The organism is Synechococcus sp. MIT S9507, assembly GCF_047304715.1.
Lineage (GTDB): Bacteria > Cyanobacteriota > Cyanobacteriia > PCC-6307 > Cyanobiaceae > Synechococcus_C.
Genome location: NZ_CP138970.1, coordinates 169683 through 285025, shown reverse-complemented (window position 1 = coordinate 285025; position 115343 = coordinate 169683). Strand labels below are relative to the sequence as shown.

Sequence of the window (115343 nt, the reverse complement as noted above, 5' to 3'; positions counted from 1 at the left end):
TTGCCCGGGAAGGTGAGAACTGGACGGTCCTCGGCGTCGCGCTGCGTTTCCAGCAGCCACCAGAGCGGTGCCACCTCGGGGCGCGGATCATAGTCGACCCGCAGCGGGGAGCCGTTGCGGCGAAGCTGCGCGAAGGCCATCGCGAAGGCCTGATCCATGCGCTCGTCATCAGCGGTGTCTACCAACGCGAGCCCAAGTCGCGTCTGATCTGCTGAGTCCTTGCCACGCAGGGGCTGGAGTCGCACCTGCCGCCTGTCGGGGGGGGAGGGTGTCTGCGCCAGGTCCGCCACCGGGTCCGGCATGCCGATCCGAAACTCGATGCCGTCCGGTGTCAGGTCGGCCGCCAGGGCAACATTCGCGGGGAAGGCAGGTAGGCCGCCGAACAGCTCGCCCGTCGCGGCGGTGCCGCGAAGCGTGAGCATCAGCTGCGTGGAAAGCTCCAGCCGGAGCGGGATGCGCCCCGCGACCAGCCGCATTGGGGGAACCCAGAGCTCGCGACCATTGCTGCCGCCCTGGCTCGGCGGCTGGTTCGGCCAGGGCGCGGCGGGGGCCAGCAGCACATGATGCTGCGTGCCTTCGGGCGCTGCGTCGGTGCTGTCGAGCCCACCAAGGCGAGAGCGAACGAGCGCGGAATGCTCCCCGAACACATCCAACCGCCGCTTGCTGTCTTGGTTGGAGCGGCCGCCCAGCGTGACGACCGCCGCGAGCAGGGCCGGGTCGCGGAAGTTCTTGATATCCACAACCGAGTTCTGGTCCTTGGCCAGCCAGTCAATGGTGGAGATTGAATGGCCGCGTGAGTCTTCCAGCAGCGTCCGCAGAGCAGGGCTCTTGTCCGCCGCATGTGAGTTATTCGGATCGTCCGGCCTGAAATAAAGCGCCGCACAGTTGAGCCGCCACAACGGACAGAGTTCGGCCTTCGCCTTGGGATCTCTATGGCGGGCACTCCTATGGGCAATCTCGGGGCCCACGATGGGCAGATTCGGCAAGTGGTTCGGGACGTAGCCGGGGCCGGTCATCGCTGTACCTCCGATGTGGTGCGCGTCGAGATGGGCAGGATCCGGGCGCTGACAGGCGGCGATCCGGGGCGGAAGGCGCGCAGATAGGGCACCCCCGCTGCGCCGAACAGAAGCGCGACAGCGGCCTCGCCCCAGGACGTCATGGGGCCGGACGTAGCGTCGCCGCCATTCTTCAACCAGGCGGCGAGCCTCTCCCACGCCTCCGCATCCGGCGGAATGGCAACCAGCAACGTCGCGGCGGCGTCCTGCCTCTCCGGCGGTGCTGTCAGCCCGTCTACCTCGTCCGCCAGGCCGATCAGATGCCATGGCAGGGGTACCGAGAATGCCGCGACCGAGGCGAGGGAGGTGGCGTCCAGCACCTCCAGCCAGTCCAGCGCCCGGACCGCGTCGGCGAGGCCGAGCGGAGCGCCATCAACCGCCTCCAGCGCCGCCAACAGGGCGTCGAGCGCGATGCGGCGGTCCGCCCCGCCCGCCTCAGTGAACTCAAAGACCCGAACCACCGTGACGCCGAAGCCATCGGGCGGCGGATTGTCTGCCACACCCGCAGGCGGCAGAGCCTTGGCGGCGAGGGCGGCAGGCATTGGTGCCGCGCCGGGCCGCCGGTTCGCGAAAGTCTTGTCGCGGTTCCGGTGCAGCCAGATGGCGCGCAGCTCGCCGAGGAACTGGGTGATGATGTCGGTGATGGACTTCTCGTCCCCGTCGAGGCCGCTGCGTAGACATTGGCGAATGGCCGCCGGGGCCGCCGGGCGCACCAGCTCCGGATTGCCTTTGTGGGGCCAGCGCCAGTCAGCCTTCAGATTCGTTGTGAACCCACCCGCACCCGCTGGCGCAAGGACGCAGGACGGAACTAGGCTTTCAACGTTTGGCTGCTCCTCTACGAAGGTTTTCCAGAGTGTCGCATCGGCGGAAGCGGACTCAGCCGCACCCAACCAGTTGAGAACAGCAGCGGCTTCGAGGTCGCCTTCCAAGAACTCCAGTGCGGCTCGAGCTGCGACGAGGGCATTTCGCAGCGCCTCAAGATTGTTCGTCTTAGAGGCCGTGAAAAGCAGCGTCCGCCGCGGGGACGCAGCGAGCCAGGCGTTGAGCTGGGGCGCGTCTTTGGTCAGGACCAACCTGCCAAGGGCTGCCCCAACGGTTGCGGCATCGGCGGTGAAGTCGGGGGCGTCGGGGGCGGGCGCTGGTTTGACGACTGCTGGCGCCTCCATCTTGAGGTGCCAGTGCTGCGAGTCTGCGACGGGAGCAGGGGCATCGACCGTGATCGGCTTGGTAAAACTCGGCCCTGTGGGTGCAACGGCGAAGAGCTTGTTGTCGTTGGAGTCCGTCGGGTCCACCGCGCGCGGCACGATCTCGATCTCAGGCCCGGTTGAGGACCGGTCGCGTGCATCGAACGAGATCCGATAACTGGTCTGGGCGTCAGGCAGTCGGAAGGCCCGCGGAAGTTCCCTTTTTGGTGGATCTTCGAACGACGTGGTTTCAGGCTTCGGCCCCAGCCACGCCTGCAGCGACGCCTCGGTCATGCAGTCAGCGTTGCGTACCAGAGGCAAGATGAAGAGCACCTTCACTTCGTTGTCCGAGAGCCGACGGAAACTGAATTTCGGCGGATCGGCAGGTATCAGGTCAGCAAGGTCGCCGTCCAGCGCCACGGTCGGCAGCCGCAGCGTTGTTCGAGGCCGTGGCAAAACGGCAACGGACACGTCCGAGACCACTACCCCCGCTGAGACATGGGCCATGCCGAAGACCTCGAAGCAGTGCGGCAGGGCGCGCAGGCGGTAGAGGTCGGCGCCACGCCATGAATCGGGCGCCACCTCGGCCAGCGCCTCCAGCACCTCGCCATCGAGCACCTCGGCTTCGATCACCTCACCGGCTGGCACGCTGGCGTCGGGCCCGAAGGCGTCGAGCCCGTCATAGTCTTCCAAGCCCGCCAGGCGCCGAACCCTGTCGAGATCGGCATAGCGGCGACGGAACGCGACCCCATGGAACTGCGGCTGCAGGGCCCGCTGGGCGGAAATGTTGGCGTCCGCGATCACGTGGTCGAGGCTGCGCGCCACGATGAAATCGACCGCAGGCAGGTCTCCACTCGCCGGCGGTATGTCCTCCGTTCCCAGCGGTGGCCCTGCATAAAGGATCGTCGGCGTCTCGATCGGCTCGCTGCGGTTGAGGGTCACCTCCACGCAATGGGCATTGAGCTGGGCGTTGTCCGGCAGGGCGCCGCTGAGCGTCCGCGGGCGCATGTCGCCGTCCGCCTCGGCGGCGAGGCTGGCGTAACGGCCCCAGGGACGGATCATGAAGCGACGACGAGCACCGTACCGGTCGCGCTCCACCAGCAGCAGGGTGATCGCCCCGTCCGCGTCCGGCGCTCGCGCCAGCCCGTCCGGGTCGGTGATCGCGGCGAGGCCGAAGGGCAGTGTCAGGTCACCCTCGCCTGCGCCCCCTTCAGGCGGGCCAAAGCGCTGGGCGGCACCATGGACAAGGAACCGCTCGGTCCAGATCGCGAGTCGGGCGGAGAGCGGAGCAGCCTGCTCCAGGATCTTGTCGCGTGCCTTGGCATAGCTATTGAAATCGAACTCTTCCTTTTCGCTCTCGGGCTTAGCTTTTTCGAAGGCGGTTTTGAGCTGGATTGTTAGATCAAGCGCGTTGAAGGCCTCAGCGAGGGCGGCGGCTTTCGGGAACAAGCGGCGCAGCTCGTTGACCGGTAGGCCACGACCGCCTTCGCACTGGTGCAGCGGGTAGTAGAGGACAGACTTATTTTCGCCGTCGAGGCGCAGGCAGTCCAGACGGGTCAGGGCGGTCAGGATCGTGCCTTCCAGTGGGTCGAACCGCTCGAACGGATCGAATACCTTCTGCAGATCGCCCTGATCCGGAATCCCCAATGCGGCGGCCACCGGGGCGTCGATCCACTCGTCGGCTGTCACCCAGCCATCGAGATGGCCGAGCAGTTTGTCCTTCGCCTGGTCCCACATCTGGCGTATGCCGCCCTTTTCTTTCGCGCCTAGCAACGTCAGGCGGACCAGCAATACCGGGTCACCATCTTTCAGCGACTTCAAGCGGTCTTTTCCGAGATCAAGTTCGTCTTCCAGCGTCGAACCTGCACCCAGCCCGATTTCCGCCGCCGCATCCTGGTCGATCATGCGCTTCCGCATCCGCCCCACGCCGGGTGCGGCGAGGTTGGCAAGATCCCATACGAAACGCGCGCCGTCGGGGTCGAGCACGAAGAGTTCCTGATCGACGCCATCCTGCTTTTCCACCGGCTTGATCTTGGGTTCTCCAGCGGTCCCATCCGTCGCCGCCCTTCGCAGCAGCAGGTAGCGGACCGGAAGATCCCTTGCATCCTCGGACGTCGGACCGACCGCAAAGGCATGCGGCATCGGGCGCAGGGCGATCTGCGCCATGGTCGCCGCGGCGCTGCCGAAGAACCCGTCATCGGCCGCCTCCTTGTCCTGCCCGTCATCGGAGCCCACCAGGAACAGAGCGTCCTCGCGGCTGAGCAGCTCCACCATGGGCTGGCCGAGCCCCTGGGCGGAGAGCGGCTGCGTGGCGCCTGCCTCTTCTGCGCGGTCGTCGACATAGCGGCGGACGGCCCGGTTCATCGCTTTGGCGATGAGGCGCGCGAGTGTCCGACCTCGCACGTAGTCGCCGGTTTCGGTGTCGAAAAGGCGCAGCCCAGCGGCGAGGCCCGTGGCGCGCAGAAAGCCCCAGCCATGGGGATCGCGCTTGTTCGGCGCCGCCTCAATCAACGCCTCAAGGTTGTCCGCCTCCAGCGGCTGGGGCGTGTCGATCACCGGCTCGTAACGGCGATAGACCTTGCCGCCAGCCGGGTCGCCGTCCTGCCCATAGGGCGCGTAGCGCAGCTGGTCGATGGCCTCAGCGAGAGGAGCGGCGAGCGACGTGTGCAGGCTGATGGTCTCGGTTTCGCTGGCACGCAGGATGTCCTTGTCCTCATCCGCAGTGACCCATTTCGCGGTAACCGAAACAGCCCAATCGAACCGCTCGGCGCCCGCTTCCGACGTTTCCCCCATCCGCCAGGTTTCATAGGTTTCCAGAACCTGGCCCTCCCTCTTGCGCTCCTCGTCGCTGCCGGCTCGCCAGACCAGCGCACGCAGCAATTGGCGCAGGGCGGCGGGTGAGAGGTTCCCGTCAGCTTCGGGGGTCTGGCTGATCTCGGCGATCAAGCTGTCTCCCGAATGGCGCAGCGTCCACTCCCGCGCCACCGCATCGGCTTCGGCCTTCGCCACACGCACGGGCAGCGACTTGGGATCGCTTCCGGAGACATGGCGCATTGAGACCTGGATCAGGTTGACGCGCCCGGCGGCAAGCAGCGTCGCGATCAGCGCCTCGTCCGGCGCGGGGAACAGCGAGCGGCGCAGCTGCGGCTTCGGGAAGACCGGCCCAGCTTCGGCGCGCGAAAACCAGCGCGCTCGCGGGCGACTTACGTCGGCGGTCGGCCGCCGCTTCCTGTCGCGCCTCGCCGACTCAGTCGGGTAATGCACGGCGAGCTTCTGGAAATCAGTCACCCCGTCGGGGTCCAGCCCGTCCAGCGATCGGGGTAGCACCTTCAGGGATCCACGCCGCCTGGCGATGGCCAGGACATCGTCTGGGGAAGCGGCGATGACGTCGGCGACGTCAGGGTCGATCTCGAACAGGTCGAACCCTCCGACCAGCGGCGCGGCCAAAGGCCCCTTCAGCGCCGCGGCCGGCGCCGCCAACGTGTCCCCGGCGACGTTGAAGGACAGGCGGATGGCATTGCGCCGCTGCACATCGCGCAGCCGCAGAAAGGATTGGTCGAGCGCGCGAGGCTCGGATAACGGCGTCAGATCGGCTTCAACCGGCGGGTACAGCCCCTCCAGCACGCCGCCCTCGGCAAATAAGTCCTCAAAACCCAGCGCCTGGAAATCGAGAGCGAACGGGTGCTCGATTCGTTCGACCTGAAGAGCCACGAACCCGCTCTCCTGTTGCTTCGGGCTAAGTCCCAGCAACAGATCCGCAGGCTGCCATAGCGAGGGCACGCGGCTCAGCTGGACGCTGGGCATCGGGCGCATCTGGGCGAACACCCTGCGGGCGTGGAATGTGGTCTCGCCGTCTATGGGTGGGGCTCCCATGCTGCCCAGCAGCGAGTCCTTCGCCTCGGTCTCGTCCTGCTTCGGGTTGGGGGCAGACCCCGGTTGGCCATCAGCATTGGCGACGGCGATGCGAAAGCGCAGGGTTTTGCGTTTCGGGCCGCTTCCTTCCCCGGCGTCGGAGACCAAGATCGTCACCGGGAAACCGTCGGCGCTGTCATTCGATCTCAGCTTCTTCGAGGGGTAGAACCACAAGTCCTCGTCCGCGCCATCGCACCAGCGGTCGATATCCGCCTGGCCGGGGCGGGCGCGGGCCTCGTCCACGGCATCGGTACCGAATTGGCCGCCACCACAAAGTTCGGCTTTGCGGATGCGTAAGCGGAATGCAGGCTTCTTTGGTCCGTCGACCTCTGCTAACGCGCGAAGATTGCTTATGAAATTTTTCAGCGCTTCGTCAGCTGTCTGCCTGGGTTTCCGCGCGATTGTCAGCGCCAGTTCAGGCTCGACCTGAATCTGCTTGTCTGAGGGTGCCTTGGGCAGACCTGAACGCTCCCCGTCGGTCTTCTTCGGCCGATAGTTCAGCGACAGCTGAACTTGTACCGGCGCGTCGGCACGGACCACGGGGGCGCGCAGCCGCAACTCCAGCGGTTCCGGGTCGGCGGCGAAGCCCATGTAATCGCGCGCGATCACGGTGTAGGTCACGCTGATGTCGGCGCCGGGATCGGCATGCTCGAACCAGATGTCTTCGGCGCTGCGCCCTTCGGGCAGCGGCAGGCCCAGCAGCAGGGCGCGGAGATCCTCGGGCACGCCACCCTTCGAGAAATCGTCGACCAGCTTGCGGTCGAGCGGCATGGAACGGGCGACGATGACGCCGTCCTTCTCGGTATAGTCCAATGTCTCACAGGCCAGCACGTTGAAGGTTGCTGCGAGCGGGCGGCGCAGCCCTTCGAAGACGCGATAAATCTCGTAGGTGCGCAGGTCAGCCTCTGGATCAGCGATAAACCCTCCATCGGCCCTGCTGTCGCGGGAGGCGCCCCAGGCCGGCTCTAGGTCCCAGGCGAGGGCGACCCCCTTCTCGGTCATGCGGATGCGGCGATCGCCCTCCGTCTCGTTCATCCCGGCGCGCAGGCGCGGGGGAGCCAGTCGGGGTTGGCGGTTCTCAAAACTTTCTGAAGGATGGCGAAACAGGGTGACACTGCTCTCATCGCTGAACTCGGAGGCCGCGCCCGGTGCGCGCTTCACCCGCTTGCGCACAGTGAAGCGGGCTTTGCGTCCCGCGGGGGCGCCGTTGGGGGGCGGCTCTTTGACTTTCGGGAACAGGAGGTCCACCGCCTGCTCCTGGAGGATGAAGGTCAGGCCCAGCTTGTGCGCTGGGATGTCTCCCGCTAAAGCCTCGCCGCTCCAGTTGTCGCCATCGGGCCCGCGCACGGGCCCGCGCTCGGCCATCTCGATGGCCGAGGCACCAAGCCCGCCGATGAAGGCGGAGCGGCGTTCCTCCGCCACGAGGGATTCGTGCAGCTTCTGACCATGCGCACCGCCCTCGCTCGCGTAGCGGACGCGGCTGTCGCCCGCACGGGCCATCCGCTCCGCTGCTTCGCGCGGATCGGTTGGTGCCGCGTCGCCACGTTGGGGCGCGATGGGCACAGGTTCGCCGTAGCCGCCGCGATCACCGTTGACATCCCCCCAGCCACTGAGAAACATCTCAGCTAGCAGATCGTTCAGGGTCACCTTCTCTTTCTCTTTGCCCGCTTCCGAGCGCAGGAGGTCATAGTCGGTGTCCATGTTCGTGTCGCAGACCTTCTCGGCGACGAACTCCAACGGTGCGGCGACCCCCGTCCAGCCGACATGGGACAACCCGTCGAAAGCGGCCTCTTCGATATCGGCATCGAACTGGATCCGATGGTCAGCCACGCTGGCGCCAAGGGAATCCACCCGCGGCTCGGCGAAGAAGCCGGCGGTGTTGGCACCCTGCAACGTCACGGCGTTTTCGTCACTGAAATCGCGTGGCAGCAGCTGCATCACATAGCTACGTTCCCCCTTAGCCGAGCCGTCACGAACCAGAAACAGCATGGCCCAGAATTCGGTCTTGCCGATGGGGCGGCCGATCTGCGGCGGCACTGGAGTTCCGTCGTCCTGCGGATCGGCCGGCGGAAGCGGCACGGGTGCGCGTGGTGGTTGCTTGGCGATGCGGTCGTCACTGCGCTTCGCGCGCCCGCCGCGACTCGGCTCGGCAGCCGCAGTCGGGGGCAGGGCGGTGCCCTGCCCGTCATCGGGCGCCAGCGGAGAGGCGAGGCCAAGATCCATGAACCGCTCGACCCGGGCGCGGGCCTTCTCCAGTGCGCCAGAACCGAAGGCAAAGTCGAGCCCCAGCATCATTGACCTGCCAAAGGCTCGCACCCCGACCGAGGCGCGCACCTGTCCGGCCAGACCGTCGCCGGGGGAGATCACGATCTCGGCCGCGACGGCGAGCGCAAGGCCCAGGGAGAAGCTGACCCGCAGCGTGATCCGTTTACGGAAGATCTTGAACGAGAACCAGACCGAGACGTTGAAGGTGATCGCCACCTCGATCGAGATCATGCCGTAGAACAGGGTGTCCTTCGGATCGAGGGGTGCGATCAAGGCGATGAAGCGGGCCGCCACTGCGAAGCTGGCCAAGGCCGACACCGAGGCGCCGAAAGACCCGCCGCCCGCTCGTGCCTCGAACCGCGCCCGTCCGTCGGCGCGCAGGGCGACGCCGTACAACATGGTGGCGTCCTCGATGCGGAAAATCAGACCGCCGCTGCAGTTGAGATAGAAGTTGTCTGAACGTTTGCCAAGTGCGAAGCCGAGTTCGTAGGGCCAGCCAAACTCGGTATGGAACAGCCCGGGCCGGATGTAGAGGGTCGAAGACCAGCGCGTGCCCTGCATCGCGTCGATCAGCGGCTTCGGTAGCTGCGGATGGGGCCCGATGGCCCGCGGCCCGTCCGAGACGAGCCGGGCCATAAATTCCCTCCGAGGCACCGAGAAATACATGTAGCCGCGCATGAGCGGCTGGCTTTTCCAAGCAGCGCCGGGTTCCGAAATCCAATCGTTGTAGTTGTAGCTGGTCCAGGCCCGCACGTTCATCAGGAAGGTGAGGTCGGTGCGCAGCGCCACCACCACGTCGAACAGCAGCGGATTGGGCAGCTCCTTCTCCTTCTTCTCGTTGTATTGGGAGGAGGTGGAAACCGACGCATAGGTGATCAGCCCGCGCAGGGCCAGCGTCACGTTGCGACGCTCGTATTGCGGTGCCCAGGCCTCGAACTGCGACAGGTCCCCCTGGATGCGGGACACTTCGTCGAGCAGCGCCACCGCGTCTCGCGCGCTCTTGGCGCGGTCCAGCGCGGCGAGCGAGGCGAGGGTGAAGCCGATGCCTACGCCCACCCCCGCCTCGCGCAGGTTGAACCGGCCGATGGGTGTGTCGATGGGTTCCGATAGCTTTTCGAGCTGGGCATAAAGGAACATGGCGTGGCGCGGATCGGCGCCGCCGCGACGCAGCTCCAGCATTCCCATGGCGGCGCCGAGCCTCCCCATCCCCTTCAGATCAAGACGTCCACGCGCCAGGAAGCCTTCGGCCGTCACCCCGTCGGGCAGCAACCGCGCGTCGTACAGGCCTGGGGTGTTTCGGTCCACTGAAACGGCAGTCCCCTCCACCCGTCCCAACCCGTTGACGTCGATGGCGACACCCAGCCCGTCGAAGCGCAGCCGCGGCAAGGGGTTGTCGCCAGCGGGTGGAGCGATCCACATCTGGTGGAAATCGAACTCCGCCGAGATGACGTCACCGACGTCGAGAAACGCGACCTGGCCAGAGATCGACATCGCCGGGGGCGTGTCGGTGAAGCCTTCGTATGCGGGGTGGAAGCCAACGCCGCGCAGCTCGAACTTGAAGATGTCGAACAGGTTGGCGGTGACGGGGGGCGCGATTTCCACCTGGAACTGGATGTGCTTCAGCAGCTCCGACGGATCGCCCGCTAGCGGCGTACGGTCGAGCTTTATCACCACGGACTTGAGGTTCTTCAGCAGCCCTTCGGAGAACGCGCCGCCCTCCGGGCGGAATTCAGCCGCCCCGGTCAGGGTGAAGTAGAAGTGATAGCCGTCCGCCTCGACGAAGCTGAAACCCAGCTCCTCGACCGTGATGCGGAACTTGGTGCCGCTGGAATAGAGCGGCTTCTTACCGCCGGATAAGGCCGCGTTAGCGCTTTCAACCTGCAGTTCGCCATTGCGCGACACGAGCGAGATGTCGATTGAGGCCTCCGCCTCGCCGACCAGCGCCGGAGGCAGCTGCCCCTTGCCCGAGATACGCCCACCGCGCAGACTCCCGCTTTCGATGGCGATGCCGCCCGATGTGAAGCGGAACGGCTGGTCGACGCCGGCAATGACCACCGGGTCCGGGACGGCAGTCGCTGACAGGTCGAGCCCGCCGCGCCCGACGCGGAACTTCTCTACGTCGAAGCGCAGCCCGTCGCCATTGGCGGCGAAACGGTCGTAGAAAGCGCTGAGCCGCGCTTTCTCGCCAAGACCGACGCCAAAATCACCGTTGGCGAAGTCGAGGACGAGCATCTCGTATTCACCCTCCTTGCCAGACTTCTCGTTGAACTCCAGGCGCAGGCCGTAGCCGTCGAAAGACTCTTTGCCCGTCGCCTCGACGGCAACCTTGTCGCCCTCGAGGTTTGCCTTGAAGCTGCGCAGATCAAGCTTCAGCGTCAGGTCGGCCACCGGGTCAAAGCCCTCAGCGATGATCACCTTCAGCTTCAGGTTGATCTCAGCCACAGCGCTGGTTAGTTCGACCCTTTCAGGCTCCTTCGCGGTCACTTCCACGCGCCTGGCAATGTCGTTCAACGCACCGCCGTCGCCGGCATCGCCTTCTATGGGGCTGGGCAGAAGGGCGAGCGCGCATTCACTGCTACCTCCCCAGTGAGCGCGAACGCTGACGTGATCGCCGATCTTGGCGTCCTCCAACGGCCCGGAGGGGCCGACAGCCGTGATCGCGTCGCCCGTCGCGGGCTCGACGAAGGCATTCGTTCCGAAGGTCTGGAACGCCCGCAGGCGCCCATGCTGAAGCGCGAACAGCAGTAGCGGCTTGCCGGGGTTCGGCTTCGCCTCGATGGCGATCAGCAGCGGGTCATCGTCACCATTGTCATGGGTGCGCACCGGTGCCGCAGCCGCCGTTTCATATTCCAGCCATAGGTCCGTCTTCACCACTGCCCACAGATCATCGGCAGGGGGCATGACCATCAAGCCTTGCCAGTTGCGTTCAAAATCCCAGATCAGCGTTGGGCGCATCTGCGACGGCAGGGTCAGCTCCAGGCCAAGCCCTTTCAGCTCCGTTGAAGCCTTCGCTCCGTTGGCTTTGGGCGAGACCAGCAGCTGCCGCGGCCGCCATGTCTTCGCGTCGACCCGTAGCTCGATCGCCAACACATCATTCGCGTTGGTCAGTGCGTCACTTAGCGCCGTGCCGGCCTGCTCCAGCAGCGCCAGGAGCGGGGAGGCGAGATCGGCGAGAGCATCGCGCACCGCGCCAGAATGAGCTATAGCCCCGCGGGTAACGGCGGCGAGCAGGCGCTCGACACGGTTGAACACGCCTTTCATCACCTCCGGCGGAGCTGAGTTGAATTTCACCCCCACGCCCAACCGGATCAGCCCATCGAGCGCTGTGGCCGGGCTGCTGACGAGTTTTAGCGAGTCCGGTGCGATCAGCCGGGGGTCCTCGATCCTCGTCGTATGGCTGTCCTGCGTCGCCGTGATGACGATCGTGAAGGACACGACCAGCTTCGCCTCGGGATCGTCGCGCGCGACGATGTTCAGCTGCGTCACTTTGAGCGACATCGTCAGAGTGCCCGCGTTGAACGCGACACTGACGGCCCCGAGTCGCCCCCGCACCACCAACGGGAACGCTGAGAGGCGGTCGAATTCGAAGGGCTGATCGAGCGTCTCAAATTTGACCTCGGTGATTTTCCCCTCGTCTGTCTTCTTCAAGAAGAGGATCTCTGTGGAGGAAAGCTTCAGCTTTTGGCCATCAAAAGACAGCTGGAATTTCTTAATCTCGACCATCGGCGACGTGGTATCGCCGGCTTTCAACCCCACCGTCAAATCGCTGGGTGTCGTTGTCAGGCGGAACTCACCGTTCTGCAGCGAAGCATTCGCCGTGGGCTGGCCGTCGGGCCAGCCGACCTCTGCCGACAGCCCTGGGATCCGAGGTATCGGGAGCGTCAGCGGGCCGATCAGGCCATTCATGTCGGGCCCACTCCAGCCCAGACGCCCGAGATTCAGATTCGGCAGCACCACCTTTGGCAGAGCGAGATCGATGGAGGGCAGATCGGGCAACCCGATGGAAACTCCAGCCAAGGCCGCCTTCGCCTGGATGGTCGCCTCGATCCGCAGCCGCGCCGTGGCGTTGTTGTTCTGATTGACGTTCGGCAGGTTGACGTCGAGCGCGATTTCCGCATCGATCCGGCAGGTGAGGACTGCCGTGCGGCCACCCGCGTGATCTGGGCCCAGATGCGGCAAATCGAGAAGAACTTCGGCGGAGATTTTGGGCTGCCCTTCAGCCGAGGTCTGCCCGGCGACCGACTTGAGGCCGAACACGCCGTCGCCCGAAAGCTTCACCTCGATCCGCGCCAGGTTCCGCCTTAACGTCGCCAGTTGGAACATCGCCGCGTCGGTCGCCGAGTTCGCCATCGCGGCGTAGTCGAGCTTGCCGCCGTCGCCAACCGCTTCCCGCAGCGCCAGCCAAGCCTGGGCGCTGAGCAGGGAGATGCTGTCGGTCTTGGGGACTAGAACGGCAGTCGCCTTATTTCCCGCCTCGTCATGTTCGACGACAATTTGGACATTCTTCGGCGTATCGCCGTCCAGTTCAAACTTCAGCAGAAATCTGGTGCGGTTGGGTTCATCTGGACTGTCAGAGAAGGAACTGTCAGAGAAGGAGTAGAGAACAAGTTCATGCGGCTCAGAAAAATTTATCGCCATTAACTTATAAATTCTATTGTTTTACTACTTGGAGGATTTTGCCTTTATCTTCTTCAAGAAGTGGATCTCTATTTACTCGAAATTCAATAAACGTTGTTGTATATGGCATTAATAATTGGAACTTGCCCTCCTGAGGGTTTAAGTAATCCTTGAGATCAACGATCAACTCAGACAGACCATTTGCGATCATCTCACTTGATTTGTATGAGCCACCTCGTGTGGCAACGTAATGAAGGTAGTCGGAATCAGTGTTCATGGTGAGCTTCATTTCAAAAGATTCAATATTTTCAATATCGCTGCTATCAGAAAGCCCGCACTTGGACAGATTGACATGCAGGCAGCGGTAACTTCTTTCATTTGAGAAAGCATGGATGTCATCAATGTCCAAAATCTCTGCAGCTTTGTTTTTACGTTTTATTAGCACTTCCACCAACCAATCCGTCACTCCGTCTCCACGTTCATCGCAAACACGAATTACAAGTTGCTGCCATTTATCAGGCTCTTGATCTCTGCTTTCAGAAGCCAATTTTGTTGCTTCAGCATTCCAATCATTAAATTGATTATCATCTTGGACCTCCAGCGCTTTTCCTACAAGCTCACGAAGCTGAGGAGATTTGTTTGGATCCATAATGGAACCATGATTTAATCCAGGCCAGAGAATTAGCTTATTGTTTTGATTACTCCAGCCAGATGCTTGTATTTCTACATTTGAGCTGCCATCCTTATTTGCTTCGCCGCTCCATTCACCTGTGTAATCAATCGTGAGAAGCCTGCAGTTGAGTGCTGCCCCTGCCCATCTCACTACACCATCAGATCCGCGTATCTTTGTACCAACAGCACTTGTAACAGCGTCAGCGATTTTCCCCAACCCAGTGTCGCCGCAAATGGTAAACACAAAGGGGCTTTCTGGACCTGCCTTGAATCTCTTGTTGTCACCTGATCCAAACATATCTTTTGAACCTAAATCCCATGTAAATGGGCTTGCCAGCTCGAGTGCAGAAAGAACTTGGTGGCCGGATTCCAGAAAATCACGGCCAATGGCTCTATTACCTTTCACCAATGCACCAATCCAACTTCGGCCTTTATGGGCCACTGGGGATCCATTCGTGGCTGGCGCAAGCGCAATGAGATGTTGCAACCTCTTTATTCTTTTTTGGTCTATCTTTTGAGCATTAATCTTGCCATTGATAGATGCATACCTAGTCAACCATGCTCGAATTACGAGCATTCCTGTGGAATGCACGATCGCATCAAATGGATCATTTTCTGCAATACCAGCCTCATAAACCAGAGCGCGGTCAAACGCTTCGGCAATGTCACGAATAGAAATTTCATTAGTAAGGCTCACGTAATTAATTAGATGAACCTTGTTTGGGTCAAGCTGTTTGTGTGTAATTAAGGCATCACGCCAGTTCTGGAATCCTTTACTGGTGTCGGAATATCCGTGAAGAAGTACCAGCGGATTAGACATAAACCTGACCGATAATAATTAGAGGCAAAGGATGACATACATTTCTGACTAGCAAATAGGAGGGCAGTCCATTCACTTGGCGGGTTAGCAGGAGTGTTGCTTAGAGCAGAAGTGATCCATGGAACAGTATTAGCTCGTATTTATTGGCTTTTTACGCGCTTTTCATCAGTCTTTCACGTACTTCTCACCGAGCTCTCATGTTATTTATTTTACATTCTTGCGTTTAAGAAGTTTTAAGGCGTTGCATGGTAATTCAAGCATTTTTGACTAATCATTGTTTTTGGCTCGTGCACCATTTTAATCATCGTTCTGTTAATTAATTGTTTGATCTTCGGCTTCCCCTCTCACCCTGCTGTCAATGGCCGCCTTCGCGATCCGACAAGCTCTGGTTGATCTCCAGGCAGGCAACACTCCCGAGCAGATGCTCAGCTTTGATGAGATGTAAACACTGGTGGGATTTGAAAGCTACATGGAGGTAGCTGATCCAACCTGAAGAAGTAGATGGCTCGCGTATGGGTTAAAAATCTTTTTCATGAAAACTTCTACGGAACGCCGAAATGCTGTAACGCCAACACTCAACATCATCACTATCTCAGGGCTTCCATGACCGATTCCAGATCCGATCTAATTCAAAGAACCGTCGGGCTCTCCTCTGAGGTCCTTCATGGCTCTGGCTCTTGCGGGGGTCGTTGGGTCTCTGGCGTTTGGATCGACGGATTCGCGCGAACATGAGTAAGGAAGAAGAACTAACCAGGCTGACGCTGCAAGACGCTTCGGAGCAGCTTCGGAGTCAACGTCTCTCACCTGTCGACCTGACGCACGCATGTCTCGCCAGGATCGAAAGATTGAATCCCTTCCTGAATGCGTTCATCACCGTATCCGCCGAGTCCGCCTTAGCAAGCGCACGAACCGCTGAAGCGGAAATTCAGCGAGGCCACTGGCGAGGACCGCTCCACGGAATTCCTATCGCATTGAAAGACTTGTTCGACACCGCCGATGTGCGAACGACCGCGGCAAGCGCAATCTTCATGGATCGGGTTCCGAAGCAGGACGCAGAGGTCGTGAAGAAATTGAAGGATGCCGGCGCCGTGCTCTTAGGCAAGACGAACATGCAAGAGTTCGCTTACGGCGCCACATCCGCTGGGAGCTACTTCGGCGCTGTCCGAAACCCATGGGACGCCGCCCGAATTTCTGGGGGATCATCTGGCGGGTCGGCCGTCGCCGTCGCTGCTGGCCTGTGCTTTGCAGCGCTTGGCTCCGATACCGCGGCTTCGATCAGGCAACCGGCAGCCTATTGCGGGATCGTCGGGTTGAAACCGACTTACGGCCTTGTCAGCGCGCGTGGGGTGATTCCGTTGTCCTGGACCTTCGATCACGTCGGCCCGCTCGCTCGCACTGTCACCGATTCGGCCCTGCTGCTCCAAGCCATCGCTGGGAACGATCCTGCCACTATCGGTGGCCGGTCGATGCTGATTCCTGACTACGCTGCCAAGCTTCTCGATAAGGCGTCTCCTCTTCGCGTCGGCGTTGCTCGAGCGTTCTTCTTCGAGGAGCTCGATCCTGAGATCGACCAGGCGGTCACCGATGCGCTTCGGGTGCTCAAGCGGTTGGCGGCGAGCCTCAGTGATGTGGTGTTGCCGGGAACCCCACAAGCCTTGCTCGACCTGCGGGCAACGGTGAGAGCCCGGGAGGCGTACGAATACCACGAGGCGTTTGTCCAGAAGAGCCCTGAGCTCTACCAGCCTGAGACGTTGACTCGGTTACGCGCTGATGCCGCGGTGAATAAGGCTTCGTACCTCCGCGGACGGCGGGAAGTGGAGCTTATCCGTCAAACCTCTGACGCGGCGTTTCAGTCAGTCGATGTGATTGTGACACCGACCACGCCTATTCCGCCTCCTCTGCTGGCCGAGGTCGGCAAGGATGTCGAAACGTCGATGACTCTCGGAACCCAAACCATACGAAATACCGCACCCTTCAATCTCCTGGGGTGGCCGACCATCTCTGTGCCGTGCGGCTTCACGAGCGCGGGGCTTCCCATCGGCTTGCAGATCTCCGGGCCGAGTGGAGCGGAGACCAGCGTGTTGAAGCTCGCACGTGCGTATGAGCAAGTCACCGACTGGCACTTGCGACGTGCTCCGGTGTAGCCATGGTTGAGGCGCATCGGCAACATCACTGGCGGGATAACCTGCACTTGGAGCTGACACACGCGGCCTACTCGCGCGCACCTGCTCTCAACGGCTGCCTTGGCGAGGCGACAAGCTCCGGTTGATCTCCAAGTAGGCAACACTCCCGTGCAGATGCCCAACTTTGAGGAGATGAAAATAGTGGTGGGATTTAACAGCTACCTGGAAAAAGCGGATCCAACCTGAATCGGCTCCCGTAGCGGCAACTTCTTTAACCACAACGTGGAGAACAGATCGCCTTGAGCTGATTGAGCGCTACCGGATGGAACTCCAGGTGCGCCATAACGACCGTCGGGCGGTGAGCACCACTACTCAATTGACCAGGCGCTTTGCGGCATCCAAGGGAGATGGGCAGAGCGTCTCGGCTCATCCACCCTGGAGAGGATTTGCCCTGATGACTTATGGCGTGGGTCGAACTTGAGGATCGTGAACCAAATCAAGGAACACCAGGCATACAAAAAATGGACGCGACAGCAGTCAGCAACTCAGAGGCATTCACGCACCTCAACGAAGACAACCAAGACACAAGATATCGAGGCCAATAGTCTTTCAATCAACTGAAGAGTTCGTTGACAAGGCAGACCTGCAGAGGCCTCGAGTCGGCCATGCCCTGCAACGGATGACACCAATCCCAGCCAGAGGATCCCCACCTACAATCCTGGAACGCCAGCACCCTTATGCCCACCATTGCCGCAGCACGCAAACGCCAGGGCGACATCTCCAATCGGTTGATCAGCGCAGCACTTGGGGTCAAACCGCTCTGGTCGATCGCCAAATATCAGGCCCGGCGCATGATGATTCAGCGTGCTGAACGACTGGGTATTCCATGGACAAACAAGGTCAAGGAATATGAGCAACGTGACTGGTCTTTGCTGTGGCATGAACTGAACGATCCAAACCTTCAGTACCCCGCCAATTATCGAGCTTCTTTTCACGGCTACGACGCCGGCCACCTCTGCTGGCAAGCCGCCTACGAATTCGAGGTGGCTTCCAACGCAGTGCATTCGAGTCTGTTTCCAGAAGCAGGAGCAGCCAGCGATCAAGCCTTGAGGGTGGGCTATCACCAGGTCTTACAGGCTCAATTAAGCCAGCCACCTGAGACCATCCTCGACCTGCATTGCACGGTTGGTCTGAGTAGTTTTGCCCTACAGGAATCCTTTCCGCAGGCAGCAATCACAGCGCTCGACTTTTCACCCCATTACTTAGCCGTGGCACGCCACGAAGCCGACATTCGCCAGATCAACATCGATGCCTGGCGTCATGCACTCCCGGAGGCAACCGGTCTGGCCGACAGACAGTTTGATCTCATCTCCTCGTTCCTGCTTTTCCATGAGATGCCTCAAGACGCCACAAGACGTATCCTGCGAGAGGCCCGCCGGCTCGTACGGCCAGGCGGATGCTTTGCGGTCATGGACATGAATCCCGATTGCGAGGCCTACCAGACCATGCCCAAAGCGCTCATGACCCTGCTGAAAAGCACAGAGCCCTTCATGGATCAGTATTTCTCACTGGATCTGGAGGACGAACTCCGTCAAGCCGGCTTCGACACCATCACCATCACCCCCTGCACCCCTCGTCACCGAGCAGTGCTGGCAACAGTGGCGATTTAGGCTAAGGCCCTCCAGCTCCGCAAAACGCTGCTCTCAAAGGCCGCCTTCGCGATGCGGCAGGCACTTGTTGATCTACAGGCAGTCAATACTCATGAGCAAATGCTCAGCTTTGAGGAGATCAAAACACTGCTGGGATTTGACAACTACCTGGAGTGAGCTGATCCAACCTGAATCGGCTCCCATCACGATGAATGGCGTAGCCACAACGTGGAGAACAGATCACCTTGGCTAATGCTGCGGGGAATTCTCAGAGAGAAGCAACAGCGTGAGCGATGACCGATTCACCCCGATCACCAGGGTTGATTGAGCGCTACCAGGAGGAACTCCAGGTGCGCCATTACGCCCGTCGCACGGTGAGCACTTACACCCAATGGATCAGGCGCTTTCTGCGCTTTCACCGCTTGCGGCATCCAAGGAAGATGGGCAGTGATGAGGTGAACGCCTTTCTGAGCCATCTGGCCACTAATGAGCAGGTGAGCGCTTCCACTCAGAACCAGGCTCTGGCAGCTGTGCTGTTTCTGTATCGAGAATTGCTGGGGCAACCCCTGGTGCTGGATTCCGTCGTCCGAGCTCGAACGCGTCATCGACTGCCTGTGGTGTTGAGCACGGCTGAAGTGCGCGCCGTGCGGGAGCAACTGCAAGGGCCCTCAGCTCTGGTGGTGGGGTTCCTATACGGCAGTGGGTTGCGCCTGATGGAAGCTCTTAGGCTGCGAGTGAAAGACCTTGATACCCAACGGCGGGAACTCAGCGTTCGCGATGGCAAAGGAGGGAAAGACCGCCTGACACTGTTGCCAAAAAGCCTGATTCCGGACCTTGAGCGTCATCTCACGGATGTACGTCAACTGCACCAGCGTGATCTTGAGGCCGGCTGGGGGCGGGTGCTGATGCCCTACGCCCTGGGTCGCAAATACCCCAACGCTGAACGCGAATGGGGCTGGCAGTGGGTGTTCCCGCAACAGAAGCGTTGGACTGACAAAAGCAGCGGCGAGCAGGGGAGGCATCACCTTGATCCCAGCGTGGTGCAGAAAGCGGTGAAACGCGCTATGGCTTCAGCTGGCATTACCAAGGCAGCCAGCTGCCATACCTTCCGTCATTCATTTGCAACACACCTGCTGGAACAGGGACAGGACATCCGCACGATTCAGGAACTGCTCGGCCACAAGGATGTGAGCACCACCATGATCTACACCCACGTTCTGAATTCAGGGCCCCTCGGTGTACGCAGCCCCGCCGACCTTGACTAGCAGCATTCAAACAAGCTGCGTGGATTTATTGATCATCACTGCACCCAATTCGATAAACGCCAATTGGAAGATGCGGCGCATCACCAAATACATTTCCGCTCTTAATTATTTCCTGAAAGCAAAAGTTTTAAAACATCGACACAAACATGCCAGCAGAGCCCACTGAATTCGCTTCACATATCACTCCATCAAACAGCATAGAAACAAAATGCAAAGCAATGAGCTACAGCGAAATCAGCACAGTCGAATTAAAATGATTAACGGACCCATGAACGATCGCTACAACCAGAGGAGTGTTTTTGCAGAAGCTATGCCATCAAAGCGTTCTGAGCAGCGCAAGACCGATAGAGCTTCGTGGTTCACGGAATGCAAGGCCTGCTCAGAGGTGGTTATCGGAACCGCCCAATAAATAGTTAGGCATCATTGAGCGAGCAACAATCGTGGTCAATGAATGAGATGAATTTTTCTCTAGAAGGATCACGGTACAAAGCCGAGATCTAAAGTTTTGAGGGAGGTTTAGGGATTTATGTGGTCTGCCTGAAGGCTGTTAGGCAGTGTGCTCTTATCATTAGCCCTTTATGGGCGGTGGGTACCATGAAGCATTGGTCGTACCCCTTTTTCATAGGTTGCGCGATTGGCGGCGCATTGGTGATTGCGTATGGACAATTTGGCCCTGTCAATCCTACTAAAGCGGCTTGGAAAATAAAGGCACCCGGTATCAGTATCATTATAAATAGTGAGGGCGAAGGTCTGGACTACCATGCAATTCTTGAAGCAATGTTCGATAACAGCTTCATCAAATCAGCGGCGATAAAATGGCTTGGCAAAGAGCACAATATTTACTCACTAGAAGAAGCGGAACTAGGTGAAGCAATTGAGGAAAGTCTCTGCGATGAGATCCCAGAAAAACCATTTGAGGAACGTTTAAGCAAGGCCAAGGAGTGTGCTAAAAAGCCCGTTGCCGCCAAACTCCGCGAATTAGCGAACAGCCACCAGCCACCGTTTCATTTCCTCGGCTTTAAGGGGGATGCAGGCTTCCCAGCAGGCCAAGGAGCTCCTACGAAAGGTCATGCAAATGTCTGCAAGAACGGCCCATTTTATGGAAAACAACTTCAAGTAGTGAACCCAAAAAATAACACACTAGTAGAAGTGAATGCATCACGCTCCCTAGGAGATTGCACTGGTTTTGGTGGAAGGCCCGACATCCAACTTGGTTCTCATGATGCTTATACTCTCTTTCCAGGCGAATCGCTGGACATAACAGAGGAGGTGATAATTATTCCGCTGTGATTGTGATGCGCCGTTCTTGTGGGATAACTGCTAGTTGTGAGCTGCCTAACTTAAAGATCCAGCGGTCGGGAGCAGAAGCACTTGAATAATATTTAAGCTACTGCCCGCCGCTGATCTTCAACGTTAGGCGCATTTTTTAAGTCCAATGACCGATTGAAGCAACGATCAGAAGCGTGAAGCATTGCTCTCATCTTTGTGCACTGCCGAATAGTTGGTTATCGGATCCGTGAACCATGGCTACGATCGAGGAAGAATTCTTTAAATGCGATGCAACCAAAGCAATTTGAGCAGCGCCAGGCCGTGAAGGTTGCTTGGTTCGCGGAAAGCAACGCCTGCTCAGAGGTGGTTATCGGAACCGCCCAATAACTAGTTATGCCCCCGAATAGTCACTTGCATCATGAAGTATAAATTGGAGATGTTGTAGATGGATCAATTATCAGTACGTGAAATTCTGGACTCTGTATATAGAGGTCAAATTCGAATACCAGCGTTTCAGCGTGGGTTTGTTTGGGAACCTGATCGCGTAGCTTTTCTGATTGATAGTATCTATAAAGGATACCCATTTGGCTCTTTGTTATTTTGGAGAACTAATGAACAGCTAAGAACTGAGCGCCAACTTGGGCCTTTTGAGCTTCCTGATCCAGATGCTGACTTTCCAATTGACTATGTACTAGATGGACAGCAACGAATTACTTCAATTTTCGGAGTATTTCAAACTGAGCTAGGAGCAATTGAAGATGACAACTGGAAAGAAATATACTTCGATTATTCTCAAGATGACGATGTTCAGGAAACCCAGTTTTTTGCTCTCGATCAAGACGAGGTTGATAATAGCAAACACTTTCCATTACGAAGTATATTTAACACTGCTGACTATCGTAGATTAACTAGGAATATGGATGATGTATTAGCTGAAAGAATTGACAGCATGCAGTCTGTATTTAAAGAAGCAAATATCCCATATCAGTCATTTCGTACGGAACAAAAAGAAAAGGTTGCTATAATCTTTGAGCGCATCAATCGACAAGGCGTACCGCTGGATACTCTTCAACTACTATCCGCATGGACATGGAGTGAAGAGTTTCAACTCCAAACTCAGTTTGAAGATTTAATTGAAGAGCTTCAAGGGTATGGGTTTTCAGAAATCTCAAACGATATTAGCCTGCTTCTACGTTGTACTGCAGCAGTCCTTACTCAATCTGCTAAGCCAGAAAGTTTGGTAGGTTTAAATGGTGCTGAAGTTAGGGAAAGGTTTAGCGAAGTTCTTAATGGTATTAAAGGGGCCTTAGACTTTTTAAAATCTGAACTTAGAGTTGAGTCAATTGATAACTTGCCATACCAGATTATTTTAGTTCCCCTCTCAGTCTTTTTCTCTATTGAAGGAAATAGAGAGCTTGCCTATACAAACGAGCAAAGGGGAATCATAGTCAAGTGGTTCTGGAGAGTAGCTTTTTCCAAGAGATACAGCGCGGGTCTTTTAAGAAACCTAAATTCGGATATAACAGAAATATCTAAATTGAAGAATAATGAAGAGACAAGGCTAGATGAAATTCCAGTTAATATTCGCGATGAGTTTTTTGCAAAGGACAAATTCCTAATCAGCGCAGTAAATACGAAAGTTTTTATCTTGATGTTAACCCAAAACAGTCCTCTTAATATAATCAACGGAACCCCTATTGATCTAGGTGAAAAACTTCGCCAATGTAATCGAAAGGAGTTTCACCATTTGATGCCTAAAGCATTTCTCAACGAAACTAACCAGTGCGAAGAAATCAACGAAAGCTGTCTAGCTAACTTTTGCTTTATTTCTCGGGCGGATAATCGGCAGTTGGGCGGCGACAGGCCCAGCATCTATAGAGAAAAGATAACTGGTAATGTTGATCTAATTCTCGCTAGCCACAGCTGCCCTCACTCTTTGTTTGATGATAACTTTGGTCAATTTGTTAATTTGAGATCAGAGTTACTTGGAAACAAGGCAAGAGAATTGTGTGGCATAGTGGCATAACAAGCGGCTGCTGTCGGACTGGCAAAAGCTCCGGCTTCGCCTCCACTTTTGCCAGCCGCAGAGCCGAGCGTTAGGCGTCGCTGAGTCAACAACATTCGCAGCCAAGGAATTAGTTGAAATGATCTATAGAAGGAGTATGTAGCTCAGTCAAGATTCAAAATGCCAAGGAACTTATACAGACCGTGTAACAAACCTTCTCGGATTGGGGGGGTCAGTGGTATTGCTAAGAGAATGAAGTTGGTTCCTGAGAGGTGAAACGAACAGCATCGTTATGTAGCAAAAAGCCACCTGGCGGTAGCTTATGCAGACCTCCGAAACACTGTTAGCACTGGCATAAGTAGCTGCATTCCTAGAAATTCTGACTACGATAATGGAGATAAAAATGCCTAAGAGTCATTCTGGTTTGCCACTTATTTCACTAATTTTTGGTCTAATTGGCGGTTCTGCTGCAGCAGCGGTGATTTCCTACTTCTCTACGAGTTCTATAGAAGAAAAGAAGTTCTCGTACTCCCTGATACAACAAGCGCTTGAAGCGAAATCTCCGTCAGACCGGCGGAATCGACTCTCTTTCATCATGAGCCTTGATCTGATTTTGGACAAGACGCTAAAGGATACGCTCGAAGAGAAGTTGGAGGATGCCCAAGAAAATCCCGAAACGCTTCCACAGCTTCCGCCACCGGTGGGAGGTTTAGAGAGAGCACCAGAAGGTGTATATCCACAGGCATTCGCAATAGTCGGCTCTTCTAATACTGAAGCAGGTGCGAAACAAACTGCTAAACAGTTCTTTGAATTCAAGGAACTATGCGAGCCGAGAGTGTATTTTCTGCGAAAAAATTCTTACGTTGTACAGCTTGGGGGTAACTTGACACCAGAGCAGGCAGAGCAATGCAAAGATAAAGCGCTAAACTCTTTCCCTTCGTCTGGTGCCTACGTATTCCAGTCTCGATCAGCAAGACAAGAGACTGGAAGAGTCAAACTTCCATAAGTAAGCTAAATTTTCGTATTTGGCGCGCATGTCGCGCAAACAAAAGGTTGCATCCAACTGCCCAAAGTGCCCTCCTTGCTCACGGCACTTTGGGCGGCGGCTGAGTCTTAGCGTTAGGCGCCACTGAGAGAGCAACAACCATCCCAGATTAATGAGTTGAAATGATCTCCATAAGGATTATGGTCTACAGCTATGCACCCAAGCGTTGAGGAGCTTTTGCAGTCCGCATAACAATCCATGGAGAAGTGGAGATCTGCCGGAATCGTTGCTAAAACAAGTGTGTTGATCTAAGGGTTGCGTGATATTGGCAGCTTATGAAGCAAAAAGCCATCTCGTAGAAGCTTCTACGGACCGCCTAAACACTGTTAGCCTTCAAAAATGGAGAATCCGTGGACATCACAGTAAAAAGGCTGTCTCAGGAGGAAGTGACCCGATTGCTTGGTAAGGACGAAAGCCACTTCCTTGATTTCAAAGCTATTGAAATATCTCCTCGTTCTGTCTCGAAGACGATATCTGCCTTTGCCAACGCTAGTGGTGGAGAGATCTTTATTGGAATAGACGACAAAATGGGGCCAAATGGCGAAGAAAAGGAATGGAGGGGTTTTCAGAATCAAGAATCAGCGAATGCCCTAATCCAAACCATTTATGAGTTGTCGCCCCTAGGTAACCATTTCGAGGCTAGATTTTTGTCAAGCGCCGCCAATAATGGCTTGGTGCTGGAAATTACAATATTTAAGACTCGGGAAATCATCGCCTCTTCCGATGGTACTGTTTATCTGAGAAAAGGCGCTCAAAAGCTCCCCGTTAAGGATGACGCTGCTATTCAAGCACTGAAATACAATAAAGGGATTGTATCCTTCGAGAACGAACTCACCGACGGCGAAGAGGAACTGATAACTAATTCAGAAACAGTGATTGATTTCCTTATTCATGTTGTCCCTACAACAGAACCAGAGACATGGGTTAGAAAACAGCGGTTATTGCGTGAAGATCGACCAACGGTAGCGGGAGTAATGCTCTTAGCAGATGAGCCACAGGCGATATTACCCAAACGCTCGGCAATTAAGATATTTCGCTACAAGACGAAAGAGGAAGGTGAGAGAGAAGCACTCGTTTTTGATCCTCTAACAATTGAGGGACCTGTTGTCGAACTGATTTATACAGCAGTAGATAAGGCCAAGGAAATTATTGAAGGTATCGAAAAGCTTGGGCCACAGGGGCTTGAAAAGGTCGTTTATCCTAAAGAAGCACTGCACGAAATAGTGACGAACGCTGTTCTACATAGGGATTACAGTATTGCCGCTGATTGCCAAATAAGAATCTATGATAATCGGTTAGAAATTGAGAGTCCTGGAGAGCTACCGGGCCACATATCTAACGACAATATTTTAACGGAGCAATTTGCACGCAATCCTGCATTGGTCAGGATTGCAAATAAGTTTCCGAACGCACCAAACAAAGATGTCGGTGAAGGTCTTAATACAGCTTTTGAATCGATGAAAAAGTTGCGCTTGAAAGAGCCAATAATTCAAGAAGGTGAAAACTCCTTAGTTATTGTTCTTCGCCATGAAAGTCTGGGCTCCCCGGAGCAATTAGTCATGGAGTACTTGGATTCACACGAAGCAATCACTAATTCTATCGGGCGAGAACTGACAGCAATTAAGTCGGAAAACACCATGAAGGAGGTTTTTTACCGACTGCGTGATCGTGGACTACTGGAACAGGTGCCGGGCAAAAAAGGGAGCGCCTCTGCGTGGCACAAACCGCATGAAAGCTAACAAAAGCCTCCAGCCGACAGCCCAAAGTGCCGCTCGCTTCGCTCGCAGAGTTTGGGCGGCGGCTGAGGCCAACGTTAGAAGTACGGGAAGAAGTTCAACGATCGCGATTACAGCTATTAGGCCCCCCCACACGAATGCTGGGTTGCTGGCATGATCCAAGACCGTAGATTTCGGAGATTTGTTGCTGAGTAGATCTTGCCGCGATCATCACCAGGCGCAATTTTTTGGAATAGACACCAGGCAAAAAACAACTTGATCACCTATTCGTGAGGCCGCCACATCGGGATTAAATTCATATGAGACTTGAAATCCTCCATTGTCATATTGAACGGTTGTTCCTTCGTTTTCCGTATAGCTCTTAGGTGGAACGACCATCTGTCGGTCATGAAACCGTGTACCGATGTCTTTGATCTTGGTTTGAGAGCACGTCCCGACTCTTTGAGGGACTCCACTCACCATTAGTGTCTTACCGTTTTCGATGAGGGAAAGTCTGTATACACCAATCTATGATGGCTTAGAAATATTTGCTCCAACCTCATTGAGATCGTCAATAATTTGATCCTGAGTGTCAAGAATGCAGAGCTTGTTACTCCCGCAAGCATGGCGTACATCCAAGAAATTCAAAAGAAAGTCTTGCGCGATGGATTGACTTTCTCCTTTGATTTGGCTATACCCAAAAGAGGCTATTTGATCAAGTTCAGACAACTTCTGGTTATTGCAAATTGTGATTTCATCTTGATAGCGTGCACGATTACAATCAAAACTTGGCCTAAAATCTTTTGCGCTGGCTTCCGATCCAAAAAGAAACACAAACAAGCCCATGAGGAGATGCATCCAACAGGCAGAATGAATCATGGGATTTTCAATGAATTCATTCTATTTTCTTGTTAATCAGACTTGTGGTGCTTGCCAAGTAAATGCTGATATCAGTTTTCTGGTCCCTGAAAGCCGATGGCTGCCGAGCTGAGTTCTGGGAACCTTCTGTTTCCTGCTTGCTCCAGTTGCTCCTCGGTGATCAGTTGCCCCTGTGAGCGAGATCACTACTTCAGCTGATTCAGATCATCGAGTGATCTCTTCAATCAGGCAATTGTGAATGAATCGGAGCATGAACTCCGCTGAATTCATCAATTTCTTGTTTAAAAATGACAGATCAACGCAAACTCATGGCTCAACGCGTCCGCGATGACGCAAATGATTTAGCTGCCGGGCGCATTCACCCGCAACATCAAGCCAACGGCGACGAACAGCGCTACGAATCCGCGAGCTACCCGATGAGCTTCACCAAGGGGCTTGATCACAACACAACCACTGGCTTGGTTGAGCAATCAGGAGACTTCGAGGCGTTCCGTTCCGCCATTGACAATGGCTTTGCCGAGGACTTCACCCGGCAAGTACCGGTACCGCACACTGAGCCGCGTCGTAAGTGGGAGGCCCCGACTGCTGGCACGGTCTACGAACTGCAGGGACCTGATCCGCAGGCCGTCACCATTCCGCCTGCTCCTGCTCTCTGCAGTGACGAACTGACCTTTGAAATGGCGGAGGTTTACGAACTGGCGCTGTTGCGTGATCTGCCTTTCAACGCCTTTGTTGCGGGCGGTGGCTCAGCAGCACTAGCTGATTCGACCGCTCGCCTCAACAGTCTTGCCTATGCCCAAGACGGCTTCAACAGACGGCCGCGCACCACCAACAGCAGCAATCAACTCGACGCGCAGACGGTCTTTCGTGGTTCCAGTCCGGGAGTTGATCAAGGCCCCTATCTCTCGCAATTCATGCTCATCGGCAATGCCAGTGCGAGTGAGGGCATCACGCCAGAGCAAGGCTTCATCAACTTCGGTGCCCAGAGGATCGACCAGCGCGTGTTGGAGGCGAGGCAGCAAGACGACTACATGATGAAGTGGGATGACTGGCACCGAGTTCAGCAGGGCTATGAAGTCCGAGCGGATCGTTTCGATCCCTGCAAGTCTTCGGGGCCGGGGCAGGCCTTCACCGGCCAGCGGCGATTTATCCATACACCTCGTGATCTAGCGACCTACGTCCATGTGGATGCGCTGTATCAGGCCTATCTCAATGCCTGCCTGCTGTTGCTAGGCAACGGCACCGCGTTTGATCCTGGGTTCGATCTGCTCTCAGGTGGAGGCGAAGGCCTGCTCCATGACCCTGCCGGTGGGCAGAAAGTGCCCTTGAATGCTGGTGGCTTTGCACTCTGGGGCGGCCCCCATGTGCTCAGCCTGGTAACGGAGGTGGCAACGCGTGGTCTCAAGGCCGTGCGCTACCAAAAGTTCAATAACCATCTGCGCCCTCGCCCTGAGGCCCTGGCTGCACGGATTGAAAAAGCGCAGGAGATCGAATCCCGCTTCCCCACGATCTGCGGTTGTTTCAGCGAGATGGCCAGCGACCTCCAACAAGTCGTCGATTTAATTCGCAATCACAATCAGTCGCTTGCGGGGGAAGCCACGGCTCTGCTGCCGATGGCTTTCGCGGAAGGTTCGCCGATGCACCCTGCCTATGGCGCCGGACACGCCACCGTTGCCGGCGCATGTGTGACCATTCTCAAAGCCTTTTTCAACACCTCCGCACTCTTCGTCAAGATCAACATGTAGCTGGCTTCCATAGCAAGCAGCACATCCTTGATCGCCTCATCTGTGGGGATTCTGTTGAAGCAGGTGCTTACCAGGTCACCGACTTCGGCAAAACGCTGAAATTCGAACGATGTGGTTCCTTCCAATTAATCGAGGGGAAATACGCCACATTCAAGCCTGATAGTCATGCCATCCAAACTTGCTGCCCTCTGACCTTGGAGGGAGAACTCAACAAGCTGGCTGCGAATATCTCAATTGGTCGCAATATGGCGGGTGTGCATTATTTCTCGGACTACTACGACAGTCTTCGTTTGGGTGAGGAAATTGCCTTAGGAATCCTCGAAGAACAAGCGCTCTGCTACAAAACAGACCCCTTCGTACTCAGCGTGCCCACATTCGATGGTGATGTACGTCGTATTGGTCAGCGTTAATTGTTGCCTGATAAGAATCGCGATTGATTCCAACTAACAACATCAATCAGCGGGTGCGCGTTCAGTGCTTCCGCTGATTTTTGACGTTAAAAGGTGTTGTTTTCGGTAAAATATTATCAATTTTGATTTCAGGAATGCTCTGACTGCATATTGAGTTTTACTTTGATCTATTTGCTGAGTTAAGCGCTACAGGAAGCAATGAATGGCTTCTGGCTAATGTTAATTGGCCGGGAGAACGTCTTTGACAAGGAAGATTCAGATCGTGTTATAGAGAGAGTGCTGTGGCTCGTGGTTGAGCTGGGAAGCACATGCGCCGATTGATCCGTTTTGTGTCGAAGTCCCGATTCGGTTTTGCGAACCGATGTCGCTCATTTGGTCGCTAAAGCTGTATGTGCTGCGAAGCGAAAGATTCAACTGGTCTTGATTATTAAGCAGCGATGAACAAGAGGCTGCTTGCTGCTGGTTAATCAAGGGAGACGTTTCAGGAATAACATTTGCCAGTGATGGGTTCCTTTCGGGGTAACTCTGTTGAACTCTTGATTGCGGCTGACAATGGGTGAGCAGACATTTGAAATCCCAGCTTTTGAACCGCAGTGCGGGGGCGCCATCAACCTCAATCTCGCGTACCGCGTGTATGGCGAACTCAGTTCAACAAAAGACAACCTGATCGTTGTCCCCACCCACTACGGGGGCCGTTCGGACGACGTTGCATTTCTCATTGGCGAGGAGATGGCTCTCGATCCTCGGAAATACTGCATCGTTGTCCCCAATCTGTTTGGGAATGGCGTGTCCTCATCGCCGAGTAATACGCCCGCCCCTTTTGCTGGCAAGACGTTCCCAACGCTCACTTACTACGACAACGTTGTCTGTCAACGACGGATGATCGAGGCTGTTTTTGGGGCGAAGCAGGTCTGTCTCGTCGTGGGGTTTTCCATGGGTGCGATGCAGGCCTACGAATGGGCAACGCAGGCCCCCAATTTGGTTCAACGCTTCGCGGCAATTTGCGGTAGCGCTCGTACCTACGAACACAACCAGCTGTTCCTCGATTCCGTTTGTGCTGCGCTCACTGCCGACTCCGCCTATCGAGATGGAACGTACACGTCTCCTCCCACGAGAGGTCTTGAAGCATTCAGCGTCGCCTATGCCGCCTGGTTTGCTTCTCAACAGTTTTACAGCGAGCAGATCTACCGGACTGTTGGCTTTGAGCGGATGCAAGATGTTGTCGACCTTGCGAAGTCGGTATTCATGGCTCAAGACGCGAATGACCTTCTTGCCATGGCGGCAACCTGGCGTGCTGGAGACCCCAGCGCCAATCCCGTCTATAACGGCGACTTTGAGAAGGCGATTCGCTCAATTGCCGCACGCGGACTCGTGATGCCGTGTGTGAGCGATCTCTACTTTCGAGTCTCCGATAACAAGCGTGAAGTGGCTTTGCTTAACAACGCTGAGCTCGCTCCCATCCAGTCGGATTTTGGACACTTGGCCGGGGCGGGGCTCGACCCCTCAGCAGTCATGTTCATCAATGGCAAGCTCTCCGAGCTGCTGGCGTCTTAAACACGGCACAGACCATCGAACCACGTACGGGCCATCTCCAACAGATCCAACAATGCGCGCCCATTACTTGCAGCATGTCCCATTTGAAAGCTCTGGAAGTATTGGGCACTGGCTGCAAAGCAAGGATTACGCCACATCAAGCATCAAATTATTGAATTCCCAGGTTCTCCCTGCTCATGAAAGTGAATCTGCTGTCAGTACTGCACTTCATGTCTTTGAGGATTGACCTGACACTGTGCAAAAGATGATTCTTACGACAGATCCTTTAAGTATAATCGAGACAGGTGTATTTGATCGAAAACCCGTGTCTCAGTGGGGAGATGGGCAGCATCACCCTATTAGGTGATGCTGCCCATCCGATTCGTCCATCCTTGGGTCTCGGAACAACGCTCGCTTTACAAGATGCAGTCACTCTTGCTGAAGTGCTTGATGTAATAACACCTACAGATATTCCATCTGTTTCAGCTGCTCTCTCGCGTTACGAACACAAGAGAATTGAGATCACAACACCCCTGCAACAAAAAGCCTCTGAACAGGGGTTGGCATTTTATTCTGACGATCAGGCGGACCGGCTAAAAATGGGTTGTGAGGCCGCCTTGGCGAGTCGAAAACAATAATTGCCTTTTCCCTTTGATTTCAAAACTAGTGTTCCTGCGCCAAGCTGCGAAGTCCACCAAACCGTTGCAGCGGAACAACAAAAGAACTCTAGTTGTTGCTCAAGAGCTGCAAATAGATGATAAAAACAATTGTGAAGCGTGTTGGTAATAGCCATTTCCCGATCAATCAGATATCTGACATGCTTGAGCGCGCTTCGTCTCCATAGCCCAGGCTGAAGCTTGGGTGAACGGGCCCATGAACCATGACTAAATTGGAGCAGGATCTTATTGAGCCATGCCTCCACAGTGATCCAACAGGCGCCAAACTTCGTAGAACTGCGCGGTTCACAGGTGCAGCCACATGTTGCGGCATCGTAATCAGAACCATCTATACCATTCAGAAGACAACCGCTATCAACATCATGCATCAAATCTTGATCTATTCGGATAGCTTAACCTGGGGAATTATCCCAGACTCCAGAGAGCGTTTATCGTTTGAAAAGCGGTGGCCTGGTGTTTTTGAACATTCACTGACTGAGGCCGGAAAAAAAGTCAGGGTTATAGAAAACTGTCTCAATGGTCGTAGGACGGCATGGAGTGATCCCTTCAAGGAAGGGCGAGATGGATCGCAAGGACTAGCTCAAGTCATTGAAATGATGTCACCACTGAAGCTGGTGATTTTGATGTTGGGCTCAAATGATTTTCAATGTACGCACAACAATAATGCTTGGTTATCTGCACAGGGAACAGCAAAGCTGATCCAAATAGTTCGGCACGCACCTATAGAGCCCGTTATGCCCGTTCCCGACATCATGGTCGTCGCTCCACCGCCGATCATTCAGCCCAAAGGAGTGATTGCCAGAAAATTCGAGGGGGCAGAAAAACGCTGTGTAGGGTTGGCGAATGAACTTCAAAAAGTGGCTAATGAACACTCAGTGCATTATTTTAATGCGGGAAATGTCACCAATGCCAGCGCTATCGATGGCATCCATTTGGATGCAAACCAACATCAATTATTGGGTAAGGTTATGGCAGATGCAGTCTCTGAATGTTTGGATTTATAATTAATTGTTTGTGCGTGCTATATGCTTCACCGCAACCCGAGCATTCTTCGTCCAGATTAAATTCACTCAGATGGAACTCGAGGAATGTCTGACACTATCATTGACCACTTTTTTCAATGTGTAGTCGATGGCGGCATTGTCGGCGCCATCAAGCTCACGACCGATGATGTCAAGCTCGAAGTTCAAGCACCATCAAATGTTTCCATTTACGGCAAATTTCATGGCCATGATGGTGTTCGCAAGTTCTTTGCAACACTCCGCGAGTTGTTGAACACGGAAGCGGTTGCAGTGCGCTCAATGCTCGCAATCGACTAAATCGCGTTTGGGTACGGCACCAAGCAGCACCACGTGAAACAAACAGGTCGGCTATTCCAATCCGGATGGGCTCTGTAATGCATTCTCTTCGATGGAAAAAAATTTCACTATCGGATTTTGGAGGACACCGCTGCTTTGGCAGCCGCTTACGTCAACCATTACGAGTGGTCGTTAAGCGAGCCCTAAGACATCAGTCCGGCAGACTGCTCCCATCCAAGCGAGCATTCGCTTGTTTCAAAGGGACAAGTTGGAACGTCGTGCAAGCGTTAAAGACTGAGCTCCGATCATCAGCTCCCTGGTCTTCAGCTTGCAAGTCCAAGGCTGGAAAGCGTAGAACAACCCTTCAGCCAAGAAAGCATCCATGACAAGTTCTGGATCAGAACCAGTCTCCGGTCAACAAACGGAGAAGACCTTGGATCCAATCGTCCTGGAGCGATGTCGCGATCTGGTGGGATTGCTTTTCCCATGGGACATGAACCGGGCACTGGAACTGGCCTTGCTTAAGACCTTCTGTTTGCCTTCGATTTCAGGCTTACTGCACCAGACCGGTGAGTTTGAACAACGTCCTCGTAAGCGTTACGACGACACAGCCTTAATCGTGGCAGAACTGGTGCGGCTTGGTCCTGATACCCCTAGGGGGCAAGCCATCATCCAACGCCTCAATCGGATTCACGCCACCTATGCCATTCGCCAGGAGGATTACGCCTATGTGCTCTCCGGCTTCGTGGCCGAACCGATTCGCTGGATCGAGAGTTACGGCTGGAGAGCTCTGCAACCTATTGAACAAGAGGCTTTGTTTTTGTTCTGGGATCATGTGGGCAGCCTGATGAATCTTGAGCAACGCCCACGCAGTTTGCGGCAAATGATGGAGCTCAATCAGCGCGCCAATGTTGAATTGTTTGCCAGCGCTGAAAGCAACCAGCGCGTCGCAGAAGCCACGGTGGCCATGTTGCTGGCTCCGTGGCCTGCAGTGTTGCACCGATGGCTTCGTTCCATCATGCGCAGTTTGTTAGAACCAGAAACGCTCAGCAGTTTGAACTGGCCGCCCGCTCCGGAGTGGCAGATCCAAGCCGTGCGCGTTGTGCTCCATTGCCGCAGCTTGATTCTCTGCACAGTCCGACGTGTCTGGGCTCCCAAGCGAAGACGCTTTTTCTCTGAGAGACCAACGATCAGCTACGGCCAACATTTCACAATGGAACAGATTGGACCACCTTCACTGTTGCCAAGGCTGAATCGTTCCAGGCTTGGTGATGACTAACGGCAGCTAATCTACCCATTCCTTCTTATTGCAAAATCTCCCAGTGTTGGGGACGATTTGACTCAGCCTTAATCTCTCTTTGATCCTTGGCTTTGGCGGTTATTTTTCATCCAGCAGAGATCACTTCGCACAAACAATTGGCTCTCTGCCACCTTCCGAATTAGAAGCTGTGAGGCCAAGACTGGCTTGACGATCTAGTGCTTCATCTGATTGAGAAAACGACGGCTTCGTTCCTCTTTTGCCTGGGTGAAGAACGTGGTTGAGTCGCTCAATTCCACCACCCGGCCTGCGTCCATGAACAACACCCGGTCGGCCACTTCACGGGCGAATCCCAGTTCATGGGTCACGACAATCATCGTCATGCCATCGGCAGCAAGCCGGCGCATTGCATCCAGTACTTCTTTGACCCTTTCGGGATCAAGTGCACTGGTGGGCTCGTCAAACAGCATCAGCTCTGGATCCATGGCCAGCGCTCTGGCAATCGCTACCCGTTGTTGCTGTCCCCCACTCAGTTCAGCTGGATATTTCATCGCTTGATCGGCGATGCCCATCTGTGCCAGCAGACCGTGAGCCCGTTCTTCTGCGTTGATTTTGCTGATCTTTTTGACCCGGATCGGCGCGAGGGTGATGTTGTCGAGGATTGAGAGATGCGGAAACAGATTGAATTGTTGGAAGACCATTCCCACCCGGCGTCGAATCCGTCGGATCTGGCGTTCATCTTGATCCGTATCCAGCGGGATGCCGACGATCTCCAGCTGCCCGGAATCGATCGCTTCAAGTCCGTTGAATGTGCGAATCAGCGTGCTTTTGCCGGAACCGGATGGCCCCATCACCACCAGCACTTCGCCGTGCTTCACGCTGAGGTCCACCTGATCGAGGGCTTTTTGTGACCCGTTGAAGCTTTTGGTGATTGATTGGGCTCTGACAGCAATGGTCATGAGGGGATGGCTGAAGTGGCGGATGAGGGGCCCTGACGTTCAAGCTGGCGAGCCATGAGAGCCATAGCGGTGCACACCAGCCAATACAACCCTGCAAGCCAGATGTAGGTCTCGAGGTGCCGGCCGATATAAGCCGGATTGGCCAGAAGGCTGCGGCTGATTCCCAGCAGCTCCACCAGACCAAGAATGGCCATCAAGCTGGTGTTCTGAAGCAGGCCTATGGCTTGATTGGTGAGTGCCGGCACTGCCACTCGCAGTGCCTGGGGGAGCAATACCAGTCGTTGGATCTGCCATGGGCCCAGCCCCAGTGCCGCAGCCGCCTCGAGTTGGGTGCTTGGGATGGCCTGTAAACCTCCACGAACATCCTCGGCTACATAGGCGGCTGCGAAGAGTGCGAAAGCCAAGACGGCTCGGAGCACACGATTGATCTCGATCTCGACCGGCAGAAATAAGGGAAGTAGCAGTTGCCCAAAAAAGAGCACGGCAATCAACGGAACGGCTCTCAACCCATCGATGTAAACGCGGCAGAGATGGCGTGGCAGGGCCAGTTTGCTTCTGCGCCCCAGAGCCAGGAGGATTCCCAAAGGCAGAGCCAGTAAACCGCTAAAGCCCGTCAGCATCAGCGTCAGGGTCAGACCACCCCAGTTCCTTGAGGTCACCGCCTGCAGCCCTGCTCCTCCAGCGAGCAAGACCAAGCCAATGGGCAGCATGGCGAGCCAGCCCCATGAGAGCGCTAAACCACTAATGCGCCATTTGGAGGCGATTAGTGGTCGAAGCAAGGTGACTGCCGTTATCAGGCAGAGAAGAGCAAGCCAAAGTAAGGGTCTCCAGCGCTCGTTTTCGGGATAGGCCCCAACGGCGAACAGCGGCAGATTCTCTGTAATGACAGACCAGTCAGCTCCGAGAATTAGCCAGGAGCCCGTTGACCAGATGATCCAAGCAATCACGGCCAGGATCACCACGCTGAGCAGGGTTTGGAGTGGATGACGTCTTGCCTGGAGAAGTCGCTTCCGATACGTAGTTCGGGACCCGCTCATCAGTTCCCAGGCTGTTCCGTTGGTGAATTGAACAGGTTGAGTGCGGACATCAAGAGGGCAACACCGAACAGTGTCCCCAGCGCCCAGAGGCTGTCGAAAGGCCACTCCATTACCAGTAGAACACCAATGAGGCTGGTGAGTAAGCCATCAATGACGCTGAGACCGCGGACTGGACCGGATGCACTGGCACCGGAGGCAAGCTCCATCACACCTTCAACGAGCAGCAAGATACCAGCAAAGAGGGTGAGGCTGACTTCACTATCGATTGGATCAACCAGGATGAAGATTGCGCCGCCGACGTACAGCAGTGCCGACAGAACACGAAACAGTTTTCCTTGGTTACTGGTTTCATCACCAAGTCGGAGAAACTGACCGATACCAGCGGCGAATGCGACACCACCAAGTCCGATTGTGAGAAGCGTGGCTGATGCAAATGGCAGCAAAATCGCCGCAACTGCGGCGATCATCAGCAGCACTGCGGCGATGCGACGGGAATTCATGGGCCGAGAAGTGATTCGTGGATGTTACGTCCGTTGTGCTGGATGAACCACGATTCGATTGAGCAGCTGCATCCCTCCGTTGATCAGCAGATTGAGGGCCAGAAAGCTCAGCAGAAGAATCAGAAATCCTTCGATGGCACGGCCGGTCTGGGTGATTGTCGTATCACTCACGGCATAGAGATCGGCATATCCAACAGCGATTGCCAAAGTGCTGTTTTTGGCCAGATTCAGATATTGACTGCTGAGTGCGGGAAGAATTGCCGGTAAAGCCTGGGGCAAAACAACTCGTCTCAGTCCAAGGGCTTCGCCGATGCCAAGGCTGCGGAAGGCTTCCCATTGTCCCCGCGGTACCGAGTCGAGCCCACCACGAACCACCTCAGCGATTGCTGCACCAGTGAAGACACTTAGACCCACCAGAACGGCAGAGAATTCCACGCTCAGAGTGAGCCCCAGGATGCTGACGCCCTGATTCGACAGACGTATAAGAGCACCAATGGGAGCTAAAGGCTCAGAGGGAAGCCCTAAAAAAGCCACGAAATACCAGAACAGCAGCTGCAAGAGCAGTGGAATCTGGCGGATCAAGCCCACATACAACCCCGCGAGCTGACGCAACAGAGGATTGAGGCTGCGTCTGGCTGCGCCAGCACCAACACCAAGCACTGTCGCAAACACGATGCTGCAGGCAATCACCCGAAGGCTGTTCAGCCAGCTCACCAGCAGAGCCCAGGCTGTGCTGTCACCAGGTTGGTAGGGAAGTGTGTGTTCGCTGAGTGCAAATCCTGCTGGTTGCCACAGCCATTCAAAGCTCAGGCCAAGTCCTGTGCGGATCAGATTCACGGCCAGGTTGTTAACCAGAATTCCCACAAGGGTGAGAACCACAACCACCAGGAGTAGTTCCAGCCAGCGAGATCGCTGCCGTTTCATTGGAATGGAGGTGCAGTGATGACGCCCCCATCGCGATGGAGCTGATTGAGACCCCGTGGGATGGGAACAGCGCTGTCTGGCCCCAGATGTCGGTTGTAAATCTCGCCGTAATTGCCGGTCGCTCTGATCACGTTCACCACGAAATCATTACTGAGCCCAAGCTTGGTGCCTAGATCGCCTTCGATGCCAAGAAATCGTCTCAACTTTGTGAGATCGGGATTCTCGCGGGCTTCCTGCAGCTTGTCGTCCACGTTGGCTTGAGTGATTCCCATTTCTTCAGCAGTGATCAGGCCATAAACCACCCAGCGCATCGCATCGGAAAGCTGTTGATCTCCACCGGATGACAAGGGAGCTAGCGGTTCTTTGCTGAGAACGTCCGTCAGAATTTCATGCTCTTCAGGTCGCTCGAAGCCCGAACGGGCTGATGCCAGCTGGGACCGGTCTGAGGTCATTGCCTGGCAGCGTCCTTGGAGATATCCAGCAACCACCTGGTTGAGATCCTGGTACTTGATCGGTTTGTAGGGAAGTCCGAGTGATTGGAATGCATCGTTGAGGTTCTGTTCGGTTGTGGTTCCAGAGCCCACACAGATTGACTGACCTTTGAGATCTGCAAGGCTGCGGATTCCGCTGTTCTTCCGCACCAATAATCCCTGCCCATCGTGGAAAACCACGGGTGCAAAGGTCACGCCATTGCCTCCTGAGGCATCACGGCTGAGGTTGAAGGTTGTGTTTCGGGAGAGAAGGTCGATTTCACCGGTTTTCAACGCTGTGAATCGTTCCGGCGCCGTTAACGGCCTGTATTGCACCTTGTTGGGGTCACCCATGATCGCTGCAGCAAAGGCCTTGCAGAGATCCACATCCAGGCCGGCATAGCGGCCATCTCTCTGAAGAAAGCTAAAACCTGGGATCTTGCCGCTGACTCCACAACGCAGTTCACCTCTCTTCTTAATCAGGTCAATTCGGGAAGCGCTGCCTTCACCGAGAGATGCGCAGGCTGACATTGCCAGGCCGATGGAAAGGAGAGCAACAAGTGAACGGCGCTTGGTCATGCCAGTGGTCTGTGAGGGGCAATTTTGTCAGAGCTTCGAGTGTTCTGAGATCAATCTCTGCCTTCTTTGGCAAGAATCTCTACGGTCAAGAGGATGTTGAACAACTACCGAAAGATGTTTCGGTTACGAACGAGATCGCTCTTTGCACTGCTGCTTGTCATCTCAGCTGTTGGTTCTCCTGTTTTGAGTTGGCAGCAGTCTGATCGACAGGCATACAACAACAAGATGGCACTGCTCAAAGTAATGCTGGAGGGTGCCAGGCTGCGTGCTGTAGAGAAAATGATCTTCAGACACTTTGTTTGGTAATGAGCATTGGCAATGATGTGACCGAGCGCTACCTGCAGGAGCATCCAAGCGACGAGCTGATTAAGCAGCGCTTAAAAGGAATGCGCAATGACTTCACTGCCTGCCTTGGTTTGCTTTACAACAACAATCCTTGAATCAGTTTGATGAATGGGCTCCAATGGCAGTCCTCAAGGCTTCTGCATGTCAGCCATGACTTCCCTCTGGCTGAGATCCAATTCGTTCGAACAGATTAAGACTTTCCTCATTCAATCCCAGCACCTCAACATTGGACCCACCTTGCTGAAGCTTGCGAATGACCTGGTTCAGTGCACTCACACCGCTTTGATCCCAAACATGAGCTGCAGACATATCAATCGTGATCTGATTGGGGTGGTCATGCATGTCAAACCCCTGCAGAAAATAAATCTTGCTGACGAAAAATAATTGTCCATTCACGACATAGCGACGCATCTCCTCATTCACATCCACAGCATCAACACGGATCACCTTGGCCACTTTGCGGCTAAAGAGAATGGCTGCCAGCGCTACGCCTGCGATCACTCCAAGGGCCAGATTGTGCGGAGTCGTGAGCATTGTGACAGCGAAGGTCATCAGCATCACAGCTGTGTCGCTTTTGGGGATGACTCGGATGCTGCGAAGTCCAGCGATATCAGCTGTGCTCACTGCGATGCTGATCATCACCGCCACCAGCGCTGCCATGGGAATCTGTTCGAGCCATGGCCGACCCAGCAGAATCATCGCCAGCAGACTGACCCCTGAAAAAAGTGTGGACAGTCGGGTGCGTCCGCCGTTGTCGATGTTCATCACCGACTGACCAACCAAGGCACAGCCCGCCATACCGCCAAAAAGAGAGGACACGATGTTGGCGATGCCCTGACCTCTGGCTTCCACATTTTTGCTGGAGTTGCTGTCAGTGCGGTCATCGAGAATGTCCTGCGTGAGGAAGGTCTCCATCAGGCCGACCAGTGAAATGGCTAACGCCGTCGGCAGCACGATTCCCAGGGTCTCGAGATTGAAGGGCACCTTGAAGTTGTCAGGCGAACCAAAGGGCCAGCTCGGTACCGGTAGTCCGGTTGGAAGGTCGCCAAGGCTGCTGACGGTGGGGATATCGAAGTTGAAACCGATTGAGATCCCCGTCAAAACAATGATGGCCACGAGTTGTGATGGCACCAGTCGTGTCAGGCGCGGCAATCCGTAGATGATCACCAGACCCAGCAGCACCAGTCCCCAGATGATTGGCAGCTGATTGCCGTGAGGCAGAAGATCATGGGCATGGCCGCTCACCTCCGTCGTTTCTCCGAAGTGCAAGTTGATGCCCAGCTGGGGAAACTGTGCCTGGAAGATCAGCAGTGCCAGTGCGTTCACAAAGCCGCTGAGCACCCCAAGCGGCACAAAACGCATCTGGTACGCCAGACGCAGCCAGCCCCAGAGAATCTGCAGGATTCCTGTCACGACCCCCGCGACCAGGAGGTAGGTCAATCCCAGCCCTTCACCGCGCGCCTCTCCGGTTGCGACAAGACCGGTCATCAACAGCGCTGTGGAGCCGGTGGCTGAGGTGATCATCGCCGAGCGCCCACCCACGAAAGCGATCGTGATTGAAAGCAGGAAGGCACCAAACAGGCCGACCTGCGGATCCACTCCGGCAATGCCGGAGAACGCAATCGCCTCCGGAATCATCGCGAAGGCCACGACGAGACCTGACAGCAGATCCTTGCTTGGGTTACCGAAGCCGAGATTCAAGTGCCGGGGCACGGATCCTGAGGCCATCAATCATCTGTTGAGTGCTGGGACCGTAGTTCAGAGCGGTGGCAATCGTCCTTGCGGATCCAGTTCGCTCTTGAGTTGGCGCAGTTCCGGTAACCACTCGCCGAAGGCATCAACCAGTTCGCTTTGGTGGCTGGGCAGGTGGTCATGCAGCTGCGCGAGATGCACCCCAGGGCATGTCGTGCTGAAGTCTTTACTCACCTGATGCATCCACTGAAGGCTCTGTTGTCGCTCGGCTTGATCTCCTGGAGTCCAGGCCGCTGTGATCCAGGGTTTCCAGACGGAGTCTCGGTGGATGAACGATGTGCTCCTGCGGCCGATTCTTGTTGTCGCACCACCCAGCTGCTGAGCACTGATGCGGCATCCGCGATGCGGTCTCTCCTGCATCCGCGAGCTCAGGAGCTGCATCAACGGCCCTGCCTCCGGCCCCATAGCTGGCCCCAACCGTGCGACCACTTCGCTGTGAAACGGTATGGAATCAGTGGTTTCAGAGGCGAGACGGCCAAAAGTCGGTTGCTCAAGTTGATCCATGCAGTGTTGGATCACAGCCTGCTGACCTGTTCCAAGGATGGGGTCAAGGTCTTTCAGCGTTTGTGGTGTGGGCTGTTCGGAGCTGCAGTCCACCGCATAGATCTCCAACCTGTCGCCCCAGTTCCACTGCAGGCTGCAGGTTTCAGGCCAGCCCTCCGCGATGTTGATCAGCTCTGGCAGTTGTGACGGATCGATCAAGCCATGGCGTACGCGCAGCGGTTGGCGTCGTTGCGTGCGCAGACGTAGACGCGTCACGACAGCCAGGAAAGCGGATGCACCCATCAGGCCCCGCCAGCGGTGGTCACCCTCTGTTGTTTGATCCTTCTGAAGGGCAAAGGGCACACCAGACCCCCAGATTCCCTCGATTGCGGTGATGGAATCCAGAGCAAGTCCTTGCAAGCGGCTCAGGGGACCCATCCCTCCTGTGAGGATGAAGCCGCTTCCGGTCAGGCCGGAGAGTCCAATGGGAATGCTGCGCTCAGATGCTCGCAAGCTCAGCAGCAGCTCGCCCATCGACAGACCGGTGCCGAACTCGACCTCCATTGAGTCCTGGTGATAGCTGACTTCCCGATGTCGTCGCAGATCCACGGTCCAGCAGCCGTTGCCTGCGCAGCGACTGGTGCTTCCTCCTGAGCAAACCCGCAGGGGTGTTGAGGCGAGCGGTTGCAACATCAGCTGTTTCAACAGCTCCGGCCCGGGAGTCAGGCAACCGAGGGTTTTTGCGTCACTCGCAAGCGGATTCATGGTCTTTGTTTTACGGCCGCGAATAGGTTTGATACAGATGCACCGCACGTGTGACCCAGCAGATCGTTGCTCCTGCTGCAACCAAACATGGAGTTCTGATCTGTGGTCATGGCAGTCGCAACCGGTTGGCGGTTGCCGAGTTTGAGGGGCTGGCCAACGGACTCAAAGAGCGTCTTACGGGATTGCCGGTCGAATATGGGTTTCTGGAATTCGCACGGCCCATCCTGAGAGATGGCCTGGAAAGGCTGCGCGAGCAGGGCGTCGTCAAGGTGATTGCCGTGCCGGCGATGTTGTTTGCCGCCGGACACGCCAAGAACGACATCCCTTCCGTTCTCAACACGTACAGCGCTGAAACCGGACTGGAGATCGACTACGGCCGTGAACTCGGCGTGGACAGGCTGATGATCGCCGCGGCAGGAGCTCGGATTCAGGAGGCTCTGAACAGGACATCCAGTGTTGACCACTCCGACACCATGCTTGTGGTTGTCGGACGTGGTTCCTCCGACCCGGACGCCAATTCCAACGTTGCCAAGGTCACCAGGATGTTGGTGGAGGGTTTTGGCTTCGGCTGGGGAGAAACCGTTTATTCGGGAGTCACGTTTCCACTGGTGGAACCCGGGCTGCGTCATGTGGTGAAGCTTGGGTTCAAGCGCATCATCGTGTTTCCCTATTTTCTGTTTTCCGGAGTGTTGGTCAGCCGCATCCGGCAACACACCGAACGGGTTGCGGACGACCATCCGGATATTGACTTTGTCAACGCCTCCTACCTGGGTGATCACAGCTTCGTTCTGGACACCTTCATGGAGCGGGTTCAGGAGGTGATGGGCGGTGAAGCCCCCATGAACTGCTCTCTCTGCAAATACAGGGCTCAGGTACTGGGTTTTGAACAGGAAGTGGGCCTTGACCAATCAAGTCATCACCACCACGTCGAGGGGCTTACGGAAGCTTGCGCTCTTTGTGAAAGGGAGTGCACCGGAGTTTGTCAACCCAACGGCATTCCAATCCCTGTGGGCGGTGTCCACCCTCACGACCATGAGCATGCCCACGGTCACAGCCATGACCATCAGAGCCATGAACATCACAGCCATGACCATGGGCATCATCCCTACCCCCACGCTGAACACCCGCTTGGGCCAATCACGCTGCGTCGGCTCGTATCACAGCAGGCGACCGATCCTCAAACCTGAAGCAATTCAGTTGAAACGACGTGCTCAGACGTCTCTGTCTTGCCTGAGTCTTGCGAGACTGAGCTGCATAAGCGTGGCTGATGTGTCGCTGGAGTGTGGAGAAAGGTCCGGCTTTTCCACAGGTCCAGGATGGTTTTCCACTGCCATTTCCTGTCGTCAGTCGCTTTGGGGCTGAAGCTGTGGTTTTGGACTCCGGTGCTTTTCGTGACTTGACAGCAGCCCCCGCTCGACCACTGACTTGTGATCTGGATTCTTTTTGAGGGGCAATCCTCTGCGCCGCAATGAGTCTCGTTTGAGATTAATATTCGGCGGCAGTCTGTTCAGCGCTTTGACGATCGACCCCTTTGTGTGGCTTTCTGTTGCTTGAACTGGGACGCTGAAGCGCGGATGAATCGCAATCACCTGGAACGCTGCATGGATTCGCAGCAGGCCTTGTCCGCTGATGGTGAATCACCATTCGTGAGCCTTGAGGCTGAAATCCCTGAGGTTCTCTACCAGGGCCTGAAAGCCTTCATAGGATCCAATCCGGCCTGGGATCAATACCAGGTGATGAGCTCGGCGTTGGCGCAGTTCCTGTTCCAGAACGGCTGTTCCGAGCGCGCTGTCACCGAGCGCTATCTCGATGATCTTTTCAGTCGCTCCCAGGCGTAACGGCCGCCTGGCAAGCTCTGCGGGTGATCGCCATCATTGTGAGTGTCGGGCTTTGCCAGCCTGAACTGGGCCAACAGGCTCCATCCACCACCAGCACGTTGGGACAGCGCCAGAGACGGTTCCAGCGATCAACAACGCTGTGCTCCTCACTGGCTCCCATGGCCGCTCCTCCAACCTCGTGGATGTAGTAACCGGGAGGAGGTGCATCCTCCTGAGCGGCGAGGGCCTTGCCAACAAGAGGCTTCACCAGGGGAAGGTTGAGTTGATCTGCGAGTGAGGTTGTTACACCTCCGGCAACGTTGATGCAGTCCTCAATCGTGTCCTGCATGTCTCGCACCATGGCGTTTTCGTTAGCTCTCCACCGGCAGCTGATGTGGGGCATCGGTACGTTCAGTGGATCGCAGCGTTCGGAGAGGCAAACCTGATTCCTGATGTCTGAAAGCACCTCGCCGTGGCCGATCAGAAAGCCAAGTCGCCTGTCTGGATTGCGTTTGAGCCACCAGGGTGGATCGAATCGGTTGATGGCCCCCCAGATCCCATAGCCGCGTAGAAAGGGGCGACCAGCGCAGACCTCTGGGGCATTGCCAAACGGTAAAAAGAAGCTGCCTGCTCCTGAAAGCGTGCTGGATGGGTCGGATTGCTGAGCCGCACCGCGTCCGGTTTCGCTGGCGACCGAGAAGAACCGACAGCAGGACACGTGGTCCATCACCCCCTTCCCAAGGAGGCCAGAGGGATCATTGAACCCACCGGATATTGCCTGTCTCTCGGACTGCAACAGAAAGCGGAGCGTGGCGATCGTTGAGGCGCAGACCACAACAAGATTGCATTCCAGTCGCTGACGCTCTCCAGTGCTGCGATTCACCACAACAACAGCGCTGGCTCGTTCGCCTGCTGGATCCATGTCCAGCCGTTCCGCCATGGAATTGGAGAGAATTTCCACCCGACCCGTGGCGAGAGCACGTTGAAGGCTGGAGCCATTGCTGCTCGATCTCGGCCAGAGGGAGGTCTCACTGCGTTGGTGGGCCTCAAATCCCCGTGAATGAATGAAGGGGATGCCGCGTTCCTTGGTCAGCAGCTCTCGGAACCGCTCCTCCTCAGGCATGAACGGTATCGCCGGTGCTGTCCGACCATCAGGGAGCTGCTCAAGACCATCCCGCCCTCCACGGACTTCAAACAGCTGCTCGAGTGCGCTGTAGTGAGGATCGAGATCGGCATGAGTGATGGGCCAGTTCTGGCCGTACCCATCCTGATCAGCGCCTTGGAATTCGTAGTCAGAGAGCCGCAGAGTGATGCCTCCCCAGGTGAGACTGCGGCCGCCAACCTGCCGGCCCTGCGTCCACAGAAAGGGTTGATCATCCGGTGTGCTGTAGGGGTACTGGCGCTCATCCGCGTACAGGTCGGGATTCTGTTTCCAGTAGCCGGGGTGTCTGGCCTGACGTCGGTGGCGTCCGCTGAGCAGACCCTCGGCTCGTTTGACGCTGTTGCCCGGTTCTCGGCCGAAGGCTTCAGCGATCGATCGATTGGGACCTGCTTCCACAACCAGAACCCGGAGTCCTGCTTCAGCGAGGGTCATTGCGGCCACCCCGCCTGTGGCACCTGACCCAATCACAATCGCTTCGAACGGATTCAAAGGCACAGCATCACGATGACCAACAGATAGTTTCCGATGGGCACTGCAGCTCTGGATAATGACCATGACTCCCAGCATGGTTTTGGCCATGACGCGCTGGGTTGGGGGTTGCCTTGCGGTTCTGCTTCACGTCGATGCTGCGAGAGCTGGTGTGAATGTCTGTGCCTCTGACAGGTGTCATTAAGATGATCGGTGAACCTGCTGCGAGTCAGCAGATCAGATGGAAAAGATTCCTGGTTTGATTCAGTTAGCCGTTGAATCAGTGGAAAATGCTTGATTCAGGCGTGCTTATTTCGTGAATAGTGATGAATTTTTACCTAATATTAGCCATTAAATTTTTGTCGCTTATGGAGGCTGTCAGCATGAATTTCGCCTGCAATATCGGGTCGATCTGCAACAGGAGTGCTGCTTTCATCAGCAACATTTTGAATTCGCTTTCCCAACGCAGGCATTGCTTTTAAAGCAAGCCGTTTGCCGACTTGAGATCAGCAAATTCAATAAAAAAGCTCCGCTTTCACGGAGCTCTTGAATGTGGTGGCGGGGGGGAGATTTGAACTCCCGACCTTCGGGTTATGAGCCCGACGAGCTACCAGACTGCTCTACCCCGCGTCGGCCTATTAATCATACAACTTGGTGATCGAAGACACCACTAAATTGTGGTCAGGAGGTGCGCAGCTCACCCTCCACATCAAGATGAACACCAGGGTTGAGGATCAGCAGCTGCTCCTCGAGTTCCTTCAGTCCACTGGGCGTCATCCAGTCGAGCTGACGCAGCAGATGCAGAGCCACGGCCTGTTTGGCTCGTCTGGCGCCATCTTCAGCCTTGATGGCCACGCCCAGGCCTTCACCTGTACGGCTCAGGCACTGAATCCCTTCGGCACCCCCTTTGCTGATCACCTGATGATGGGACCGTCGCATCAATTCCGTATCGAAGCGCCCCTCTCCAGCCACCAATTCGGGGTAGGCCAGCATCGCCCGGCTGATCTGTTCCAGTTCCGCATGGGCAGAAGATCCGAGATGGGCGAACAGCAGCGCCATCTGATCAAGCTGAAGGCGCAGTGTGGGTGCGCCGCAGTCATCGCGTTCAGCAACCAGTTCATCCGGGGGCAGTCCAAGCAGTTCCGCCACTCGCCGTGAAATCTCCTGCTGCAGAGGGTGATCTCCCTGGAGGTAGGTTTCGATCGGCCATCCCATTTTTCGGGCTGTGATCAGAAATGCTGCATGCTTGCCCGAGCAGTTGTGTTCAAGAGGGCTTGAACAACCCGAAGGAACGGGGCACTGCAGGTTGCTGCTCTCCAGCTCCGCATTCCACAGCATTCTGAACGCTTCACGCGCATGACCAGCTGTGCCTGAGTGGGACCCACAGCTGATGGCGATGCCACGTTCACCACAGCTGTAGGTTTCGGATGCGCCGCTGCTGATCAGTGGCAGCGCTTGGAAGGGTTTGAGCGCCGAGCGAATGAAGGTTTCGAAGTCTGGTTGTCCGGCTCTCATCAGCACACGGCCGCGGCTGTCGCAGACAACGGCATGCACAGTGTGGGTGGATTCGATCGAGGACCCTCGCCGCAGCCGGACTTCCAGAGGCGCTGTACTCAGGGAGCGCGCCGAGCCGCGGTAACCCGATGGGATCGACATGCCCTGATGATTCTGTGCTTCAGAGAGCCTGACAGATGCTGGCTCCACCCAGCATCAGGCCAGTGACAAGGGCCATCGCCCTGCCTAGGCGGCCGAGGATCGGTCTGACTTCATGCTGAGCGAGCAGGAGATCACGTTCCCTCCAGGACACCGGTTTTTCCCACACCTGGCCGTCGTACCAGCCAGATTCCTCGTATTCCACTTTTTCGGACAACAGGCGTTTGTGGACATAGGTCCAGCCAAGCCACTGTCTGACCAGCAGCAGCATCGGCATCACAAGAGCACCAACTCCTCCGGCCAGCAGCAAACGCACTGGATCGTGGCGCAGAGTCCAGCTGCCACTGGCCACCAGAACGGTGATCGGTGCAATCAGCAACCAGCTGATCAGCAGGGCCCTGTCCAGAGAAACCTGCGCTGTGCAGGGCCAGGCAAAAAACCAGGAACGACTGAATTGAGCAAATTCCTCCTGAGGTCTCTGCTCAGGTGGAACAGGGCAGGGGATGCTCGATGCCATGCCGGGCTGCCTGTCAATCGACAACAGCTTTGGACGTTAGGTAGGGACGACGTTCCCCGTGACTCCAAAATGCTTCAAGGTCGTAGTAACTACGTTCACCCGGCTGGAGCACGTGCACGATAAGTTCGCCGTAATCCAGCAAAGCCCAGCGACCTTCGTTGACTCCTTCCTTGCGAAGGGGGAGTCTGTTGAGCTCATCCTCAATCCGATCCTCAACGGATCGTGCAATCGCTCTGACCTGAACATCGCTTTGGCCGCCGGCAATCACCATCCAATCGGCCAGACTTGAGACCTCATCCACTCGAATGAGCTGGATATCCACCGCCTTACGGTCGTCGCATGCGTCGGCTGCGAGTTCCGCGAGCTGCTCGCTATCCATAGACATTTTCGCTGGTGACGGACTGACGGGATCCTTGTTGCTGCGCCATTTCAGCGCGAGCCTTCCCTGCACTCTTGCGTAATGCTTCCAGCCGGTCTTCGTAGAAGCTGCGTTTTTTCTTCTTTCTCGTTTTTTCGATGAGGTCTTTCAAAGCGCCGCCAAGGCTTTTGTAAGCATTCGGGACGCTGTAGCCAAAACGACAGGCCAGATCGATGGCTCTCTCATCAGCCGAGATCGCATCACGAAGCCGCTTCTCCGCATTGTTCTTCAGGTAGAGGCGGTAACCGGCGAATCCCGACAGACCCAGAGCCATGAACAACAGCAGACCGTCCTGCACCCAGAGTTCGCCGATGGCTCCGCCAAGGCCGATGGCAAGGGCTGCCATTTCCCAGCCATCGCGTGGAATGGTGTCGTTCTGAATCCGGCCCACCTCATGCCAGAACAACAGATTGCGGTGGTCGAGAGCGAGGTTGTCCCAGGCGTCGAGATCAACCTGGATCTCAACCTCGTCCCTGCCGATTTCCTCAAGAGTGATCAAAGCAGGCTCCACGGCAGCAGCTGCCTCAACGAACACCCAGCTCTGCATCTCCGGGGGGAGCAACCCTTTCAGACGCTGGAGCTCACTCATGATTGTCGCTTGTTCTCCTGACCCCCAACGCTAGCGACTGCCAGTCACCTGCCGCTGAACAGTCGCAAGTGGACATGGGGCTGCGTGGGAGACTCAGAAGGTTTGGCCGCTGAGGAGAACGCCCATGCCCCGGCGGAATGATCTTCGTCGCATTCTTCTGTTGGGTTCGGGTCCGATTGTGATCGGGCAGGCTTGTGAGTTCGATTACTCAGGAACTCAGGCGTGCAAAGCACTTCGCGCCGAGGGATATGAAGTCGTACTGGTGAATTCCAATCCGGCGTCGATCATGACCGATCCGGACATGGCGGATCGCACCTATGTGGAACCGCTTACTCCTGAGGTGGTCGCGAGGGTGATCGAACAGGAGCGACCCGATGCACTGCTTCCCACGATGGGAGGTCAGACCGCTCTCAATCTGGCTGTCACTCTTGCTGAGAACGGAACACTGGAACGATTCGGGGTCGAGCTCATCGGTGCCGATCTGCAGGCGATCAGAAAAGCGGAAGATCGTCTGCTGTTCAAGCAGGCCATGGAACGGATCGGTGTGAAGGTCTGTCCTTCTGGAATCGCTTCGTCGATGGAGGAAGCCGAAGCCGTTGGAGCGGCAATCGGGACCTATCCCAGGATCATCCGCCCCGCCTTCACTCTCGGTGGCAGTGGTGGTGGGATCGCCTACAACCCTGAGGAATACGTCTCGATCTGCAAAACCGGAATCGATGCCAGCCCCGTTTCGCAGATCCTGATCGAACAGTCGCTTCTGGGCTGGAAGGAATTCGAACTGGAGGTGATGCGTGACCTCGCCGACAACGTGGTGATCGTCTGCAGCATCGAGAACCTTGATCCCATGGGTGTCCACACCGGTGATTCGATCACCGTTGCCCCAGCTCAGACCCTTACGGATCGCGAATACCAACGGCTGAGAGACCAGTCCATCGCCATCATCCGCGAAATCGGAGTGGCAACAGGCGGAAGCAACATCCAGTTCGCCATCAATCCGGCCGATGGCGAAGTGGTGGTTATCGAGATGAATCCACGTGTCAGCCGTTCCTCTGCTCTGGCGAGCAAGGCCACAGGATTCCCAATCGCGAAGATCGCGGCCCGTCTCGCGGTGGGATACACACTCGACGAAATCCTCAATGACATCACAGGCAAGACTCCCGCCTGCTTCGAGCCGACGATCGATTATGTCGTCACCAAGGTCCCCCGCTTCGCCTTTGAAAAATTCAGGGGCTCTCCTGCGGTGCTCACCACGGCCATGAAATCCGTCGGTGAGGCCATGGCCATCGGACGTTGTTTTGAGGAGTCATTCCAGAAAGCATTGCGCTCACTGGAGACCGGCCTAGCAGGCTGGGGCGGAGATCGAGCTGAGCCGGAAATCACGCCAGCTGAACTCGATCGCTCCCTGCGGACGCCCTCGCCGGAACGAATCCTCTTTGTTCGTGCCGCCATGATTGCGGGACGCACGGATGAGCAGATTCACGCGCTCAGCCGCATCGATCCATGGTTTCTGGCCAAGCTGCGCCTGCTGATCAACACGGAATCGGAACTGTTGAATGATCGGCAGTTGTCGGAAATAAGCGCTGAGGATTTTCTCAGGCTCAAACAGCTCGGATACTCCGATTGTCAGATTGCCTGGTTCACATCGTCGGATCAGCTTGAAGTACGCGAAGCGAGGCTGAAACTCGGCGTTCTCCCCGTGTTCAAGACCGTCGACACCTGTGCGGCTGAATTCGCCTCGTCGACTCCCTATCACTATTCAACCTATGAGCGACGGTGGTTCCATCTGGATGCAGATGGAATCCTGACGATTCAGCCCCCGGCGTCGGAGGTGTCAGAGGACAACAGGCGCAAACTGATGATCCTTGGGGGTGGCCCCAATCGGATTGGTCAAGGCATCGAATTTGATTACTGCTGTTGCCATGCCTCCTTCTCCGCGCAGGATCGTGGCTTCGCCACGGTGATGCTCAACAGCAATCCCGAAACGGTCTCCACCGATTACGACAGCAGTGACCGTTTGTATTTCGAACCTCTCACGTTTGAGGATGTTCTCAATGTGATTGAGGCTGAACGCCCCGAAGGCGTGATTGTTCAGTTCGGTGGTCAGACTCCACTCAAACTGGCGATTCCTCTGCTGCGCTGGCTGAATTCTCCGGCAGGGCAGGCCACTGGCACCCGTATCTGGGGAACGTCTCCGGAATCCATCGATCGAGCTGAGGATCGCGAGCAGTTCGAGGCAATTCTTCGGGAACTTGACATTCGTCAGCCTCGCAACGGCCTTGCTCGCAGCGAACAGGAGGCACGCGCGGTCGCCAGCACCGTGGGATATCCGGTGGTGGTGCGTCCTTCCTACGTGCTGGGTGGTCGTGCGATGGAGGTCGTCTACGACGAGTTGGAGCTCAATCGCTACATGACCGAGGCGGTGCAGGTGGAGCCGGATCATCCGGTGCTTATTGATCAATATCTGCAGAACGCCGTTGAGGTGGATGTGGACGCCCTCTGCGACCGGGATGGTGTGGTGGTGATCGGCGGCCTGATGGAGCACATCGAACCTGCGGGGATTCATTCAGGTGATTCGGCCTGTTGTCTTCCATCGGTTTCGCTCGGTGATGAAGCCCTCAACACCATCCGTTCCTGGACCGAGGCCCTCGCCCTGCGCCTCGAGGTTCAGGGTCTGATCAATCTTCAGTTCGCTGTGCAACGCACTTCCTCAGGCGAAGAGCGCGTCTTCATCATCGAAGCGAACCCGCGCGCATCACGCACGGTGCCATTTGTCGCCAAGGCCACCGGTGTGCCTCTCGCGAAAATCGCCACTCGCCTGATGGCGGGGGAGACCCTTGCGGATATCGGTCTCATTCGCGAGCCCTCTCCGCCACTTCAAGCGGTGAAGGAAGCAGTTCTGCCGTTCAAGCGCTTTCCCGGTGCTGATTCGCTGCTGGGACCTGAGATGCGCTCCACCGGAGAGGTGATGGGGTGGGCTCCACAATTCGGCATGGCTTACGCCAAAGCGGAGCTTGCCGCTGGGGAGGCACTGCCAACCAAGGGCAATGTTTTTCTGTCCACCCATGACCGCGACAAGCCAGCTCTCGTTCCTGTGGCCGAGCGTTTGCTTGCACTTGGTTTTTCGCTCACCGCAACTGCTGGCACAGCGACCACTCTCAATGAGTCAGGTCTTCAGGTGCAACCGGTGCTGAAGGTTCATGAAGGGCGGCCAAACATCGAGGATCTGATCCGTTCAGGAGCTGTACAGCTTGTGATCAACACGCCGATCGGTCGTCAGGCGGCTTATGACGATCGCTACCTGCGGCGAGCCGCGCTGGATTATTCCGTACCCACCCTGACCACGCTTGCCGGAGCAAGGTCAGCCGTCGAAGGGATTGAAGCGCTTCAATCGCAGAAGTTTGATATTCATGCCCTACAGGATGTTCATCGATAGGGCGAGTCCCGGTAAGGTCGCCGAAGTTTCCTTGTCTTTCCGTGACCGTCACCAGTATTCCCGACGTTGCCCCCGGCAGTGACTGCCGGGATGCTTTTCGATCGGCCTATCAGAACCGCTACACCTGGGAGCCAGGATTCGGCGGTTACCGGGGCCGTTGTGTCTGGGAGCAGGGCGACCGGCGCGTTGAAGGACATTTTCAGATCGGCGCTGATCTGAAGGCCAAGGTTGAAGGGATCGAGGATGCCGAGGTGGAGAAGGCGATCGCTTCCCAGCTCTGGGAAGTCGCGATTCACCGTGTCCGTCGTTCCTTCGACCAGGTCCATGGTGCTAACACCTTCACCGCCGGTGACATCACGGACGAGGGGCTGGAAGTCCTGATTGGAGGAAAGGGTGAAGGTGATCGTTACCGCATCAAAAATGATGTGGTGACCATGGTTCACCGACATATTCACGGAACTGTGGTCACGATCCACACCGGCAGCACCACGGATACCGGATCCGGATACCTCAGTCGTCATTACTCCAGCCAATATTCGGATCCTGCCAGCGGCGAGTCCAAGGGGCCCTCCAGTAAGTTCGAGGACACTTTTGTACCCATTGGGGAAAACGGCAGCTGGGTGCTTGAGCGCCGAGCGATCAGCTCCAAGGATTCCGACGGACATGACACGCTTCAGGTGTTTGAGTTCAACGATCTGGTCGCACTGTGATGTCTGTTTCAGCCGGCAACACTGACAGCTTCGACAGCGTCGTAACCGCGATCAACGGCCCGATCAGTGCCTTTGCCTGGGGATGGCCGACCGTGGGTCTGATTTCGGTCACCGGCATCTTGCTGATGGTCGGACTGAAATTCATGCCGATCCTGCGTCTCTCCTACGGGGTGCGCATGATGCTGGCCCCGTCAGACCCGCGAGCTGAGGGCGACATCAGCTCCTTCCAGGCACTGATGACATCGCTGGCGGCCACCGTCGGCACAGGGAATATCGCCGGTGTGGCAGGAGCGATTGCGATCGGTGGCCCAGGTGCGGTGTTCTGGATGTGGCTGATTGCTTTCTTTGGTATCGCAACCAAATACGCCGAAGCCGTTCTGGCGGTCCACTACCGCGAGGTTGACGAACTGGGGAACCACGTCGGTGGCCCGATGTATTACATCAGCAAGGGCCTTGGACCTCGCTGGGTCTGGCTCGGAGGTGTATTCGCTCTGTTCGGAATGCTGGCCGGCTTCGGCATCGGCAACGGCGTTCAATGCTTCGAAGTCTCCAGTGCTCTTCTCGGTCTTGGAGTACCTCGAGAACTGACTGCCCTCGTTCTTGGGGTGTTGGTCTTTGCCGTGATCATCGGAGGTGTGCGCCGGATTTCAAAGGCCGCCTCAGCGATCGTGCCTTTCATGGCGATCGCCTACGTGCTCGCCTGCCTGATCATTCTCATCGCCAACATCGGCAGCATCGGCGATGCCTTCTCAAGCATTTTCAGCAATGCATTCACCGGACAGGCAGCCGCCACGGGCACGCTGACTCAGGTCATCCTGATGGGATTCAAACGGGGCATTTTCTCCAACGAAGCAGGTCTTGGCAGCGCACCGATTGCCCATGCGGCCGCGCGCACTGATGATCCCGTTCGTCAGGGCACGGTGGCGATGCTCGGCACTTTCATCGACACGATGATCATCTGCACGCTCACCGCACTTGTGATTCTGGTCAGCGGGATTGCCGGGGGAGGATTGTCCGGGTCAGAGCTGTCGATCGCTGCTTTCAATGAGGCGCTGGACGGTTCGGGCTGGATTGTCACCTTCGGCCTGCTCGTTTTCGCTTTCACCACTGTTCTCGGCTGGAGTTTCTACGGCGAACGCTGCACCGAATATCTGTTCGGTGTGAAGGCGATCCTTCCTTTCAGGGGCGTCTGGGTCGCTGTGGTGGTGATCGGTTCGCTTGTGGGTGATCGAGGTGTGGTGTGGGGTGTTGCAGATACCCTCAACGGCCTGATGGCCATTCCCAATCTGATTGCGCTGCTTCTCTTGTCAGGAACAGTGTTTGAACTCACCCGTCGTTATCACTTCCCTGACACGTCGGAACAATCCGACTGATCGGATGGTCTGCCCCCCCTTGATGTAAAGCCTCCGCCATCGGCCGGAGGCTTTTTATTGAGGTCGATTGTTGCCGGTCTGTTGCTCGTCAGCCTTGGTCCGGCATCGGGGCGACGTTCTTCAGGCGGTCATTCAGCTGCATGGCCATGGACTGGCGACCAACGGCGAGAACTTTCAGGGTGTCTTCATGCATCCGCAGCTGAGCATCAGCGACCTGCATGCCGCGCACCAATTCCTTCAGATCATCCGGAAGTGCATTGAGGTCATAGCGCTTGCCCTCGAAGGTCAGCACAGGATTTTCTCCGGGTGTTGCGGTCATTGCCATCAAACTGAATCGGCCGCAATTTAGCTGCGTCCATCGCGAATCATCTGGCGTTCGCACAGATCTCGATAGCGACCGTTGTTCGCCATCAGCTGATCGTGGCTCCCTCGTTCGCTGATCTGACCACGGTCGAGCACCACGATCTGATCGGCTTCCTGCACCGTGGCCAGTCGGTGGGCGATCACCAGCACAGTGCGGCCGTGCATCGCCTGGCGCAGCCCCAGCTGCACAGCAGCTTCAGCCTCAGCGTCCAGGGCGCTTGTCGCTTCATCAAGCAGCAGCACCGCGGGGTTGCCAAGAACGGCCCTGGCGATGGCAATTCTCTGCAGCTGACCTCCCGAGACGTTGGTGCCGCGTTCCTCCAGTTTCGTCTCATAGCCATCCGGCAGGGCCATGATGAAATCATGAGCATTGGCCAGACCTGCCGCCTCGATCAGCTGACCGTGACTCGCCGGCCGCCCAAAACGGATCGCTTCCGCGATGCTTCCCGAGAACACGCTCGTTCGCTGGGGTACGAGAGCGATCTGCTGCCTGAGATCCCTCGCTTTCACTTGTGCAAGGTTTTTCCCATCCAGTTCGATCTCTCCTGACTGGGCACAGTTGAAGCGAAGCAGCAGGGAGAACAGCGTGCTTTTGCCTGCACCTGACGGGCCCACCAGTGCAACCACCTGTCCGGCTTCGATGGTCAGGTTGATGTCTCGAAGCACTGGTTCGCCATTGCCGTAAGCGAAATGGACGCGATGCAGATTCAGGTGACCCTTCGGCCGACCAATCGGCAAGGCCGGATCAGGGTCCGCAGTTTCCTGAGGCTCCTGTTCGATCTGTCGCAGTCGTCGCAGCGAAGCCTGTCCCTGCTGAAATTCATTGAAGTTGTTCGTGACATGGGCGATGGGGTCGATCAACACCACCAGGCCTGTGAGGTAGCTGCTCAGGCCGGCAATGCTCAGACCATCGTTCTGAATCCTCCAGGCGGCCAGCCCCAGCACGGAGAACAGGCCCACCACTTCGATCATGCCCACCACCGGATGCTGCAGCGCCACAAGGCTGTACGTGCGGTGCCTGGCCTGACGATGCTGATCAATCTCGTCTTCAAATCGACCTTGAAGCCAGGGCTCCGCTGCAAATGCCCGTACGAGCGGAAGGCCCTCGATGGCTTCTCCGAGCAAACCGGCCAGTTCGCTCACTTTTTTCTGACTGCGTTCGGTGGCCGCCATCACCCTGGCGCCGAACAGGCTGATCAGCCAGATGATCAACGGTGCGAGCAGCAGGATGGAAGCCGTGAGTTTCCAGTCCAGCCAGAGCATGTACCCAAGCACTGCCAGCAGCTGGAGCGCACTGGGAAGTGTGTCGTGAATCGATTTGTACAGCACTTCACTGACACGATCGGCGTCTTCAGTCAGTCGGTAGGTGAGATCGCCTGCTGAGAGCTTCTCCAGTGCTCCCAGTTCAACAGTCTGCAGACGACGGAACAGATCGCTGCGCAGGGTCTTGCTCACCTGCAGAGCTGGTCCTGCCAGCAGTGAGTCCTGACCGAACTGAGCCAGTTTCTGGATCGCGAATATCAGCACACCCTGCCCGATCAACCCGAGCACCCTCCCGAGATCTCTCGAACCCAGTGCGGGAAACAGGGAACCGGCAAGGTTGAGCAGCAACAGAAAGCTGCTCACATAAATGAGCATGCAGACCAGCCCGAGGCTCAGTTGGGGCAGATGCGGACGCAGCAATGGCAGCAGCCTGCGGAATCCTGCCTCGGAGGTTTTCAGCATCGCGTCACACTATCAATGCTCTTTCGTGATCTCTTGGGCTGATGCGACTCGATCAGTTCCTGAAATGGCAAGGATGGGTCGGCACCGGTGGTGAAGCCAAGATGTTGATCCAGGGCGGGCAAGTGCGTGTGAACGACAGCGTTGTGACTCAGCGAGGTCGTCAGCTCAAGCTCGGGGATCGAGTTGATGTGGGAGGAGATCAGGCGGTCGTCACGAAGATCTGAGACGACTTTGCTCCCGTAGGAACGTAAGTTGGCTGCTGCTGAGCCGCAGAGGACGCAAGCGTGGGCAAACCGGTGATTGCTGGAAACTGGAAGATGCACATGACGTGCGCCCAGGCCAGGGACTGGTTGGCCACGTTTCTGCCGCTGATCGCGGATACGCCTGATGATCGTGAGTTGGTGGTTGCGCCTCCGTTCACGGCGATCAGCACCACTGCTGAAGTCACTTCAGGATCACGGCTGGAGATTTCAAGCCAGAACGTGCACTGGGAAGCCGAGGGCGCATTCACAGGTGAGATCGCTCCATCGATGCTGGAAGAGCATGGAGTGCGTTACGCGATCGTTGGTCACAGCGAGCCGCGTAAGTATTTCAGTGAGAGTGATGAGCAGATCAACCATCGGGCACGTTCAGCCCAGGCCCATGGACTGATTCCCATCGTCTGCGTGGGAGAAAGTGATGAACAGCGCAGCCGCGGTGAAGCTGAGCGAGTGATCCGGCGTCAGGTGGAGCAGGGCCTCGAAGGACTGGATCCGAATCGTCTTGTGGTTGCCTATGAACCCATCTGGGCCATCGGCACCGGCAAGACCTGTGAATCGTCGGAGGCCAACCGAATCTGTGGTCTGATCCGCAGCTGGGTTGGTGCTCCTGATCTGATCATCCAGTACGGAGGGTCGGTCAAACCCGGAAACATCGATGAGCTCATGAGCATGAGTGATATCGATGGTGTGCTCGTGGGTGGAGCATCACTGGATGCTGAAAGCTTCGCCCGCATCGCCAATTATCAAGTCGCCTGATTCGTCATGCGTCATCCCGCCTGCTGGGGCCATCGCCCGGCTGTGATGGGGGTGATCAACCTCACCCCGGACTCCTTCAGTGATGGAGGACGATTCAATCGGGTGGATCTGGCTTTGAACGAGGCGTCACGTCAGCTGCGGGATGGAGCGCAGGTGCTGGATCTCGGTGCCCAGAGCACCCGGCCTGGTGCTCTGGATGTTGGTTCGGAAGAAGAGCTGTCGCGTCTTCTCCCCTGCCTTCAAACCATTCGTGCAGCCCATCCGCAGGTGATTCTTTCCGTCGACACATTTCGGGCATCCGTGGCCCGAGCAGCTTTGGAGGCCGGTGCCGACTGGATCAATGATGTCAGTGGGGGCAGGCGCGACCCGGCCATGCTGTCCCTGGTCGCTGATGCTGGTTGCCCGTATGTGCTGATGCACAGTCGTGGTGACAGTCAAACCATGGACGACTGCACCGATTACGGCGAACAGGGCGTTGTCGCCGGAGTGTTGCAGGAACTCAGGCTCAGCTCCGACCGAGCTCTCCGGGCAGGCCTGAGCCAGGAACAGCTGATCTGGGATCCAGGTCTTGGCTTCGCGAAGACCACAGACCAGAGTCTTCAGCTGATCAGACAGCTGGACGAGCTTCAACAGGACGGCATTCCACTTTTGCTTGGACCTTCTCGGAAGCGTTTTATCGGCGCTGTTCTTGACCAGCCCCGTGCCAAGGCAAGGATCTGGGGGACGGCTGCTGTCTGCGCCAGGGCTGTGGAGGCTGGTGTCCACGTGGTGCGAGTCCACGATGTAGGACCGATCAGTCAGGTGGTGACCATGGCCGCGGCGGTCGCCCGGCAAGGCTCACCAGCCAACGTTCGTGACTGAGCTGGCTAGAACAGATCCTTCCGTGAGGCATTCATGAGCACAAACCCTGAGCTCACCCTGCTTTACGACGGGGGATGTCCACTCTGTGTTCGCGAGGTGACGTTCCTGCGTCGTAAGGATCGCAATCAGTCCATCCGCTTCGTTGACATTGATGCACAGGATTACTCTTCAGAGGACTGGTCCGGCATCAGCTATCGCCAGGCGATGGCAAGGATTCATGCCATTCAGGCGGACGGAACAGTGCTCACGGATGTAGCGGTGTTTCGCGAGGCTTATCGCCTGATCGGACTCGGCTGGCTGTACGCGCCAACCCGCTGGCCAGTGATCGGGCCAGTGGTTGACATTCTTTATGGCGTCTGGGCTCGGTATCGGCTGAAGATCACCAGCCGCGCCTCGCTCGATCAACTTTGTCAGGAGCGTTGTTCGCTTCCGCAGTGAATTGATCGGTCCCTCAAATCTGATCAAACAAGTCAGGGTTCGGCGGTCGTGACACCCTCAATCCGATCCTCAACCTCCTGGTAGAGCTCCTGAAGCTGTTCGATGTTTTCGTCGGAAGTTTCCCAGTAACCGCGACCGTGCACCTCAAGCAGCGTTCCCACAATGCGGCGGAAACTGTTGGGATTCAGATCCAGCAGACGCTTGCGCATTTCCGGATCGTTGATGAACGTGTCGTTGGCTTCTTCATAGACAAAGTTGTCAACTGAACCACTGGTGGCACTCCAGCCAAGAGTGAAATTAAGGCGCTTTGCGACTTCTCGTACACCTTCATAACCAGAGTCGAGCATGCCCTCGTACCACTTCGGATTCAGCAGTTTGGTGCGCGAGTCGAGACGAATCGTCTCATTCAGGGATCGCACCTGAGCATTGGCTGTGGTGGTATCAGCGATGTAGCTGGTGGGTGCCTTTCCGTCATCACGCAAACCGGCAATCAGTTTGGTGGGATCGGAGTCGAAATAGTGACTCACATCGGTGAGGGAGATCTCGGCGGAATCCAGATTCTGGAAGGTGACGTCAGCGGTTTTCATCACATTTTCGAAAACATCACGCTTCTGATTCATCTCACCGGGATTATCAGCGTTGAAAGCAAATGTTTTCCTGGAGAGATACATCTCCTGCAACTCGCCTTCCTCTTCCCAGGTGCTGTTTTCCACGGCCAGATTCACGTTGGAGCTGTAACTGCCACTGGCATTGGAGAACACTCGACACGCCGCATCCCGCAAGCTGCTTCCCTCCTTTTCAGCCTGCTCAAGAGTGTGTTTGCGAACAAAATTCTGCTCAAGCGGCTCATCAGCTTCGGCTGCCATCTTCACGGCCTGATCAATCAGTGCCATCTGGTTGATGAACAGATCTCGGAAGACTCCAGAGCAATTCACGACCACATCAACGCGGGGGCGTCCCAGCTCCTCAAGAGGGATGAGCTCGAGCTTGTTGACCCGACCAACTGAGTCAGGCATGGGCTTCACGCCCACAAACCAGAGAATCTGGGCCAGAGATTCCCCATAGGTTTTGATGTTGTCTGTCCCCCAGAGGACACAGGCAATGGTTTCGGGCCAGGTTCCCTGCTCTTCGCGTTGACGCTCGATCAACTTGTCCACGACCCCTTTGGCCGCGGCGACAGCAGCCCTGGTGGGAATCGCCTGAGGGTCGAGAGCGTGGATGTTCTTACCGCTGGGGAGAACTCCGGGGTTGCGAATCGGATCGCCGCCAGGCCCGGGGAGGATGTACTCACCATCGAGTGCTTTCAGAAGACTCTCCATCTCCATATCGGCGCAGACCTGCTCGAGGCAGAAACGCAGATAGCCAAACAGCCTGTCGAGTTCCGTTGCATCGATCCCACTGAACCCGTTGTTTTTGCAGGCCTTGAGCCATGGGGAAGGCAGCTTGAAGCCGAAGCGGTTCAAAAGATCGCTGAACCATGACCAGTTGTTGCGGAGGTTGACCCGTCCATCACTGCCGGTCACTGACCGGACCATGGCGGAGATTGCTGCACGCGATGTCTCGGTGATGGTGCGGTTGAGCTCCACATCAGCGAGGACACCATTGTCATTTCCTTTGTAAACGTCTTCAATCGTCCGTCCGATCGATTCAGCCAACAGGCCTGGAAGTGAGCGAAGTTCGTCCTCATCCCGCTCCAGAGCCGCGATGTTCACGAGGGTGGCAACGGCTTCCTCGGCGGTGGGAGGTTTGCCAATGGTGTGGAGTCCGCAGGGAAGCAGACGGCTCTCGATCTCCATCAGCTGCCGGTAAACGGCACCCACCAGGGCGTCCCGCCCTTCGAGTTCGAGGGAAGCGGCATCGTTCTCGGGAAGATCAACATCCTTGTCGAGATTGCACTGACGAGCCGTTTCAACAATGGTGTTGACGATCTGAATGCCTCGGCCACCTTCACGCAGCTGCTGGTAGGAGCCAACAAGCTCCCCAAGTTCCTTGAGACCTTTGTAAAGGCCGGCGTTCTCCGCCGGCGGGGTGAGATAGCTGATCGTTGAGGCGTAGCCACGACGCTTGGCGATGGTGGCTTCCGATGGATTGTTGGCTGCGTAGTAGTAGAGGTTCGGCAGCGATCCAATCAGGGAATCGGGATAACAGGTTTCGCTCATCCCCATCTGCTTGCCGGGCATGAACTCCAGCGAACCGTGAGTGCCGAAGTGGAGCACCGCATCGGCCTTCCAGATTTTTTCCAGATAGGTGTAGTAAGCAGCAAATCCGTGATGAGGGCTGGCGCTGCGCGAATAGAGAAGACGCATGGGGTCACCCTCGTAGCCGAAGGTGGGCTGCACTCCGACGAACACATTGCCGAAGTGTCTGCCGTACACCAGCAGGTTCTGTCCATCACTGTTGAGGTTGCCGGGAGCTTTCCCCCAGTTCTCTTCCAGCCGTTCCGAGTAAGGGGTGAGACGTTCGTATTCCTCCACGCTCATCCGGTGGGCGATCGAAAGCTCCGGTGATCCCTGCATGGCATCGGCGTCGTTGATCACCGCTTCCAGCAGTGCCCGGGGTGTGGCAGGCAAATCCTTCACGACATACCCCTTCGCTTTCATTTCCTCCAGAACGCGATGGATCGAGCCGAACACATCGAGATAGGCCGCGGTGCCGACATTGCCCTTGTCAGGAGGGAAGCTGAACACCGTGATCGCCAGCTTCTTCTCGTCGCGGGGTTTGATGCGCAGCGACGACCATCGGATGGCGCGTTCAGCGATGGCATCGACACGGTCCTGCAATGTGTGTGCCTTTCCGGTGGCGTCGTCTCTGCCGGAGAGAACAATCGGTTCGATCGCTCCGTCCAGCTCCGGGATCGCGATCTGCAGTGCAACCTGCACGGGATGCAGTCCGAGGTCGCTGTCTTCCCATTCCTGGGTTGTCTGAAAAACCAGTGGCAAAGCCACCATGTAAGGGCGGTTGAGCTTCTTCAGCGACTCGACGGCCTTCGGATGATCCTGACGAGCAGGGCCGCCGACCAGGGCGAAACCCGTGAGCGAAACGATTCCGTCAACCAGAGGTTGCTCGGGATTGAGAGGGTCGTAGAAAAACGCGTTGACGGGCTTGGAAAAGTCGAGACCACCGCAGAAAATCGGAATCACGCGAGCCCCGCGGAACTCCAGTTCCTGGATCGTGGCCACGTAGTGAGCGTCATCTCCTGTGACGATGTGGCTGCGTTGCAGCACAAGACCGATCACTGGGCCTTTGAGAGCTTCCTCGGAAAGGTCCGTTCGACTCGACGTCCAGTTGAGGTACTCCTTGAGGTCCTCGAACATCGACGGTGCCAGTGGATGCCAGATGCCGAGATCGGGGAAGACCTCAGGGTCGGCGACGTCCATGACAGGACGCTCCTCTCCCTCTGACGCCGGGAAGACGTATTTATCCGCCAGCATCAGCAGAAAGTTGCGCAGGTTGTCGGGCGTGCCACCCAGCCAGTACTGGAAACTGAGCATGAAGCTGCGCGCATCCTGCGCCTTTTCAACGGGCAGGTATTTGAGAACCGTGGGAAGGGTGTTCAGGAGCTTGAGCATGGCGTCCTGAAAACCTGCACCACCAGCTTCCTTGCGCTTCTTCATGAACCCTGCAATGGCACTTTTGCTCTGTCCGAGCTGAGCCATCGAGAAGCTGCCGAGCTTGTTCAGGCGCATCACCTCCGGCATGGAGGGGAACACAACCGCGGCTTTGAGGCGGTCACGATGCGGTGTGACGGCATCCACAACCTTCTGAGCCAGATCTTCAATGAAGATCAGCGAGGCGATGAACACATCAGCCTGAGCGACATCCTGCTTGAAGTCGTCGTAATTGGTGTCGTCGCGAAGTTCCTCGATGAGGTAGCCGCTGAGTTCGATACCGAGCTCGCCTCCGCTGGCATTCAGAGCGGTGGCCGCCTGGGTGAGTGCGTTCTGGTACTGGGGCTCAAGCACCACGTACACCGCCTTCATGACGGATTGATGGTTCTGACCCTCCACAGGAGCCACGCGGCGATTGGCGGAGCGGACCTGTGTGAACATCGGCGCACATTGAGCTGTGTAAAGAACTTTACGGCGACGAGCAGTTCTACGCGCATGTTTTCTCGCGGTGTTACAACTCGATCTGCCAATAGGCTCTGACGAGAGACATCCCTGGCATGAGCGCTGCTGAGAATCAGTCGATCCCCGTGTTGGTCACCGGAGCACTGGGGCGCATGGGCGCAGAGGTGATCCGTGCGGTTCACTCCTCAGCGGACTGCCACCTGGTGGGGGCTGTAGACACCACACCTGGAAAGGAAGGAGCCGATATCGGCGAGCTGATTGGCCTGGGGCCCATAGAAATCGCCGTTACGGCAGACCTTGAGGGCTGTCTTTGCGCCACAAGTCAGGCAGTACGGGATGCTGGCCCCCAAAAAGGTGCGGTGATGGTGGATTTCACCCATCCATCGGTGGTCTACGCGAACACCCGAGCCGCCATCGCCTACGGCGTCCATCCCGTGATCGGAACCACAGGTCTTTCTCCTGAGCAACTCAAGGATCTGCAGAGTTTTTCAGAAAAGGCCTCCGTGGGCGGAGCTGTGATCCCCAATTTTTCTGTGGGAATGGTGCTGCTCCAGCAGGCCGCGGCTGCCGCAGCACGTTTTTATAACCATGCAGAACTCACTGAGCTTCACCACAACCGCAAGGCTGATGCTCCCAGTGGAACCTGCATCAAAACTGCAGAGCTGATGGAGGAGCTGGGCAAAACATTCAATTCCGCAGAGGTTGATGAGCAAGAGTCGCTCGAGGGCAGCCGTGGTGGTGAACGTCCCAGTGGGCTGCGTCTGCATTCCCTGCGCCTGCCCGGGCTGGTGGCTCATCAGGAAGTGATGTTCGGTGCTCCGGGTGAGACCTATACGCTTCGCCACGACACCATTGACCGTGCTGCCTACATGCCTGGCGTTCTGTTGTGCGTGCGCAAAGTGAGACAGCTGCCAGGACTCGTTTATGGCCTGGAGAGGCTGATCTGACTTTTTCATGCTGATTCCACTGCGTCCCGGTGAATTGCAGACGTTGATACCGGCTGTGGCGACCGGTACTCAGTTCAGGTTTGCTCTGGGAGATCCGCGCAAAATTCTGCAGCGTCTTCTGATCTCAGGAATCGGTGGTGTGATCACTCTTCTGATCAGTCAGAGCCTTTCCTTCAACCGCTGGGGATCTGTCTGGCTGATTGCCGGGGTTGTTCTGCTCCTCTACATCCTCTGGGGTCCGATTCTTGAGGCGGGTCGCAGGAATGCGTCTCTGCGTCGGTATCCATCGGCCGCGCTTTTTGAAGGGGAGGTGATCGAGGCTTACACCAAAGAGCGGGTGGAGAATCAGCGCGAGCAGGCTGACTCCAGCGGGCGTCTTGAGCTGGTTGAGAACCGCCGAACCTGGCTGATCCTCGAGCTGGCAGATGAAGACGGCTACCTGGGAAGAGTCAGTTTCCCGATGACCAAAACCCACTCGGCCATTCGGCCAGGCGTTCTGATTCGCTGCATTGTTCTCAGTGAGCGCAAGGATTTTTCGAGTGTCGGTGCACTGACCGATGCTTGGCTTCCCCAGCTCAAGCTCTGGGTCGGGGAGTATCCCTTCCTGCTCAGGCCGGCATTTGAGGATCTCTGCAGAATTCGCTTGCGTAAAAGTTCTTAATAATGCGTTACGCTGTGTAAATAAGTCAGGTTGAACATGTCTCAGGCACCTTCCAACGCTCCCGGCATCCGCGGCGCCACCGTGACCACAGAAGATGGTGGTCGTCTCAATGCTTTCGCAACAGAACCCCGCATGGAAGTGGTGGATACGGAGAGTGGCTGGGGCTTCCACGAGCGCGCAGAAATGCTGAATGGTCGTATGGCCATGCTTGGTTTCATTGCTTTGCTGGCCACGGAATTCGCTCTGGGTGGTGAAGCTTTCACTCGTGGTCTTCTCGGCATTGGCTGATTGTTTGATGTGGTGACAGCTGCCCCTCAACTGCGAGATTCGGCTGTCACAGCCTGTAAACACAGGTTTCACATCGTTGGTGCCGGTCCAACGGGAGCCCTGTTAGCGCTAGGTCTTGCGCAACAGGGCTTTTCCGTTGTTCTTCAGGATCGCTTGAGTGCGGAGTTGCTGTTGGCGCGAAGCCGTGCCTATGCGATCACACACTCGTCCAGGCGTCTACTGCACGATCTCGGTCTTTGGGATGCCTTGCGGGGCGAGATGGAGCCCTTCCGCTCTCTGCGGCTTGATGACTGCTCCGCCCTCAGCACGGCCTGGTTTCATGTTCGCGATCTGCGACCTGCCAACCGCGCCTCAGAGGCGATCGGGTGGATTCTTGACCATCGACCCTTGATGAGTCTGTTGCTGGAGAGGCTCAAGGCCTCTGATCAGGTTCTGTTGCAGTTGGATAACGCCACCCCAGCAGTGGAGGCTCTCTCCAACTCTCGATCCCGCCAGTGGATCATTGCTGCGGACGGACCTCGCTCCATGTTGCGTCGCAGGGCTGAGGTTCCCTACTGGTCCCACGCTTACAACCAGGGCTGCCTAACCGTGAAGATGCGCTTGACTGGAGCCGACCAACACTGTGCTTACGAACTGTTCCGGTCGGAAGGTCCTATGGCCGTTCTGCCTCTGGGGCAGGACCGTTACCAGCTGGTTTGGAGTGCACCGCTGCAGCGATGTCGAGATCGAGCGGCCTCTTCTCCATCCGAACTTTTGTCGGCATTGAACACCCTCCTTCCTGATGGTGTGAATGGTGTCGAACTGCTCGACGAACCTGGAGCTTTCCCACTGGAATTAAGTCTGGCGCCACGTCTCCACCGTGGATCCCTGCTTCTGGTGGGAGAGGCTGGTCACCGTTGCCACCCGGTCGGCGGTCAGGGCTTGAATCTATGTTGGCGAGATGTCAGTGGCCTTTTGAATCTGACCGCAGCAATGCAGCGCGGAGAGATCGCTTACCCATCGCTGGCTCGACGTTATTCCCGTTGTCGACGCATTGATCTGTTGGGAGTTTTGTTGTCAACGGATCTGCTGATTCGTTTCTTTTCCAATCACAATCCTCTGCTGATGCCTTTCAGGCGTCTCTCGCTCTTCATGCTGAAGCGTTTCAATTGGATCAGGCGACTCAGTCTGTCGGCGATGAGCGACGGACCGGGCAACCTGCTGAAACCGCTGCCAAAATAAAGACCTCGCTCTGCAGTGATGGTGATTAGCAGTGATCCACAACCAGTGGCTTCCCGAGCGCTGATCAGATTCCTTCAGCAAAGGCTGGGATTGAGCGAAAATGCCATCAATCTGGGAATTCGTCAGGCCCAGCTTGAGCAGGCGCCTCTGCCTGTTGTGCTCTGGAGCTTTGGATTGCTCAACCTCACGCAATATCAGGAGGTCCTCGACTGGCAGCAGCAGCAGGACTGATGCTGGTTGCTGCTGAATCGCAGAGGCTGGATAGCAGGCTACGAAGTCTTGTCAGCCGTAACGGACAAGTGATTCAACCGGCAGTCCCTCCGGCAATCGATTCCGTCCTTGCAGACCAGAGAGTTCGATGACGAACCCACAGCCCACGAGTTTGCCTCCGGCTTTCTGAATCAGTTCAACACTGGCGGCTGCTGTTCCTCCTGTTGCCAGCAGATCGTCCACCAGCAGAACCCTTGAGCCGTCAACAAGAGCATCGCTCTGGATTTCAAGACGGTCGCTGCCGTATTCAAGGGTGTAATCAACACCGATCACAGCGCCTGGAAGTTTCCCAGGTTTTCTCACCGGTACAAAGCCAAGCCCTTGCTGAAAGGCCAGTGGAGTTCCCACGATGAAGCCTCTCGACTCAATTCCCACGATCAGATCAGGTTTGAGTTGATCGCATACGCGGCCAAGCTGCTGCATCACTTCGCGCCATCCACGGGGGTCACGCAGCATTGGTGAGATATCGCGGAACAGAATTCCTGATTTTGGAAAGTCCGGTACATCGCGAATGAACTGACGAAGATCCACAGGCTGTTGATTGAAAGGCCTCAACCCTTGCATCATCGCAGTCGTTGCTGACGGTCGTTATCTGACGGCAGTCTTTTCGATGATCCGAATCCGTTTGAGCGCTTGAACACACCCGTCAGAAGTGGAGACGAGATCGACAGATCAAGTTCAGTCTCCGGGCTGATGGATTTCTATGCGTTACTGAAAAAATTGTCTTCATACTTGGATGCGGTAGGTGCCATATCAGTTTCAGTCCATCACACTTTTCAGCTCTCTGCAGAGTGCTTCGAGCGGATCCAAGTGCATTTGGCTTCACACAAGCAACCTGTTGCTCTCTGCGTCTGCTCTGCACCGCTGCGAAGATTGAACGCTTTCAGTATCTGAGGCGCCTCTGGGCAGCGCCTGAAACTCAGGTGGTAGTGGACTTAGTTTCTCTACCTTGCTGCTTTCATCACTCACTGTTGGGCAGGATGTTCAGTTAATGTTTCGATGGTTTATCAACGTTGAGTTGGTGTCATTCGTGAAGAATCAGTGCATCCTCTGGCAATCAAGGCCCACTCCCATCAATTCTCGTAACGAGGCGCCATTACTTCAATAACCAATTTTTGGCTAACACAAGCGATCAGTCAAGGCTCTGGGATTGATACTTTTATCTTTCGCTGTAATTAGGCAATGAGGGGTTGCATTGACGCTTGAAATCAATCGAATGTTTTCTCACTCTTTTAAAGATGCTTGGGTTGGTGTAAATTTGAATCCTCTGGCTTGTCTGGATTGGTTCGAGTGTGAATGCCCGCTCAGTTTTATTGTAATTCCATGTTTTCACTGCTGGTCCAAATTCTTCTTCAAAATTTTGCTTAAATTCATCATCTTCTGTGAGAAGATACGTTTTTTCTTGGTCTAAGGATTTGATTTGCAAACGTACGTCTTGAGGTGTTGCTCCCCAAAAGTCTGGAAATCCTGTGTAGTGAATTGGAATAACATGTATTTTGGAATTCGTAGCCAGTGTGGCACCTGAAATCCAGTAATTCCCCAAACCCAAATAGGCATTATATCCCATTTCATTAATAAACTTTGCTGCATCATTCTTAAAAGGTAAGATACGTTCGCTCCTCTGGATCAGAGTATCTTTTAAAGATTGAAGTTTGGTAATATTAATATTGTTTCTTCCTGTACCCTGAAAAGAAACCAAGGTAATGACCAGCATTGTTGAAAGTGCAATGGACTGTTGATGATTTTTTATTCTGTTGAGGTAGATAACAAAGAAAACGGGTATCAATGCGTATGCAATGCAAATGTATCGAATTGGTGCTTCGCCACTGCTTGTAAGCATTGGCAAATAAACAAAATAGGAAAGGCTGCTTAGTGAAATAGTGAGTAAGCCAGCTTTTGTTTGTATTGGGAAATCTAAACTTGATTGATTAGACTTTATTGCATAAATAATTGACACAATTGATAGTATTGCACTTGCTGACGTGATCCAGCTTGCTTGAAAGTATTGACTCAATGCTGACAGTGTTCCTAAAAGATTGAATTGGGGTGTGGCACATTGTTCATTAAAGCGGCTGCCTATGAAGACTCCTGCTGCTGTTGCAAGAATCAGCGATATTGAATAGTTCCGTTTCTGTGATCTTTTTAAAAAAATTATGAAAATGATGATAGAGGGTATGACGGCTGAAAATATTGAGATCTTATTCGACATCGTCGCAAGAACAGTCAGCAAGCTCATGCCAAGAATCATTATATTCTTGTTTTGAGATTTAATCGTATTTATTGACAGTATCAGAATTAATATTGTATTTAATATGTTTCCGCCATGGTGAACAGGCGTAATTAAATGAGCATATGCAATGTTAAATTGCAGGCTGATGTTTAGCAATATAATAGTTGCAAGGCTAATTTTTATCGAAACTGCTGTGAGCGTATTTTGTTTTGAATTGATTGTATGGGTCAGTACTGTGGCAAGCAGGAGAAACAGTGAAGAGCAAAACCAGGCATAGTGACTGAAGATCTCTAGAAAACCAGCTTGAGGATGAATCTGCTGTAAGAGAATAGTGGTTGTCAGATCTGGGAAAATACTTGCAATTCGTGAAACATGAATATTGAAAAGATGAGTGTCTGGATTGCTGATCAGGCTTTTTGCCTCTTCGAATGGCGCGAGTGAATCTGCATTAATGGGTAGCGCAGCAAATCCTTGCAGAGTTGTTAAGTAACCTGCACTAATGCAAACGAGAAATAGGCATAGGTAATCAACTTTTACTAATTGTTTTGTTCGTATCGTTTGGCTGGATGCTTTGCTGATTCCTATAAGACTTCCAATGGCTTTGAAACTGTTCGCCAATTGCTTCGAGTTCTCCACTCTTTAAAAAATGAGAATCATATCTTGTATTTTAAACTGTTCCTGCTGAAGAGGTATTGCAATTTTGACTTTGCTCTGTTTGTCACCATTGAAAAACGCTCACATGAAAAAAGTTGATATAAAAGTCATGTTTGACGAGTGAATTTCAGCTTTTTTGCGGTGCAGCCAATTCTTAATTGAACATGATTAACAATATTGATAGCTAGGTTGATTCCCTCTCTGCTTTTCTATGGTCTGAGCTTTAGATCCCTTAAAAGGATGTGACAACAACAATCTATGACAAGCAATGGCTTCAGCTAAAAGGACTTTTTTGTTTCAAGCATTTAGAGGCTCTCAGCGAACCCTATAGTTCGGACTCGCTTTATTGCATTCTCTCTTGAATTTTTTTGATTTTCTGGAGATTCTCTTGTAGATTTCAGGATTATCATAAACAAGTATCTTGTTGTTGGTATCGATTTCGTCTCTCGTAAATGTTCTGTTTTCATCATCGTAATTCCATATGATATCTGGTTCCCCGTATTTGCTTTGGATCTTTTTTTGGAATTTTTGATTGACCCGACTCTGCAAATATTCTACTACTACATAAGCTTTGCTTTTTTCGAGAGGTTGAATCTGTTGTTTGATGTCTTGTGGTGTGGCTCCCCAGAAATCTGGATTGCCTGATTTAAGAATGGGAACAATCTGAAGCTTTGAATTAGTGACCAGTGCCGCGCCCGCTGTCCAGTAATCACCCAGGCCAAGATAGTTGTCATATCCCATTTTGTGAATGAAACGTGCAGCATCATTCTTGAACGGTTCAATTCTCTCGCTCCTTTCTAGGAGCGCTTGCTTCAGCGATTGATGTTCTTTTAAATTGAGGTAGGGGCCTACCGGCGATTTAAAGGAAAGTACAGTAACAGTAACGAGCGTAATTAACACTATGGGATACTGGTAATTCCTCATAGTGTTGATGTAATATCCAAAAGATACTACAATCAATGCATATGCGATGCAAATGTAGCGAATGGGAGCGTCTCCACTGCTTGTTATGACCGGCAGGTATAAAAAATAAGAGAGACTGCTTAATGATATTGCCGTCAATCCTGCGCTGGTTGATTGCGACAATGTACTTTTTGATCTATAAATAAACCAAAGGGAAAAAATCGAAAATACCGCACTCACTGATGTGACCCAGCTGAGTTGAAAATAGTGAATAAAGGCGGAACCTGTGCCAAATAAATTTATTTTTGGATTGGCGCATTGTTCATTTAACAAGCTTCCAAGCACTAGGCCTGCTGCCGTTGACAGGGCCAGTTGAATGAGCGAATTTCTCCGTTCATTGCCTCGTAGATAACAGACAATTAAAAATCCTATTGGAAACACTGCGGTGAAAATTGCGATTTTGTTGGACAGCACAGCCAGCGTTGTCAAGATCAAGAGCGCAAGCCTTATGTTTCTCGCTTCTGTTCGCTTGAGCAGCTGTAAGGCAAGAGTCAGCAGAAGTAAGGTGTTTAGTATGTTGCCGCCATGATGTACAGGAGTGATGACGTGGGCATAAATTATGTTGAATTGATGGCTTATGTTCAGCAGGCTGACTGTGACCAAGCTAACTCTGATCGAAATAGCAGTTAAGGATTGAGTGACTGATTGAATTTGTTGAATTAAAAGTGTCGCCAGCAGTAGAAAGAGTGATGACGTTACCCAGGAATAAATGCTGAATATCTCCAGAAATCCCGCCTTCGGGAATATGAGTTGTACTAATGCATTGATTGTTATGTCTGGAAAGATGCTTGGTATTCTTGAAAAGTGAATATTGAATAGATGCGTTTCGGGGTTGCTGATCAGGCTCTTTGCTTCTTCGAATGGAGCGAATGAATCTGCATTGACAGGAAGTGAGTCAAATCCTTGCAGGGCAGCAAAGTATCCAGCCCCTATGCACACCAGGATTACGCACAAATAATCTATTCCAACTAACTCATGACTAAGCATTTGTTGGCTTGTTGTTTGTTTAAAACCAAGCAAGTGCTTGAAAGCACTGAAGATGTCCGTGGAGCGCTTTGAATTGTTCACTCGTTAAACAGCTTTGTGCAATAACGATGCCACCATATCTCAACGTGGTCGCTGGAGATCAACCTGTTGTTGATCAATCTCTGCTGGGATTTTTTTTGCCTCTCAATCGCATAAAATAGAGCTGATGATTTGATGCGGAATTTCGTTTGATCGATGTTCAATTTATATTGTTTTTACTTATTGTTCCGAATCATTCTTAAAGGATGATTCAACTTCCACTTGCTCTGTAACTTTGTTGATTTGGCGCGATGCTGAAGTTCTGATCGCCTACACAATAGGGTTAAACGTTAAATGTGAGGTTGTTAAAGGACTAGGCCCTGTTTTTGCTCATTGTTGCCAGAACCCTGCTCTCCCATCGATATGCCGTTTGCTCTTATTTCATTGCGCGTTGTCTCAGTTGATCAAATGCTTGAAGGAGTTTCCGGTGCGTCATGGATATCTGCGTCACATTTGCCCCCTGAAAAATGGGTTCTCAGGTTTTGCACCTGCAGGATCCTGTTCATTGCCTGACTAACTGTTCCGGTCTGCTTGACAAGCCCCAACCTCATGCTGCGATCGTGTGGCTTGATCTGACTGGTGCCCTGAGAGAGGCTGAAACTCCAGACTGTTTATCACCCGTCAGTCATACAGGTGCAACCAAACGCATTCGGTGTCATTCTTCTCGCGTTGGACTGATTCCCGGGGCTTTTCACCTTGGTTGTGATGAGAGGTTTACATCGACGGCGAGGTTGGAAAACGCGCTTTGCCTGTCTTCCTCTGTTGTATGTGTCATGCCTGACATGACCGAAGTCATCCCTAGCGATGTTGTGGAGCGTTCAATCCCTGATGCGCTGCTTGGTCGCAGAGCTCTCGAGCGTCTTGATCTGCTTCTGCTCACGGTCGAATCACTTGATCTGAACGGGGGCGAAGCCATGCTCTGGGCCACTCGTCAGCTTGGTTTTGAGACCATCTTTCCCAATCGGGTTGAGCTGTGGAAACGCCGTTGCCATAACCCGCTCAGACGTTCAACGAGGCGCGGTCAGCTCAGTGCTGTGGAAACAGAGGCATTGATCAGAATCCTCTGCGCCATGGCCGACCGGCTCTATCCAATGCTTCACCAGTTGCTCTCCTCTAAAGAGCCGCCAGATCTCACCCGCCAGCGCTGGGGACTGGTGCATCAGCGTTTACGCGATCTCATCGAAGAGCGCATGAACCTCCGTCGTGGCGCCATCCAGCGTTTCCTGGGGAGTGAGCCCGAAGGGCCTTTGCTGCGACAGCTGGTCCTGACGCTGGCACTGTCTGCAGGGCCCGGCGGTGTGGATCGTCTTCGAGCCAGTCTTCTTGATCCGACACCTTGAATGGCGATGCTCAAACAGTCCTTCCGCTACGACCAGACCACTGCACGTCTCGAAGTTGACGGCCTTCCCGACTTGTCTGCCGGTCATGCTGGCCAGGCCATCGGAATCCTCTCTTCATGGCGCTTGAAAATCGTTGGTGCTTCGGAGCTCGAAGGCAAACGCGAACATCTCGAGTCGTTGATGCAGGTTGTCATTCCCTACGTGCGTTTACGGCTTTCAGGGGTGGTTCGCTCCATTGGAGCCCTGAATGATCCAGTGCGGCTGGTCCCCGATGGATCTCAGCATCGTCTTGACCTCACCAGTGGTCAAGCGGACATTCCTCCACTCTCGATCCACCTCGATGATGCCCAACTGGCCGATCTCGTCCGCTGTCTCGATGCCTTGCGTGATGACGCTCGTGTCTGTCTCGCCTGGCCATCCATTGAGCACGAGCCACTCCCTCGTCGGGATCTTGTCGAGCGGATTCCCTTGACGCAGAGGCTCACAACTCCACTGCTCGGGGGTGCCAGCGTCGCCGCTCTGGCCATTCTCGGGCTTCTGCTGCCCTTGCCTCAACTGCAACCCCCCCAGCCTGAGCCGGCCAACGAAGTCAAACCGGAAACTCCTCTCAGCGGTTCCTCGCAATCCGAGCAAGATCGTTGACCTCTGAGCGAGTCAGCTCAGAATGCCTGGATTGTTCCAGTCGTCAAATGGCAATGATTCAGTTCAACTTCAACCCCATTTTTGTTTGGACGGTTGAGTCCCTGCCACCAGGATCCCGCTCGTTTTCGATCAGCAGTGTCAATCCTGGGCTTGTCACATCGTTCAGCCGGGGTCTGATGTCATGAATGCGCCCAATCTGAAATCTCTCAGTGCCGTGTCCAAGCCCCGAAGAGTGTTCAGCAAACGGACTCGGGCTCGGTCAGTTTCAGTCGGCCGCCAGATGGTTGAAGGTCTTCTGTTGCTTGCGATTGGCTCAGGTCTTCTGGCATTTCTGAGCTGGTTGCCTCAGAGGATTGATGCGATGGTGGTGGTCAGCGAAGCCATTGCAGACCTGATCCGAGGCCTTGGTCAGCTTCTTGAGGCATTCCTCGGTCTGGCAGCGGTCATCCTGATTGCACTGCTGCTGGTGGCTGGCCTTCTGGCCTTGGTGTCGGGCGGATTTCGCCTTGTTAAATCCTTCACAAGATTGATCAACCCTGTCAGAACCAAGCCGAGCAAACCAATCCAGCGTCGGCCACGGTCCAGACGATGATGTCAGTGGCGCGGAGCGAGTGATCGCTGCACTGTCCACAGCTCTTCAAGCGTCAGTCCACCATCGTCGTCGAGATCGAAGCTCACAAAATTCCGGCTCAACCAGGGCAGTGCTTGACATTCATTGCGATCGATTCGTCCATCACCGTTGCGATCAGCCTGGTTGAAGCGTTTCTGCAGTCGCTGCCCACTCGGATGGGGGCTCAAAGGGCTGACATCTTCGAGCAACAGATAACCGCGTGAATCAGGGCGTTGCAGGCGCCGTTCGAAATAGAGTTGCCCTTTGACTTCGCCTGACTCCAGTCGACCATCCCCGTTCACGTCCATCTGCAGGAAAAGGGCTTCCATTCTGCGCCCGTAAATCTGAACGTTCTGTGGATTCGCCAGTGCAGAGGCGTACGGAATAACACTTTGGATCCCAGTCAGCACCAAGACCATCAACACAGGTTGTGACAAGCGCTTCGCCATAAACGGAGCATATGGACTTTTGCTGACACGGACATGTCTGAGCCATGACAATGACCAGTTCAGCTGTGACAAGGTCCGTTTCAGCGCGACAGGACGCAAAGGGATCCATACGATCAGTGCACCTTGAAGCAGCGACAGAACCCATGCCCCGCACTTCGATGATCTGGGTGGTCGATGATGACCCTGATTTGCGTCAGATGGTTGGGACCTATCTGCTGGATCAGGGCTACGACGTACGCAGTCTCAGCGACGTGAAGCAGCTGGAGGCCCGTCTGGAATTTCAGCGACCTGATCTGATCGTGCTCGACCTGATGATGCCCGGTGATGATGGGCTGACTGCTCTTCGTCGCCTCAGGGATGCTGGCGATGACCTGCCGGTAGTGATGCTGACGGCTCGTGGAGAAGGCGTGGATCGCATCATCGGCCTGGAGCAGGGGGCTGATGATTATCTGGCCAAGCCTTTTCTCCCCCGGGAGCTTTCAGCGCGGATTGAAGCTGTTTTGAGGCGGCGCAGTGCTCTGCCCGCAGGCACACCTCTGGCTGAGGGTGGTGATGTGGTGTTTGGAGACAATGTGCTGGATCTGGCTGCCCGAACGCTGACTCGTGAAAGTCAGCCTGTTGTGATCACCAGTGGCGAGTTCAGTCTTCTAGCGTCGTTTGTCCAGCATCCGCACCGCCCTCTGTCGCGGGAACGGTTGATCGAGCTTGCTCGGGGGCCCGGCTGCGACACAGACAGTCGCAGCATGGACGTGCAGGTCTCAAGAGTGCGCAAACTGGTGGAGCCGGACCCAACCCGTCCGCGCTACATCCAGACAGTCTGGGGTTACGGCTATGTGTTCGTTCCTGACGGCCAGCCGCGATCTCGCTGATTTCTCTCTCACGGCTGTTGTCGATGCCTTCCCGTCCCTGGCAGAAGCGTCTCATTGCTCTGCTGGGATGGGGAGGCCTGGCTCTCGGGAGTTCGGCTTTTTGTCTGGTGGTGTTCCAGGCTCTCTTCGGTCGCCAACTGGAACAGTTGCAGACGATTCAGCTCGGAAGGGATCTCGCCCTCAACGTGCGGCTCACTGAGCTGGCACTGGAGCGTTACCCCCCTCATCTGGTTGCTGAATTGAGTGGTCTTGATCTTGAGGTCACGGTTCGTCCCAAACCCGCACCGCTCCCCCCCTCAGCGGCCTTTAAACGTCAAGCCGAAGCGCTCCAGCTTCAGCTCTGTCGACGACTCTCTCACTGTCCAATGGTGCTGCCCGACCGAGCTGCGCGCGGTGAACGCAGTGTGTGGATTGAACTGATTTCTCCTCTTGAGCCCATCTGGCTGCGTGTTGACGTGCCCTCGATGATGCGATGGCCTCCGGAGCCCACGCTGCTTGGGCTTTCACTGGTCGGCGCCGGCATCATCTGCGGCGGACTGTTTCTGCTGGTGGAGGTGGAGGCACCGCTGCGGGGTTTGGAGAAAGCGCTTTCTCGAGTGGGTGATGGCGAGGATCCTGACGCGGTCAGGGCACGTGGAGCTCCTGAAGTTCAGCGCCTCACGCTGCGTTTCAACGCCATGGTGCAGAGGCTGGCTGCCAATCGTCGCGAACGAGCGACGATGCTTGCCGGCATTGCCCATGATCTGAGAGCACCGATCACCCGTCTTCAGTTCCGTCTGTCCATGCCGCAGCTGTCAGCAGATGAGCGGGAGCGTTGTGCTGGAGATCTCCAGTCTCTTGAACGCATCACCGGGCAGTTTTTGCTTTTTGCCGGCGGTGGTGACGGTGAAACCTCAGTGGAGGTTCCCCTGGATCAATTGCTGGCGGAAGTGGCCAGCAGCCACCCCGCTGATCAATTGCGACTCGACCTGGCTCCGCTTTCAGTTTCGGTCAAACCTGTTGCTCTCGGTCGTGCAATCGCCAACCTGGTCGACAATGCTTTCTCTTACGGAGTTGCTCCGGTCATTTTGCGCCTGCATGTCGAAAATGCTCGCTGCTGCATCGAGGTCTGGGATCAGGGTGAGGGGATGCCAGCTCAGCAATGGGATGAGGCATTACAACCTTTTCACCGACTTGATTCATCCCGAGGTCAGCAGGGTCATTGCGGTCTGGGGCTCGCCATTGTGTCCCACGTGGCCCGTCTCCATGGCGGCAGTCTCGAGTGCATCCATAGCGGTGAGATCGATGCTGGGTCTGTTCCAGGCAGGTTCGCGATCCGCTTCAGCCTGCCGTTGCTGGATGGCAAGGGCATCTCTCCGACGAGCTGAAATCTGAGAAAAAATGGAGCAGACGGCGTGTTCACCTCTTCGCTGCCTCCAATAGGAATGGATTTGTTCTGACCATGGGCAACAAAGACAAGAACAGGGCAAAAAAACATCACCACTCAAAGGACAAAACATGTTCAGAGCGAGTGACTGACGTTGCTCTTGAAAGTCTTAGCGGTAGCACGCAGGATATTGAAACTCCATCTGATTTGCTTGGAGGGCTGATGGAAGATCATCATCAAAAAATTGTGAGGTTGAACAAGAAGCTGTATGAGGCTGAATTGATTCGTTTGCAGACTGATCTTGTAAGAATGCAGTACTGGATTCGAGAAACCGGCTATCGGATGATCGTTCTCTTTGAAGGTCGTGATGCAGCCGGCAAAGGGGGCACAATCAAACGACTGACTGAACCATTGAACCCTAGAGGTTGCAGGGTTGTTGCACTTGGAACACCAACGGAGCGTCAGAAAAGTCAGTGGTATTTCCAGCGTTATGTTGAACATTTCCCGGCTGCTGGTGAAATCGTTGTTTTTGATCGAAGCTGGTACAACCGTGCTGGAGTTGAGCGTGTGATGGGGTTCTGCAGCCCCGATCAGGTGGAGCAGTTTCTTGATGATGCCCCTGAATTCGAACGGATGCTGGTGCGCAGCGGCATTCTTGTTCTCAAATATTGGTTTTCAGTAAGTGATACAGAGCAGGAAGTGCGTTTCCAGTCGCGGATTGATGACCCCACCCGTCGCTGGAAGCTGAGCCCCATGGATCTTGAGGCGCGCAATCGTTGGATTGATTTTTCACGAGCCAAGGATGAAATGTTCACGCGGACCAATATTCCTGAGGCTCCCTGGTTCACTGTTGAGGCTGATGACAAACGGAGAGCAAGACTCAATTGTCTCCGCCACGTACTCAGCAAAGTGCCATGGGAAGACATGACACCGCCCGGAATCAAGCTTCCACCAAGACCTAAAAATAGTGACTATGTTCGTCCTCCAATTAACGAACAATTTTTCGTTCCCAATGCTTACCCTTATTCATAGTTTATTTGTTTCGCTTAATACCTTGCACGGGAAGGAATCACTATTGGTTCGACTCACCATTTTTGTCGGCAAGTGATTTGGTTTCTCCTCGGAATCATTGCCAATTGTTTTAACCGCGCATGGCAATATGCTTGTCTCGGTCACAATAAACTCTGCAAGATTTTGCCAGCAGTAAATATTTCCACCAGCTATATGCAATCAATGAATATGTTTATCGATAAATCCACATTGACTCAAGAGTGCTTTAAGAAGGCTGGTGAAGTATCGAGTTGACCCACAATCCCAAAAACTGACCTCTAAGGTATTGGTACTTTTCTATGAGTGATGCCTGAAACAACAGTTGGCTACTTCACGATACGAAGCATTGAGCTCAAGGGTTCGATTGAGGATGGGTATGAAAAGGACAGCCTTGAGAGGTTTCTCAACCAATATGTCAGCAGAGGAGTTCAAGGATCTGTGAGATATTTTTGCAAATCAGAGTCGGAAGTGTGCGCAAAAATCAGGGTGATTATGGAATTTATGCAGCAAGATTTGACGTCAGTAACTGAAATCTTTGAAATGATTCAAACAATTGAACTCGATCAGTGGTTGATGGACCCAAATTCACTAACTGACGCGCCCAGATTGATCAGCCAGGTCAGCACCACTATGCAAGCAGCTTAGTGTATGTCCTGGGTTTATATTTGTAATCAGCGGAATCCTTGCGGGTATAGTTAGTCTAATTAAAAAAAATATACTAAGCTTTTCGTGAATTTTAAGTGCACAGGCTCTTAATTCATATACGGCAAACAAAACAGGTGTGAATTAATTAATAGGAGAATCTTTTCTGAAATCTGCTCTGCAGGATTTTAATTCTTTATTTGGTTTAACCATCCTGAAACTGTTCGTCTTCGCCATAGAAAAGCCAAGGTTGTCCATTGTCAAGACGGTTACGCTTCAACCAGGCGTTGAAGGTTTCTCTTTCCTCATTTTGAGGCAGAGTTTCGTTGGATGATTTTTCGTCCATAGTGAACAATCTGATCAAGGAGGATGATGAAGGTGTTGCATTTCATGCACTGAGCAGTAACTGTTTAGTCATTTTCGGGTTCCTGCCTGTTGGTTCAGATACCGACGATATCAGCGAGCCGGCACACCATGGATTGGCTTGTTGCAACCACCGTTCTGCATTGCTGATTGCTTTGAATGATTGATCCCATACACTCAATCGGGGTTATGACACTCCAGATCACTGGATCTGCTTATTTGTCATCGTTAGTTTTGCTCAGTTGTTACGTATGACGGATTCATTCCATTAATTAGCTCATGGCAGCGAAATGAATGGGACTTGACATCGCTCTTGATGACGTAATGATGCCAGAAAGTTGTTTTAAACATGTTTATCACTGTTTTCGGCCAGAAAGGAGGGGTGGCAAAAACGTGCACTAGCGTGCATCTGGCTGCCATCTGGGCTTGCAAACATAAAAAGGTTGCTTTGATTGATGCCGATAGAAATCGATCGGCTACTGCTTATGGTGCTCGAGAATTGTTGCCCTATCCCGTCATTCCTATAGAAGCGGCAGCTAAGGCAGCTCGAGGTGCAGATATTGTTGTGACAGATGGACAGGCAAGCAGCAATGAAGAAGAACTAAAAAATCTTGTTGAGGGTTCAGATATTATTGTGTTACCGACAACTCCTCAAAGTCGTTCCATAGAGTTAACTGTTGAGATGTCAACCTTACTCAAAAATTATCGCATTCCTTTCGCCGCTTTATTGGTGAAGGTTGATTCACGTAAAAAGTCATCAGCGGAAGCAGCCGTTGAAATCCTTCAGGGTTTTGATATCTGTGTTTTGCAATCCCAGATTCCCCTTTTGAGCGCTTTTGAGAGTGCTGAAACCAATGGAGTGACTGTGGATCAATCAGTTGATAAAAGAGGCAGAGCCCATTCAAGACGTATGGTTGGTTGGCATGCCTATGACAAGGCATGTGTGGAAATTGAAGACCTCTATCAACAACATCGTGAAAAAAATAAGACTTCTTCTCCAATTGGTTGGGATTTCACGCCATTAGAAAAAAGGGTCGCGTAACAGCTTGTTCAGCCGTAGGCATTCACAAAAAAAGCACTGTCTGACTGAGACAGTGCTTTTTCTATTTTGGTTGAAATGAAGAAATTAAGACGCAAATATAAGATTATAGGTTTGGTAAAATCCAAAAGCTACGACCCATGCCACGATCATCGAAACTGCAACGGAAAAGAGAGTAAATCTTGTTGATTTTGTTTCTCCCCAGATTGTTGCAACAGTTGTCAAGCATGGAACGTAGAGAAGACTAAACAGGCAGTAACTGAAGCCTTGTTGAAAGTTAATAGCCCCACCCAATGTTGTTTTTAATGCATCGCTGCCCTCGCCCAATCCGTACATAGTTGCGACTGCAGCAAGCTGCACTTCTTTTGCAACAAATCCAATAATTAGAGATACTGTGAGCAATGGATTAATTCCCAGGGGGCTCATTAGGGGTGCAAAGAATGTTCCAATCTGACCAGCGTAAGTGTTTAAACCTTCTGAACCACCCGGATAGTTAGTAAGGAACCAAGTGATTGTTGTACCAATAATCATGAAAACTGAGAGTTTTTGTACGAAAGTTTTCATTTCACTCCATACATTCAAAGCAACCTGTTTGAAAGTTGGAGTTCTGTAAGGGGGCAATTCGATAACGAAAGGATCTTTTGATTTGAATTGACCACTAGCATTAAAGATTGCTGCCATTACAAAGGCGACAACAAAACTAATGATGTAGAGAAGCCAAAGCGCGTAGAATCCGTTTTTGGGAAGAATAATGCCCAAAAAGAATACGAACACCTGCAATCTGGCTGAGCAGAGTGCGAAGGGAATTACAAGAATGGAAAGAAGCCGCTGGCTTCGCGAGCGAATGGTTCTTGTTCCCATGATTGCAGGAACATTGCAGCCAAACCCGAATAACTGCATGACGAAGCCTCGTCCATCAAGACCTGCTTTGCGCATGATGTTATCCATCAAGTACGCAGCTCTGGATAAGTATCCGCTGTCTTCCAGTGCCTTCATCACAACAAAGAAGAAGGCGACAAGCGGAACAAATCCAAGCAGTGCTGCAAAACCTGCATATGGACCGTTAATGACAAAATCTTTAACGACTTCAGGTAAAAAAGCTAATCCAGGTTCCAGCACTGTCGATTGCAACCAATCAGTGAATTCTCCAACAGGATCCTGTGCTGGCATACCTACGTTCCATATGAAGGCAAAAAGAGCCAACATTGTTAGGAAGAAGATTGGTAGACCAAAGACCGGATGCAAAAGCACAGAGTCAAGCCGGTTTGTAAATGTCACCAGATTTTCTGGTGGCATTTCTATTCCTTGATCTAAAGACTCCTGTATTTCATTATCAGTTATTTTATTTTCACGACAAAATTCAACAAGTTCTGAGACTTTGTAAGAGTCCTTGATGTCGTTAACCGTATTCCAAATTCCGTCAACTGCCAGACTACAGCCAGCACCATATTTTGCGCTGATGGAGAATACGGGCATACCCAGATATTGAGATAATTGCTGGGTGTTGATTTTTACTCCAAAACGTTTGACCTCATCAGCCATGTTCAGAGCAACCAGTGCAGGCAACCCTAATTTTTTAAGCTGGAGTGGAAGCAATATCTGCCTGTCAATCTGAGAAGCATTAATGACACAAACAATTAAATCAAAGCTATATTTTTCAAGAAAATCCTGAACAACTTTTTCGTCTTCTGTGAAACCGTCCAAATCATAGATTCCTGGTAAATCTACGAATTCAACACTTTTTCCTTCGCGCTCTACTTTCGCCTGCATAAAGTCGACAGTCAGCCCAGGCCAGTTGGCGACCCCGGCTGTGGCGTTGGTGACACGATTGAAAAAAGTTGATTTACCCGTGTTGGGCTGACCTATGAAAACTATCCTAGGTAATTCATTTTTTGGTTCTGTCGTTTTGCCGGCTTCTGCAGTGATCATGGTGATGATTTAGGAATTGTTGAATTTGAAAAAAATTGATTCAGGTTTTCTTGAGATCTTCTACATCCGTAATTTCCACCAGTGCTGCTTCTGCCTTTCGTATGGCAATCTCAGTTGTACTTCCGACCCTCACTTCATAAGGGTCTCCACCCGGAGCTTTTCGCATGACCTGAACTTTTCTACCCTTCCTTATACCCATTGCTTCTAATCGGTCTTTAAAGGAATTGCTTAGTTCACTTCCATCACTGCTCACAGCAACAACAGTTGCAGAATGATGAACTGCCAGTTCACTTAGATTCATTTCTTGGCTTTGTCAAAGCATCTCTTCGAATGTTAGTGCTCGAGGCTTCTTGTGGCAATTAAAGAAGGCTTAAAAGTGCAATGCGAGTAGAATTTGTTACGCATAATCTAGTTTCTCTATTTTAAATCTGAAACAATGCCCAGCATTTGCATTGAATCAAGAGATCCGCGTTGTGGCATTTGATACCCGAATGGTGATGATGCTTGCCGGTGTCCAAATCGTTGCTAGCTTCAGAAAAGATTGTTCGTAATCATGCTGATTATTGAAATTGAACTGCTCATTGCGCTGATACTTGTTTTAGTAGCAATCACGCGTCGAACGGCCATTACGCAGTGGCTTGCCAACAGGAGATATCAAACAGGTCTTAAGAGGGCGCGCAAACTTTTTCAGCTATTGGACCAAAAAGATGGTCAAACTGCTATTACTAATCACTTGCTTGAGGAAGGTAATTTTTTACGCTCCAAACGTCGTGTAGGAGCTTTCTATTGTATTCCTTCTGAAAACATAGATGGAGAGATGCAAGATATCATCCTTCGTATGTCACACAAAAACGAGCCACGCTGGGTTGCATTGCGGCGGTTATATTTAAGTGCCATTGAAGACGGTTATTTTAAAAAATCCACCATTGATATCCCCCCTCTTTGGGATCGTGAATTTGATATCGCTTATGAGCATTGGAAAGACAATTTCTCAGGATCTATCAGTCGTGATGGCCAGGAAGAAGCTTGGATTGCAGTTTGACTTTCATTGAGCTAGAGGTTTTCTATCCTTTAGCTCATTTACGATCGTCTTTCAATTCATTGATAAGTAGTTCGATTTGTTTTCTTATCCCTTGATCTCATTGCGTTGCTGATCTTTAGAATCATTTTTTGAATTATTTTTGTAAATGCCTGCAAAAATCTTTTGATTCCGAGTGGAGGTAATTTTCCACACTTGCTGCAATGGGGCATTGTCCCGGATTCATCTTTCTTGATAATAGGCACGGGTGTCGATGAGGACTGTTTTCTTTGGAATTCTTTTCTGACACGTGCGTATTTGCATTGAATGCAGAGATTGTTCGTTTTTGAAAATAACTTTCTAGTTTCTCTACCATTGTTGATCATTGATATCACTGCTTCGTATTTAAATTGGTGCTGATCTTGCAACGTTGGGGTGTTTGGCGGAGACTTTTTATTTGCACCAGTTCACTTGATCTTTAATTGTCAAGTTGTTAGTCTTGGCCTGTATCGCTCACGTTGCAGCAGATGAGAAAAGAATACAAGCATCTCGCCAAAAAGATGTCACATGGTGAGATCATGGCTTTTGAGAATGAGTTTGAACTTCGTTGCAGGCAGCCTTCGTTAGGTGTGGTTTATGCGCTCTTGCTCGGATGGTTCGGATACCACAGATTCTGGCTTAAGGAGCGCAACAATGGAATCATTTACTTGATTTTCTTTTGGACACTGCTTCCAGCTCTGTTTTCCATATTTGATGCGTTGTGTATGCGCGAGTTGTGCACTGGGTACAACAACAAGCTTGCAAAGCAGTTGTACGACGACATCAAGCAAATAAGCCCATATTCCTAAAAAGTCGGAAGCTTTTTCTGTGAGTCTTTTGAGACTTGTTTCTGTGTATCCGTGAGTCGCTTCTTTGGGTCATTTGAATTGTCTCGATCCCTTGCATCCATGCCCTTTTCCCTTACTATTTGGGCTCCTCTATTTTTGGTGTGAGGAACTCCATGAAACTCTTCAAGCAATTGCTTGTTGCCCCCGCTGCCCTGGGCCTGCTGGCTCCTGTGGCTGCTGGCGCAACTGAAGTCAATGTTGCCGGTGTCTCCGACTATGCCTCCGTGTCCCAGGACGCGGTTGCTGTGGATCAGGTCACCAGCATCACCCAGTTCTCCGATGTCTATCCGACTGACTGGGCCTATCAGGCACTCAGCAACCTGATTGAGCGCTACGGCTGTGTGGCCGGTTATCCCAACGGCACCTACCGCGGCAACCGTGCGATGACACGCTTTGAAGCGGCCGCGCTGCTCAACGCCTGTCTCGACCGCGTCACTGAAGTGACCGACGAGCTCAAGCGTCTGATGAAGGAGTTCGAGAAGGAGCTCGCCATCGTCAAGGGCCGTGTTGACGGCCTGGAGGCCCGCGTCGGTGAACTGGAAGCAACCCAGTTCTCCACCACCACCAAGCTTGAAGGTCAGGCAACCTTCGACATCGGTGCCAATAACTTTGGTGGAGATCTAGATGCTCTTGACCTCTTTGAGTTGAGGGATCGTGGTCTGTTCGGTAATCAAGAAATCACTGATGCCGCAATTGATGCGTTTATTAATGGCGGTGCCAATCCTGTTCAAGGGTTCTTTGAGAATATTGGTGCTAGTGATGCTGCAGTCAGCGACCTGTTGCTTAGTGGACAGAACGCTCAGGATTACGAAAATACTCAATATGGTGCGACCACTTTCAATTACGACATTCAGCTCAATCTCAACACCAGCTTTACTGGAAAGGATTTGCTGACCACCACCCTCAGGGCTGGAAATTTTGGTTCGACAAGTTTCTTTGGTGCCCCTTCAACGCTCTCGACGCTTGAAGTAGCTTCTGATTCCCTTGACACAGGCGGCGGATCTGATTCGGTTTACATTGATAAACTGTTTTATTCTGCGCCAATTGGTAGCAGCTTCAGTTTTGTTCTGGGTGCCAACGTCGGTCAGGACGACATGATGCCGATGTGGCCTTCTGTCTATCCCTCAGGCGATGCCAACACAGTGCTCGATGTACTGACTCTCAACGGTGCTCCGGGTGCTTACAACAAGACTCAAGGCCCGGGTGCTGCACTGAACTTCGAAAATGATGGTTTCGTCGCTGGTGTTCAGTACGTAGCCGCCAACGGAATGGTTGGTAATCCACGTCAAGGTGGCATCGCAACCGATGCTGCTGCTGGAGTTGGAACTTTTCAAATTGGCTACCAGGCTGAGCAGTGGGGAATTGCTGGCGTCTATTCCTATCTGCAAGACGCATCTTTGGTTCCCTATTCAACTGCATTTACTCAGTTCAGCTATTTAATTAGCGATAGCTTGAGCGACAGTTCACTCAATGCCTTTGCTCTTTCTGGCTATTGGCAGCCTCAAGATTCAGGCTGGTTCCCCGCAATCAGCGCTGGTTGGGGCATCAATACCCTTAACGATACCGATGGTTCTCCTGATGGTATTGTCACGACTTCCCAGTCTTGGCAGGTCTCACTGCATTGGGACGACGCTTTCCTTCGTGGCAACTCCTTAGGTTTTGCGATCGGTCAGCCAACTTTTGCGACAGCTTTGAAGGGTGGCGATACACCTTTCGATGGCAACTACGCCATGGAGGCTTATTACGGTTTCCAAGTCACAGACAACATCACTGTGACCCCCGCAGTCTTCTATCTGAGTCGTCCCCTGGGTGAATTCACCTACTTGGGTCAGCAAGGAAAGGATGGAACCTTTAACCAGTTCGGTGGTGTGCTTCGTACCACATTCACATTCTGATTAACTAAACCTGGTGAGAGTTGTTCTCTCACCCTTTTCCTTTTCGAAACCAGCCTCTCATTTGGCTGGTTTTTTTAATGGGATTTTTCTATTTTTGAATCATCGAAAAAAAGTTTGTTAATTCCATGGAGACCTCCACAGACCAGACCCATCCTTTGTATAGGACTGACCGTGATCAGGTGGATTCTCTGCTTGGTCACCAAGGAAATCCTGGACCTTTGCAGCTGACTGTGGCGGCTCGACTTTTGATGCGCTATGGAGATTTTCCAGGTGCCCACGACATCAAACAAGACATTCAGAAGCTTCTCGCTGATTGGGGGCTTGACTCCCAAAGTCTGAACGCCCGTTGCCGGGAAATCTGGGCCAGTGGCTGGAAACCAGGTCAGCAGCTCGATGGTGATCTGGGTTCGGGAGCTGATGTGGCCGACCAGGAGAGTTGAGTCGGCTGATGCCCCGGATGCACCGGGGCATGCCTTCGCTTAGACCTATGGCTGCTTCAGGCAGGAGTTGGAAGCACCTTGCCTGCTCTGGCCTCCTCAGCAACACGACGCAGATCGTCGCATCCCTCTTTCAAGGTCGGGTAGGCGAACATTCCGCTTCCTGCGATAAAGCAGTTGGCGCCCGCGGCGCAGCACTGGGAGATGGTCCAGTTGGCCTTGATCCCGCCGTCGACTTCAATATCAACCGTCAGTCCACGTTCATCAATGGTTTTTCTCAGCTGGGCAATCTTGTCCAGCATGGTGGGGATGTAGGCCTGTCCACCAAAACCTGGATTCACAGTCATCACCAAGACATGATCGACCATGTCGAGCACGTTTTTGACCATTTCCATCGGTGTGTGCGGATTCATCGCAACCGATGGACTGCCACCGAGCTGGCGGATTCTTCCCAGAACTCGGTGTAGGTGTGTGTTGGCTTCCACGTGAGCAATCACCACCCCTGGTTCTCCATTGGGTCCCTTAGTGGCATCGACGTATTGATCAAGCATCGTTTCCGCGTTGTATTGGCTCACCATCAGCTGTGTTTCGAATTTCACATTGCAGTACCTGCGGCATGCCTTGATGAGTTCTGGGCCAAAGGTGAGGTTCGGAACGAAGTTGCCATCCATCACATCGAATTGAATTCTGTCCACACCCGCGTCTTCGAGATCCTTCACGCATTGACCCATGGCGGCCCAATCAGCAGGAAGCACCGATGGAATGATCTGAATGGGGCGTTCGGATGCTGTCATTGAAGGGCTTAAAACTCGAGGGATTTTAGAGAAGCACCATTGATCTAAGGCCTGCTCGAAGTCACTGATACAGTAAACCGCGCTTTTGAGCGAAAAGCCCAGTGGCGCCAAGTCCTGAGAGCTGATCCTCACCGCATTTAGTTCCCCGCCGCACTCCAGTGGATCGCACTCTCATCCAGGAAATTCTCGAGGTCGTTGAGCAGGCAGCCATCGCCTCAGCTCGCCTCACAGGCCTCGGCAAGAAGGATGAAGCCGATGCTGCTGCCGTCGAAGCCATGCGACAGCGCATGGGTCAGATCCAGATGCAAGGCCGAATTGTCATCGGTGAAGGCGAGCGTGATGAAGCTCCCATGCTTTACATCGGAGAGGAGGTGGGCAGCGGTAGTGGCCCTGGCGTCGATTTCGCTGTTGATCCCTGCGAAGGAACCAATCTCTGTGCCAACAACCAGCGCGGTTCGATGGCTGTGCTGGCGGCTTCCGATCGTGGCGGTCTGTTCAATGCACCTGACTTCTACATGAAAAAGCTGGCCGCTCCCCCAGCTGCAAAAGGCAAGGTGGATATTCGCAAGTCAGCCACCGAAAACATCAAGATTCTCAGCGAATGTCTCGGTCTTGCTGTTGACGAGCTCACCATCGTCGTGATGGACCGCACCCGCCACAAGGACCTGATCGCCGAAATCCGTTCAACGGGAGCACGTGTTCAACCCATCTCAGATGGTGATGTCCAGGCAGCCATCGCCTGCGGCTTCGCCGGCACGGGGACCCATTGCTTGATGGGTATTGGCGCTGCTCCCGAGGGCGTGATCTCTGCAGCCGCCATGCGTGCTCTTGGAGGACATTTTCAGGGTCAGCTCGTTTATGACCCCGCTGTGGCCCAAACCAAGGAATGGGCGGACCTCACCAAAGAGGGAAACCTCGCCCGTCTTGAAGAGATGGGCATCAGTGATCCCGACAAGATCTACGAGGCTGATGAACTGGCCTCCGGTGAGCATGTGGTGTTTGCTGGCAGCGGCATCACCGATGGTCTGCTGTTCCACGGCGTTAAGTTCGAAAAGGACTGCACCCGCACCAGCAGCCTTGTGATCAGCAATCTTGACGACACCTGCCGTTTCACCAACACGGTTCATATCAAGGAAGGCGCACAGAGCATCGCTCTGAGCTGATCTCTTTCTTCAAGCAGCGAGGGTTTCTCCATGCATATCGCCGTTGTCGGCCTCAGTCATCGAACGGCACCGGTTGAAGTGCGCGAAAAGCTCAGTATTCCTGAGCAAACCATGGAGGAATCCCTGCAGAACCTGCGGGGCCATGATCAGGTGCTTGAGGCTTCGATCCTCAGCACCTGCAATCGCCTTGAGATTTACACCCTTGTACGCAATCCTGAACTGGGTATTTCCGCTGTCAGGGAGTTTCTCAGTGGACATTCCGGACTGGACACCGGTGATCTGAAGCCGCATCTGTTCACGTTTCACCACGAGGATGCCGTTGGTCATCTGATGCGGGTTGCCGCAGGCCTTGACAGCTTGGTGCTCGGGGAGGGCCAGATCCTCTCTCAGGTCAAAAAAATGATGCGTCTCGGCCAGGAGCACAAGTCTCTGGGGCCGATTCTCAATCGATTGCTCACGCAAGCTGTAAGCACAGGCAAACGGGTTCGCAGTGAAACGAATCTGGGCACGGGGGCTGTCTCGATCAGCTCGGCAGCTGTTGAACTTGCCCAGCTGAAGTTGGGTCAGAGCCGAGGTGTCGATGATCTGGTCACCCTTGAGGATGAACAGGTGGCCGTCGTCGGCGCCGGCAGAATGAGTCGTTTACTGCTGCAACACCTCAAGGCAAAGGGTGCTTCAGGTGTGGTGGTGTTGAACCGAACCGTGGCTCGCGCACAGTCACTGGCTGCAGACTTTCCCGATCTTCCAGTTCAGTGTCGTCCTCTTGAGGATCTTGATCATTGCCTGAGCACATGCTCGCTTGTTTTCACAAGCACAGCTGCGGACGATCCGATCATTGATGCTGCTCGTCTTCAGCAGTTGAATCGTCGCAGTTCACTGCGGTTGGTCGATATCGGAGTTCCCCGCAATATTGATGCGGATGTGGAGGGAATCACCGGTGTCGAGGCCTATGACGTTGATGATCTCAAGGAGGTTGTCGAACGCAATCAGGAAGCTCGCCAGCAGGTGGCCCGTGAAGCGCAGGGACTCCTCGATGAAGAAGCTCGGTTGTTCCTGGAATGGTGGGACAGCCTTGAGGCTGTCCCGACCATCAACAGACTGCGTTCTTCTCTGGAGTCAATCCGCTCAGAGGAACTGCAGAAAGCGCTCAGCCGTATGGGACCCGACTTCTCGGCTCGCGAACGAAAGGTGGTTGAAGCTCTCAGTAAAGGCATCATCAACAAAATTCTGCACACTCCGGTGACATCCTTGCGAGCACCTCAGCAACGCAGTGAGAGACAGAACGCGTTGATCGTGATTGAGCGTTTGTTTGATCTGGCTCAGGACGATGATTCGGATCGTTGAGTGCTTTTCTATCGAATCGTTCCCTGTCTAAATCTGATTCCCAGCATTCTTGCCGGATCTGTCCCAAGCATTGGTTGGGAGCACCAAAACTCCTGTAGGTTTGCCCGGCAAAGCCGATCTGCGGGGGCGGCATGAAGCGTGTTCTGGCCATCATTCTTGGGGGAGGAGCGGGAACGCGTCTTTATCCCCTCACCAAGATGCGGGCCAAGCCCGCAGTTCCTCTCGCAGGGAAGTACCGATTGATCGATATTCCGATCAGCAACTGCATCAACTCCGACATCAACAAGATGTATGTGATGACGCAGTTCAACAGCGCATCACTCAACCGCCATCTGAGTCAGACGTTCAATCTCAGCAATTCCTTTGGTGGCGGTTTTGTTGAGGTTCTTGCGGCTCAACAGACTCCCGACAGTCCTTCCTGGTTTGAGGGCACCGCAGATGCAGTTCGCAAATATCAGTGGCTGTTTCAGGAATGGGATGTTGATGAATATCTGATCCTTTCCGGCGATCAGCTTTATCGCATGGATTACAGCCTTTTCATTGAACATCACCGGCGCACAGGTGCCGATCTGACTGTGGCTGCTCTTCCTGTGGATGCCAAACAGGCTGAATCCTTCGGCCTGATGAGAACTGATGACAACGGCAACATTCAGGAGTTCCGAGAAAAGCCCAAGGGTGAATCCCTGCTTCAAATGGCTGTGGATACAGCTCGCTTCGGGCTCAGTTCTGAATCTGCCAAGGAGCGTCCCTATCTGGCTTCGATGGGGATTTACGTGTTCAGTCGTCAGACTTTATTTGATCTGCTGGACGGGAATACCAATCACAAGGATTTCGGCAAGGAGGTGATCCCGGAATCCCTGGCTCGTGGAGACAAGCTCCAAAGTTATGTCTTTGATGACTACTGGGAAGACATCGGCACGATCGGTGCGTTTTATGAGGCCAACCTCGCACTCACCCAACAGCCGAAACCTCCTTTCAGCTTTTATGACGAGAAGTTCCCGATCTACACTCGGCCTCGTTATTTACCGCCGAGCAAACTCGTTGATGCTCAGATCACCAATTCCATTATCGGCGAGGGTTCAATTCTGAAGTCTTGCAGTGTTCACCACTGTGTTCTGGGTGTTCGCAGTCGTCTGGAGTCCGATGTCGTCATCCAGGACACCCTGGTGATGGGTGCCGATTTCTTTGAATCAAGTGAAGAGCGTGCTGTTCTGAGAGAACGAGGTGGCATTCCCCTCGGTGTCGGTCAGGGAACCACGGTCAAAGGTGCCATTCTCGATAAGAATACTCGCATCGGTTCCAACGTCACCATCGTGAACAAGGACCATGTAGAGGAGGCTGATCGTCCGGAACTCGGTTTTTACATCCGCAATGGAATCGTTGTTGTGGTGAAGAATGCGTCCATTCCAGATGGCAGCGTGATCTGATCGTTCATTCCTGACAGAGCCAGAACATATTGCAGCCGACTTGGATTGTTGTGGTCACACTGTCGGCAGTGAATGGTTCAGCTGAGCATGTCCAAGGCCCACTTCGGTCTGATTGGTCTCGGCGTGATGGGGGAAAACCTTGTCCTCAACGCCGAGCGCAATGGCTTTTCGAGCGTCGTTTACAACCGCACCTATTCCAAGACGGAAGAATTCATGTCCGGTCGTGGCGCCGGCAAAAACATCCAGGCAGCCACTGACCTTCAGGATTTCGTTGACAAGCTTGAACGTCCTCGACGCATCCTGATGATGGTCAAGGCGGGTGGACCTGTTGATGCTGTGATCCAGCAGATTTCGCCCTATCTGGATGAAGGAGATCTGTTGATCGATGGTGGGAACTCCGAGTATCACGACACCGAACGCCGGGTTGCAGAACTTGAAAGCAAGAGCTTCGGATTCATTGGAATGGGTGTCTCGGGTGGAGCCAAAGGTGCTTTAGAGGGACCCAGCATGATGCCGGGAGGCACCAAGACCTCCTACGACGCCATTGAAAGTCTGGTTCGCAAGATGGCGGCTCAGGTTGAAGATGGTCCGTGTGTGACTTACATCGGTCCCGGAGGTGCGGGCCATTTCGTCAAGACCGTTCACAACGGTATTGAGTACGGCATTGAGCAGATCCTCGCGGAGGGGTATGACCTGATGAAGCGGGCCGGCGGCCTGAGCAGCACTGAGATGGCTGATGTGTTCGCCCACTGGAACAGCACTGAAGAGCTTTCCTCCTATCTCGTCGAAATCACGGAGGTGTGTCTACGCACGATGGACCCCGATGATGGAACTCCTCTGGTGGAAAAAATCCAGGACAAGGCCGGTCAGAAAGGAACCGGTCTCTGGACGGTTGTCAGCGCTCTGCAGATGGGGGCTTCTGTCCCGACGATCTATGCCGCTCTCAATGGACGCGTGATGAGCTCCATGAAAGATCAGCGCATCAAGGCCGAACCGATTCTGAAAGGACCTGCCCTGCAGTCGTTCGACATGGGGACATCAGCCGATGGAATGGCTCCTCTGATGGATGCCATGGTTCTGGCCTGCATGGCCAGCTATGCCCAGGGCATGGAGCTGATGCGCATTGCATCAGCTGAGCACAATTACAACCTGGACATGCCTTCGATCGCACAGATCTGGAAGGGAGGATGCATCATTCGGGCTCGCCTGCTGAAGCGTATTCAGGATGCTTTCACAGCCGATCCCCAGCTGGCGAACCTGCTGATCGACCCCTGGTTCGCCGACCAGGTGAACCGTCGACTGCCCGGTCTGGCCAGAATGGTTGCAGGCGCTGCTGCAGCTGGGATTCCCGTGCCCTGTCTGAGCAGCACACTCGATTACATCAACAGCTATCGCACGGCTCGTCTGCCCCAGAACATCGTGCAGGCCATGCGCGATTGCTTCGGCTCCCATACTTATGAGCGTGTGGACAAGGACGGCATCTTCCACACCGAGTGGCTCAGCTGAGGACCCCGCGATGAGTTCCTATCGCATCGAGCAGGTTCAATCGGCGGAGGTTCTTGCCCGGCGTGCCGCTGAGCACATCGGGGCCGCCATTGACCTGGCGCTTGATCAGAGGGATCGTGCACAGATTGCCTTGTCAGGCGGAACCACTCCTGCGCTGGCCTACACCTTGCTGGGCCAGGAACATCTCCCCTGGGACAGGGTTGACGTGTTTCTGGGTGACGAGCGATGGGTGGCCGCCGATGATGAATCGAGCAACGCGCGCATGCTGCGCAACACCCTGCTCAAAGCGGGCCAGCCGGGAGCCAGAGCCTGCTTCCATCCTGTTCCGACAGTGGAACTGTGTTCTCCGGAAGCCAGTGCTGATGCCTTTGCGGAACTTGTGGGCAGTGTTTGTGATGGCGAACCACCCGTGTTCGACTTCATGCTGCTTGGCCTTGGTGATGATGGCCATACGGCATCGCTATTCCCTGGCACAGAGGCGCCTGGCGTTCAGGATCGCTGGACAACGATCGGTCGCGGCAAGGGTCTTGAGCGGATCACACTCACGGCGCCGGTGCTCAGCGCCGCGCGTCAGGTGGTCTTTCTCGTGAGCGGAGAGGCCAAGCGTCAGGCGCTGTCGCGACTTGTGGCTGCCGCTGAATCGCCTCAGCGCACTCCTGCCAAGCTGGTGCAACCGAGTTCCGAGATTCTCGTGCTCGCCGATCAGGCTGCTTCTCAAGGGCTTTGACGACACCTCCCCACCAACCGCCTCCGGAAATTCGCGTGATCGCCTCAGGTGACTCCTTTCGAGACTGGGCCAGTCTGAACGACACGATCATGGGTGGATCCAGCAGCGCCGGTTGCAGGATGAGCGATCAAGGTCTTGTGCTTGAAGGTGAGGTGGTGAGTCAGGGGGGAGGCTTTGTCAGCTGCCGTTCGCCGGTGTTTCGACCTCCTCTCGACCTCAGCCCCTACAAAGGTTTGCGTCTGACGCTGGATGGGGAAGGACGAAGTTTCAAGTTTGCGGTGGCCTGCCGTGACGGAGTTTTCGGACTCACCGAGTTGATTCCGGGAGGATTGCGATGGGTGACGACGGTTGCCACTCAGTCAACGGGGACCACGGTCGTCGAACTTCCCTTTGAGCGTCTTCAGCCGGTGGTGCGCGCGAAGCCTGTCACTCTTCCGGTTCGATTTGATTCGTCTTGCATCACGCGTCTTCAGCTGCTGCATTCGCGATTCGGCGACGACGGCGAGCCGAACCCCGGCTACCGGGATGGTGCAATCAAGCTGCTGATTCGCTCGATTGAAGCGTTCTGAGATGAGCGCATGCTCCGCACTGGAGACGTTGATCGCTTCGGCGGCGGATCTCTGTTGCAAGCCTTTTCACCATGCCGTTCTGTCGGCCGAGGATGCAACGCTTGACGACTACCGCGGACGGATTGAATGTCGTGATGGAGATGGGAAGCGACTCGAAGAATTCGATCTCGAACTTGAGCTGTATCGCAGCGGCGCTGATCTGAATCTCACGCTTGCCTGGGCTGATCAACCACTGAGGCCAATCCTGTGGCACGGTCAGCACCCTGTCTGGATGGATGGTGAGACCGGCAAGCGCTGCTCTGCCCCAGCAGATGGAGCTGCTCTTGAAGCTCTCGCTCGACGTCTGAGGTCCCTGCTGGTTTGATCAGGGCTGATCGGTGACTGCCCCTCTGCTGCTGGAACTCACCAGACGGGCATATTTGCCCAGAATCCCGGTTCGGTAGCGGGGTGTGGGAGAGCTCCAGGCAGCGCGTCTGCGTTCCAGTTCGGCATCATCCACGTTGAGTTGAAGCAGCAGTTGATTGGCGTCAACAGTGATGCTGTCGCCCTCCTGCACCAGTCCGATGTTGCCGCCGACGGCGGCCTCGGGAGCAACATGCCCCACTACCAGTCCGTAGGAACCACCACTGAAGCGCCCGTCGGTGATCAAGGCCACTTTCTCGCCCAGCCCCTGCCCGACAATGGCTGCAGTGGGTGAAAGCATCTCGCGCATGCCCGGTCCGCCGACCGGCCCCTCGTAGCGGACGATCACGACATCTCCCGCCTTGATCCTGCGATCAAGAATGGCTTCAAGGCAGGTCTCTTCACTTTCAAAGACCCGTGCAGGGCCTGTCAGCACAGGTGATTTGACACCACTGATCTTGGCGACGCTTCCTTCAAGTGCCAGGTTGCCTTTGAGTATCGCCAGATGTCCCTTCTGATAGATGGGTTTGCTGATCGGACGGATCACATCCTGATCAGCAGGGGGTTCTGAAGGCACATCTTCGAGCAGCTGCTTCAGCGTCTTGCCTTCAATGGTCCGGCAGTCTCCATGCAGGAGCCCTGCATCCAACAGCAGTTTCATCACCTGCGGGATTCCACCCGCTCTGTGAAGGTCAACGGTGACGTAGCGACCACTCGGCTTCAGATCGCAGAAGACAGGAACCCTCTGTCGGATCTGCTCAAAGTCATCGATGTTCAGCTCGACTCCGGCTGTTCGTGCAATGGCCAGCAGATGCAGAACCGAGTTGGTCGAGCCCCCAACGGCCATGATCACGCTGATGGCGTTTTCAAACGCTTCCCTGGTGAGTAAGTCCAGGGGCCTGATGTTCGCTTTCACCGCTTTCACAAGCACTTCGGCGGACCGTGCGGCACTGTCGGCTTTCTCCGCATCCTCAGCCGCCATCGTGGAGCTGCAGGGGAGACTCAGGCCCATGGTTTCGATTGCGGCGCTCATCGTGTTGGCGGTGAACATGCCGCCGCAGCTTCCTGCTCCAGGACAGGCGTTTTTTTCAACTGCGATGAGCTCCTCCATGTCGATCTTGCCGTTCGTGAGCTGACCCACCGCTTCAAAAGCACTCACCACGGTGAGATCGCATCCACCGAGTTTTCCCGGTTTGATCGTGCCGCCGTAGACAAAGATCGCCGGAATGTTCATCCGGGCCATCGCCAGCATGGCGCCAGGCATGTTCTTGTCACATCCGCCCACGGCAAGAACGCCATCCATGCTTTGGCCGTTGCAAGCGGTTTCGATCGCATCAGCAATCACTTCACGACTCACGAGGGAATACTTCATCCCCTCTGTTCCCATGGAGATCCCATCACTGACGGTGATCGTTCCAAACATCTGAGGCATGCCTCCGGCCTGTCGCGCCGCCGCTTCAGCACGTTTCGACAGATCGTTCAGGCCCACATTGCAGGGCGTGATGGTGCTGTATCCGTTGGCAATGCCAATGATCGGCTTGCCGAAATCCTGGTCTCCAAACCCCACTGCTCTCAACATCGCCCTGTTAGGGGAGCGCTGGATCCCCTTGGTGACGGCATCGGAGCGGAGCATGGATTGTCTTGCGTTGCCGCGAATCACTTCGGTCAACCTACCGGCCGCTCTGTCACTGCCTGGAGCCAAGATCTTCAAGTTGACGGCGCACATCAGCAATTGCCGAATTCAGCTGTTCGACGCGGGCCTCCAGGTGGCTGTCGGTTTCAGGCTCAGGTCGATCACCGGCGCTGAAGGCTTCACTGCCGTCCTGCATGCGCGGGGCATAAAGCATCGAGCGCTGGTTGCGAAGACGACGACGGCGATCAGCCTCGGACAGAAGCCACCAGCCGAATCCTGCCGCACCCAGAACGGCGCCGCTGACAAGGGTGGTCAGAGTTCCTGATGCGGTGTCCTGGTGCCTCGCCATGGGCTTCCTTTGAATGTCCCCAGCTTAGTTCGGCTGCGCTGTTCTGATCCCCAGTCTTTGCAGGGGATCCCCGATGCCTGGAAGGATCCTGTCACGCTCATCCAGGTCAGCATCGATGCAGGCTGTGTGAATGCTGATCTCCGGGTAGCACTCTCCGATGCGTTTGAGTCCCGGGCTGGCGGTGAGTGCCGTGATCACGCGCAGCCTCGGCGGTTCAACCTTGAGCTGCTCCAGACGCCGAAGCAGTTCGATCAGTTCATCGCCATGACGGATCTGATCCAGCAGCAGCACCACTCCGGCCTTGGCTTCAATCGTTTCCGGCAGTCCTCCCAGGCAGAGCTCTGCGCTGGGCAGCACCTGGCGGGCCCCTTCCCAGAGGTGCAGTCCGCCGGGGATCATCGGAACCGCCAGCAGTGGAACGCCCGTTTCAATCACGGTTCCCTCCGCGCTGCCCAGTGGAGTTTTCACAACATCCCTGCGATGAGGCAACCAGTCACGCATCGCTTCGTAGCTGAGCCAGCGCCCCAGCTCCTCCATGGCTGTGCGGAACAAGGCCGGGGGTGTTCCTTCATGCCTCAGCACGGTCAGCCAGTGGGCAATCAGTGGGTGGGGCGGTACCACCACCCGGAGAGTCTTGGCCATGACGCGTGGCTTGGCAGTCGTCTGCCATATCGTGACCGCTCAAGTTACGGCAGCTGTTTCCGGGTAGCTGTTGAACGTTCGTACACCATGGCCTTGTCAGCTTTTTTCCTCTCTGTTTTCCGCTTCATCGTCGCGTCAATGGTTTGCGGCCTGCTCTCGCTGAGCGGATTGCTGATCGGTGTTGACGCTGCAGAGGCGATCACCGCCCCGGAGCTGCGTGGTCAGCGGGCCGTTCAGGAGATCAGCGCCGATATGCATGGGCGCGATCTCAAGGAAAAGGAGTTTCTCAAGGCCGATCTGCGAGAGGTGAATCTCAGCGAGACAGACTTGCGCGGTGCTGTGATCAATACTTCTCAACTGCAGGGCGCTGATCTGCGGGGTGCTGATCTTGAAGATGTCGTTGCCTTTTCAAGCCGCTTCGACGGAGCCGATCTTCGTGATGCCAATTTCACCAACGCGATGCTGATGCAGAGCCGCTTCAACGATGCTGAGATCGAGGGCACTGACTTCACGAATGCCGTGATTGATCTTCCACAACTCAAGGCTCTCTGTGGCAGAGCCAGCGGTGTCAACAGCCGCACCGGTCTCAGCACCCGTGATTCCCTGGGGTGTCGCTGATGCCTTCACGGCTACCTGTCACCGTGATCACCGGCTTTCTTGGGGCAGGGAAGACAACGCTGCTGCGTCATCTGCTCGTCAACAGCGGTCGTCGTCTGGCTGTGATGGTGAACGAATTCGGCTCGGTCGGGCTGGATGGGGATCTGATCCGCAGCTGTGGTTTCTGTCCGGAAGACGAGGTTGATGGCCGGTTGGTTGAGCTCAATAACGGTTGCTTGTGCTGCACGGTTCAGGATGACTTCCTGCCGACGATGGAGACCTTGCTCCAGCGCTCGGATCAGCTTGATGGAATCGTTGTCGAGACCAGCGGTCTGGCTCTGCCCAGGCCGCTGTTACAGGCTCTTGAGTGGCCAGCCATCCGTAAGAGGGTCCATGCGAATGGAGTGGTCACCGTTGTTGACGGAGAAGCTCTCAACGCCGGGAGCCCCGTTGGCGATCCCGCAGCCCTTGAACGTCAGCGTCAGGAAGATCCCAGTCTTGATCACCTCACTGCCATCGATGATCTGTTCAAAGATCAGCTTGAGGCGGCAGACCTGGTTCTGATCAGCCGCTCTGACCGACTCGATGCCGCAAGCACGGAGTCAGTTCGACAGAACCTTGCCGGTCGGGTCAGATCGGGAGCGGGCATCCTGGCGATCAGTCGCGGCGTTGTCGATCCAGAGCTTGTGCTGGGGATGGATCTTTCCAGACAGCCATTACCCGTTGACGATGTCCCCTCCCATCACAGCCACAGTCACGACAGCAATGGCCAAAATCACGGGGATCACCATCACCACGATCACACGCACGTTGAGGCTGTCAGCGGTCAGATCCAACTGGAGGGTTCGTTCGAGCGTGGGCAGCTCGAACAGCTGCTCAGCAGCTTTGTGATCGACAACGATGTGATCCGGCTCAAGGGACGGCTCTGGATTCAGGGAAAAACGCTCCCTCTTCAGATCCAGATGGTCGGTCCCCGGCTGGAGAGCTGGTTCGAGTCGGCTCCGACGGAGGCCTGGAAACCCAGCGAGGCAACTGGCCTTGAGTTGGTGGTGATCGGTTTGCAGAAGGACTCCACCCAGCAACTGGAAAGCCTTCTGCGTAACGACTGTCTGCAAACCGTCTGATCTGAAGCTCTGTGTTGCAAACACGGTTGCAGCTCTTTTCGGAGCTGGTTCAGCAAGAATCACTGCTGTCAGTGCAGTGGATCCTGAGGGTCACGACGTCAACAAAAAACAAGTGGCTTCCCTCAACAGCGACACTCAGAGCGTGAGTGGTGCGTCACTATTCAGGACTGTGACTCAGAGTCCTGAACAGCGGCAACTGTCGCTGCCGGGGTCTGTGTGACCAACCATTCAATTGAGAACCTCCAGTCGATCCGTGCCACTGCGCTCGATCAATTGAGCCAGTTCGAGCATGTCGGATCTGTTGACCAGGCCGATGCAGCCGAGGGTGCCGCTGTTGGCGTTCTGAAGTCCTGCGCTGGGATCCAGGTGGATCCCGAGCACGCGGCGGCCGGTGGTGAAGGTTGGCTCGATGCTGATCCACACAGGACCAAGCTCGGGGTAATCACCATCGATCAGGGGTTCGACGACCCCCACGCTGTAACGGCCGATGGGCAGGGGCGCCCGGCTGCCGAGCTGGTCACGATTGGCGTTCTGTCGGTTCGCCCGGCCACTGACGGCATCGAACCTTCGCAGCGGTTCACCTGGAATCTCAATCTTGAGGTCCCAGATGGGGTCTCCGGTCATCTGCAGTCGTCGATCGGTGCGTTCCAGAACGAGGGTGGGGACAGGATCTGGCTTTGGCGCTGCAGGTTCAAGCAATGCCATCAAGGACTGGCGTTTGAACGGTTTGACATCGGCCTTTGCCTCAGGCATCACCCAAGCGCCTGCCAAAACCGTGGCCAGGGTCAGACCAGAGAGCAGGCTGCTGAACAGAGGACGAGTTCTGGCGATTTGCATCCCGTTGGCAGAAAAACGTGCCTTTCCTAGAGGGGATGATTATTGCCTGATGAATGAATAAACGGTTGTTCAGCTGGCCTCGAGTCGGCGCCAGTCCAACCCCGGGCAATGGGCGACGATGGCCGCCGTCGTTTTCATGTAGTCCGCATAGGAGGGAAGCATTCGAAGCAGTGCGCGCTCCTCGCGTCGGGCCTTGCCTGTCAGCACAGAGACCAGAGCGAGAAACAGCAGAAGATGGAACAGGCTCGCCAAAGCGATCACCACTCCCAGAGAACAAACCAGAACCGCCCGATAGAGCGGATGGCGGCAGTGTGCGTAGACCCCGCTGGTGACCAGATCAGCTCCCGGTTTCGGATCCGGTAGCGGAGACAGGCTCGGCCCCAGTTTCAGAAATCCCTGGACAGCGAGAATCAGTCCGATGGCCAGGGTGATCAGGCCCACAACTTGAGCAGTATGAGGCCAGGCGATCCCGAAGAATCCTGGCTTTGGCCATGCAGGGATCAGATGACAGGTGATCAGGGCCAGCTGCGCCAGCAACCACCACTCACCGCGCCGGTTACTGAACCAGCCGCCCCAGCTCAGCCCCCAGCCTTTGAAAGCGGCTTTCCAATCGGTCACGGCGAGGTGGCTCCACTACTGCAAAGGCTGTCCCGTCGATGGGACCATGCTCCAATCCTGACCTCCCATGAACGATGAGAACCGTTGTGATCACAGGTTCCAACCGGGGGATTGGAGCTGCGGTGGCTCGCAGGCTGATCGATCAGGGGCATCAGCTCTGCCTGGCAGTGCGGGATCCCGAGGCCTTGCTGGGAACTGATCTGGATCCAGCGCAAGCTCCAGCCCGCCTCATGTCATGCCCCTATGACGCTCGCGTTCCTGAGAATGCTCAACGGGTTGTCGAGGCAACCCTGAACCGGTTTGGATCGCTGGACACGCTTATCCACTGCGCCGGAATCCTGCATCGCACGCCCCTGCTGTTCAGTGATGAGCAACGGTCTGAACCGGATGAACTCTGGAAGGTGAACGTGATGGGTCCCTGGTGGTTGACCCGAGCTGCCTGGCCAGCCCTCGTTGACTCTGGACGGGGTCGGATTCAGGTGCTGGTCTCGATGAGCGGCAAGAGGTCCAAAGGTTCGCTTGCTGGATATACCGCTTCCAAATTCGCATTGATGGGCCTTTGCCAGACCATGCGCAACGAGGGGTGGGAGAACGGCATTCGCGTGACCGCCGTCTGTCCCGGTTGGGTGAATACCCGGATGGCTGCAGGGGTCAAGACGATGCCTCCTGAGCAGATGACCCAGCCCGAGGATCTGGCCAGCCTCTGCGCGCATCTGCTCACGCTCCCATCGGCGGCACTCCCCTTTGAGTGCGCTGTTAATGCATCGCTTGAGCGCTGATCAATCCAGAGGGATCTCTCCTCGGGCACAAACGTCGTTCCAGCAGAGCGTTCGTTCCGCGATCCAACGGGCCTGAACGCCTGTCCAGTCGCCATTGTCATTCAGCTGCATCTTCATGTGGCCGCTGCCGTCATGGTTGAAGCGGACGACATGGTCTTCGAATGCCAGCTGCCAGCTGGAGCCTGGTTGATCGCTTTCGTACCGACAGTTCTGCCACTCCTGATGCTGTTGCCTGCATTCAACAGGCACGCTGACCGCTGGGCGCGCCTGCGCAGCCAGGCCGAGCCCAGCGGTCAGCAGCACACTGGCCTGGCTGATTGAGCGGATCAGTTGAGCCAGTGAATGGGGCACGTACTGGCCTGCGCAGCAAGGGTCTCCTTTCAACCTGCATTTCGTCGAACGAAAGCGGTCCCCTGGCCTGCCAATATTTAACAATTGCCTTTCGGAGCCCGTGCCGCGTTACCAAGCCCGCGTTCTGGTGCACCTGCGCCCATCGGTTCTCGATCCAGCCGGTGAGGCGGCCAGGGCTGCAGCGTCGCGCCTGGGTGTGGATGGTGTGGAACGCCTGCGCATCGGCAAGGCCGTGGAGCTGGAGCTTGAGGCCTCGGATGAGGCCGCAGCACGTCGAAGCCTTGAGCTGCTCAGTGATCGGCTGCTTGCCAATCCCGTGATCGAGAACTGGACTCTTGAGCTGACCCAGTCATGAGCATCGGGGTTGTCGTTTTTCCCGGATCGAACTGTGACCGTGATGTTCGCTGGGCGACCGAGGGCTGTCTGGGGATGCCCACGCGGTACCTCTGGCATGAGGAAAGGGATCTGAGCGGCCTGGACGCGATTGTTCTTCCAGGGGGATTCAGTTATGGGGACTATCTGCGCTGTGGTGCAATCGCCAGATTTGCGCCGGTCCTCGAATCACTGCTGAGTTTCGTTTCAGCCGGTGGGAGAGTTCTGGGCATCTGCAACGGCTTTCAGGTGTTGACGGAACTGGGACTGCTTCCAGGTGCACTGACCCGCAATCGAGATCTTCATTTCATTTGTGAGGACACTCCTCTTTCCGTGGTCAGCGGTCGTACGCCCTGGTTGTCTTCCTGCGGCGGTGGACGTCGGTTCTCATTGCCCATCGCCCACGGTGAGGGGCGTTATCAATGCAGTGACGACACGCTGAAGCAGCTCCAGGACGATGACGCCATTGCACTTCGGTACTGCAGCAATCCCAATGGATCCGTCTCCGATATCGCAGGCATCACCAATGCCTCGGGATCGGTGCTTGGTCTGATGCCTCACCCTGAGCGAGCCTGTGATCCACAGACTGGCGGCACTGCAGGTCGGGCCATCCTCGAAGCGCTGCTCTCCTGACCCATGCGTCGTCGTTCTCTTCTGGCGTTGTTCGCCAGCTCGGGAGTTGGTCTGTCACTATTCGGCAGCCTCGGTGGTCAGGCCAGATCGATGTCCAGACCGCGCCAACCGAGAGCAATCGCTCCACTCCGTCGGGGTTCACGGTTGAGAGCCATCAACCCTGGTACCTGGATTGACCCTGATACCGATTTCAGCCCTCTGAGCAAGCGTTGCGAAGAGCAGGGCTGGATTCTTGAAATTCCGGAGGACGTCAAAGGTCAGTGGCAATGGTTCTCGGCAACCGACGATCAGCGGCGCGCTTCGATCGAAGACGCCTGGAACGATCCCACCCTCGATGGTGTCTTCTATGTCGGGGGTGGCTGGGGCGCTGCGCGAGTACTGGAGTCCGGACTGAGATTTCCCAAGCGCCCGTTCTGGTCTCTTGGTTTCTCCGACAGCAGTGCCCTTCTGCTTGCACAGTGGCAGGCCGGTTTGCTGGGAGCCATTCACGGCTCTGCCTGGGGACTGGATGAACAGTGGCAACGCACGGTTGACCTGCTGAGCGGACGACCAACGCAACCGCTTCAAGGGCGAGGGGTACGCGGTCGCATGGCAAGGGGGCGTCTGGTGGTGACGAACCTCACGGTTGCAACACATCTGATCGGCACACCCTGGTTTCCTGATCTACGCGGATCCATTCTGGTGCTCGAGGATGTGGGCGAGGCGCCTTATCGAGTGGATCGCATGCTCACCCAGTGGCGCAGCGCTGGTCTGTTCAAGGGGTTGGCAGGAGTGGCCTGTGGTCGCTTCAGCTGGAAAGAAGACGATGTTCTTCCCGGCGATTTCTCCATGCCGGAAATCCTTGAAGAACGTCTCAGTGATCTCGGTGTACCTCTTCTGATGGATCTTCCTCTTGGTCATGGTCTGCCGAATTGGGCACTACCTCTTGGACGCGAAGCATTGCTCGATGCTTCATCAGGCCAGCTCACTCTGCAGGCCTAAAGAGTCTCGTTCAGCGCCTCTTGTGTGTCTCATGTCTTCAGTTTTTGCCTCTTCTTTTTCTCAAGAGCAAGTCCATTGGAATCATCCCAAGAGCCAGAAAGGGCACGAATTGAGGCAAAAATTCTGCGGCAAAACCAATCAATAGAAAAGCGGCAGCGAAGCTTGCGCCACGATAATTTTTGAGTCCTGAACCCTCACGGCCTTTGATGAGGACTGACTGCTCAAGCAGCTCGGGCTTCTCTCAGGCATGGATTGCGATGAGCCATCCAATGCCGCTAATCAATGCAAGAGTCCACCTGTAGAGAAGGCCAACCCCCTTGCTTGCATTCATTTGCCCATCATTCAAAGAACCATAGAGTGCTGTGGGCCAGGGAAGAAAAACAATTAATGCCATCCATAATGAATTTAGCCAGAAAATCGTTCCATCAAAAGTTCTCATCGAATTGAAGACCTGGTTGTGCTTAAGCCACAGCAGGGAAAGGATTAAGAAGCTCAGCCAAAATGCAAAAATCTGAGATGAGTTCTCGCCAATCAGTTGCCATATTGAGTCTTCTCCTGTCGATTTGATGTCAACTAGGGGTAGCAGTTGAAGGGTGATAGCAATCGCAACAACTGCATCAGTGAAGTTGATCAGTCGGTCGAATGACCGCCGCTGAACGGGCGAGATTGAATTCTGTTCGCCGTCCATTCGTGCTTGATCAAAGTATTCCTATGCTAGATCTCTCCTTGCTCTTTGCTCACCTCTTCGTGGGTGATTCGATCAGTTTGATGATTAAATCGAATGTTGTAAGTTTATTTGTTTGGATGCTGCTCTTTGAGATTGCTTTGTTCAATCAGTTTCTTGGGGCAGATGATGATTGATGGAGGTTTGATTCGCCATTGCACGAGTCGCCGCTGAATCTTTGAATTCTTCGAATAACCATAAAAAAAGGGGCCTGATGGCCCCTGTTCGGTGCATGTTGTGAGATCAGTTGATCAGACAGCAACAGCAGCTTTGGGATCCAGTGCGCCTTTGGCATAGAGGCCGGCGTAGTAGGTGATGCTCTGCTGTTGAATCTTGCTGGCGTTGCCAGCAGCCCAGAACTGCTGATAGCGGTCGAGACAGACCTGCTTCATGTATTTGCGAGCTGGCTTGTTGAAATGGCGGGGATCAAAATTGGCCGGATCAGCGATCGCCGCCTCACGCACTGCAGCAGTGAAGGCCAGGCGATTGTCGGTGTCGATGTTCACTTTGCGAACACCGTTGCGAATACCTTCCTGGATTTCCTCCACGGGAACCCCATAGGTTTCTGGAATTGAACCACCGTGCTTGTTGATCATCTCCAGCCACTCCTGGGGCACGGAAGAAGAACCGTGCATCACGAGGTGCGTGTTGGGGATCGCTTTATGAATCTCAGCGATTCGGCTGATCGCCAGCACTTCACCGGTGGGTTTTCGGGTGAATTTGTACGCGCCGTGGCTGGTGCCGATCGCGATGGCCAGCGCATCGCACTTGGTTTTGGCCACGAAATCGGCGGCTTCTGCAGGATCCGTCAGCAGCATGTCCTTCGACAGTTCACCCTCGAAACCATGGCCATCCTCAGCTTCGCCTTTCCCCGTTTCGAGTGAGCCCAGGCATCCCAGTTCTCCTTCGACGCTCACCCCGACTGAGTGGGCGAAATCAACAACCTGTTTGGTCACAGAGACGTTGTAGTCGTAGCTGGCAGGTGTCTTGGCGTCAGCTTCCAGCGATCCATCCATCATCACGGAGGTGAATCCGTTGATTGCCGCCGAATAGCAGGTGTCAGGAGCATTACCATGATCCTGGTGCATCACCACGGGAATGTGGGGATAAGTCTCGGTTGCGGCGAGGATCAGGTGACGCAGAAAAATTTCACCTGCATAGCTGCGCGCGCCACGGGAAGCCTGCAGGATGACCGGACTGTCGGTCTCGTCGGCCGCTTCCATGATTGCCTGCACCTGCTCAAGGTTGTTGACATTGAATGCAGGGATGCCGTAGCCGTTTTCGGCAGCATGGTCAAGCAGAAGCCGAAGCGGAACGAGCGCCATAGAGAAAGTCCAAAAAAAAGCCCTATCGGACTCAAAGGTCCGTAGGGCAGAGACTTTACTGAATGGTGTTCAATTTGTCACGCACTTTTGTTGCACAAGTGGCTTAGACGGGTGCGTGATGCCGGATCAGTAGGTGTAGCCGGCTACGAACAGTTGCTCGTCGGAGGATGGCTGGGAGCCGGCCACATAGCGGCCGAGTGAGGCTTCCGAGTTGGCCTGTGCCCTAGCCAGCAGAGCTTTCTGGCCAGCTTCCAGATTTGTGCCAGCCCATCCCTTCAGGCAGGAATGCTGCAGTGCTCTTCCGTAGGAGAAGCCAAGATTCCATTTCGCTTTGCGCTCGATGGTGTTCATGTTGTTGAGGTAGACCGAAGCGGCTTCTTCGCTCAGGCCACCTGAGAGGAACACAATGCCGGGAACGCTGGCGGGAACGCTGCGCTCGAGGGTGCGCACCGTCATGGCGGCAACTTTGGCCGGATCTGCTTTGTCAGAGCAATCTGCTCCCTGGACGGTCATCGATGGCTTGAGAAGAGTTCCCTCGAGCAGAACACCGTTGGCCTGACAGGCGTGATAAACCTCCTGGATCACGTGTTCCTGGATGCGAGCTGTGGTTTCAATGGTGTGATCACCATCCATCAGGATTTCAGGCTCAACGATCGGCACCAGGCCTGATTCCTGCACTGAGCGGGCGTAGCGAGCAAGCCCCCAGGCGTTTTCGCGCACGGACAGGGGGGAAGGACAGCCATCAGACGTGATCTGAAGAACAGCGCGCCATTTTGCGAAACGTGCTCCCTGGGCGTAGTAGTCGGCCGCACGTTCGATGAGCCCGTCAAGTCCGGTGCAAAGGGTTTCAACAGAGCCTGCGCCTGCAAGTGGGCGCAGGCCTTTGTCAACCTTGATTCCTGGGATGATGCCCAGCTTGCCCAGTTTGCTCACCATGGACTCGCCGTCAGCATGGTTCTGGAAAAGGGTCTCTTCGTAAAGAATGGCTCCGCTGATGAATTCTCCGAGCCCTGCGGTTGTGAAGAGCATCCCGCGATAAGCCTGACGATTGGCTTCGGTGTTCTCGACTCCGATGGAACCAAGGCGCTTGCCGATGGTTTTGGTGGATTCATCAACGGCAAGAATTCCCTTACCAGGAGAAGCAAGGGATTGCGCTGTTGCGATCAGCTCAGAGGAATAGTCAGACAGTGCCATTTGATTCTTCGGAATTGAAGGAGTCTCGGGGTCTTGAAGACAGCCTTATTTACGCCGTTTACACCTCTGAGTAGTATTTGTTACTTGTTTAACGTATTATTTGATTCGCAAGGGTGGCGATGGTTGCCTTGAAGCGTCAACTCGGTTAAGCGATTTTGGCAATCGAGGGTGGGTCGCACCTGGATTTCAATTTTTTGGCCAGGTTTCTGCCTGTTGATTTGTTCGGTCATAAAAAAGCTGGCTCCTGTTGGGAGCCAGCTTTGGTTCAATCAGAGTTTTAGTTGGGACCGACCGTGTCAGTTCTGTGCGAGTGATTGCCACTGATTGGGATTGATCTTGGCCACCAGATCAAACTTGCCATCACCAAGAGGCTTTGCGATGTATGCGACGCCCATTGGTGCCGGATAAATTCCATTCTCAGGAATGATTGGCATCGTCACACCCTGGAAGGGATCATCGTGTCCAACGAGAACGGTGTTTTTTCCGGTCTCAGGCAGGGCCGACATCAAGGGAGCGACGCGTGCTGCGTATTCCTTGTATTCCTCAGGAGTGCATTCAACGCAGGGCAGGAAGTTCAGATTTGAATTTTTGGTGTATCTGCCAAAAGCCAGATCAGCTGTGTTGTAAGCACGGCAGTAGTCACTTGAGATGACATCTCCAACGGGTATTCCTGCTGCCTTGATGCCTTCACCGATCACTTTGGCATCGGCTTTGCCTTCGTCGCTCAGGCGGCGCTGGGTGCTGCAATCGGAAAGATCCAGATCTGGACTGGCCTGATCACCCCAGTCCTTAACAGTCTTGGCGTGTCGGATGTAGATGACATGACCACCATCTCTCAAAGCGCTGACAAGGTCAGTGTCGTCGAGTTTGTTGACAAAGTTCTCACCGTTCTGTTCTCCGGAAAGAGTGGTGTCATTCTGCTCGTAAGCTTCAACCTGGCTGTTGCTTGCATCAGCCTGTTTTGACTGATCTTTGGATGAATCATCACTGACTGATCCTGAGGAGCAGGCTGCCATCAACAGGAGAGCAGCGAAACAGGTTGCTTTTTTAAGCATTGATCAAATGAATTTCTTTTATTAAAGCGATTTCATCGATCGATAACATTTTGTTGGTTACTCCCGACTGTTGCTGTTGATACGGCGATTCAAGGGGTTTTCCTTTAGCTCTCAGCAGGACGATAGTGATAGGTCGCAGGCGACCTGGCTGGCAAGACCTTCGGCGAGTCCAGGCACCATCGGGCGTCCGCTGCGAATGCTTTCAGCCCACCAGCTCTGCACACGGGCGACCGGGGCCACGCGTCCATCACTCCAGGTTGTCGGGAAGCGCAGATCCTCATCCGGCTGGACATTGCGAGGAGCTTCTCCATCTCGCTGCATGGTCAGTGAAAAGCCATGCACGTAATCCTTCTGATTTTCACTTCCGAGAACCAAACTACCTTCGGATCCATAGATCTCAATCCAGCAGCCACGACCATTTCGAGCAACTGAAGACAATGCCACCTGTGCGGGCACCGTCTCTCCCTGATGGCTGCTCAGGTTCACATTGATCAGGGCGATGTCTTCAGCGTCAACGGGCTGCATCAGCCCCGCGGTATCAGGTCGCTGATTAATCGCTGTGCACGTCACTGTCTGGGGCTCACCGACGGAACCGATCAGCCACGCCAATGTGTCGAAGGCGTGGGTCCCGAGTGCCCCGAGAACCCCTCCCCCCTGGTTGGCTTGTGAATACCAGTTCCAAGCTCGCTGCGGGTCGGCTCTGCTGCTCATCAGCCAGTCAAATTTCACGAGCCAGGGCTGTCCCACGGCACCTTGCTCCAGAAGGCGCGCGGTCTGCTGAAACAGAGGAACAGCTCTGTACTCGAAATCAACGGCAACGCTGAGCCCTCTGCTGATGGATTCGCGCTGCAAATCCGCCACCTGCTGAGCGTTGAGGGCCACAGGCTTTTCGAGCAGAAGGTGCTTTCCCGCTTTCAGAGCTTGCATCGCCAGCTCGTATCGGGGGGCCGGAGGTGTGGCGATGATCACTGCCTCGATCCTTGAATCATTGAGGAGCGAAGTCCAGGACGCGTGTCCCTTCAGCCCGGATTGGCTGCAGGCCTGGTCAAGACGCTCCTGACGGTGGTGCCAGAGAGCGACAGCTTCCAACCCGGGGACAGTCTCAAGAGCTGGAAGATGCACCGCCTCGCCAAAGCCGAGACCGGCGATGGCAACCCCAATCGGGTGATGAGCTGAAGGACTGGAGGTCATTGTGAACCGTGCAACAAATGGAGGTGAAACAGTCAGGTCAGCCCGGAACTGCAGACGGCGTTGATGACTTCCGTGATCAGATCATCCTTGGCGGGAGCTTCCCAGTCAGCTTTGAACCGCGGCAGTCCATTTTTCTGAGTGTCGCGGTACAGCGACTGATCGCAATCAATCTCCATCACCACAAGAGTTCCCAGAGCGGGTGAATCGTCTTCGGTTTTGAGGCTGTAGCGACTGAGAACCGACACATTTCCGCCCTTCGTTCTGCGGACGCTTCCTGCGTCCCACCATTGTTGACCTTCGCTGGTTGACGGCACTTCCCGCCAATCGACAGGACCAGCGAACACCGGTTGAGCCCCAAAGACCATCAGCAGTGCCAGCAGTGTTGATGCCAGCCATTGTTGAAGGGATTTCCTCAGACTTGATTTCATGCCTGGACCGTCACCTCAGGGCGACAGCCATGCAGATTTAAAAGCGTTGCCAATGTGGTCTTCAGCTGAGTTCTCGGCACGATTGTGTCAACGAATCCATGCTCCTGGAGGTATTCCGCTGTCTGGAAGTTATCGGGAAGTTTTTCCCGCAGGGTCTGTTCAATGACTCTCCGTCCGGCAAAGCCGATCAGAGCCTTCGGTTCGGCAAGAATCAAGTCGCCGAGCATGGCAAAGCTCGCCGTGACTCCTCCTGTCGTGGGGTGTGTCAGCAATGGCATGTAAAGAACACCTGCCTCTCGATGGCGTTCCAGGGCCCCGGAAATTTTGGCCATCTGCATGAGGCTGAGCATGCCTTCCTGCATGCGTGCACCCCCTGAGGCGCAGACGATCAGCAGGGGCAGGCGCTTGGTTGTAGCCACCTCAATCAGACGGGTGATTTTTTCACCCACCACTGAACCCATGGATCCACCCATGAAACGGAAATCCATCACTGCAAGAGCCATGGGGATCTCATCCACCCGACACAAACCTGTGATCACTCCATCGCGAAGCCCAGTGCTGGCTTGGGTTTCACGCAGTCGATCGGCATAGGCACGTCGGTCCTTGAACCCAAGTGGGTCGGTGGGAGTCAGGTCTTCATCCAGGGCTTCAAAGCTGCCTTCATCAGCAATGATCGCGATTCGTTCAGCGCTGAAGATGCGGTGGTGATAACTGCAGTTGCTGCAAACGCTTGCGTTGGCACGCAGATCTTTGCGGTAGACCACCTGGGAACATTCCGGACATTTGCTCCAGAGGCCATCTCCTTCCTCAGGCTCCTGTGCGACCTTGACCACGGACTGCCCCTTACGTCGATCAGCGAACCAGTCGAAAAGGCTCATATCTCTTCGGTGCTCAGGTCTGACCTGAGATCTTAATTGCTGCTAGTCAATCGACCAAAACAACAGCCCCCTGCAGGAACAGCGTCGGGTTCCATCTTGGAAGATGTACGTATCACAGAACCGTTACATCTTCAGTGAGCTGCCTGGACCCGCACAGTGGCTTTCATTAAATTTGTTGGCCCATTCCAGCATTGAACAAATGCTTGGCCGTTGATTCACTGCATTTTTGGATTCTGCAGTGTTGATTGTTTTTCAGGCTTTGAATTCATCTCTGAAAATTCTCAGATGAAAATATGCTCTTAACCCCTGGTGCACATTTTGAAAGCTGAGCCTCCAGAAATCGCTCCATGAACCTTGAGGGAATTCAGATTCAGCCAGGTGAAGTGAAAACATTCAGCACTTCATTTGTAGAGCTGCTGGCGGCTTATGCAAATGTCGAAGATCTCAAGGCAGCGATCAGGTTTTCAGTTCTTGATACAACAAATTTATATGTTACTTTGTCGAGTTTGCTAGCCGATTTTGATCTGTACATCGGCGAGATTAATCCAGATACTAACGGGCCATATTTTGATGTTAATGATGACATTTATACTGTTTACAACAGTTCTACAAATCCCGGTCTTGAGCCGGAGCTTGTTTTTGGTCGCTTGAATCCAGGTGATTACTGGCTGCAGATTGTTCCACGGGTTGGTGGAAACGAGGAATTGCTGGATGTCGAATTTGAATGGTCTTTGGATGGGCAAACCTTTGATGAAACCACGTTGTTAAGCAACGATGAATTTCTTCCTTTGCAATGGCATTTGTTTAATACAGGTATCGTTCGTAACTGGAGTGATATAGGTGGTCAATGGCTCTCTGCTCCCAATGTGGATATTGGTGCACCTGAGGCCTGGAATTTGGTATTCAATGCAGATATTCCGATAGCTATCATCGATTCGGGCGTTGATGTTACGCATCCAGATTTAATCAGTAATCTTTCGGTCAATCCTGGTGAAATTCCGGGAAATGGTGAAGATGATGTTAATAATGGATTCACCGACGATATTCATGGCTGGAATTCTGTAAATGATACCCCTGACATGATTGTTGATGCTCATGGCACGAATGTGGCAGGAATCAGTGGTGCTCAAGGAAATAATGGGATTGGTGTTTCAGGGGTCGCCTGGAACACTCAGTTGATGGTGCTTGATGTTTTTGGTGGTAATCAACGAACAGAGGAATCTGATGTTCAAGAAGCGCTTTATTACGCGATCGATCATGGTGCCAAGGTGATCAATATGTCATTGGGAGGGAACGAAAAAATAAGTCCACAGGATTTTCTAGCCCGTTCAGACTCTTTTGTTGAGCAATACAAAGCAGTGTTTGAATATGCTTATGAGCATGATTTATTCATTGCGATTGCTGCTGGTAATGAAGGCTCAGAATTTTCTGATCGGCGTCAATGGGATAACGTGGGTAACTTTGATCAATTCACGGTTGCGCCGGCTGTATTCAGCCAGCTGTTCGGCAATATTGCATCCGTAGGGTCTTCCAACGCTCAAAACTATCAGTCGAGTTACAGCAACTATGGGCAGTCGATTTCGATCAGTGCGCCGGGTGGTGATGGAGGCACTGTCGTGGTTGACCGCGACGAATTTGGGATACCTCGATATGCATCCACAGATCAGGCGCAAATTCTCAGCACTTTGCCTGTAGGGACTGGGGATGTGGGTGATGGAAATTATGGGTATTCCGTCGGCACATCAATGGCCTCACCGGTGATTGCAGGTATGGCGGGACTGATTCGTTCGCAGGATTCGTCCATTACTGCGACTGAAACACTGGCAATTTTAAGAGCTGGAGCTATTCAGAATCGACGTCTCAGATTTGGAGAGAATCAAAATTTTCAAGCTAATCTTTATCGATCTTTGCTGCTTGCACAGGGCTGGCAGGGGCCGGACACGCTCACAGGTATTGGTCAGGATATTGCTCCTGTACTCAATCTTTCATCATTCACGACAGCGCAGCGTCTGACAGGTACGCTCGACTGGAGTGGGCAAACTCCCTAGGATCCTGTTATTGGTTTTTATCAGGTTCTTGATCTAGAAGGCACCGTGCTTGATGCGCTGGGTAATCCTGTTAAGCCAGGAGATGCTAATTATCAATCCGTTGCGCTTGGTGCTGGAAATGTTGTAGATCAACTTGACGGCATTGGTTTAGATGCGAACACTTCAAACTCAATTGACTATGTATTAAGTGGTTCCATAAATGGGGTCTATCTAGCGCCTTATGCGGTGCTGGAGGGCAGTACCTGGTTCGCCTGGGACCAGGCTAACAGTGATGGGCTTGATCATTTCAAGGTGCTTGACGAGAATCAATTTGGATTTCTTGCAGCATTAGAATCAGGCGATAATGACAGCTTCACCGATGTGGTGATGACATTCTCCAGTTCGCAAATTCTTTAAAGACTTCACTTGCACGACTTGGCTTTTTGGGTCAGTTTTGTTCGACCAATGCCATTCATTTTGACAAGGATTGAATTGCTCTTCTGATCGTGCGATGTTCTGTTGGTTGACTCGTTTTGAAGCTGGTGCTTGAGCGGATGATTTGGTTTTAATTGCATATGTACACCCTCTCTCGCCCTGCTTGATTCTGCCCTCCTGTTATCAGTGGTCGCTCAGATGGGTTCATTTTGTATTGTCTCCCCCTCGCTAATAACCACCGGGCCAGATGGAGTCCAGTACTTGTTCATTCTGGTGAAGGTGACGATGATGTGTTTTTGCTGCCCTTGAAAATATTTTTCTGATTCTTTTCAGTCGTGGCATTGCATGCGAGTTGAGACGTCGCTTTGACAGCACGTAACATTTGTCACCCCTGCATTGGGTTTTGCTCGGTTTTAATCTTTGCTTCCTGGCTTGACTGCAACTACATGCCTATAAAAAATTATCAGCTTTTTTTTCATGGCATCGCATACCTCCGCAATCAATGATCATCTCGCGCTTGAGTTTCAGGCCAGTCATACATATCTGGCGATGTCAATCTGGCTGCGTGAGCGAGATCTGATTGGATTCTCCAGCTACATGCTGAACAAAAGCACTGAAGAGCGAGGCCATGCTTCAAGGTTTATTTCTTATCTTGTGGACAGCGAAAGTGAAGTGCAGCTACCCACAATCAATTCACCTGAAAGGGAGTGGCAATCCGTTAAAGCCCTCTTCGACAAGGTGTACGAGATGGAGAAAACAGTCACCAAGTCGATCAGCAATATTTACGCACTTTGCGAAAAGGAGAATGACAGAGCTGCTACTGCCATGCTCGATTGGTTTGTAGGCGAGCAGTTGCAGGAAGAAGCAGAAGCCCGATTTGTTCTGAAGCGTTTGCGTCTTGCGGACACCAGTTCCGCAGCACTGATTCTGCTTGATCAGCAGTTTCTTGACGGAACGTTGTTGGCCAATGTCAAAGCAGGAGGAGCCTTTGACATCGCTGGTGCCGGCGGAGGCGGTGCTGCTGCCTGATCGTCTGCAGTCTTGTTTGCTTGGTTCGTTGATTGAACTCTTTTGAAGCTCGTTGGCCTGTCAATCCAGGATCAACGAGTTTTTTATGCGCCGATCAATGTCACCCACCGAATCCACCACCATTGTGGGCCCATCATCCAGACCAGCCAGATGCCTGCAGCGATGAAAGGACCGAACGGAAACGGTTCTCTTGGCTTCAGCTGACCTGTGATCCGGGCAACAACCCCGAACAGGGCACCGGAGATCACCGCGATTCCCATGGTCATGCCGAGTCCCTGCAGTCCCAGCCAGGCCCCCGCCAGAGCAGCCAGTTTGGCGTCACCCAACCCCAGGGCAGGTTGACCAACCAATCGTTCCGTCAGCGCACTGAGCCCTTCCAGAATCAGCAGCCCAGCTGCTGAAGCCAGCAGATGATCAAAGAGAACACCGCCACCAGTCTGAGGCTCCCCAAAGACTGCAACCAAGGCGCTGGCCAGCAGTCCTGTCACCACTCCGGCTCGACAGATGGGTTCCGGCAGCCAAAGGTGGTCGATGTCGATCAGCACGAGCGGCAACAGCAGACTGACCAGAACGACTCCGCCCATCAGCGTGATCAGAGCCGTTGCAACGTCGTTTGAAACAGGATCTGCATTGAAACCAACGGCCCAGGCGGCACTCAGCCACAACCCGGCTGTGATTGCCTCCACCGCGGGGTAACGGGGTGAAATCGGCTGACGGCAGTTCCGGCACTGACCCCGAAGTGAAAGCCATCCGACCATGGGGATGTTGTCGTGCCATTCCACGGAATGCCCGCATTGAGGGCAGTGACTTCCCGGCCACACAACAGATTCCTGCCTCGGCAGCCGCCAGACAACGACATTGATGAAACTGCCGACGCAGGATCCTGTCAGAAGCAGGATCCACAACAGGGTTGTGTTCAAGATCCCTGTCCTCTGTACCGGTCTCTCGCAGTTCGAGGACGCCTGAACTTTCTGCTGATCAGTTCGGCACCGATGAAGTGTTCATCGGGCAGGAGTGTGGGGGTTTCCAATACAACACGTCCTTCGTTGAGATCGATATTCACAACCACGCCACAGGGTTCAGGTGAATGTGTTGATTCACTCAGATGCTGGAAATAAATTCTGCGGGCCAGAGCGATCAGTCTTCTGCTGTCAACTCGGTCCCAGCGTGGTGTGAGGCTGGCGTTTCCGCCGGCTCCAGCGATCACGAAGGAGGGAGGTGAAACTGAAATCGGCTCACCTGAACGATCAGATGAACCCACGATAGGACTGACTGGGAGTGTTGTTGAACAGAGATCAGTTCAACTTATTCTTCTCTTCAATCATGCGGTGAATGATCGGAGTAAGGATCAGTTCCATGGCAAATCCCATCTTGCCTCCATTCACAACGATGCTGGTGGGACTGGACATGAAGGAATCGTGGATCATGTTCAGTAAATCGTTGAAGTCGATCCCCCACTTCTCGCGTGCACCTTTGCGGAAGTGAATGATCACAAAGCTTTCATCGGGGCTCGGAATGTTCCTGCAGATGAAGGGGTTGGAGGTGTCGACTGTTGGGACTCTCTGGAAATTGATATCAGTGCGGCTGAATTGCGGGCAGATGTGATTGATGTAGTCAGGCATCCGGCGAAGGATCGTGTCAACAATCGCTTCTGCTGAATAGCCGCGCTCAGCGTTGTCACGGTGGATCTTCTGGATCCACTCGAGATTGGTGATCGGCACCACACCAACCAGAAGATCTGCCAGAGATGCCACGTCGTAGGCATCGCCTTTGACGCCGCCGTGAAGTCCTTCGTAGAACAGCAGGTCAGTGCCTGATGGAATGTCTTCCCACGGTGTGAACTGGCCTGGGTTCAGGTCAACTCCCAGACGCGAATTGTGTTCAGCAGCCTCTTCAGGGCTGTGCAGGTAGTAGCGCTTCTGACCTCCGCCCGTTTCGCCGTAGACACGGAAGAGCTCTTCAAGCTTGTCAAACAGATTGGCTTCAGGCCCGAAGTGGGAGAAGTTCTCACCCTTGGCCAGTGCATCAGCCATGGCATCCTTCATGGCCATCCGCTCAAAGCGGTGATAGCTGTCACCCTCGACGACAGCCGGGGTGATGCTTTCACGGGCGAAGATGTGCTCGAAGGCACGCTTCACGGTGCTGGTACCGGCACCTGAGGAACCGGTGACAGCCACGACTGGGTGACGCTTCGACATCGACGGAGGCAGATCAGGCCCGAAGAGTTTGGCAGGTCAACGGACCAATTTCGAAATTTGCCGGATCAAATCGGATCAGAGTGCCTTGAGAAGCTCCTCACCCATGGCACTGCAGCCCAGTGGTGTGCAGCCCTCCGCCATCAGATCGCCTGTGCGGAATCCCTTCGCCAGCACCTGATCGACGGCCTGTTCCAGTGCATCTGCCGCCGTTGGCTGTTTGAGGCCCGTCCGAAGCATCATGGCTGCGGAGAGAACCATGGCCATGGGGTTGGCCTTGTCCTGTCCTGCGATGTCCGGTGCTGAGCCATGCACCGGTTCAAACAGACCCGGCCCCTCACTCCCCAGTGATGCTGACGGAAGCATGCCGATGGAACCGGTGAGCATGGCGGCCTCGTCACTGAGGATGTCGCCGAAAAGGTTGCCTGTGAGCAGTACATCAAACTGACGTGGATCCCGCACAAGCTGCATGGCGGCGTTGTCCACATACATGTGACTCAACTCCACTTCGCTGTAGTTGCCTGACAAGGCATCTACCCGGTCTCTCCAAAGCTGACTGACATCAAGAACGTTGGCTTTGTCCACCGAGCAAAGTCGGCCTCTGCGCTCCTTTGCCAGCTCGAACGCCACCCTGGCGATGCGATCCACCTCCGAATCCGAGTAGGTCATGGTGTTGAAACCACGCTCTTCTCCGTCAGATTCAATCCGACCTTTGGGTTTGCCGAAGTAAATCCCGCCTGTCAGTTCACGGACAACCATCAGATCCACGCCTTCAATCACATCGCGGCGCAGTGTGCTGGCATCAATTAGGGCAGGCACGATCTTCACGGGGCGGAGGTTGGCGAATAACGCCATGCCTGAGCGCAGCCCCAGCAGTCCGCTTTCCGGCCTTTTCTCTCTGGGCAGATCATCGAAACGGGGACTGCCGATGGCAGCGAGCAGCACAGCATCCGCTGAGCGGCAGGCGTCCAGAGTGGATGCCGGCAAGGGCTCATTGGTTGCGTCAATGGCTGCTCCACCGATCAGTTGTTCATCGAATGAGAGGCCGAAGTTGAACCGCTCGGCAACGACTTCCAGCAGATGACGTGCCACGGCGGTGATTTCGGGACCGATGCCGTCACCGGGTAAAAGCACGACTCGATGCTGATCCATGTTGCCGAGCAGAAGACTATTGGAATGAGACTACTGAGCGGTGCCTGGTTCTTCAGTGCGCGAGATCGAAGGTGCCACCTGACGCTGGAGCTGACGAAGCTGTTTGCTCATCTCAGGCAATTTGCTGAAGGCAGCTGAACAACGAAGCCAGAGCCTGTTGGGAATGGCCGGGTAACCACTGACGACTTCTCCTGAGGCGATCTC

General features: G+C 54.7%; 104 protein-coding genes and 1 tRNA gene (2 of these 105 cut by a window edge). 59 read left to right on the top strand and 46 right to left on the bottom strand.

What is annotated here, in order from left to right:
- The 3 genes in view from SIB83_RS01410 to SIB83_RS01400 are tightly spaced (at most 13 nt apart) and all read right to left on the bottom strand, a layout consistent with a single transcriptional unit that may run on beyond the window.
- A protein-coding gene (locus SIB83_RS01410) for a hypothetical protein (protein ID WP_413746562.1) crosses the window boundary here: on the bottom strand, window positions 1-1016 show its beginning. It extends 7132 nt beyond the left edge of the window; 1016 of the gene's 8148 nt are visible here — the first part of the coding sequence; the start codon lies at window positions 1014-1016; its stop codon lies beyond the left edge, outside the window.
- On the bottom strand, window positions 1013-13054 hold the full coding sequence (locus SIB83_RS01405; protein WP_413746561.1) for a hypothetical protein: 12042 nt from the start codon (window positions 13052-13054) through the stop codon (window positions 1013-1015). Before SIB83_RS01405 ends, SIB83_RS01410 begins: the two co-directional genes overlap by 4 nt.
- Before the next feature lie 13 nt (window positions 13055-13067).
- Complete coding sequence (locus SIB83_RS01400) at window positions 13068-14525, bottom strand: esterase/lipase family protein (RefSeq protein ID WP_413746560.1); 1458 nt, start codon at window positions 14523-14525, stop codon at window positions 13068-13070.
- A gap of 845 nt (window positions 14526-15370) precedes the next feature.
- Here SIB83_RS01400 and SIB83_RS01395 point away from each other — a divergent pair.
- From SIB83_RS01395 to SIB83_RS01360, 8 genes are all read left to right on the top strand, one after another.
- Entirely contained in the window at window positions 15371-16669 is a 1299-nt protein-coding gene (locus SIB83_RS01395) for an amidase (RefSeq protein WP_413746559.1), read from the top strand.
- Between the two features lie 301 nt (window positions 16670-16970).
- Window positions 16971-17129, top strand: a complete 159-nt coding sequence (locus tag SIB83_RS01390; RefSeq protein WP_413746558.1) for a hypothetical protein — start codon at window positions 16971-16973, stop codon at window positions 17127-17129.
- A gap of 256 nt (window positions 17130-17385) precedes the next feature.
- Window positions 17386-18318 carry a class I SAM-dependent methyltransferase gene (locus SIB83_RS01385; protein WP_413746557.1) on the top strand — a complete coding sequence of 311 codons (933 nt, stop codon included), beginning with the start codon at window positions 17386-17388 and terminating at the stop codon, window positions 18316-18318.
- Between the two features lie 272 nt (window positions 18319-18590).
- Window positions 18591-19562, top strand: coding sequence for an integron integrase (locus SIB83_RS01380; protein ID WP_413746556.1), 972 nt, complete (start codon window positions 18591-18593; stop codon window positions 19560-19562).
- A 585-nt stretch (window positions 19563-20147) separates the two neighbouring features.
- On the top strand, window positions 20148-20852 hold the full coding sequence (locus tag SIB83_RS01375; protein WP_413746555.1) for a hypothetical protein: 705 nt from the start codon (window positions 20148-20150) through the stop codon (window positions 20850-20852).
- 424 nt (window positions 20853-21276) lie between these two features.
- On the top strand, window positions 21277-22857 hold the full coding sequence (locus SIB83_RS01370; RefSeq protein WP_413746554.1) for a DUF262 domain-containing protein: 1581 nt from the start codon (window positions 21277-21279) through the stop codon (window positions 22855-22857).
- Window positions 22858-23239: 382 nt separating this feature from the next.
- Entirely contained in the window at window positions 23240-23842 is a 603-nt protein-coding gene (locus SIB83_RS01365) for a hypothetical protein (protein ID WP_413746553.1), read from the top strand.
- Window positions 23843-24231: 389 nt separating this feature from the next.
- Entirely contained in the window at window positions 24232-25620 is a 1389-nt protein-coding gene (locus SIB83_RS01360; protein WP_413746552.1) for an ATP-binding protein, read from the top strand.
- A gap of 207 nt (window positions 25621-25827) precedes the next feature.
- Here SIB83_RS01360 and SIB83_RS01355 read toward each other — a convergent pair whose 3' ends face one another.
- Complete coding sequence (locus SIB83_RS01355) at window positions 25828-25995, bottom strand: hypothetical protein (protein WP_413746551.1); 168 nt, start codon at window positions 25993-25995, stop codon at window positions 25828-25830.
- 129 nt (window positions 25996-26124) lie between these two features.
- The gene (locus SIB83_RS01350) at window positions 26125-26475 is read right to left on the bottom strand and encodes a lysozyme inhibitor LprI family protein (RefSeq protein ID WP_413746550.1); all 351 of its coding nucleotides are present in this window, start codon (window positions 26473-26475) and stop codon (window positions 26125-26127) included.
- Between the two features lie 308 nt (window positions 26476-26783).
- Between SIB83_RS01350 and SIB83_RS01345 the strand changes: the two genes are divergently transcribed.
- The 7 genes from SIB83_RS01345 to SIB83_RS01315 all read left to right on the top strand — a co-directional run bounded on the left by SIB83_RS01345 (window position 26784) and on the right by SIB83_RS01315 (window position 33417).
- Window positions 26784-28220 carry a bromoperoxidase gene (locus SIB83_RS01345; RefSeq protein WP_413746549.1) on the top strand — a complete coding sequence of 479 codons (1437 nt, stop codon included), beginning with the start codon at window positions 26784-26786 and terminating at the stop codon, window positions 28218-28220.
- Complete coding sequence (locus SIB83_RS01340; protein ID WP_413746548.1) at window positions 28157-28630, top strand: hypothetical protein; 474 nt, start codon at window positions 28157-28159, stop codon at window positions 28628-28630. Before SIB83_RS01345 ends, SIB83_RS01340 begins: the two co-directional genes overlap by 64 nt.
- Window positions 28631-29182: 552 nt before the next feature.
- Window positions 29183-30184 (top strand): alpha/beta fold hydrolase, encoded by a 1002-nt coding sequence (locus SIB83_RS01335; RefSeq protein ID WP_413746547.1) that lies wholly within the window; start codon window positions 29183-29185, stop codon window positions 30182-30184.
- Between the two features lie 320 nt (window positions 30185-30504).
- A complete protein-coding gene (locus SIB83_RS01330; RefSeq protein ID WP_413746546.1) occupies window positions 30505-30801 on the top strand; it encodes an FAD-dependent oxidoreductase in 297 nt (98 codons plus the stop codon).
- 251 nt (window positions 30802-31052) lie between these two features.
- Entirely contained in the window at window positions 31053-31844 is a 792-nt protein-coding gene (locus SIB83_RS01325) for an SGNH/GDSL hydrolase family protein (protein WP_413746545.1), read from the top strand.
- 84 nt (window positions 31845-31928) lie between these two features.
- Window positions 31929-32159 carry a hypothetical protein gene (locus SIB83_RS01320; RefSeq protein WP_413746544.1) on the top strand — a complete coding sequence of 77 codons (231 nt, stop codon included), beginning with the start codon at window positions 31929-31931 and terminating at the stop codon, window positions 32157-32159.
- Window positions 32160-32571: 412 nt separating this feature from the next.
- A complete protein-coding gene (locus SIB83_RS01315; protein WP_413746543.1) occupies window positions 32572-33417 on the top strand; it encodes a DUF2236 domain-containing protein in 846 nt (281 codons plus the stop codon).
- Window positions 33418-33611: 194 nt separating this feature from the next.
- Here SIB83_RS01315 and SIB83_RS01310 read toward each other — a convergent pair whose 3' ends face one another.
- The 5 genes from SIB83_RS01310 to SIB83_RS01290 are packed head-to-tail and all read right to left on the bottom strand — an operon-like array spanning window position 33612 to window position 37865.
- Complete coding sequence (locus SIB83_RS01310; RefSeq protein WP_413746542.1) at window positions 33612-34355, bottom strand: amino acid ABC transporter ATP-binding protein; 744 nt, start codon at window positions 34353-34355, stop codon at window positions 33612-33614.
- Window positions 34352-35392: an amino acid ABC transporter permease gene (locus SIB83_RS01305; protein WP_413746541.1), complete on the bottom strand. Its 1041-nt coding sequence runs from the start codon at window positions 35390-35392 to the stop codon at window positions 34352-34354. The genes SIB83_RS01310 and SIB83_RS01305 overlap by 4 nt, the downstream gene beginning before the upstream one ends.
- On the bottom strand, window positions 35392-35892 hold the full coding sequence (locus tag SIB83_RS01300; protein WP_413746540.1) for an HdeD family acid-resistance protein: 501 nt from the start codon (window positions 35890-35892) through the stop codon (window positions 35392-35394). Before SIB83_RS01300 ends, SIB83_RS01305 begins: the two co-directional genes overlap by 1 nt.
- A 24-nt stretch (window positions 35893-35916) precedes the next feature.
- Window positions 35917-36816, bottom strand: coding sequence for an ABC transporter permease subunit (locus SIB83_RS01295; RefSeq protein WP_413403078.1), 900 nt, complete (start codon window positions 36814-36816; stop codon window positions 35917-35919).
- Window positions 36813-37865 carry an amino acid ABC transporter substrate-binding protein gene (locus SIB83_RS01290; protein ID WP_413746539.1) on the bottom strand — a complete coding sequence of 351 codons (1053 nt, stop codon included), beginning with the start codon at window positions 37863-37865 and terminating at the stop codon, window positions 36813-36815. The genes SIB83_RS01295 and SIB83_RS01290 overlap by 4 nt, the downstream gene beginning before the upstream one ends.
- A 305-nt stretch (window positions 37866-38170) precedes the next feature.
- Between SIB83_RS01290 and SIB83_RS01285 the strand changes: the two genes are divergently transcribed.
- Window positions 38171-38305 carry a hypothetical protein gene (locus SIB83_RS01285; RefSeq protein WP_413403075.1) on the top strand — a complete coding sequence of 45 codons (135 nt, stop codon included), beginning with the start codon at window positions 38171-38173 and terminating at the stop codon, window positions 38303-38305.
- Window positions 38306-38354: 49 nt separating this feature from the next.
- Here SIB83_RS01285 and SIB83_RS01280 read toward each other — a convergent pair whose 3' ends face one another.
- Both SIB83_RS01280 and SIB83_RS01275 read right to left on the bottom strand, forming a co-directional pair.
- Complete coding sequence (locus tag SIB83_RS01280; RefSeq protein ID WP_413746538.1) at window positions 38355-39938, bottom strand: SulP family inorganic anion transporter; 1584 nt, start codon at window positions 39936-39938, stop codon at window positions 38355-38357.
- Between the two features lie 30 nt (window positions 39939-39968).
- Entirely contained in the window at window positions 39969-41210 is a 1242-nt protein-coding gene (locus SIB83_RS01275) for an FAD-binding protein (protein WP_413746537.1), read from the bottom strand.
- Between the two features lie 50 nt (window positions 41211-41260).
- Here SIB83_RS01275 and SIB83_RS01270 point away from each other — a divergent pair, with 50 nt between their 5' ends.
- Window positions 41261-42397 (top strand): sirohydrochlorin chelatase, encoded by a 1137-nt coding sequence (locus tag SIB83_RS01270; RefSeq protein WP_413746536.1) that lies wholly within the window; start codon window positions 41261-41263, stop codon window positions 42395-42397.
- Window positions 42398-42784: 387 nt separating this feature from the next.
- Window positions 42785-43048, top strand: a complete 264-nt coding sequence (locus SIB83_RS01265) for a DUF2811 domain-containing protein (RefSeq protein ID WP_413746535.1) — start codon at window positions 42785-42787, stop codon at window positions 43046-43048.
- Here SIB83_RS01265 and SIB83_RS01260 read toward each other — a convergent pair.
- From SIB83_RS01260 to SIB83_RS01235, 6 genes are all read right to left on the bottom strand, one after another.
- The gene (locus SIB83_RS01260) at window positions 43029-44684 is read right to left on the bottom strand and encodes a GMC oxidoreductase (RefSeq protein ID WP_413747249.1); all 1656 of its coding nucleotides are present in this window, start codon (window positions 44682-44684) and stop codon (window positions 43029-43031) included. The genes SIB83_RS01265 and SIB83_RS01260 overlap by 20 nt on opposite strands.
- 526 nt (window positions 44685-45210) lie before the next feature.
- A tRNA-Met gene (locus SIB83_RS01255) sits at window positions 45211-45287 on the bottom strand.
- A 51-nt stretch (window positions 45288-45338) separates the two neighbouring features.
- Window positions 45339-46313 (bottom strand): asparaginase, encoded by a 975-nt coding sequence (locus tag SIB83_RS01250; RefSeq protein WP_413746534.1) that lies wholly within the window; start codon window positions 46311-46313, stop codon window positions 45339-45341.
- 19 nt (window positions 46314-46332) lie between these two features.
- Window positions 46333-46827 (bottom strand): CGLD27 family protein, encoded by a 495-nt coding sequence (locus SIB83_RS01245; RefSeq protein WP_413403065.1) that lies wholly within the window; start codon window positions 46825-46827, stop codon window positions 46333-46335.
- Between the two features lie 13 nt (window positions 46828-46840).
- Window positions 46841-47206, bottom strand: a complete 366-nt coding sequence (gene rsfS, locus SIB83_RS01240; protein ID WP_413747248.1) for a ribosome silencing factor — start codon at window positions 47204-47206, stop codon at window positions 46841-46843.
- Window positions 47199-47834 (bottom strand): DUF3318 domain-containing protein, encoded by a 636-nt coding sequence (locus SIB83_RS01235; protein WP_413746533.1) that lies wholly within the window; start codon window positions 47832-47834, stop codon window positions 47199-47201. The genes rsfS and SIB83_RS01235 overlap by 8 nt, the downstream gene beginning before the upstream one ends.
- A gap of 124 nt (window positions 47835-47958) precedes the next feature.
- Here SIB83_RS01235 and carB point away from each other — a divergent pair, with 124 nt between their 5' ends.
- From carB to SIB83_RS01220, 3 genes are read left to right on the top strand one after another with little or no spacing between them, the layout of a single operon-like run.
- The gene (gene carB / locus SIB83_RS01230; RefSeq protein ID WP_413403061.1) at window positions 47959-51267 is read left to right on the top strand and encodes a carbamoyl-phosphate synthase large subunit; all 3309 of its coding nucleotides are present in this window, start codon (window positions 47959-47961) and stop codon (window positions 51265-51267) included.
- A 41-nt stretch (window positions 51268-51308) separates the two neighbouring features.
- The gene (locus tag SIB83_RS01225) at window positions 51309-51977 is read left to right on the top strand and encodes a DUF3386 domain-containing protein (RefSeq protein ID WP_413403059.1); all 669 of its coding nucleotides are present in this window, start codon (window positions 51309-51311) and stop codon (window positions 51975-51977) included.
- The gene (locus SIB83_RS01220) at window positions 51977-53350 is read left to right on the top strand and encodes an alanine/glycine:cation symporter family protein (protein ID WP_413746532.1); all 1374 of its coding nucleotides are present in this window, start codon (window positions 51977-51979) and stop codon (window positions 53348-53350) included. Before SIB83_RS01225 ends, SIB83_RS01220 begins: the two co-directional genes overlap by 1 nt.
- A gap of 88 nt (window positions 53351-53438) precedes the next feature.
- Here SIB83_RS01220 and SIB83_RS01215 read toward each other — a convergent pair whose 3' ends face one another.
- Window positions 53439-53669, bottom strand: a complete 231-nt coding sequence (locus SIB83_RS01215; RefSeq protein WP_413746531.1) for a DUF6447 family protein — start codon at window positions 53667-53669, stop codon at window positions 53439-53441.
- A gap of 26 nt (window positions 53670-53695) precedes the next feature.
- Window positions 53696-55438 (bottom strand): ABC transporter ATP-binding protein, encoded by a 1743-nt coding sequence (locus SIB83_RS01210; RefSeq protein ID WP_413746530.1) that lies wholly within the window; start codon window positions 55436-55438, stop codon window positions 53696-53698.
- Between the two features lie 41 nt (window positions 55439-55479).
- Here SIB83_RS01210 and SIB83_RS01205 point away from each other — a divergent pair, with 41 nt between their 5' ends.
- The 4 genes from SIB83_RS01205 to SIB83_RS01190 are packed head-to-tail and all read left to right on the top strand — an operon-like array spanning window position 55480 to window position 57753.
- Entirely contained in the window at window positions 55480-55662 is a 183-nt protein-coding gene (locus tag SIB83_RS01205) for an RNA-binding S4 domain-containing protein (RefSeq protein WP_413403055.1), read from the top strand.
- Between the two features lie 60 nt (window positions 55663-55722).
- A complete protein-coding gene (tpiA, locus tag SIB83_RS01200; protein ID WP_413403053.1) occupies window positions 55723-56454 on the top strand; it encodes a triose-phosphate isomerase in 732 nt (243 codons plus the stop codon).
- A 6-nt stretch (window positions 56455-56460) separates the two neighbouring features.
- Complete coding sequence (gene folP / locus SIB83_RS01195; protein WP_413403051.1) at window positions 56461-57315, top strand: dihydropteroate synthase; 855 nt, start codon at window positions 56461-56463, stop codon at window positions 57313-57315.
- Between the two features lie 33 nt (window positions 57316-57348).
- On the top strand, window positions 57349-57753 hold the full coding sequence (locus SIB83_RS01190) for a thiol-disulfide oxidoreductase DCC family protein (RefSeq protein WP_413403049.1): 405 nt from the start codon (window positions 57349-57351) through the stop codon (window positions 57751-57753).
- A 32-nt stretch (window positions 57754-57785) separates the two neighbouring features.
- Here SIB83_RS01190 and SIB83_RS01185 read toward each other — a convergent pair whose 3' ends face one another.
- Complete coding sequence (locus tag SIB83_RS01185) at window positions 57786-61802, bottom strand: magnesium chelatase subunit H (protein ID WP_413746529.1); 4017 nt, start codon at window positions 61800-61802, stop codon at window positions 57786-57788.
- A gap of 116 nt (window positions 61803-61918) precedes the next feature.
- On the opposite strand from SIB83_RS01185, the gene dapB reads away from it, so the two are divergent.
- Genes dapB through SIB83_RS01160 form a run of 5 tightly spaced genes read left to right on the top strand, consistent with a single transcriptional unit; the run spans window position 61919 to window position 65171 of the window.
- Window positions 61919-62770, top strand: a complete 852-nt coding sequence (gene dapB, locus SIB83_RS01180) for a 4-hydroxy-tetrahydrodipicolinate reductase (RefSeq protein WP_413746528.1) — start codon at window positions 61919-61921, stop codon at window positions 62768-62770.
- Between the two features lie 7 nt (window positions 62771-62777).
- The gene (locus SIB83_RS01175) at window positions 62778-63431 is read left to right on the top strand and encodes a hypothetical protein (RefSeq protein WP_413746527.1); all 654 of its coding nucleotides are present in this window, start codon (window positions 62778-62780) and stop codon (window positions 63429-63431) included.
- A 36-nt stretch (window positions 63432-63467) separates the two neighbouring features.
- Complete coding sequence (locus SIB83_RS01170; protein ID WP_413746526.1) at window positions 63468-63719, top strand: chlorophyll a/b-binding protein; 252 nt, start codon at window positions 63468-63470, stop codon at window positions 63717-63719.
- Window positions 63720-63731: 12 nt separating this feature from the next.
- The gene (locus tag SIB83_RS01165; RefSeq protein WP_413746525.1) at window positions 63732-64940 is read left to right on the top strand and encodes an FAD-dependent monooxygenase; all 1209 of its coding nucleotides are present in this window, start codon (window positions 63732-63734) and stop codon (window positions 64938-64940) included.
- 18 nt (window positions 64941-64958) lie between these two features.
- Window positions 64959-65171, top strand: coding sequence for a DUF2949 domain-containing protein (locus SIB83_RS01160; RefSeq protein ID WP_413403039.1), 213 nt, complete (start codon window positions 64959-64961; stop codon window positions 65169-65171).
- 51 nt (window positions 65172-65222) lie between these two features.
- Here SIB83_RS01160 and SIB83_RS01155 read toward each other — a convergent pair whose 3' ends face one another.
- From SIB83_RS01155 to SIB83_RS01145, 3 genes are all read right to left on the bottom strand, one after another.
- The gene (locus SIB83_RS01155) at window positions 65223-65777 is read right to left on the bottom strand and encodes an adenine phosphoribosyltransferase (protein WP_413403037.1); all 555 of its coding nucleotides are present in this window, start codon (window positions 65775-65777) and stop codon (window positions 65223-65225) included.
- Between the two features lie 592 nt (window positions 65778-66369).
- On the bottom strand, window positions 66370-68058 hold the full coding sequence (locus SIB83_RS01150) for a hypothetical protein (RefSeq protein ID WP_413746524.1): 1689 nt from the start codon (window positions 68056-68058) through the stop codon (window positions 66370-66372).
- A gap of 351 nt (window positions 68059-68409) precedes the next feature.
- Window positions 68410-70125, bottom strand: coding sequence for a hypothetical protein (locus tag SIB83_RS01145; RefSeq protein ID WP_413746523.1), 1716 nt, complete (start codon window positions 70123-70125; stop codon window positions 68410-68412).
- A gap of 779 nt (window positions 70126-70904) precedes the next feature.
- Here SIB83_RS01145 and SIB83_RS01140 point away from each other — a divergent pair.
- The 3 genes from SIB83_RS01140 (at window position 70905) to SIB83_RS01130 (ending at window position 72696) form a co-directional block, all read left to right on the top strand.
- The gene (locus tag SIB83_RS01140; protein ID WP_413746522.1) at window positions 70905-71462 is read left to right on the top strand and encodes a DUF3038 domain-containing protein; all 558 of its coding nucleotides are present in this window, start codon (window positions 70905-70907) and stop codon (window positions 71460-71462) included.
- The gene (locus SIB83_RS01135) at window positions 71463-72104 is read left to right on the top strand and encodes a DUF4335 domain-containing protein (RefSeq protein WP_413746521.1); all 642 of its coding nucleotides are present in this window, start codon (window positions 71463-71465) and stop codon (window positions 72102-72104) included.
- A 181-nt stretch (window positions 72105-72285) separates the two neighbouring features.
- A complete protein-coding gene (locus SIB83_RS01130; RefSeq protein ID WP_413746520.1) occupies window positions 72286-72696 on the top strand; it encodes a hypothetical protein in 411 nt (136 codons plus the stop codon).
- Between the two features lie 2 nt (window positions 72697-72698).
- On the opposite strand, the gene SIB83_RS01125 is transcribed toward SIB83_RS01130, so the two are convergent.
- Complete coding sequence (locus SIB83_RS01125; RefSeq protein WP_413746519.1) at window positions 72699-73163, bottom strand: EF-hand domain-containing protein; 465 nt, start codon at window positions 73161-73163, stop codon at window positions 72699-72701.
- A gap of 143 nt (window positions 73164-73306) precedes the next feature.
- On the opposite strand from SIB83_RS01125, the gene SIB83_RS01120 reads away from it, so the two are divergent.
- The 6 genes from SIB83_RS01120 (at window position 73307) to SIB83_RS01095 (ending at window position 78495) form a co-directional block, all read left to right on the top strand.
- Window positions 73307-74032, top strand: coding sequence for a response regulator (locus SIB83_RS01120; protein WP_413403025.1), 726 nt, complete (start codon window positions 73307-73309; stop codon window positions 74030-74032).
- A gap of 23 nt (window positions 74033-74055) precedes the next feature.
- Window positions 74056-75399 (top strand): ATP-binding protein, encoded by a 1344-nt coding sequence (locus SIB83_RS01115; RefSeq protein ID WP_413746518.1) that lies wholly within the window; start codon window positions 74056-74058, stop codon window positions 75397-75399.
- A gap of 74 nt (window positions 75400-75473) precedes the next feature.
- A complete protein-coding gene (gene ppk2 / locus SIB83_RS01110; protein ID WP_413403021.1) occupies window positions 75474-76430 on the top strand; it encodes a polyphosphate kinase 2 in 957 nt (318 codons plus the stop codon).
- 324 nt (window positions 76431-76754) lie between these two features.
- Complete coding sequence (locus tag SIB83_RS01105; protein WP_413403020.1) at window positions 76755-77093, top strand: hypothetical protein; 339 nt, start codon at window positions 76755-76757, stop codon at window positions 77091-77093.
- Window positions 77094-77437: 344 nt separating this feature from the next.
- Window positions 77438-77620 carry a hypothetical protein gene (locus SIB83_RS01100; RefSeq protein ID WP_413746517.1) on the top strand — a complete coding sequence of 61 codons (183 nt, stop codon included), beginning with the start codon at window positions 77438-77440 and terminating at the stop codon, window positions 77618-77620.
- Window positions 77621-77802: 182 nt separating this feature from the next.
- A complete protein-coding gene (locus SIB83_RS01095) occupies window positions 77803-78495 on the top strand; it encodes a ParA family protein (RefSeq protein ID WP_413746516.1) in 693 nt (230 codons plus the stop codon).
- An 84-nt stretch (window positions 78496-78579) separates the two neighbouring features.
- Here the strand turns inward: SIB83_RS01095 and feoB are convergent, their stop codons facing one another.
- Entirely contained in the window at window positions 78580-80421 is a 1842-nt protein-coding gene (gene feoB / locus SIB83_RS01090) for a ferrous iron transport protein B (protein WP_413746515.1), read from the bottom strand.
- Window positions 80422-80461: 40 nt separating this feature from the next.
- Window positions 80462-80722 carry a FeoA family protein gene (locus SIB83_RS01085; protein WP_413403014.1) on the bottom strand — a complete coding sequence of 87 codons (261 nt, stop codon included), beginning with the start codon at window positions 80720-80722 and terminating at the stop codon, window positions 80462-80464.
- A 252-nt stretch (window positions 80723-80974) separates the two neighbouring features.
- Between SIB83_RS01085 and SIB83_RS01080 the strand changes: the two genes are divergently transcribed.
- From SIB83_RS01080 to SIB83_RS01065, 4 genes are all read left to right on the top strand, one after another.
- On the top strand, window positions 80975-81463 hold the full coding sequence (locus SIB83_RS01080; RefSeq protein WP_413746514.1) for a hypothetical protein: 489 nt from the start codon (window positions 80975-80977) through the stop codon (window positions 81461-81463).
- Window positions 81464-81966: 503 nt separating this feature from the next.
- Complete coding sequence (locus SIB83_RS01075; RefSeq protein WP_413406462.1) at window positions 81967-82287, top strand: TM2 domain-containing protein; 321 nt, start codon at window positions 81967-81969, stop codon at window positions 82285-82287.
- A 152-nt stretch (window positions 82288-82439) separates the two neighbouring features.
- Window positions 82440-84221, top strand: coding sequence for an iron uptake porin (locus SIB83_RS01070; RefSeq protein WP_413746513.1), 1782 nt, complete (start codon window positions 82440-82442; stop codon window positions 84219-84221).
- 125 nt (window positions 84222-84346) lie between these two features.
- A complete protein-coding gene (locus tag SIB83_RS01065; protein ID WP_413746512.1) occupies window positions 84347-84661 on the top strand; it encodes a DUF3288 family protein in 315 nt (104 codons plus the stop codon).
- A gap of 56 nt (window positions 84662-84717) precedes the next feature.
- Here the strand turns inward: SIB83_RS01065 and rpe are convergent, their stop codons facing one another.
- The gene (gene rpe / locus SIB83_RS01060) at window positions 84718-85452 is read right to left on the bottom strand and encodes a ribulose-phosphate 3-epimerase (protein WP_413403006.1); all 735 of its coding nucleotides are present in this window, start codon (window positions 85450-85452) and stop codon (window positions 84718-84720) included.
- Window positions 85453-85610: 158 nt separating this feature from the next.
- Here rpe and glpX point away from each other — a divergent pair, with 158 nt between their 5' ends.
- From glpX to SIB83_RS01025, 7 genes are all read left to right on the top strand, one after another.
- Window positions 85611-86615, top strand: coding sequence for a class II fructose-bisphosphatase (glpX, locus tag SIB83_RS01055; RefSeq protein WP_413746511.1), 1005 nt, complete (start codon window positions 85611-85613; stop codon window positions 86613-86615).
- Between the two features lie 30 nt (window positions 86616-86645).
- Window positions 86646-87959: a glutamyl-tRNA reductase gene (locus SIB83_RS01050; protein ID WP_413403002.1), complete on the top strand. Its 1314-nt coding sequence runs from the start codon at window positions 86646-86648 to the stop codon at window positions 87957-87959.
- A 131-nt stretch (window positions 87960-88090) separates the two neighbouring features.
- Window positions 88091-89386 carry a glucose-1-phosphate adenylyltransferase gene (locus SIB83_RS01045; protein WP_413746510.1) on the top strand — a complete coding sequence of 432 codons (1296 nt, stop codon included), beginning with the start codon at window positions 88091-88093 and terminating at the stop codon, window positions 89384-89386.
- Window positions 89387-89473: 87 nt separating this feature from the next.
- Window positions 89474-90892, top strand: coding sequence for an NADP-dependent phosphogluconate dehydrogenase (gene gndA / locus SIB83_RS01040; protein WP_413406460.1), 1419 nt, complete (start codon window positions 89474-89476; stop codon window positions 90890-90892).
- Between the two features lie 10 nt (window positions 90893-90902).
- Entirely contained in the window at window positions 90903-91619 is a 717-nt protein-coding gene (gene pgl, locus SIB83_RS01035) for a 6-phosphogluconolactonase (RefSeq protein ID WP_413402998.1), read from the top strand.
- Window positions 91616-92188 (top strand): CIA30 family protein, encoded by a 573-nt coding sequence (locus tag SIB83_RS01030; protein ID WP_413402996.1) that lies wholly within the window; start codon window positions 91616-91618, stop codon window positions 92186-92188. Before pgl ends, SIB83_RS01030 begins: the two co-directional genes overlap by 4 nt.
- Window position 92189: 1 nt before the next feature.
- Window positions 92190-92552, top strand: a complete 363-nt coding sequence (locus tag SIB83_RS01025; RefSeq protein ID WP_413402994.1) for a hypothetical protein — start codon at window positions 92190-92192, stop codon at window positions 92550-92552.
- Here the strand turns inward: SIB83_RS01025 and ilvD are convergent, their stop codons facing one another.
- Genes ilvD through SIB83_RS01010 form a run of 3 tightly spaced genes read right to left on the bottom strand, consistent with a single transcriptional unit; the run spans window position 92553 to window position 95214 of the window.
- On the bottom strand, window positions 92553-94223 hold the full coding sequence (ilvD, locus tag SIB83_RS01020; RefSeq protein WP_413406458.1) for a dihydroxy-acid dehydratase: 1671 nt from the start codon (window positions 94221-94223) through the stop codon (window positions 92553-92555). It abuts the gene before it with no gap.
- Window positions 94224-94275: 52 nt separating this feature from the next.
- Window positions 94276-94572 carry a hypothetical protein gene (locus SIB83_RS01015; RefSeq protein WP_413402992.1) on the bottom strand — a complete coding sequence of 99 codons (297 nt, stop codon included), beginning with the start codon at window positions 94570-94572 and terminating at the stop codon, window positions 94276-94278.
- Between the two features lie 24 nt (window positions 94573-94596).
- Entirely contained in the window at window positions 94597-95214 is a 618-nt protein-coding gene (locus SIB83_RS01010; RefSeq protein WP_413746509.1) for a uracil phosphoribosyltransferase, read from the bottom strand.
- A 138-nt stretch (window positions 95215-95352) separates the two neighbouring features.
- Here SIB83_RS01010 and SIB83_RS01005 point away from each other — a divergent pair, with 138 nt between their 5' ends.
- Both SIB83_RS01005 and cobW read left to right on the top strand, forming a co-directional pair.
- On the top strand, window positions 95353-95832 hold the full coding sequence (locus SIB83_RS01005; RefSeq protein WP_413406456.1) for a pentapeptide repeat-containing protein: 480 nt from the start codon (window positions 95353-95355) through the stop codon (window positions 95830-95832).
- The gene (gene cobW / locus SIB83_RS01000; protein WP_413746508.1) at window positions 95832-96935 is read left to right on the top strand and encodes a cobalamin biosynthesis protein CobW; all 1104 of its coding nucleotides are present in this window, start codon (window positions 95832-95834) and stop codon (window positions 96933-96935) included. Before SIB83_RS01005 ends, cobW begins: the two co-directional genes overlap by 1 nt.
- Window positions 96936-97163: 228 nt before the next feature.
- Here cobW and SIB83_RS00995 read toward each other — a convergent pair whose 3' ends face one another.
- Both SIB83_RS00995 and SIB83_RS00990 read right to left on the bottom strand, forming a co-directional pair.
- Window positions 97164-97772, bottom strand: a complete 609-nt coding sequence (locus SIB83_RS00995; protein ID WP_413746507.1) for a hypothetical protein — start codon at window positions 97770-97772, stop codon at window positions 97164-97166.
- Between the two features lie 69 nt (window positions 97773-97841).
- Window positions 97842-98390, bottom strand: coding sequence for a methyltransferase family protein (locus SIB83_RS00990; RefSeq protein ID WP_413402985.1), 549 nt, complete (start codon window positions 98388-98390; stop codon window positions 97842-97844).
- 74 nt (window positions 98391-98464) lie between these two features.
- On the opposite strand from SIB83_RS00990, the gene SIB83_RS00985 reads away from it, so the two are divergent.
- The gene (locus tag SIB83_RS00985) at window positions 98465-99169 is read left to right on the top strand and encodes an SDR family NAD(P)-dependent oxidoreductase (protein WP_413746506.1); all 705 of its coding nucleotides are present in this window, start codon (window positions 98465-98467) and stop codon (window positions 99167-99169) included.
- On the opposite strand, the gene SIB83_RS00980 is transcribed toward SIB83_RS00985, so the two are convergent.
- On the bottom strand, window positions 99170-99520 hold the full coding sequence (locus SIB83_RS00980; RefSeq protein WP_413746505.1) for a hypothetical protein: 351 nt from the start codon (window positions 99518-99520) through the stop codon (window positions 99170-99172).
- A 100-nt stretch (window positions 99521-99620) separates the two neighbouring features.
- On the opposite strand from SIB83_RS00980, the gene purS reads away from it, so the two are divergent.
- The 3 genes from purS to SIB83_RS00965 are packed head-to-tail and all read left to right on the top strand — an operon-like array spanning window position 99621 to window position 101506.
- Window positions 99621-99875 carry a phosphoribosylformylglycinamidine synthase subunit PurS gene (gene purS / locus SIB83_RS00975; RefSeq protein WP_413402979.1) on the top strand — a complete coding sequence of 85 codons (255 nt, stop codon included), beginning with the start codon at window positions 99621-99623 and terminating at the stop codon, window positions 99873-99875.
- Complete coding sequence (gene purQ / locus SIB83_RS00970) at window positions 99872-100525, top strand: phosphoribosylformylglycinamidine synthase subunit PurQ (RefSeq protein WP_413746504.1); 654 nt, start codon at window positions 99872-99874, stop codon at window positions 100523-100525. The genes purS and purQ overlap by 4 nt, the downstream gene beginning before the upstream one ends.
- Before the next feature lie 3 nt (window positions 100526-100528).
- Complete coding sequence (locus tag SIB83_RS00965; RefSeq protein WP_413746503.1) at window positions 100529-101506, top strand: S66 peptidase family protein; 978 nt, start codon at window positions 100529-100531, stop codon at window positions 101504-101506.
- A gap of 241 nt (window positions 101507-101747) precedes the next feature.
- Here SIB83_RS00965 and SIB83_RS00960 read toward each other — a convergent pair whose 3' ends face one another.
- The 7 genes from SIB83_RS00960 to accD all read right to left on the bottom strand — a co-directional run bounded on the left by SIB83_RS00960 (window position 101748) and on the right by accD (window position 108301).
- Window positions 101748-102194 (bottom strand): TMEM175 family protein, encoded by a 447-nt coding sequence (locus SIB83_RS00960; RefSeq protein ID WP_413746502.1) that lies wholly within the window; start codon window positions 102192-102194, stop codon window positions 101748-101750.
- 287 nt (window positions 102195-102481) lie between these two features.
- A complete protein-coding gene (gene fba / locus SIB83_RS00955) occupies window positions 102482-103555 on the bottom strand; it encodes a class II fructose-bisphosphate aldolase (RefSeq protein ID WP_186537713.1) in 1074 nt (357 codons plus the stop codon).
- A gap of 126 nt (window positions 103556-103681) precedes the next feature.
- Window positions 103682-104749 (bottom strand): fructose-bisphosphate aldolase, encoded by a 1068-nt coding sequence (locus SIB83_RS00950; protein WP_413402973.1) that lies wholly within the window; start codon window positions 104747-104749, stop codon window positions 103682-103684.
- A 296-nt stretch (window positions 104750-105045) separates the two neighbouring features.
- Complete coding sequence (locus SIB83_RS00945; RefSeq protein WP_413402971.1) at window positions 105046-105765, bottom strand: histidine phosphatase family protein; 720 nt, start codon at window positions 105763-105765, stop codon at window positions 105046-105048.
- 150 nt (window positions 105766-105915) lie between these two features.
- Window positions 105916-106995, bottom strand: coding sequence for a Gfo/Idh/MocA family protein (locus tag SIB83_RS00940; protein ID WP_413746501.1), 1080 nt, complete (start codon window positions 106993-106995; stop codon window positions 105916-105918).
- 32 nt (window positions 106996-107027) lie between these two features.
- The gene (locus SIB83_RS00935) at window positions 107028-107423 is read right to left on the bottom strand and encodes a hypothetical protein (protein ID WP_413402968.1); all 396 of its coding nucleotides are present in this window, start codon (window positions 107421-107423) and stop codon (window positions 107028-107030) included.
- Window positions 107420-108301, bottom strand: a complete 882-nt coding sequence (accD, locus tag SIB83_RS00930) for an acetyl-CoA carboxylase, carboxyltransferase subunit beta (protein WP_413746500.1) — start codon at window positions 108299-108301, stop codon at window positions 107420-107422. Before accD ends, SIB83_RS00935 begins: the two co-directional genes overlap by 4 nt.
- 347 nt (window positions 108302-108648) lie before the next feature.
- On the opposite strand from accD, the gene SIB83_RS00925 reads away from it, so the two are divergent.
- The 3 genes from SIB83_RS00925 to SIB83_RS00915 all read left to right on the top strand — a co-directional run bounded on the left by SIB83_RS00925 (window position 108649) and on the right by SIB83_RS00915 (window position 111792).
- Complete coding sequence (locus tag SIB83_RS00925) at window positions 108649-110349, top strand: S8 family serine peptidase (protein ID WP_413746499.1); 1701 nt, start codon at window positions 108649-108651, stop codon at window positions 110347-110349.
- 45 nt (window positions 110350-110394) lie between these two features.
- Entirely contained in the window at window positions 110395-110745 is a 351-nt protein-coding gene (locus tag SIB83_RS00920; RefSeq protein ID WP_413746498.1) for a hypothetical protein, read from the top strand.
- 495 nt (window positions 110746-111240) lie between these two features.
- The gene (locus SIB83_RS00915; RefSeq protein WP_413746497.1) at window positions 111241-111792 is read left to right on the top strand and encodes a ferritin; all 552 of its coding nucleotides are present in this window, start codon (window positions 111241-111243) and stop codon (window positions 111790-111792) included.
- An 83-nt stretch (window positions 111793-111875) separates the two neighbouring features.
- Here the strand turns inward: SIB83_RS00915 and SIB83_RS00910 are convergent, their stop codons facing one another.
- From SIB83_RS00910 to lpxD, 5 genes are all read right to left on the bottom strand, one after another.
- Window positions 111876-112712, bottom strand: coding sequence for a prepilin peptidase (locus SIB83_RS00910; protein WP_413746496.1), 837 nt, complete (start codon window positions 112710-112712; stop codon window positions 111876-111878).
- Window positions 112709-113053 (bottom strand): hypothetical protein, encoded by a 345-nt coding sequence (locus SIB83_RS00905; protein ID WP_413746495.1) that lies wholly within the window; start codon window positions 113051-113053, stop codon window positions 112709-112711. The genes SIB83_RS00910 and SIB83_RS00905 overlap by 4 nt, the downstream gene beginning before the upstream one ends.
- Before the next feature lie 34 nt (window positions 113054-113087).
- Entirely contained in the window at window positions 113088-113990 is a 903-nt protein-coding gene (locus SIB83_RS00900; RefSeq protein WP_413402956.1) for a phosphoribulokinase, read from the bottom strand.
- A 75-nt stretch (window positions 113991-114065) separates the two neighbouring features.
- Window positions 114066-115139, bottom strand: a complete 1074-nt coding sequence (gene leuB, locus SIB83_RS00895; protein ID WP_413746494.1) for a 3-isopropylmalate dehydrogenase — start codon at window positions 115137-115139, stop codon at window positions 114066-114068.
- A gap of 30 nt (window positions 115140-115169) precedes the next feature.
- Window positions 115170-115343 carry the final stretch of a UDP-3-O-(3-hydroxymyristoyl)glucosamine N-acyltransferase gene (gene lpxD, locus SIB83_RS00890; protein ID WP_413746493.1) on the bottom strand. It continues 906 nt past the right edge of the window, so 174 of the gene's 1080 nt are visible here — the last part of the coding sequence; its start codon lies beyond the right edge, outside the window; the stop codon is at window positions 115170-115172.

Coding starts and splice junctions, on each gene's coding strand:
- pgl (WP_413402998.1), top strand. CDS start 90,903: ATGAGTTCCTATCGCATCGAGCAGGTTCAATCGGCGGAGGTTCTTGCC.
- purQ (WP_413746504.1), top strand. CDS start 99,872: ATGAGCATCGGGGTTGTCGTTTTTCCCGGATCGAACTGTGACCGTGAT.
- SIB83_RS01120 (WP_413403025.1), top strand. CDS start 73,307: ATGCCCCGCACTTCGATGATCTGGGTGGTCGATGATGACCCTGATTTG.
- SIB83_RS01275 (WP_413746537.1), bottom strand. CDS start 41,210: ATGAATCCGCTTGCGAGTGACGCAAAAACCCTCGGTTGCCTGACTCCC.
- SIB83_RS01335 (WP_413746547.1), top strand. CDS start 29,183: ATGGGTGAGCAGACATTTGAAATCCCAGCTTTTGAACCGCAGTGCGGG.
- SIB83_RS01355 (WP_413746551.1), bottom strand. CDS start 25,995: ATGGTCGTTCCACCTAAGAGCTATACGGAAAACGAAGGAACAACCGTT.
- SIB83_RS01085 (WP_413403014.1), bottom strand. CDS start 80,722: ATGAATCTAAGTGAACTGGCAGTTCATCATTCTGCAACTGTTGTTGCT.
- cobW (WP_413746508.1), top strand. CDS start 95,832: ATGCCTTCACGGCTACCTGTCACCGTGATCACCGGCTTTCTTGGGGCA.
- feoB (WP_413746515.1), bottom strand. CDS start 80,421: ATGATCACTGCAGAAGCCGGCAAAACGACAGAACCAAAAAATGAATTA.
- SIB83_RS01385 (WP_413746557.1), top strand. CDS start 17,386: ATGCCCACCATTGCCGCAGCACGCAAACGCCAGGGCGACATCTCCAAT.
- SIB83_RS01205 (WP_413403055.1), top strand. CDS start 55,480: ATGCGACTCGATCAGTTCCTGAAATGGCAAGGATGGGTCGGCACCGGT.
- SIB83_RS01340 (WP_413746548.1), top strand. CDS start 28,157: ATGTGTGACCATTCTCAAAGCCTTTTTCAACACCTCCGCACTCTTCGT.
- SIB83_RS01380 (WP_413746556.1), top strand. CDS start 18,591: ATGACCGATTCACCCCGATCACCAGGGTTGATTGAGCGCTACCAGGAG.
- SIB83_RS01320 (WP_413746544.1), top strand. CDS start 31,929: ATGTCTGACACTATCATTGACCACTTTTTTCAATGTGTAGTCGATGGC.
- SIB83_RS00900 (WP_413402956.1), bottom strand. CDS start 113,990: ATGTCGAAGCGTCACCCAGTCGTGGCTGTCACCGGTTCCTCAGGTGCC.
- SIB83_RS01305 (WP_413746541.1), bottom strand. CDS start 35,392: ATGAGCGGGTCCCGAACTACGTATCGGAAGCGACTTCTCCAGGCAAGA.
- SIB83_RS01175 (WP_413746527.1), top strand. CDS start 62,778: ATGCTGATTCCACTGCGTCCCGGTGAATTGCAGACGTTGATACCGGCT.
- SIB83_RS01250 (WP_413746534.1), bottom strand. CDS start 46,313: ATGTCGATCCCATCGGGTTACCGCGGCTCGGCGCGCTCCCTGAGTACA.
- SIB83_RS01135 (WP_413746521.1), top strand. CDS start 71,463: ATGGCGATGCTCAAACAGTCCTTCCGCTACGACCAGACCACTGCACGT.
- SIB83_RS01125 (WP_413746519.1), bottom strand. CDS start 73,163: ATGGCGAAGCGCTTGTCACAACCTGTGTTGATGGTCTTGGTGCTGACT.
- SIB83_RS01265 (WP_413746535.1), top strand. CDS start 42,785: ATGAATCGCAATCACCTGGAACGCTGCATGGATTCGCAGCAGGCCTTG.
- carB (WP_413403061.1), top strand. CDS start 47,959: ATGCCCCGGCGGAATGATCTTCGTCGCATTCTTCTGTTGGGTTCGGGT.
- SIB83_RS01400 (WP_413746560.1), bottom strand. CDS start 14,525: ATGTCTAATCCGCTGGTACTTCTTCACGGATATTCCGACACCAGTAAA.
- gndA (WP_413406460.1), top strand. CDS start 89,474: ATGTCCAAGGCCCACTTCGGTCTGATTGGTCTCGGCGTGATGGGGGAA.
- ilvD (WP_413406458.1), bottom strand. CDS start 94,223: ATGCTCCGCTCCGATGCCGTCACCAAGGGGATCCAGCGCTCCCCTAAC.
- accD (WP_413746500.1), bottom strand. CDS start 108,301: ATGAGCCTTTTCGACTGGTTCGCTGATCGACGTAAGGGGCAGTCCGTG.
- SIB83_RS01025 (WP_413402994.1), top strand. CDS start 92,190: ATGAGCGCATGCTCCGCACTGGAGACGTTGATCGCTTCGGCGGCGGAT.
- SIB83_RS01290 (WP_413746539.1), bottom strand. CDS start 37,865: ATGACCAAGCGCCGTTCACTTGTTGCTCTCCTTTCCATCGGCCTGGCA.
- SIB83_RS01105 (WP_413403020.1), top strand. CDS start 76,755: ATGCCTGAAACAACAGTTGGCTACTTCACGATACGAAGCATTGAGCTC.
- SIB83_RS01220 (WP_413746532.1), top strand. CDS start 51,977: ATGTCTGTTTCAGCCGGCAACACTGACAGCTTCGACAGCGTCGTAACC.
- SIB83_RS01365 (WP_413746553.1), top strand. CDS start 23,240: ATGCCTAAGAGTCATTCTGGTTTGCCACTTATTTCACTAATTTTTGGT.
- SIB83_RS01185 (WP_413746529.1), bottom strand. CDS start 61,802: ATGTTCACACAGGTCCGCTCCGCCAATCGCCGCGTGGCTCCTGTGGAG.
- SIB83_RS01390 (WP_413746558.1), top strand. CDS start 16,971: ATGGAACTCCAGGTGCGCCATAACGACCGTCGGGCGGTGAGCACCACT.
- fba (WP_186537713.1), bottom strand. CDS start 103,555: ATGGCGCTCGTTCCGCTTCGGCTTCTGCTTGACCATGCTGCCGAAAAC.
- SIB83_RS01045 (WP_413746510.1), top strand. CDS start 88,091: ATGAAGCGTGTTCTGGCCATCATTCTTGGGGGAGGAGCGGGAACGCGT.
- SIB83_RS01210 (WP_413746530.1), bottom strand. CDS start 55,438: ATGCTGAAAACCTCCGAGGCAGGATTCCGCAGGCTGCTGCCATTGCTG.
- SIB83_RS01075 (WP_413406462.1), top strand. CDS start 81,967: ATGAGAAAAGAATACAAGCATCTCGCCAAAAAGATGTCACATGGTGAG.
- SIB83_RS01280 (WP_413746538.1), bottom strand. CDS start 39,938: ATGGCCTCAGGATCCGTGCCCCGGCACTTGAATCTCGGCTTCGGTAAC.
- SIB83_RS00995 (WP_413746507.1), bottom strand. CDS start 97,772: ATGCAAATCGCCAGAACTCGTCCTCTGTTCAGCAGCCTGCTCTCTGGT.
- folP (WP_413403051.1), top strand. CDS start 56,461: ATGCGTCATCCCGCCTGCTGGGGCCATCGCCCGGCTGTGATGGGGGTG.
- rpe (WP_413403006.1), bottom strand. CDS start 85,452: ATGACAGCATCCGAACGCCCCATTCAGATCATTCCATCGGTGCTTCCT.
- ppk2 (WP_413403021.1), top strand. CDS start 75,474: ATGGGCAACAAAGACAAGAACAGGGCAAAAAAACATCACCACTCAAAG.
- SIB83_RS01005 (WP_413406456.1), top strand. CDS start 95,353: ATGGTTTGCGGCCTGCTCTCGCTGAGCGGATTGCTGATCGGTGTTGAC.
- SIB83_RS00940 (WP_413746501.1), bottom strand. CDS start 106,995: ATGACCTCCAGTCCTTCAGCTCATCACCCGATTGGGGTTGCCATCGCC.
- SIB83_RS01285 (WP_413403075.1), top strand. CDS start 38,171: ATGAGCATTGGCAATGATGTGACCGAGCGCTACCTGCAGGAGCATCCA.
- SIB83_RS01190 (WP_413403049.1), top strand. CDS start 57,349: ATGAGCACAAACCCTGAGCTCACCCTGCTTTACGACGGGGGATGTCCA.
- SIB83_RS01235 (WP_413746533.1), bottom strand. CDS start 47,834: ATGAGTGAGCTCCAGCGTCTGAAAGGGTTGCTCCCCCCGGAGATGCAG.
- SIB83_RS00985 (WP_413746506.1), top strand. CDS start 98,465: ATGAGAACCGTTGTGATCACAGGTTCCAACCGGGGGATTGGAGCTGCG.
- SIB83_RS01140 (WP_413746522.1), top strand. CDS start 70,905: ATGACCGAAGTCATCCCTAGCGATGTTGTGGAGCGTTCAATCCCTGAT.
- SIB83_RS01080 (WP_413746514.1), top strand. CDS start 80,975: ATGCTGATTATTGAAATTGAACTGCTCATTGCGCTGATACTTGTTTTA.
- SIB83_RS01160 (WP_413403039.1), top strand. CDS start 64,959: ATGGTGATTAGCAGTGATCCACAACCAGTGGCTTCCCGAGCGCTGATC.
- SIB83_RS01295 (WP_413403078.1), bottom strand. CDS start 36,816: ATGAAACGGCAGCGATCTCGCTGGCTGGAACTACTCCTGGTGGTTGTG.
- SIB83_RS01065 (WP_413746512.1), top strand. CDS start 84,347: ATGGAGACCTCCACAGACCAGACCCATCCTTTGTATAGGACTGACCGT.
- SIB83_RS01155 (WP_413403037.1), bottom strand. CDS start 65,777: ATGATGCAAGGGTTGAGGCCTTTCAATCAACAGCCTGTGGATCTTCGT.
- SIB83_RS00945 (WP_413402971.1), bottom strand. CDS start 105,765: ATGGCAGCCTGCTCCTCAGGATCAGTCAGTGATGATTCATCCAAAGAT.
- SIB83_RS00915 (WP_413746497.1), top strand. CDS start 111,241: ATGGCATCGCATACCTCCGCAATCAATGATCATCTCGCGCTTGAGTTT.
- SIB83_RS01310 (WP_413746542.1), bottom strand. CDS start 34,355: ATGACCATTGCTGTCAGAGCCCAATCAATCACCAAAAGCTTCAACGGG.
- SIB83_RS01370 (WP_413746554.1), top strand. CDS start 21,277: ATGGATCAATTATCAGTACGTGAAATTCTGGACTCTGTATATAGAGGT.
- SIB83_RS01130 (WP_413746520.1), top strand. CDS start 72,286: ATGAATGCGCCCAATCTGAAATCTCTCAGTGCCGTGTCCAAGCCCCGA.
- SIB83_RS01010 (WP_413746509.1), bottom strand. CDS start 95,214: ATGGCCAAGACTCTCCGGGTGGTGGTACCGCCCCACCCACTGATTGCC.
- SIB83_RS01015 (WP_413402992.1), bottom strand. CDS start 94,572: ATGGCGAGGCACCAGGACACCGCATCAGGAACTCTGACCACCCTTGTC.
- SIB83_RS01115 (WP_413746518.1), top strand. CDS start 74,056: ATGCCTTCCCGTCCCTGGCAGAAGCGTCTCATTGCTCTGCTGGGATGG.
- SIB83_RS00965 (WP_413746503.1), top strand. CDS start 100,529: ATGCGTCGTCGTTCTCTTCTGGCGTTGTTCGCCAGCTCGGGAGTTGGT.
- dapB (WP_413746528.1), top strand. CDS start 61,919: ATGAGCGCTGCTGAGAATCAGTCGATCCCCGTGTTGGTCACCGGAGCA.
- SIB83_RS01050 (WP_413403002.1), top strand. CDS start 86,646: ATGCATATCGCCGTTGTCGGCCTCAGTCATCGAACGGCACCGGTTGAA.
- SIB83_RS01345 (WP_413746549.1), top strand. CDS start 26,784: ATGGCTCAACGCGTCCGCGATGACGCAAATGATTTAGCTGCCGGGCGC.
- SIB83_RS00960 (WP_413746502.1), bottom strand. CDS start 102,194: ATGGACGGCGAACAGAATTCAATCTCGCCCGTTCAGCGGCGGTCATTC.
- SIB83_RS00950 (WP_413402973.1), bottom strand. CDS start 104,749: ATGGCACTGTCTGACTATTCCTCTGAGCTGATCGCAACAGCGCAATCC.
- SIB83_RS01095 (WP_413746516.1), top strand. CDS start 77,803: ATGTTTATCACTGTTTTCGGCCAGAAAGGAGGGGTGGCAAAAACGTGC.
- SIB83_RS01350 (WP_413746550.1), bottom strand. CDS start 26,475: ATGATTCATTCTGCCTGTTGGATGCATCTCCTCATGGGCTTGTTTGTG.
- SIB83_RS01245 (WP_413403065.1), bottom strand. CDS start 46,827: ATGGCATCGAGCATCCCCTGCCCTGTTCCACCTGAGCAGAGACCTCAG.
- SIB83_RS01170 (WP_413746526.1), top strand. CDS start 63,468: ATGTCTCAGGCACCTTCCAACGCTCCCGGCATCCGCGGCGCCACCGTG.
- SIB83_RS00935 (WP_413402968.1), bottom strand. CDS start 107,423: ATGAAATCAAGTCTGAGGAAATCCCTTCAACAATGGCTGGCATCAACA.
- SIB83_RS01300 (WP_413746540.1), bottom strand. CDS start 35,892: ATGAATTCCCGTCGCATCGCCGCAGTGCTGCTGATGATCGCCGCAGTT.
- SIB83_RS01215 (WP_413746531.1), bottom strand. CDS start 53,669: ATGACCGCAACACCCGGAGAAAATCCTGTGCTGACCTTCGAGGGCAAG.
- rsfS (WP_413747248.1), bottom strand. CDS start 47,206: ATGGATAGCGAGCAGCTCGCGGAACTCGCAGCCGACGCATGCGACGAC.
- SIB83_RS01330 (WP_413746546.1), top strand. CDS start 30,505: ATGGGCAGCATCACCCTATTAGGTGATGCTGCCCATCCGATTCGTCCA.
- leuB (WP_413746494.1), bottom strand. CDS start 115,139: ATGGATCAGCATCGAGTCGTGCTTTTACCCGGTGACGGCATCGGTCCC.
- SIB83_RS01070 (WP_413746513.1), top strand. CDS start 82,440: ATGAAACTCTTCAAGCAATTGCTTGTTGCCCCCGCTGCCCTGGGCCTG.
- SIB83_RS01405 (WP_413746561.1), bottom strand. CDS start 13,054: ATGGCGATAAATTTTTCTGAGCCGCATGAACTTGTTCTCTACTCCTTC.
- SIB83_RS00925 (WP_413746499.1), top strand. CDS start 108,649: ATGAACCTTGAGGGAATTCAGATTCAGCCAGGTGAAGTGAAAACATTC.